The sequence below is a fragment of the Paludisphaera sp. genome, from assembly GCF_037189885.1.
Lineage (GTDB): Bacteria > Planctomycetota > Planctomycetia > Isosphaerales > Isosphaeraceae > Paludisphaera.
The window spans coordinates 115,343-215,002 of record NZ_JBBCIR010000030.1 but is presented as its reverse complement, the minus strand read 5'-3'; the positions used below and the strand labels follow the sequence as shown (position 1 = coordinate 215,002).

Genomic DNA, 99,660 nt, shown 5'->3' with positions numbered 1-99,660 from the left:
GAGCCTGGGCCGTGCAGGCGGGACGCCCACACCACAATGGATGGAAGGCCTTCATCGGGTTGCGACGGCGTTCGCCCCTTCATCCGGCCTTCGGCCGCCTCCTCCCGCGAGGAGAGAAGGGTTGCCTGTCGTCGGCCGACGCCGATTCTCGTCGAGCCGCGTCCGCGATGCGACGGCCGGGACGAGGCTCGCGATTGGTCGCGGCCTCGTCCCGCCGGTGATTCGTCCGACGAAGGCTTACTTGCCCTCCTCGAACTCCACGTCGATGACGTCGTCGGGCTTGGCTCCGCCGGCGTCCGAGGACTCCGACGCGCCCCCGGCGGCGCCGCCGGCGGCGGCGCCCGCGCCGGGGCCGGAGCTGGCGGCGGCGTAGAGGTGCTCGGACATGGCCTGGGCGGCCTTGGAGAGGTCGTCGACGGCGCGGTTGATCTCCGCGGCGTCCTCCCCCTTCTTGGCCTCGTTCACGCGGTCGACGGCCGCCTGGAGGGCGGTGCGGTCGCCCTCGCCCAGCTTGTCCTTGTTCTCCTCCAGCAGCTTCTCGATCTGGTAGACCCGCTGCTCGGCGGCGTTGCGGGCCTCGGCCAGCTCGCGACGGCGCTTGTCCTCGGCGGCGTGCGACTCCGCGTCGCGGTTCATCCGCTCGATCTCCTCCTTGGAGAGGCCGCCGGACGACTCGATGCGGATCGTGTGCTCCTTGCCGGTCGCCTTGTCGCGGGCCGTGACGTTGAGCAGGCCGTTGGCGTCGATGTTGAACGTCACCTCGATCTGCGGCGTCCCCATCCGCGCCGGCGGGATGCCCTCGAGGTTGAACTCGCCGAGGGCCCGGTTGTCCTGGGCCATCGGGCGCTCGCCCTGGAAGACCTTGATCGTCACGGCCGACTGGTTGTCCTCGGCGGTGGTGAAGGTCTCCTTCTTCTCGGTCGGGATCGTGGTGTTGCGGGGGACCAGGACGGTCATGACGCCCCCCTTGGTCTCCAGGCCCAGCGACAGCGGCGTGACGTCGAGGAGCAGGACCTCCTTGACCTCGCCGGTGAGGACGGCCCCCTGGATGGCCGCGCCGACGGCGACGACCTCGTCCGGGTTGACCCCCTTGTGCGGATCCTTGCCGAAGATCCCCTTGACGATCTCCTGGACGCGCGGCATCCGCGTGGAGCCGCCGACCATGACGACCTCGTCGATGTCCGAGGGCTTCAGCTTGGCGTCTTCCATCGCCTTGAGGACCGGGCCGCGGCAGCGCTCGAAGAGCTTGTCGGTCAGCTTCTCGAACTGGGCGCGGGTGATGGTCATCGTCAGGTGCTTGGGGCCCGACGCGTCGGCCGTGATGAAGGGCAGGTTGATGTCGGCCTGGGCCTGGAACGAGAGGTCCTTCTTGGCCTTCTCGGCCGCCTCCTTGAGGCGCTGGAGCGCCATCTGGTCCTTCCGCAGGTCGATCGACTGCTCCTTCTTGAACTCGTCGGCGATGTGGTTGATCAGGGCCTCGTCCCAGTCGTCGCCGCCGAGGTGCGTGTCGCCGTTGGTGGCGAGGACCTCGAAGACGCCGTCGGCCACGTCGAGGATCGAGATGTCGAACGTGCCGCCGCCGAGGTCGAAGACGGCGATCTTCTCGTTCTTCTTCTTGTCGAGCCCGTACGCCAGCGCGGCGGCCGTCGGCTCGTTGATGATCCGCGCGACCTCAAGCCCGGCGACCTGGCCGGCGTCCTTGGTGGCCTGCCGCTGGCTGTCGTTGAAGTACGCCGGGACCGTGATGACGGCCTTGCGCACCTTGTGGCCGAGGTAGCTCTCGGCGGCCTCGCGCAGCTTGCGCAGGATCAGGGCCGAGATCTCGGGCGGGGTGTAGTCCTTGTTGTTGGCGTGGACCTTCACGAAGTCGGACGCGCCCCCGACGACCTTGTAGGGGACCATCTTCTCCTCGGAGCCGACCTCCTCGTGACGGCGGCCCATGAACCGCTTGATCGAGTAGACCGTGCCCCCCGGGTTCGTGATCGCCTGGCGCTTGGCCGGGTCGCCGACCAGCACCTCCCCCTTCGACGTGAACGCGACCACCGAGGGGGTCAGGCGGCTCCCCTCCTGGTTGGGGATGACCGTGACGTCGCCCCCTTCCATGACCGACACCACGCTGTTCGTCGTCCCGAGGTCGATCCCGATGATCTTTTCGCCTTCCGCCACGTCCGATCTCCTTCCTTCCACGTTGAGGGGGACGAGGAACCCGCGCGTCACATCTCCGCGCGAGGCGACCGGACAAGGGACGACTCTCGCGCCCGCATCCGACTCGCCGGCCCAGGGCCGTGTCTGTCATCAATCTTCGCCCGGACTCAACCGATGACTTCCCCTAATTCGCAAGCATCGTGCCACACTCCTCCAAAGTCAACGAGCGGCACCCAAACCCTTTCGATAAAACATTTTGCGGATTTTGTACGCCATCAATCCGCCATCCTGGCCTTCCAACAAGGCTGCCGATATGACAGGGCGGCGAAACATCGATCCCGAAGGCTGCCATTTTGACAAAGCCAAGGGGGATGTCCCGAGTTGGAGGCTGGACAATCCATGCCTTTTGGCCTCGGAGCATTCCGCGCCGTCAAAAAAGATGATCGGCTTGCCCGCCGGTACTTCCCCGGCCATGGTGATCAGGGCGATCGCGGCCATGAACTTCCTGGCCCATCAAGGTTTAGTGGCGCATACCTTCTCCATCGCCATGCAGGCGGAAGCGATAGCCATAACTAATGGATCATGGCCCGGTGAAAAAGCATAGAGGCCACCGCGACGCCGACACGGCCGAGGGGGCCGGGCCGCTCGTCCCGGACGACCCAGCCGGCACGAAGCGATCCGACCCGGCGAATCCCGACCCGCGTGCCGGGGAATGTCCTTGACACGCCGTCCGCGCTCCTTTAATACCTTACCCTTGTGAAAGTTGCGTCCACGGGGTCCGCTTTACTCCGAGAGTGCCGATGGCCCGCAAGTCCTCATCGCCGGCCCAATCCTCGTCGAAATCCAACGGGGGCGCGGCCCAGCCATCGGAGTCCAAAAAAGGGCCGACCCTGGCGAGCCTGCGGACCGAGATCGACCGCATCGACAAAGAGCTGGTCTCCCTCCTGAATCGTCGCGCCGAGATCGCCGTCCAGATCGGCCAGGTCAAGAGCAAGAACGGGCTGGAGGTCTTCTCGGCGGCCCGTGAGGAAGAGGTCCTGGCGAAGGTCCTGGGCGCCAGCCGTGGGCCACTGCCCGAGGACACGCTCCGTCATATCTTCCGCGAACTGATGAGCGGTACCCGGGCGCTCCAGCGCACCCTACGCGTGGCTTACCTCGGGCCGAAGTACAGCTATAGCCACCTGGCGTCGGTGGCCAAGTTCGGCGAGGCGGTCGAGCACGTCCCGCTAGGGTCGATCGCGGCGGTCTTCGAGGAGCTGAACCGTCGGCACGTCCAGTTCGGCATCGTCCCGCTGGAGAACTCCACCGACGGGCGGATCGCCGACACCCTGGACATGTTCACCAAGCTGCCGAACATCAAGATCCGGGCCGAGGTCCGCCTGCGCATCCACCACTGCCTGCTCGGTCGTTGCGAATGGAGCCAGGTGCGCCGGGTCTATTCCAAGAGTCAGGCGCTATCGCAGTGCCGGAACTGGCTGGGGAAGAACCTGCCGCAGGCGGCGAAGATCGAGGTCGTCTCCACGACGGCCGCCGCCGAGCTGGCCCAGCGCGAGGAGTTCGCCGCGGCCGTGGCGAGCAAGCCGGCCGGGCAGGAGTACAAGCTGGACCTCCTGGCGGAGAACATCGAGGACCGCGTCGACAACGTGACGCGCTTCGCCGTCATCGCCGAGACGGCCGAGGCCCGCACCGGCCGCGACAAGACGACGCTGATGGCCCGCATCCCCAACGACCCCGGCTCGCTCGCCAAGATGATCGCCCCGCTGGACAAGACGGGGGTCAACATGACGTGGATCGAGTCGTTCCCGATGCCCGGCCCGCCGTCGGACAGGAATCCCTCCTACCTGTTCTTCCTCGACGTCGAGGGCCATGCCGAGGATCCGGAGGTCCAGAAGGCGATCGAGGCCGTCCGCAAGCGCTGCGAGCGGCTCGACGTCCTGGGCTCCTACCCGCGCAGCGAGATCGTCGAAAGCTGACCGGCCCGGCCGGCGTTGTCGAGACCTCCCCGGCCCGAGTATCCTGTCGCGGGTGGACCGACCCGGCGGCATTGCGAAAGGATCGAGCGGGATGGGCGACCTGGCTTGCGTGAACGGCGAAATGATGGCCCCCGAACGGGCCACCGTCCCGATCTACGATCGCGGCTTCCTCTTCGGAGACTCCGTCTACGAGGTCTGCAGGATCTACGCCGGCCGCTGCTGGCTGGAGGCCCAGCACCTGGAACGGCTGAGGCGCAGCCTCAAGGAGCTGGAGTTCCCGCCGTACGACGTCGACCGCCTCGTCGCGCGGATCTACCGGACGATCCGCGAGGCCGGCGTCGACGAGGGCCTGGTCTACGTCCAGGTGACGCGCGGCGTCGCCCCCCGGACCCACGCCTTCCCGAACCCGCCGGTCGAGCCGACCGAGGTTATCATCGTCCGGCCGTTCGACGACGGCCCCTCGGCGGCCCTCCGCGAGACCGGCGTCCCCGTCGTCTCCCGCCCCGACATCCGCTGGAAGCGCTGCGACATCAAGACCACGAACCTCCTCGGCAACGTGCTGGCCAACGAGTCGGCGCATCGCGAGGGGGCGTACGAGGCCGTGTTGATCGACTCCCTGGGCTACGTCACCGAGGCGACCCACACGTCGGTCCTCTGGGCGCGCGAAGGCCGGGTCGAGGCCACGCCCGAGGGGCCCGAAATCCTCATCGGCATGACTCGCCACCTGGCCGAGCGGCTGGCCCGTCGGGTCGGCCTCCCGTTCGTCGAGACCCGCGTCACGCTCCCCGCCTTGCTGGGGGCCGACGAGGCGTTCCTGGTCGGCACCTCCACCGAGGTCATGCCCATCGCGACGATCGACGGCCAGCCCATCGGCGACGGCAAGCCGGGGCCGATCACCCGGCGGCTCCAGGAGGCGTACCGCGACGAGCTGCGCGACTGGCTCGCCGCCCCCTCCCCCGCCCCGGCGCGCGCCTGATGGCGACGACCGAGCCGCCGCCGTTCGACCCCGACGACCCCTTCTCGGTCCACTTCCACCGCGAGCCGCTCGGGCCCGTCGGCGTCTCGCTCCTCGTGCTGGGCGTCGACCCGACGGACGCCGAGGCCGCGTCGGTCTGGGAGGCGAGCGTCGCGTGGCTCCGCGACGAGGGGCGAACGGTCGATCTGACCCTCGCGGCCGTCGACCGAACCGCCCCTCGCCTCGGCGAGGCGATCCAACGGGCGGCCGACGCGACGCCCCACCCCGTCGTCGCCATCGCCGCGACGGCCGAGCCGCCGAGCCGGAGCGCCTGGGAGGCGCTGCTGAAGTCGCTCGACGGCGCGGATCACGCCTGGACGCGACGGCCGGCCGGGCCGCTCCTCGCGGCGTGGCGATGGGCCGCGCGGGCGGCGCGTCGGGTCGTCTTCGGCGTCCCGCTCATGGACGTCCACGCGCCGCTCAGCCTGCACCGCTCCGAGAAACTGCGGGCGATCCCCCTGCAATCGGGGTCGTCGTTCGTGGACGTGGAGTTGCCGGCGAAGGCGACGTTCCTCGGCCACGTCCTCGACGAGACGGCCCTCCCGCAGGTCGTTCGGCCGACCTGGAATCGGGGCCGGCTCCGCGACATGCGGCTGGTCTTCAAGGCCCCGACTTTCCGACGCGGCCCCGCGGCCGGCTCAGGTCCACTTGAACCACCGCAGGGCGAGCCAGAAGGTGACGGCGGCCCAGGCGAGGAGGATCGCCAGCGCCCGCAAGATCCCCTCGTGCCCGAGCCCGGCCCCCTCCAGCAGGATCAGCCGCAGGCCGGCGACGAGCTGCGTCAGCGGCAGGGCCTGGATGACCGGCTGGACGACGGCCGGGAAGCGGTCGGACGAGAAGAAGACGCCGGAGAGCAGCCACATCGGCATCATCACCAGGTTCATGAGCCCGCTGACGGTCTCCGCGGTGGCGGCGCGGCAGGCGATCAGCAGTCCGATCCCGGCGAACGCCAGGGCGCCCACGACGTCCAGTAGCACCACCAGCCAGAGCGAGCCCCGGATCGGCATGCTGAACAGGAAGACGCCGACCGCCAGTTGCACCACCAGGTCCGGGATCAGGAACGTCAGCCGCGCGGCCAGGATCGACCCCAGGAAGTCGCGCCGGGGCATCGGCGTGGCGGCGTAGCACTTCAGCAGCTTGCCGATCCGCAGGTTCACCAGCAGGAACCCCACCCCCCACAGGCCCCCCCCCATCGCGTTCAGGCCGATCAGGCCGGGGATCAGGAAGTCGATATAGCGCGATCCGGGCTCCGTGACCAGCACGTCCCGCGTGGCCACCGGGTCGGCCCTCCCCGCGGCGCGCTGGACCACGTCGTCGACCGCCGCGCGGGCGGCGGCGGATTCGGGCCGGGTCGGGTCGTAGCGATAGGCGACCGCCCCCCCCCGCCCCGGCTCGACCACCAGCGGCGTCTTGCCGGTCCGCAGGCGGTTCATGGCCTCGGCCTCCGAACGGACGTCAAGCGCGATCGGCGGGGCCGAGCCGGCGGGCGTCGACGGGTCGGCGAGCCTGGCGTTGTGGGCGTCGACCGCCTTCCGCAGGGCTTCCACCGCGGGGCCGTCGATCACCTCGACGACGACCGTCGCGGGGGGGCGGCTCTGGAAGGCGTAGCCGAGGACGACGGCCAGCAGCGTCGGGAAGCCGTAGACCCAGAAGATGCGCGCGGGCTGGCGGAGGAACTCGCGCAGGCGGCCGAGATAGAGCTGGACGAACGGCGAATGCTGGAACATGTGGGATCCTGGGCTCGGTCGACCAACCCGTCGCGAGCGGGGCGATCGCGAAGCTTCGTCGATGAAGGCCGGACCGATCATGCCCCCGAAAGCCCCGCTCGTCTACTCGAACTGCGGGGACGCGCCCCGTCGGCACTCTTGGGCCGGGCGTTTACCCCGCGGTGCCCTGCGTCGGCTGAGGATCCGAGGCGAGCCCGCGCTACGACTTCGCCGTGATCCTGACGTTCCGGAATTCGACCCTCCCCTGCCAGGATTGGAGGCCGATGAACCCCTCGGCCCGCTGGATGCCGGGGTTCCTGCGCGCCTGCTCGCGGAATTCCCGCAGGTCCGCGTCGACCACCAGGCCCCCGTTCAGATGCACGGCGACCTTTGAGCCGACCGCGACGATCCGGATCTGGTTCCATTCGCCCGCCGGCTTCGTGAATCCGGGGGCGGCGGGGGCGGCGGCGTAGATCGCGCCGCAGCGGGATTGCGCCGGGGCGTCTCGGTAGGCGGGCGCAGCGTCGTCGAGGAGCTGGATCTCGATGGCATCGTTCGAGGGCACGTCGCGCCTCGGGCAGCGGATGTAGATCCCCGAGTTCGCTCCGGGGGACATGCGGAATTCGAGCTGAAGTTCGAAGTCGCCGTAGGTCTCCCGGCTGCAAAGCCAGTCCCTGGAACGGCCCTCCGTGACCAGGACGCCTCGCTCGACCCGCCAGTTGCCCCGATCGGGCCCCAGTTGGTCCCAGCCGGCCAGATCGCGCCCGTTGAAGAGGTCCGTGGGCCGCCCCGCGGCCGCGATCTCGAGCGTCTGGTAGGCGTCCATGATGCCGAGCCTCTCTTTCTGCTCCCGCATCAGGCCGTAGAGCTGACCGTAAAGATCGCCGGCGCCGCCGGCCTGCTCGGCCCCGGCGAACATGAGGCGGTACTTCCTCATGAACGCCAGTAGCTGGCCCACGGTCTGGGCCCTGTGTTCGTGGGTGTCCTTGATCATCTCCACGGCGAAATCGGCGGTGGAGGCGTCAAAGATCGCGGACGCCTCCACCAGGCTCTTGACGAAGGCGACCCCCTCCGCGCGGAGCCCGCGACCGGTGGGCAGGTCCTTCACCTTGGCCCCCAGGGCGGCGAGCGCGTCGTCGAGCGGGCCGATCGCCTCGTGATCCAGACTACCCGCGAGGCACCGCTCGACGACCTTCGCGTAGGCCTGCTCGTAGGCCCGCCGCTCGTCGGCGAGGGCGGCCCCGGAGAGCGCGAACGGCCATTTCTTCACGTCGAGGCGGCCGAGGGAGACCAGGCACGACTTCACCTGGGACATGCCCGGCTTGGTCGGCCTCCTCGGGATGAACTGGAAGGCGAGCGCCGTGAGCGTGATCCCCTCGGGGAGGGGGACCTCGGAGCTGTTCCACGAGGACAGCGACGAGGGCCCCGAGAGGTCGAGCAGCAGGGCGTTCAGCGCCTTGCCGCTCTCGATGTCGTCAGGCGTCGGACTCGTCCGGTAGCGGCGTTCGTCCTCCGCCAGCGCCCGCTCGCGCTGCTCCTTGCGTAGGCTCTGCAACTCCCGATCCTTCGCGATCGCCTCGGCCCGCGCCGTCCTGTAGGCACCGAGCATCGACTCGTTGAAGGCGATCCACTTCCTCTCGTTCTCCTCGTCGATGGCTCTCGCCCGCGCCGCCGAGATGTTGTACCAGGCCATGCCCTTCAGGAATTGCCCCTCGCCCCGTAGTCGATCCCCCTCGACGGTCGATCCAGGGAAAACGACGTCCTGCTGGGCGGAGGCTCGGCCGTCCCCCAGGAATACGCCGGCCGTGAGGACGAATGCGGCGAGCCTACGCATTGGTTCCGCTCCTCCGAAGGAGGGCCAGGGATGTCTCGATGAGGACGAGATTGTACGAAATTCGACAGGCTTCGCGGCGTGGGTTCCGGTCCACCCTCGCATTTTGTCGGACGGACTCGCCGCGAGCCCGGGCTGCCTCGGAGGCGGGTCGTCAACGGCGGGCGGCCTTGCGCCGCCGTCGCCCCCGGCCGCCGTTCTCGCGGTCGGGCTCCTGATCGTCGCGGAGGTGCCGGCCGGTCAGCGCGACGAAGACGTCCTCCAGGCCGACGTGCCGCGTGGTCAGCCTGGCCAGGGGCCGGCCGAGGCCCTCCAGCGCGTCGAGCAGCGCCGGCAGGGCGCGGTGGGGCTCGCCGACGGTCAGCGAGTAGCCGTCGGCCTCGACGCGGGCGGCGAGGACCGAGTCGACGGCGGCGAGGGCGGCCGGGTCGAGCGGGCCCTCCTCCACCAGCGCGAACTCGACGACGTGCTCCCCCCCCAGCCGCGCGATCAGGTCGGCCGGCGATCCCAGCGCGATGATCTTGCCCCGGTCGATCACGGCGACGCGGTCGCACAGCCGCTCGGCCTCGTCCATGTAGTGCGTCGTCAGCAGCACCGTGCGCCCGCGCGATTTCAGGTCGAGCACGACGTCCCAGAGCTGCCGGCGCGACTGGGGGTCGAGGCCCGTCGTCGGCTCGTCGAGGAACAGGATCTCGGGGTCGCCGATCAGCCCGACGGCCACGGCCACGCGCTGCTGCTGGCCGCCGGAGAGCTGTTCGAACAGGGCGTCGGCCTTGGACTCCAGCGCGACGCGGGCGATGGCCTCCTCGACGGCCAGGCCGCGGGGATAGAAGCTGCGGAAGACGGTCAGGATCTCGCGGACCGTCTCCTTCTCGGGGAAGCGGGTCTCCTGGAGGGTCACGCCGATCCGCTCGCGGATGGCGAGCGGGTCGCTGTCCCAGGAGCGGCCGAGGACCTCGACCTCCCCCGAGGTGGGGCGGTTGAGGCCCTCCAGGATCTCCACCGTGGTCGTCTTGCCGGCGCCGTTGGGGCCGAGGAGGCCGAAGCACTCCCCGCGGCGGATGTCCAGGTCGACGCCGTCGACGGCGACCACGCGCGCGTCCCGCCCCGGATATTCCTTCCGGAGCGAGCGCACGCGGATGGCCGGCCCGTTCGCGTCGGGCGTCAAATGACCGTCCCTTCGCGCAGGATCGTCTGCTTGGGGATCACCACGACCCCGTCGCGGATGACGTGGGTGGGGGCGTCATTCTCGGGCTCGACCACGCCCGCCTCGTTGAGGATCCGGACCCCCTTGCCGATCCGGGCGCTCTTGTCGACGATCGCCCGCTGGATCACCGAGCCGGCGCCGACGCCGAGGTTGGGGAGCCCCTCGATCTGGTTGCGGGCGTGGTCGTCCGCCTGCTCGTACCAGTCGGCGCCCATCAGGTACGAGTCGCGGATGGTGACGTTCTCGCCGATGATCGAGCGGACGCCGATCACCGAGTTCTCGATCACCGAGCCGCGGCCGATGACGCAGCCGTCGCAGATGAGGCTGTTGCGGATCGTGGCGCCCTTGATGTGCGAGCAGGGCAGGTATCGGGGCCGCGTGAAGATCGGCCGCTCGCCCTCGGTGAAGTCGAACTGGGGGTTGTCCCGCGTCAGGTCGATGTTCGCCTGGTGGAACGCCCCGACGGTCCCGATGTCCTCCCAATAGCCGTCGAAGAGGTGGGCCTGCACCCGGTCGCTGGCGATGGTCTGGGGGAGCAGCTCGTGGCCGAAGTCGGTCGCCGTGCTGTTGCCGAGCAGGTCGACGAGGACCTTGGTGTTGAAGACGTAGATGCCCATGCTGGCCAGGTAGGGCCGGCCCTCGGCCTTCAGCCCCAGCTTCTCCATCCAGGCCGGCTCGGTCCGGACCCGGTTGAGCTTCTCCTGGGTCTTGGGCTTCTCCTCGAAGTCAATCACGCGGCCGTCGGCCTGGATCCGCATGATCCCGCAGGACCGGGCCTCGGCCTCGGCGACCGGCAGGGCGGCGATGGTCACGGCCGCCTTGTTGTCCTGGTGGGTCTTGATCATGTCCTGGAGGTTCATCCGGTACAGCTGGTCGCCGGAGAGGATCACGACGAGGTCGTAGTCCTTCTCGGTGAAGTACGGGATGTTCCTGCGGACGGCGTCGGCGGTCCCCTGGTACCAGGTCTCGCTCTGCATCGTCTGCTGCGCGGCCAGGATCTCGACGAAGCCCCCCTCGAACGGGTCGAACTTGTAGGTGTTGTAGATGTGGCGGTGGAGGCTGACGGAGTTGAACTGGGTGACGACGAAGATGCGGTGCAGACCGGAATGGATGCAGTTCGACACCGGGATGTCGATGAGCCGATACTTGCCGGCGATGGGCACCGCGGGCTTGCTCCGCGACTTGGTCAGGGGATAGAGGCGCGTCCCCCTACCGCCCCCCAAGATCAACGAGATGACCCGAGGCATGAGACCCCTCCTTCAGGGCGTGGCAAGCCGTCGACGGCGGCGATCGCCGCGGACGCGGCTCGTGGCTTGTTGATGGTTCCGAGACCCGTCGCCGCCGGCGTACCGCACTTCGCGCGCCGAGGGCCGTCGACGGCGACGACCTCGCGCGTCCGGCCGGGGGCCGACCCCCCGATGGTCCATCCGCGCTCACCAGCCGAGCGACATGTTCGACTCGACCACCTTCCGCGACTGCTCCAGGTCGGCGCCGGTCTTCTGCATGTACAGCCGGACCGCGTGCAGCTTGTCCCCGGCCGCGTTCGCCAGGCACTCGCGCGCCGTCGAGCAGGGATCCACGTCCGACTTGATCCCCAGCATGGTCTTCGAGATGACCCAGGCGTCCCGCGGGCGCTGGCTCACCCGGATGATCTCCTCGGACGGGTAGTTCGTCTGGGCGAACGCCCGGGCGGCGGCCTCGTCGCCGGCGCACGCAATCATGATATGAGACGTCGTCTCGACCTCGAAGAGAGGCATGATCGACCCCCTTGTCGCACGGAGGAATTGTGAAGGGCGCGGCGACCGGGAGCGGGGCCGGGCCCACCGTCGACGGCCTGTCGGCATTCAGGTCGACGGCCTGTCGGCATCTATAGGGATCCTACCCCCCCCGGCGCGCCCGGTCAAAGGGGGTGGCCCTCCATCCGATGCCGTCCGGACGCGTCGGCGACGCCTGGGACGACCCTTCCGGCGGCCGTCAGCCGCCACACCCGCCACACCCGCCGCACCCGCCGCACCCGCCTCCTCCACAGCCGCCCCCGCCGTCTCCGCCCCCACCTCCCCCGCCGCAGTGGGCCCCGCAGCCGCCGCCCGGGGCGTGCGGGCTGGGGAAGCAGGAGCGGACTTCGTCGAAGGGCGCCGTCGACGGCAGGGCCGTCACCCCCTGCATCGCGAACGCCAGGGCGATTGCCGAGGGGTAGGCGACCCTGTCGTCGCGGGGGGCCTCGGATGGCAGCCCGGCCGCGACCTTGTCGCCGAGGCTGGTCCGCCAGGGACGGGCCAGCAGGTGCGCCACGGCGGCGAGGGCCAGGAAGGCGGTCGCGACCTGCAGGTGCAATACCGGCTTGTCCCGATCCCAGCCCAACTGGATGCGCCACACCCCAAGCGCGATCACGACTCCGAGCATCAAGGCCGGCAGGAGCCGTACCTGGAGCGCCCCGAAGCGAGGGATGACCCAGCCGGCCTTCACGAGCGCGGCCTCCGCCCGATCGGCCCGCGGCGACCGAGCGACCGCCTCGCGGATCTTGGAGAGCTTTACCGGGCCGCCCCGCGCGGCGTCCAGGATGATCGCCTCGATCGAGTCGATCCGGCCGCCGGGCCGATCGGGGTTCAGCTCGATCCGGCGCGGCGCGCCGGGCAGGACCCGGATCGCGCCCCTGGCCGCCAGTTTCACCAGGGCGACATTCGTCAGCGAGTTCCGCGAGGCCCCGTTGATGAGCAGGGAGACCTCGTAGGGGTCGAGCTTGCCGGCCTTGGCGAGGGGCTTCTCCGGGTCGTCCAGATCCGGGTCGTAACCGCTCCGGACGACGACCCGATCCTGGAGCATGATCCGCAGGACGGCGGAACCGATTAGCGTCGGGATCAGCAGCAACAGGTAGAAGAAGAGGAACTGCCCCCCCGTCATCATCGACAGGTCGCCCACGCCGCCGGGACCGACGCAGCCGCCGATCCCGGCCGCCAACGCGACGGCGGCGACGATCGCGATCGCGACCCGTCGCGGGACGGCGAGCCTCCCGCCGATCGACCGGGCGCGCGACCCCGCGGCGCGGAATAGTCGCCGCAAGTGATAATCCGGGCGCGGGACGAACCAGTGGGTCGCCGCGTTGGCCCGGACGAATTTCAGGTCGCGGCCGAAGCGGTCCTCGGGGGCGGGCCAGACGTCGGCCGGCGGGGGCTCGCCGAGGAGGCGCGTATAGGACTGGAGCGTCTTGGCGTACCAGTCGTGATACTTGGCCGACTCCGACGCCCCGCCGCGCGTCGGGCCGTGGTGGAGCGGGGCCCGGAGCACCTGGCCGCAAAACTCGTCCCAGTAGCTCCGGGTGTAGATCAGGTGCAGGTGCCAGGCCTGATCGACGGCGTCCGACGGCGTGACCGGGTGGCCGGCCGCCATGGCCAGGAACGCGAACCGCTTGTACTCCTCGACCACGCGACGGGCGTGGTCGAGGGTCCAGCGGTTCTCCCGCGCCAGCCTGCGCGTGAACGTCAGGGGCGATTCGGCGTCGTCCGGCTCGAAGTCTTTCAGCCGGCGCCAGAGGGCTTCAGGTTCGGGATTCATGATCGATTCCTGATGAGATGCCCCCCGGCGTCGGCCGGGGGGTTACCGTCCGGGCTCGGCGGCCGTCACCGTCGCGGGGTCGGGCTTCCGCGACGCGGGCGGGTCGAGCGACTTGATCATGCGTAGCAACTCGCCGTCGGTGGTCAGGATGAGGCGGGTGTCCGTCTTGAAGGCCTCCTTGTAGGCGTCCAGCGTGCGGCTGAACTGGTAGAAATCGCCGGCCTCGTTGATCGCCTTGGCGTAATCCTCGATGACGTCGGCGTCGACCCGGCCGCGGAGGATGCTGGCCTCCTGCTTCCCCTCGCCCTCGATCTTCTCGACCTCGGCGTTGGTCCTGTTGATGATCTCCTGCCTGCGCTGCTCGCCCTCGGCGATGGTCTTGGCGGCGATGGCCTCCATCAGCGAGATGGCTCGGTCGAAGGCCGCCTCGCGGACCTGGGGGACGAACTCGATGCGGGAGATGCCGACGTCGACCAGCTCGATGCCGCGGCCCTGGGAGGCGCGCGAGCGCCCCTCGGCCTCGGCCTCGCCCTCCCCCTCGGCCTGGCCCTCGCCGCCGCCGTCGGCCGCCAGGGCGCGCTGCGCGGACTGCTTGATCTGCTCCATGATCTTCAGGCGGCCCAGGGCGACGGGCTCGCGGGCCTCGGGGGGGACGAGGAAGTCGGGGACGTCGGGGGCGCCGGCGTCGGGGTCGCCGGCCTTCGCCGGGTCGGCGGGCGCGGCCTGGGCGTCGAGCGCCGCGGCGGCGACGACCTCGGGCGGCAGGCCCAGGGTGTACGTCATCTTGCGGTCGGTGCTGCGGATGATCTCCGCGAGGTTGTGGGTCGTGATGGTGTCTCGGGCCGTGCTGCGGACGAACTCCTTCACGCGGCTCTCGCCGTTGTCCAGCGTCCTCAGGGTGCGGACGAACGTCGCGGGGTCGGTGATCCGCCAGACGGCCCAGAGCGTGACCTCGATCTTCTTGCCGTCGGCCGTCGGCACGTCGACGAGCTTGGCCGAGTCCGCCCCGTGCCAGATCTGAAGCGTCTTCGGCAGCCGGACCACTTCCTGGACGAACGGCGCCTTGAAGTAGAGCCCCGGCTTCGTCTGGCTGGCGACCGGCTCGCCGAACTGAAGCAGGACGGCCAGCTCGCGCTCGCTGACGATGTAGCAGACGCTCCGGACCAGCGGCACGGAGAGGACCAGGGCCAGCCCGAGCAGGGCGGCGAGGCGTTGGCGGGGCGTCACTTGGCGTCCTCCCCGACGGCGGTCGGATTCGAGGTGGTGTTCGTCGTCGGGGCGAGGTTCAGCAGCGGCAGGACGCCGCTCAGGTCGGCGTCGATGATGGTCTTGTCCTTGACCGTCTCGAACAGCGACTGCATCGCCTCCAGGTAGAGCCGCTGGCGGGTCACTTCCGGGGCGCTCTGGTAGGCGTGATAGCGGGCGAGGAGGGCCTCGATCTCGCCGCTGGCCTCGGCCCGGGTCCGCGAGGCGTAGCCCTCGGCGTCGCGGATCAGCTTGTCGCGGTTGGCGCGGGCGGCGGGGATGAGCTTGTTCCGCGTGGCCTCGGCCTCGTTCTCCAGCTTCTGCTTCTGCTGGACCGAGGCGTTCACCTTGTCGAACGACGGCTTGACCCGGTCCGGCGGGATGACCTGCTGCATCTGGAGGGCCGTCACCGTGACCCCGCAGTCGTACGCGTCCAGCATGCGCTGGGTGTCCTCGCGGGCCTGCTGGGCGATGTCGCCGCGCTTCGGCCCGATCATCTCGTCGAACGAGTAGTCGCCGACCAGGCGGTTCATCACGGTCCGCGCGACGTAGGTCAACAGCTCGCGCGCCGCGCGGTCGTCACCCTCGCCGGGGAAGCGGAAGAGGTAGCTGGAAGGCTCGCTCACGCGCCACTGGACGGTCCACTCCACCGACGCCGTGTTGAGGTCGCCGGTCAGCATCAGCGTCTCGTCGTCGTCCGGGTTGGCCGCGGTCCTGGCGATCGTGGTCGACGACCCGATCCCCGGCCATCCCTGCGCGGCCTGCAACGGCGGCCCATACGGCAGCGAGAGCCCGTGCTCCTCGATGCTTACCTTCATGACGCGGTCGACGATGGGCAGCTTGAAATGGAGCCCCGGCGCGGTGGTCGCCTGGTACGCGCCGAACCTCAACACCACGGCCTGCTCGTGCGGCTCGACGGTGTAGCTGAAATCCGAGATCAGGAACAGCGCGAACAGGCCGGCCAGGACCCAGGGGATGATCGGGACATAACGCCGCCAGGCGTCCGACGGCGGCCCTCCTCGCCGTCTCCTCGCGAATTCGTCGAACGAAAACGATTCCATGCTCGCCCTCTCCTTGAAGCCTCGACCCCTCGGCCGGCCGAAATATGTTCGCCCGACCGGCGCGAATCTTGTCGCGATCGAAGACTCCAAGGATAGAGGTTCGGCGCGCGCCGACCAACCCCTACCATCCGGACGGAGGCGGGGCGGGCGCGGCGCGCGGGCCGCCCTGGGCGAATATACGCCTCCCCCTCCCGCCGGAGGGGGGGCGAAGCGGGCCAACGCCATCTTCATCGTGGCCCGGCCGCGGCCGAGCCTCGGCCGCGCCGGCGAGGGCCATGGAGCGGCGGGCTCGGGGATTGAGTCAGACCCCGACGGCGTCTCGGTCGAGCTGGCGGAGCTGGACCTCGCGCATGAGGGGCTCCGAGATCAGGCCCTCCCAGCGGCAGTCCACGCACTCGGGCGCGCCTTCGCGCGCGGCGATCCAGGCGTCGTCGCGACGGGTCATCGCCTCCAGCGCCCGGGCGTCCAACGCCCCCAGCTCGTCGAGCAGCTCCTTCAGGAACCGTTCCATCTCGGGGGGCAGGTCCGGCCGATGGACCGGCTCGTCGATGTTCCGCCAGCCATACTTCTCGAAGCGGTTATAGACCGACCTCAGCGCCGGCCCGTGCGACCACGCCTCGAACCGCCCCAGGAACAACGGCCGGCCGTGGAGCGCCAGGTGTCGCGCCTGGGCGAAGTACAGCAGCTTCTGGAGCTTCGGCAGGCTCAGGTACGAGCCCGACTCGTGGCTGTCCCACACGATGAAATTGGTGACTTCCTGCACGCAGGAGCGGCCCATGGCGACGCCTCCTTGTAGAAGTGAGGGGGGAGGAGCCTCGGTCCCTCCAGCTTACCATGAATCGCTCCCGCGCGATATTCCTTTCGGATATTTCAGGAACCGTCGACGAATTATTTAGGCGCGGCGATGGTGATCCGGCGCGGGGCCGGGCCGTCCAGGGGGAGCACCCAGCTCCCGGGACGGCGGGCGATCGGGGCCGGGTCGGCGGTCGCGGCGGGGTCCTCGGGGACGTTGTGGACCACCATCAGCGACGGACCCGACCGCCACGGCGTGACCGTGAGGACGGCCTCGCCCGGCGCGTCGGACTCGACCCGCACGCTACCCGGCGCCGTGACCCACAGGCCCGACGACCGCAGCGCGCGGAACTGATACGGGCGGGAGTCGGTACCGGCGAGCAGCCGGAGGGCCCCCGGCTGCAACGTGCCGGGGTTGATGTCGGCCGGATTCCGCACCTGCTCCCGCAGGGTGAACGAGTCGGGCAGGAGGCCCTGGTGGGGATGGCCCATCGGGTAGACCTGGAGGATCCCCGACGCCGCGATCCCGTCGGCGAGCCGGCTCCACGGGCCTTCGGGGTCGTGCCGGTCCAGCTCGATCAGGGCATCGGCGTAGACCAGCCCGCACCACTGCACGGGCAGCCCGATCCAGTTGGGCGCGACCCAGTTCGTCGAACCCAGGACCGGGATCGTCGCGTATGGTCCCACCGCGCCGGGGCCCGTCTCGTCGGTCGGGTTCACGAGGTAGACGAACGGGACGCCGGTCCACGCCCAGTATCGCGCGACCTCCAGGAACGAGGCGTCCCCCGTCAGCTCGTACCCGAGCGTGAAGGCGCGGACCAGGTAGGCCGAGCCCAGGACGTCGGGCGTGTGCAGCGCGATCTCCCAGGTCTGAGCCCCGCGCGGGACGCCGTCGCGGAAGCGGTCGCGGAGGATGGCGAGCAGCCGCAGCCCTTCGTCCACCGCGGCGCGGTCGCCCGAGTACGCGGCCTTCCGCAGCATGGCGTCGACCGGCTGGGCGGCGTAGCCGCTGGCCTCGTCGCTGAAATGTGTCCGGCCGTAGTCGAGCGTGGCCCCCCTGCGATTGCGATAGCGGCGCGTGCCGTCGGGCTCGAACATCCTCCGCGAGTCGGCCGCGTCCTCGACCGCCCGTTCGAGGCTCCTCAGCACGACGTCCCCCGCCCCGCCGTCGCCCCAGACCAGCGGCGCGACCGGGTAGGTATTGTGGCCGACCGCCGCGCGGAGCAGCAGCCGCTCGGGGACCGCGGCCCCCGCCTCGGCCGACGCCCCCCTCAGCCTCGCCGCCAACTCCGCGTCGTCGGTCAGCCCCGCGAGCTGGTCCATCATCCAGGCGGCGTCGGCCGCGAGGTTGGGCGAGAAGCTGCCGCCCCCGACCGCGTGGCGATACCGCGCCCCCTCGCGGATGGGCGAGTCCAGCCAGCCGGCCGCGGCCAGCTTGACGTATTCCTTGAGGCCGGGCGTCTCCGGGATCGGCGGCAACCCCTTCAGCTCGACGTACTTCTGGACCGCCGGGATGACGCTGGTCCCCTCGCCGGCGATCAGCATGCCCGTCGCCTTCAACGGCGCGCCGGGCCGGATCTCGGTCGGCGTCTCGGGGACCAGCGAGCCCTCGTTGCGGTCGTCGCCGTTCGCGCCCGGGGCGATCAGGCCCATCAGGTGGCCGGAGCTTCCCAGCGTGCGGTCGGGCGAATCGAACATCGCCGCGACCTGCGGGGAACGGTCCCAGATCACGCCCAGGTACTTGCCGCGGGCCTGGACGGCCATCAGCGGGAACGTGAGCTTGTACGCCGACGGTACCTTGCGGAGCGCGTCGCGCTCGCCGAGGTCGGCCGTGGAGCTGCTGGGCTCGTCGTCCAGGTATTCGACGCCCGCCAGGATCGCCTGGCCCTTCACGGCCCCGAACGGCGGCTGGCCGTGCCCCGGCAGGACCGCCAGGAGTGGGACGTGATAAATCGCGCGCGGGGCGTCGACCGAGCATTCGGCCTCGAACGCGATCACGCCGGGCGAATGCGGCGCGAACTTCTGGGTGAGCCGCCACGTCGCCCCATCCTCGTCGCGGAACTCCAGCGCTGTCCAGAGCCGCCCCCCCTCGCCGCCGCTCTCCACGCGACCGGCCGGCGCCGGGTCGATCCACTTCACGACCGGCTTGCCGTCGACGACCGCGCGGTAGGCGATCGCCGGGCGGTCGAGCCCGACGGCGAAGGTCCGGCCGTCGATCTCCAGCGCGAACCCGCCGAAGCTGGCGGGGTCTTGCCGGAGCGCGAGCGAGCCGGAACGTATTTCGGGCGAGCCGGCCGGAGGATTCGGGACGCCCGGCGGGGCGAAGTTGGCCGCGATGTTGGGCCGCGAGTCGAACCGGATGGACTGGATGACGCACGTCCCGGAGGTCCCCGGGGGGTCGACGCGGAACGTCGTGCCGGGCCCCAGCGCCGGCAATCGCACGCTCACGTCGCGCCATTCGCCCGCCCGGACCGGAGCCCGCGCCGATCGCCCCTCGTCGGGAGCCTCCCCCGCCTTCATGTGGAAGAGTTGCAGCATCCCCGGCTGGTCCGACTTCACGCGGACGGTCGCCGTCAGCTCGACCCCTTCGGGCAGGTCGACCGTGGGCCCCCGGAAATAGGGGTCGGGCCCCGTGATGGTCACGCGGACCCCCTCGGGCGTCGCCTCCAGAGGCCCCACGTCATGGAGCGGAGCAAGGAACCGCGGCCCCCCCGCCCCCCGCAGGTCGATCGCCCCGACCGGCTCCTGCCCGGGCGCCGACGCGCCCCATCCGATGGCCATCGTGACGATCAGCGCGAGCTTCAATCTCATGGCGGGACTCCTGGGGGAGCAGGACCGGCGGTGCCATCCCATGGCGCGAGCGCCAGTCTAGACCGCCCCACGGACCGAATCCAGCCGCCGGCGTCGCCGAGGCGGGCGAACCACTGGCCGCGGAGGAGTGTCGGGTACAAGAATGGCATCGGGTGTCGGATCCGCTCGGATCGATAGCCTGGCGTGAGAACCGCCATCGCGAGGAAGGCCCCATGGCGTGGTGGCGAAGCGACCGGCCCAGCCCGCGCAAACGAGAGAAGGCCCGCGCCCTCCTCGCCGAAGCCCGCCCGGAAGAGGCGCTTGCTCTCCTCGCGGGAAGCGCGTACGGGGCGGGATATGACTCCGACTACTTCGAGCTGCTCGGCCTGGCCTTGCTGGGGTGCGGACAGCACGAGAACGCCGGTCGTTTCCTCTTCCTCAGCGGACGACGCCTCCCCGAATACAGGGCCCCGATCGAGCGGTTCCTTTCACGCCACCATGACCCGAACAACTTCAGGCAGTTGCATTCGCAACTCCCGATGCGCGTGCGGACCATGTGGAAGCTCGACCGCTTCCCCGAGGCGGTGCGCGACGAATTGAAGGCCCTCGGCTTCCCGGACGACATTCAACGCTACTTCCAAAGGCGGAAAAGCGGCGATTGAGCACGCCCGGCCGATAGGGCGTCCGATTCGAGATCGACCGGCACGCCAACCGGAAGGAAATGACGCCTCGCCGCGACCGCCCTGGTGATTCGAGACCGGCATCGAACTAAAATGTTCGCCATGACGCGAAGACTCGACTTCATCCTGGGGACCTCCGCCGTGCTCGTCGCCGGGCTGCTCTGCGGCCTGTATTCCGGCGACCTCCCGATGGGAGTGGAAGGCGAATGGACGTGGCCTCGCGTGCGGGGCCGCCAGTCGATCACCAGCCTGCTGATCGCGGCCGTGGGCGTCGCGGCTTACGTCGCCTACGCGACGCTCGGGTATTGGAGGTTCGGGCGGTCGACCCCCGGTCGGCGGGGCGAGGTCGGGTGGGTCGCGGGCCTGGCGTGCGCCGGCGTCGCGGTCCAGGTCTTCATCCAGGCCGGCGCCCCGGACGGCTACGGCCTGACGAAGTGGGGGACGGTCCACTGCTACCCCGATTGCACCGGCTATTACGAGGTCGCGGCGATCGAGGCGCGGGCGAATCCTCGGGCGTTCCTGGCCGACTATTCTCGTTGGATCAAGACCCAGGGGGTGACGCATCCCGGCACCCACCCGCCGGGCCTGGTCGCGGGCTTCTCCGGGCTGCTCGCCCTGGTGGACGCCTTTCCGACCGTCGCCAAAGCCCTCAACGCCGCGATGCCCCCGTCGACAATCAAGGGCTTCGACGACCTGGCGGCCCGCGGCGGGATGGCGGTCCCCCCGGCCGACCGGGCGGCGATCTACCTGACGAGCCTGATCACGCTGCTCGCCTGCGCCGGGACCATCGTCCCGCTTTATCTGCTGGCGCGGGAGTCGGCGACGCCGCGCGCCGCCTGGGCCTCGGCGATGTTCTGGCCGCTGGCGCCGGCGCTGATCCTCTTTCAGCCGCTCCCGGACACCATGTTCCCGTTCCTCTCGGCGACGGCCCTCGCGTTGACCGCGTGGTCGTCGCGTCGGCTCGCGGACCCCATCGCCCGTGGCCGGAGAGGGTGGGTCCTGGCGACCGCCTCCGGGGCGGCGCTGGGGATCGGCATGATGTTCACGCTCGCGTTCCTGCCCGTCGGCCTGATCGCGGCGCTGGTCGCCCTGTCGACCCGTCCCGCGACCTGGTCGCTCCGGCTTCGGATGATTGTCGCCATCGGGGTCGGCTTCCTCGGCCTGGCGGGCATGTTCTGGCTGGCGACGGGAGCCGAGCCGATGACGATCTGGTGGTGGAACCTCCAACACAACAGCCAGTTCTACCACGGTGCCGGGCGCTCATACTCGACCTGGGTGATGGTCAACCTGATCGAGACGGCCGTGGCGGCGGGGCTGCCGGCGGTCGTCTGGGGTGCCCTCGCCCTGCTCGCCGCCCCTCGCGGCGTCCCCCGAGCGTTCTGGTGCGCTCTGATAGTCATGGCGCTCGTCAACTTGAGCGGCCGGACGATGGGCGAAGTCGCCCGGCTCTGGATGCTGTTCCTGCCCCCCCTCTTCACCGCCGTGGGCGTCGGCGTCACGAGAATGAAAGCCGGCACCCAGGCGATCCTCGTCACCCTGGCCCTGGTCGGCCTCCAGACCGTGGGCCTCCAGGCCATGATCCAGCTCGTCTACCCGCTCTTCTGAGGGGCGACTTTCCGCTCGGATTCCTCGCGCCCTCGAAACTCGGGTCGGATTGTCGAAATTCCTGAAATCCGGGAGGCTGTCCCGCGGATCATCCCGTTGGACCCTGCGGAATTCCGCGACCAGACGACCCGGGAGCCGAGATGAGCGAAGCCGAATCCGAGAAGCGAGAGCCGACGACCCCGCGGATCGGATCGAGCCGAGTTCGCCCGGGGGCCGCTCGCGCGCCCCGCCCCCGCCCCGCCTTTCGGTCGGAGCGGCCCGTCCGCGCGCGATGGACCGGCGTCACGCCGCTCGAAGACTCGTTCGAAATCGACGAACGAAGCCAACTTGCCGGCCTCGAAACTCCGCGTAATGCATTACCCATGAATCGCTTACGCGAAACCACGCGCGAACCGGCCGCGCGCGAACGAAGCCAAAGGAAGCCAACCGCGATCGGGCCGTTCACGCGGTCGGTCGTCGCCCTGTTCGCGGCCGTCCTGGCGGTCGTCGCGACGGCCCGCGCCGACCTCATCTACTTCCGCGAGGGGGGCCGGATCCAGATCCCGGCGACGACGGAAGGGTCGTCGATCGTGGTCCGCCTGGGGGGCGAGCGGTACGAGTTTGCCCCGGAGGACGTGGAGAAACGCGTCCCCGGCTACGTCCCGACCGAGGAATGGCCCGCCCGGAAGGCCGCCGCGGCGGGCTCGGTGGGTCGACGGTTCGCCGCCGCCTGGTGGGCGCTGGAGAATGGGCTGGTCGACGAGGCCGCCGAGGAGTTGCGCGCCATCGACGCCGTCGACCCGAACCACCAGCCCACTCGGAGGATGGTCGCGGTCCTGGACGACCTGGATGTTCCGCGCGAGGATCCCGACGTCGAGCCGTTCCGCCGGGCGCTCGGGGTCTCGATGGCGATCGCGCGCGGCCCCCAAGTCGTGCTGCTCCACCAGCATTCGGACGAGGAGGCCGCCGAACGTCTGGAGTTCGCCGGCCGGATCGTCACCGCCTATCATCTCCTCTTCGCGGGCTCCGGCGTGCCGCTGGCCACTCCCCGGCGACGGCTCATCCTGACGTGGTTCGCCGATCGCGCGGACTATCGCGCCTTCCTCATGGCCAACGACGCCCAGGCGTTCGCCCCCACTCGCGGCTACTTCCACCCCACCTGGAACGCCGTCGTCATGTACGACGCCCGCTCCGACGACAGTCACCGCGCCCAACTCGAGGCGCTCGCGAAGCGTCGCGAGGAGATCAGGATGCTTCGCGAGGGGCTCGACGGCCTGCCGGCGTCGGGCCGGATGCGCGTGGCGGTCACGGGGCGGCGGGCCCAGGCCGTCGGGAAGTCGGACGGCCTGACGTTGGCGGATCGGCTGGGGCGCGACATCCGCCGGGGCGAACTCCTCGCGGAAGCCGGTCGCCTCGCCTATGACGAGGGGATCACCGCCCACGAGATGGTCCACCTGCTCGCCGCCGACAGCGGCCTGATCCCGCGCCACGACGCCTTCCCGCTCTGGCTCCAGGAGGGGCTTGCGATGCAGTTCGAGGTCGTCCGAGGCGGCCGATGGGCCGGGATCGGTCGCCCCCACGACATCCGCCTGCCGGACTGGCGGCGCATCCAGCCCTCCCCCCGCCTGGAACCGCTGCTGCGCGACCGGGGCTTCGGCCGGGGCTACAGCCGCGACCCCTACGTCGAGGCCTGGGCCCTGGTCCATTTCCTCCGCGCCCGCCACGGCGACGGCTTCATCAAGTACCTCGACCTCCTCCGCGCCCCCCGCGTCGACGGCGAAATCCCGGACAGCCTGGACACCTTTCGCCGCGCCTTCGGCGACGACCTGGACCGTCTCGAAGTCGAATGGCTCGAATACCTTGCGACGACCCAGACGCCCCTGGAGCGTCACGACCCCCGACCCCGAACGCCTTCGGAAACGCGATCCCGGGACTGAGCCGTTGACAGATCCTCGGCATCGGCTATGATGCTTTCCACGAGACGCAAGTACGGGGCGTAGCTCAGCTTGGCTAGAGCGCACGGTTCGGGTCCGTGAGGCCGGAGGTTCAAATCCTCTCGCCCCGATTAGAAGCAACATCCGCCGAATCCTTGACTTAGGATACCCGCCCTCGTCGGGCGGAGCGGCTTCCGAGGCCTATCCAGGGCGTTACCGGTAACGTCCAGGGCCGCGAGGAGCTCGCTCGTGCCCCGACCCGATCCCAAGTATCGCCACTACAAGCCGAAGAATCTCGGCATGGTGGTCATCCGCGGCAAGGCCTTCTACCTGGGCCGTTACGATTCCCCGGAGAGCTGGGAGAAGTATCACCGGCTTCTCGCCGATCTCCATTCCGGGTCCTCGTCCGTCCCCATCGGGCCCGATCTCCGGGAGCCCGTCGGGGACTTCCTCGTCGAGGACCTCGTCCTCGCCTACTGGGAACGCCGCGTCCTGTCCTATTATTTGAAGGACGGCGCGCCCACCAGCGAGCGCGACAACATCCGCCAGGCGCTGCGGTTCCTGAGGCGGCTCCACGGCCACACCCCCGCCGTCGCCTTCGGCCCCCTGGCCCTCAAGGCGGTCCGCCAGTCCATGATCGACGCGGGCCGCTGCCGCAAGCTCATCAACAAGGACGTCCACCGGATCCGTGCGATGTTCCGCTGGGCGGTCGGCGAGGAACTCTTCCCGGGCCCGGCACTCCAGGCCCTGCTCGCGGTCGAGGCCCTGGCGAAGGGGCGGACCCCCGCCCGGGACCATCCGCCCATCGCACCGGTGGACGAGCAGGTCGTCCTGGCCACCCTCCCGCACCTGTCGCCCCAGGTCGCGGCCATGGTCCGCCTCCAGCTGCTGACGGCCGCGAGGCCGGGCGAGGTCGCCTCGCTCCGCCCCCGGGACGTGGACCGCTCCGACCCGAGGTGCTGGATCTATCGCCCCGAGTCGCACAAGACCGAGCATCATGGGAGGGAGAGGATCGTCGTGATCGGCCCGCGGGCCCGCGAGGTCCTGACTCCCTGGCTCGACCGCCGCCCGGACGAGTATTGCTTCAGCCCGGCCGAGGCCGTCGCCGGCCGGCTTGCCCGCGAGCGTCCCGCCGGTCGCGCGGCGAGGCCCGAGCCCGGGGGACGCTACTCCAAGGACAGCTATCGCACCGCGATCCGGCGGGCCTGCCTGCGGGCCGGCGTCGCCGTCTGGACGCCCCACCAGCTACGCCACAGCCGCGCGACGGCGATCCGTCGGGAATACGACCTCGAGGCCGCCCAGATCGTCCTCGGGCACTCGAAGCCCGAGACGACCCTGATCTACGCCGAGCGGGATCTCGGGAGGGCCATGGACGTCATGGCGCGGATCGGCTGAGGACGCGGTGATGGCACGCCCGACGCCCGCCGGTCTCGGGCTCCCTCGGGCGGGCCCGGACGGGCTCCGCATGTCGGAGCCCGGGGCCCGGCCCGAGATCGTCGACCCATCCGCCCACTCCGCCACGGGCGACTCGGGCCGAGTCCGCGGGTCGCGCGGCGTCCCGTCCCGGCGGGCCATGGAACAAGAGCCATCGCGAGGTCGCCGGGTTCCCCGAGGTCGTCCGCCAGCATAACGTACGGTTTGAAGTATTCATCGGACCCGCCTCCCTTGCGGACCGCGAGGGCGCCCGGTCCGATCGCACCGAGCGACGCGGCGTCATCAACCGGGGAGGCAGTACCATGAAGATCACCTACGTCGGGAGCGTCGGCGTCCGGAGCCGCAGATTCATCCTCGCCTCGAGCGATCTCCGGGACGTGCATCTACGCAACGAGCGGGCCCTCCTGGAAGCCTACATCCGGCACCGATATCCCGGCGCGGTCGGCGACGTCCAGCTCCCGCCCCCCATCCTCACCCCCTATCCCGGCGAACATCCGCCGCACATCACGCCGTCTGTCCTGCTCGACTTCGATGATTACGAGCTTTCGACGCTCGTCGAGGAGGCCGTCGCGGCGGATGTCCGGGACCTGAAGCCGATCGGGAGCCATTCTCCCCCCGGCCGGCGGGCGGAGCCCGGCGAAATCGTCGACGCATATGCCGCCGTGGGCCTAGATCTGGCGGGGCTGGCCGAGGGCCGCGCGGCCGTCCCCTTCGAAGCGCAGGACGTCGTGCGTTTCCTCGTCGGGCGATTCCAGTTCCAGATCCTTCACGAGGTCAGCGAATTCCACCGGCGGCACTGGTGCGACGACGCGCTCTGGGCCGACGACTTCGACGTCGAAGCTTACCTCATGGACGCTTCGGCGTCCGGTCGGGGAGGCCCCTCGGCCGAGGCGTCGCCTCGGGCCGGGGGCGATCCGGTCACGGGGAGGGCCGTCCCCGGGCCGTCGGGCGCGGACATCGCGCGTCCCCCGTCTCCCCCCCCGGACCCGGGAGGCTCCAAGACGGCGGAATCCCCTCGCGCCGACTACCCTTCCGTCCCGCCGTCGGAGTGGTACGCGGGGCCGGATCTGATCCGCCTCACCCGCCAGATCAGCCGTTCGTTCACGCTCCGGGGGCGCGCTCGCCACGATCGGGGCGAGATCGCCGAGGCCATCGAGGACTACGCCCAGGCGCTCCTCCACGGGCCCCCGGGGCTGCGCGACTACGAGTACGACCCGGAGGCCTACAGCTGGCGTCTCGAGGCTCTGGACGCCCTGCGTCGCTTCCTTCGGGCCGGCGCCGCCGACGCTCCATCACAAGAGCCCGACGGGCCGGCGGCGCCTCCCCTTCGCATCCGCTGGGGCCATCTGCTCACCGGGGACGACAACATCCTCGCGGTCTACCCGCTCGGGCCCGAGGGCCGTCGAGCGGCCGTCGACCAGGCGGACCGCCTCGCCCGGGACGCGGGCCTCCGCCGGGAATTCGACGAAGGATACATGACCCAGTCCGACAGGTTCGACGTCGTGGTGTACGAGTACGACGGCACCCGTCCCGTCGAGGTCCACCGGGCCCGTCCTCGGCGTGAGGAGTGACCGCGCCCCGGAACCGGCGGTCGTCGGAGCCCGGGGGGGGTTCCGGGGCGAGCAAGCCCTGGAGGATGCAGCCCAAGAGACGCCGCGGCCCCGCGGAAAGCCGCTCATTGCAGCGTCCGGGGGGCGCGTCGAGGTCCCGGCGTCCTCAGGCGGTGACTGCTGATCGCGAGGCATGGACCGAGGGCGCGACGTGGGCGACGTTCGTCGAACGGCCGCGTCCCGCCCGCGGGAAGGGCCCGTCGGGACCGCCATCTTGGCGGACGTCCCTCCAAAGGACGAGGCGAAGGGCGACGCGTAGCCGTCTTCGGGAATCAACCAAATCCATGAATCGTGCCGATGCGCCACACGGGTATTCGCCGTCGACGAGGTGGAGCACATCGACGTGGTTTGGGCCATGGCGTCCAGTCGCCTCGTTCGGCCGCGGGGTTCGGTCGGCGACCGCGGCCTCGCCGGTGCAGTGCCGGGCGGATTCCGGCTCCACGAAGTCTCCGCGGAGCTCCTGGACCGGCTGCTCGACCGTCCGCCGTTTGGGGGGGCGGTAGCTGGCGAAGTAAATGTCGGCCTCGAAGTAGTCCCGGCGGCGGGCTGTCGGCGACCGAAGGTGGGCGGGGGCGACGGGCTCGTGTGGTGCGAGGACGGCCCGGATGACGGGCCCCGGCGGCGTCGCCGCCGCAGCCGACCCAGGGATCGCAGTCGCCCCGGCCGGCCGGGGCGTAGAAGAGCTTCGATTCATGGCCTAATTCGATGAGCACGAAACGCCGCCTCCGGGACGGCCCCATGAGTCGCTCGATCACGCCCTGCTGGCGGGCCCGGTCTCCACGACGTCGCCAAGGGCGACGAACGTGTCTTCGGGCCGGGAATCGATCGCCTCCACCAGGGCCTTCCAGGTTGCGGAACGGCCGTCGACGCCTCCGATCGCATACGTCCTACCGGTCACCGGGCCTCGTCGGGTCGGCCATCCCTATCACCCGCGCGGGCGAGCCAACGGCGGACGGCCTGCGTCTCCACTAGATCATTCCAAACGGCCGTCATTCGTCCGCTCGCTTCGGAGACCGAGGCGGGGGCGTGGCCGGTGGACTCGGCGATCGCGCGGCAGAGGCCTCCGATCAGCCGGGGCGATCCCGTACAGCGGATCTCCCTCATCCGGAGTTCGCCGGCCGCGTCCCACAGGCCCCGGGCGAAGTGGGGGAGCAGTCCGCGGTCGATCGGCGGGAACGGCGGGTCGGGATCGTCGCGGCTCGGGGCGCGGCCGCAGTTGGCGAGGAGCGAGTCCACCAGGCGGGCGTTGCCGATCTCGACCAGGATGCGGCGTCGCCCCCGCTGGAGGGCGTGCCCGGAGCCCATCAGGTCCAGGACCCTCCGGAGGGCGGGCTCCCTCGCGACGGGGCAGCGGAGCCGGATGACCTTCCTGGCGCGGGTCTTGACCGTCCCGCGGCCGAAGAGGAAGCCCAGGACGTGGGCGACGGCCGGGGAGGGCGTGTCGAAGAAGTCCCGATCGACGGTCACGTTTCGCGAGGCCCTCGTGCCGGCCTGTCGGGCGTGGCGGTGCAGCGACTTGAGCCCGTATCGCCTGGCCAGGCTCGACACCGAATCCTCGCTGCGGTCGAGGAGCGCGGCCAACCGCGACGGGCCCTCCTCCGGGTATCGCTCCGCGACGACCCTGATCTCGCTCAGGTTCCAGATGCGGCGTGGCATGAACGGCCTCCGGGCGGGGGAACGTCCCCGTCGTCCGCCGGGGCGCCGACGGGAAAGAGATTCCTCGGCACGATCGAGGGCCCCCGGCCCCGGGGGGACGCGTCCCCGGGGAACCGACTCGGTCGTGCATCCCTCCGGGAGCCCGGCCGCGTAGTTCGACGGGCGTGCGTCTCCGGAGCGGCCGAGCCTGGCCTTCAGCGGGGCTCCCGGTTGCTCTTCCCGCCCTCTCCGGCGGGGGTCTGGTGATCGTCGTAGGCGAGGACCTCGACCCGGAATACGAGGTCGTTGGCCGCCATGCCGGGGTGGCGGGTGCTGGCCCGGCCCCCACGCCGCTCGACCGAGAGGAAGCGGAACCAGAGGGTGAGCCTCAGCGTCCCGTCGTCGAAGGCGGCCTTCCACCGGCGGGCGGCGACCTCGTCCAGGGGGATCGTCGCGACCAGCAGGCACGAGTCCGTCTCCTCGGGGAAGAACCTGTCGCCGAACTCGCGGCCGGTCTGGTGGTCGTACCAGAGGCTCGGGAAGAGTGCGTACGTCCGCCGGTCGAAGTCGTACTCGCCCGGGAAGGCCAGGACGTTTCGACCCTGGATCGTGCCGATGGTCGGGGAGTTGGACAGGTTGCGACGGTCGAACGTGGCGACGAAGACTTGCTTCCGGGCGTCCTCGAAGGCGAACTCGTCGGTGGCCAGGGTCCGCATCCGCCCGGCGAATTCCGCGAGGTTGCTGGCCCGGCCCTGGCCCAACGGCGGCGCTTCCAGGGCGACGGCGTCTCGGATGACTCCGAGCTGGGCCTCCCGTTCCTCGTCCCGGACCACGGCGGCACCGGGAGGGATGTCGAATGGTGGGCTGGCGGGACTTCCCGCCTCCTGATGGTCCTCCGCGGGTTCCTCGGTCCCCGCATCGGTGGCGGGAACTTGCACGGTCACCCGCGGAGAGTCCGTCGAGCCGGAGACGCCGGAGCGATCCGCTCGATCTCCCGATCCGGCTACCACGCGGCCTTCCGGGACCGCCTGTCGCCCCTTCAGGATGAACGCGGCGGCGACCAGGCCGAAGGCGATGATCGCGGCCGAGCCCAGGACGAGTCCGACGACCGCCCTGGAGATGCCCGCGGGATCGGTGGGTCTCGAGGGAACGGACGGGTTGCTCGGGGCGGACGTTCGAGGCTGTTCGATGCCGGGCTGGGGGACTGCGGGGATGGTCACCGGCGCGCCGCACCTGGGGCACTTGCCGCGGCGACCGGCGGCTTCGTCCGGGGTCTTGATGCGGCACCGGCATGACGGGCAGGAGGTATGAATCGACATCGGTGGCCTCGTTCCTCGATCGCCCGCTGAAACCCGTGGTCCCGACGACCGGAGCGAGCCGGCAAGCCCCGCGGCCCGCCCTTAATCGCATACCCGATCGAGCCAACGATCAGAGGGAGGTCGGTCGCCAGACCGGGATGAATGATCTGCGGACCAGGTGGCGGAGCGGGTTGGCGGCCGCCGCCGTCCATCCCACGTGGGCGTACATCGTCCCCAGGTGCGGCTCCCACTCCGCCCTCGTCGCGGGGCAAATCGCCGGGTCCCCCTCGGGGAACCGGTCCCCCAGGAAGTAGGCGAACAGCACGACGGCGGGTATCTCGTGGGCCAGGAGGAAGTTCAGGACCGCCAGGCGATTGCAGAACTGGTAGAAGGGCGTGAGCCAGGAAGCGACGTCGACCTCGACGTCCATCGTGCGGGCGGTCCGCTCGAAGGCGGCGAGGATGGCGCCGAGCCCGCCGCGTTCCGAGGCCTTGCATTCGCTCCGGAGCTCGCCGACGTGGGCCTTGGCCTCGACCAGCAGCCAGTGGGTCGTCCCTCCGACGTCGATCTGGCCCGCGGCGTCCCAGTTGGGCATGTTGCCGGACCGGGGCCAGTAGTCGAGCCAGGCCCGGCCGACCTTCGCGAGGAGGTAGGGGGTCAGGAAGTCGATCCCCTTGAGCTCCTCGTCGAGCTTGCGTGGAGCCGGCGGCCTCCCGGGCGGCCTGGGCGCCGTGGGATAGCATCCGGGATCGGGCGACCCCGGGTCCGTGGCGGTGTAGGCCTGCGGCAGCCACCGGAGCACCCTGCTCCCCGGGACGGCCGCCTCGACGTGGCGATTCAGGTCGTCGCGGTGGTAGGCCAACATCCGCTGGAGATGCCACTCGCTGCCGTAGGTGTAGCCGATTCGCCCCATGTCCGCCCTCACTTCGCCCGTTCGGCGCCCTTTCCCGGGGGAGATTGGCCCGATCGGCGGAGCGTCTGGCAGAGCCTGGCGAGGGTCTTGACGAGGCGTTCGGCCTCGTCGAGGAGCCGTTCCGCCGAGTCGCGGGACAGGTCGGCCAGCTCCTCGGCGGTGGGCGGCGCGTCCGGACTCTCGTGGTCCTCGCGGACACGCTCCCTCGATTGCTCCTCCGTGGGAGGGTTCAGGAGGGGCATGCGGAAGCCGGGGCGGACCCGATAGCAGCAGCGGCGTTCGTCGTAGTACCAGGGGACGCCGCAGGCCTCGAGCACGTCCAGGTCCCGCTGGATCGTCCTCTTGGAACAATCCAGCTCCCTCGCGAGCGACTCCAGGTCCCAGCCGCGACGTTCCTGGATGAGGCCGAGGACGCGGAGGACCCTGGCCAGCCGCTGGCTCTGCCGGGCCCTTCGATCAGCCTCCGAACGCCGTTTCTCCATCGAATCGACCCGCCCTCGTCGCTCGCCAGGCTCGGGACGACGACCGCCCGGGTCACGTACCCCGCCGGGGATCGGGCCGTCGCTCCCGCCGTCGAGCCGGGATGAGTATCGCGGAGGGCTTGGACGCACGTGGGTCCACGGTGCATGGACAACGATGGGGCTAACCCGGAGTTTTCATGCGTACGACGACCGATGGCCGCCCGGGCGGCGGGCCGGTCGCGGGAGGGGCCGGCTGTTGACTCGGGTCGGCGACGCCGGAATCGACCAGGGAACTGCGGGGGGGCCTGGCGGCGAGCTTGTAGTCCAGGTAGGCCGCCGTCGATTCGGCCGGCGACGACGTCGGCGTATCCGAGCTCGCCGACGAACGGCGACCGGGGCAAGCCGGAGAGCCGTTCGGCGTGGGGGATAGCATCGACGAGGTGCTTGGGGTCGCGGTGGCGGACGACCGGGGGATGCCCCTTGTATCGGGGAGAGGAGGATCATGAAGAATTCCCGGGGTGGCGTCTCGAAGAGGGAACCGGGCCCGTCGAGGTGGAGGGCCTGGAGGGACTAGACTTGCTTGTCGGTAACCGGTGCGTCGTTGCGAGGCTTGCCGTTCCCGCCGTTCCGCCCGAGGCTCGGCGGGACCGGGGGGAATCGCGCCGACCGTTGGCGTGGCTCTTGGCGCTCGGATGGTCGGAGTCGTCCGCGTGCCGGGCGGCGAAGGCGTCGTTGGCCTGGCCCCGCTGATCCGACGGTTCAGGGCTTCCTCGGCCATGGCGATAGAGTCCCCTGGTCCGCTCGACCACGGCCTCTCCGTCGTCGAGCGGGGCGTTGATCCCGGCGTCCGGGATGGGGCTGAAGCCGGTCGAATCGTAGTCCTCGGCCATCTTCCCGCCGAGGCCGACATTCGCCCCGAGCATGCGTGGTCCTCCGGCCGCCGCGGGTCGGACCCATCGACCCTCGGACGGAGTACGCGGCCGACCGGCCCGAGCCCGATGATCGCGAGGACCGACGAGGATTCGCCGCCAGGAATGCCTGCCCCCGCCGGCATGGGGGCCGCCGAGTTGCATTCCGGTCGCGGTTGTTCCAAGCTGATAGGGACGGCCGATGAGGGCCGATCAGCGAATTCCCAAAGGGGGGGGACCGTGCTGAAATACCGGATCGAGCAACTGCGGAAGGCGAAGGAGAAGAAAACGAAGCAGGCCATCACGTACGAGGCGATCGCCAAGGCGACCGGGGTCTCGGTCGGCGTGCTGAAGGCCCTCCTCAAGTCCGAGGAGCGGGAGGTCGCGACGAACACCAGGCACATCGAGGCCCTGTGTCGCTACTTCGGGTGCGAGGTCGGCGAGTTGGTGCGGCTCGGGAAGCTCGGCGTCGCCCCGCGGGGGGCGACGCACGTCGAAGCCCTCTATCCGAAGCGGAAAACGGCGGCGGGCGGCAAGGTCGCGGCCGGCGGCCGAGCGGCGCCGCCCAAGCGTGCCGGGACGGCCGGGGCTCCCGAGGCGACCCGGCGAGGCGACGCCGACCCCGCTTGAGGAGAGGACGCGCATGCCCTGGCTCTCTTACGATGAAGCCCGCGAGATCGTCGCGGCCCGCGGCTTCGCCAGTCAGACCGAGTTCTATGCGGCCCAAGCCGGGCTCCCGGACGACATCCCGTCGAATCCCAGGGCGGCGTACGGGACGGAGTGGAAGGGCTGGGCGCACTGGCTCGGCAAGGGCCCGGCGAACGAGCGGCCGCCGGGGCGGCGGATCCCGCCGCGCCCGTTCGAGCAGGCTCGGGAGCTGGCCCGGCCGATCGCCCGGGCGAACGGGCTCCGGAACGGGACCGAATGGGCTGCCTGGGCTCGCGACAATGGGCTCCCGGAGGGCGTGCCGGCCGATCCCTACAAGGCCTATCGCGACAGAGGTTGGGGGGGCTGGCCGGACTGGCTGGGCCGGCGGCCGGCCCGCGCGACGGGCAACGAGCCGGTCCGCCCCTACCACGCGGCCCGCGAGTTCGCCCGGGGCCTCGGATTGGCCAGCTCACGGGCGTGGTACGAGTGGGCCGCCGGTCATCGACCCGATGACATCCCCTACAGCCCCGACTGCCGATACGCGGACGAGGGCTGGATCGGCTGGGGGGATTTCCTCGGCTACCAATCGCGATGGACGCATCGGGGCATCGTGGCGTTCCTCGACTCGCTGGCCCCGTCGATCGACCGGCTCGACGAGGTCGAGCTGTACCTCATCCTGTCCAGGAACGGGATGCTCCGGCGGGACGCCCGCCTCCGGGCCTCCGGGTTGTTGAGGGGGTTGACCCGGGCCCGCACGCGGGAGGACCTCGATCGGGTCAAGGACGAGCTCGCCCGGGAGATCGACGCCGAGTCGGGCGACGGGGGAGCCGCCGACCGGGACGCCGCCGGCGATAACGGCCCGGACGATTCGGGACCCGCCGTGGACGACCCCGTCGAGGCGACGCCCACGCGGCTCCGCGCCCTGAAGTCGCTTCGCGACCTCGCGGTGGTGGACGAGGTGTCGGAGGCGAGGATCGTCGAGGACCCGGACGTGCTCGACTTCCTGGTGCGAAACCGGGTCGCCGCCCTCTGGCAGGCGGCGACGGACGGCGACCCCGAGGGCGTCGTCGCCGAGACGCGCGCCGTCGCCGGCGGGCCGTTCACGACCATGATCCGGGACCGATTCCTGGAGGAACATGCGGCGGCGATGGCCTTGCCGGACCCGGCCGGCTACGGCTTCCGGGACGACGCCGGGAATCGGCTCGAGCCCAACCCGATGCAGCGGCTGACGGCCCTCCGGCTGCTCCGGGACCGCCGCCTCGGAAACTGGTCGGGCGTGGGGGCCGGGAAGACCCAGGCCGCCATCCTCTCCGCCGCCCTGCTCGACGCCCGGCTGACGGTCGTGGTGGCCGCGAATCGGACGTTGGAGGGCTGGGGAGGCGCGATCCTGCGGGCGCTCCCGGAGGCCGCGGTCCATGTCCGGGACCCGCGGCGCTTCGCCTTCCGACCGGGGCGGCGGAACTTCCTGGTGATGAACTACGACTCCTTCCAGCAGGCCTGGTCGCGGGGGCTGGTCGAGAGCATGACCTCGGGTCCCCCGATCGACTTCCTCGTGCTCGACGAGGTCCAGTTCGCCCGCCAGCGTCGCGAGGGGGCGCGGGCCCGCTCGCTCCGGCGGGAGACGCTGGAGTCGCTGGTGGCCGCCGCGGCGTCCCGCAATCCCGAGCTCCGCATCCTGGGGATGTCCGCGACGCCGGTGGTGAACAACCTCCGCGAGGCCGTGAAGCTGCTGGAGCTCGTCGTGCCCGGTCGCGATTTCTCGAGCATGCCGGTCGGGGCGAGCGTCGCCAACGCGATCGGCGTGCACCTCCGACTGCGTGAGCACGGGATCCGTCACCGGCCGCGATATCCCCAGCGGGCGGAGCTGACCACCCCTGAACTCGACGGGTCGGCGCTGCTTCCCCGCCTCATGGACCTCCGCCCCAAGGATCTGCTCCGCATGGAACAGACCCTCATGGAGGTCAAGGTCCGCGAGCTTCCCCGTCTCGTCCGCCGCGGGACGATGATCTACACCCAGTACGTCGAGGGCATCGTCGAGATGCTCCAGGGGGCCGTCGAGCGGGCCGGCCTCCGCCACCGGACGTTCACGGGCCGATCCCGCGCGGAGATCTCGGAATTCTTGGAGGATTTCCGGGCCGGCGAGGCCGACGTGCTCATCGGCTCGGCGCCGGTCGGGACGGGCGTCGACGGGCTGCAGGAGCACCTGGACCGCTTGATCTTCGTCTCGCTTCCCTGGTCGAACGCGGAGTACGAGCAGATCGTCGGGCGGCTCCTGCGGCAGGGCTCGCGGTTCGACCAGGTCGAGGTGATCGTCCCGTTGGTCGTCCTCCGAGAGGAGCGGGCGGGGCTGTGGTCCTGGGACGACCTGCGTCTCCGCTGCATCGAATACAAGCGGACGCTCGCCGACGCCGCCCTGGACGGCGTCATCCCGGAAGGCGGGCTGCCGTCCAGGGAGGAGTTGCAGCGGCGAACCCTGGTCGCGTTGAAGGAGTGGGCGGGCGGGGTCGGCGGGGGCATCCCTCCCGCCGCCCCGGCCTGATCCGTCCTCGATCGCCGGGCTTGGGATTCGCGTCATTCGCCGGCCGCCGTCTCCATGGCGGGGTCGAACGCCCGTCTCTTGAGGCGGGCGCCGCTCCCGATCCAGGCGGACTCCGGTCGGCCGACGGCACGGTCGGAGGCGTCGGCGCCCCGGGTCGGTCGCTGGCGGTCGACGTACTCGGCGACGGCGTGGGACGCGGCCCAGGTCGCGCCCTTGATCAGGGGGATGCCCCGCCCCTTGCCCGACTCGTAGAGCCGGGAGGACTCGTCTCGCGTGTCCCGAGCCCGGGCGGGGTGGACTTCCTCGGGGTCGGGCGCGAGGGCCTTGTAGTAAGCCGAGCCCTGGGAGTAGGTGGGGTGGTGGCGCGTCAAGAGGTCAGACCGGCCCGTCAGGTCGTCGAAGGACTTGTGGGCGATGCCCCGCGCCTCGCGGGCCCGCCGGACCTTGGCGACGGGGTCGCCCCGGTGACGGATGGAGAGGCCGCCGCCCTCGCGCTCGCGGTCGGCCGTGGTCAGGGTTCTGCGAGTCGCCGGACGACCACCGGGGGACCGGCGGCCGGACGAGGCTCGCCCGCTTGCTGAATGGGCTCGCGGGCGAGCCGATTTCGCATTCCGACGAGCCGGCGACCCGGCATGCGGTCGAGTCCAAACGAGGGATAGATTAGGCCGCGCCCCTCGCCGGCGTCCCGATCGGGCTCTCGACGAGCGTCGCCCTCTCCCTGGACGTCGCATCGCGGTCGGCGAGATGGATCACGCCGGAGCCGCGCGTGGTGAGCAGTTCGACGAACCGGGCTGCGCCGCAGCCCGGTTCGTCCGCGACGTCGTCCTGAGCCGACGGCCGCCGTCGGAAATCTCGCAGGGCCGCCCGGACGCGTGGGCGTGGGGCGTGAGACGTGCCGTTCAGATTCGCAGCCCAGATCGATTCCATGAGCCGCCTGGGGCGCGGAATCCACCGTACCATTAAATTCATGTTACCATCGAAACCAATTCCTAATAGTAGTTACGCGGTCGGTGTCCTTCCGATCAGTTGCGCCGGGCGATCACGCCGCTATGATGCCCCCATGAGCGCCCCGCGATGCCGCGACCTCGACTACATCCAGTTCCTCATCGGCTCGCCGCGCGCCGCCACCTGCACGGAGGCCGCCCGCGTGCAGCCCGATCGGCCCGACGCCCCCGCCCACGACTCCTTCGCGCGGCTCCTCTACCGCCTCGAGCCCGACCCGGAGGCGCTGTGGGCCGAGGCCGGGCCGCTGGTCCGCCGCGGCGGCGGGGTGCTGATCCTCGACGACACGACCCTCGACAAGCCCTACGCCGAGAAGATCGAGCTGGTCGGCTGGCATTGGTCCGGCAAGCACCGCGCCGTCGTCCGCGGCATCAACCTGGTCAGCCTCGTCTGGTCCGACGGCGACCGGCACATCCCCTGCGACTACCGGCTCTATGACAAGGCCCGCGACGGGCTGACCAAGAACGACCACTTCCGCGCCATGATCGCGACGGCCGCCGGGCGGGGCTTCCGCCCGGCGTGCCTGCTGTTCGACATGTGGTACGCCAGCCTGGAGAACCTCAAGGCGGCGCGGGGCCTGGGCTGGACCTGGCTGACGCAGCTCAAGGCCAACCGCCGGGTCAAGCCCGACGGCTCGGGCCTGCGGCCGGTCCGCGAGGCGGGGGCGACGGCGGCCGGGTCGGTGGTCCACCTGGAGGGATACGGTCGCGTCCGCGTCTTCGCGATCGCCGCCCGAGACGGCGGCATCGAATACTGGGCGACGAACGACCTGGGGCTGGACGAGCTGGGCCGCCTGGCCCTGGCCGAGCGGGTCTGGGCGATCGAGGAGTATCATCGGGGCCTGAAGCAATACTGCGGCGTCGAGCGGTCGCAGGCGCGGGGCCACACGGCGCAGCGCAACCACATCGGGCTGGCGATCCGGGCGTTGTTGCGGCTGGAGTGGCATCGTTACACCACGGGGGTCGGCTGGGCCGAGGCCAAGGCCCGGATCGTCCGCGAGGCGATCCGGAGCTACGTCGCCCGGCCCCTGCACGTGCTGCCAGGCACCGCGTAACTACCATCCTAATATAGCAGGACGCGCAGAGGAGAGGCGTTGCACGCCTTCTTTCTGCTTGCGTGACGACATGCAGTTGGTATACTCTTGGCGTTCCTCCCGCAAGGTCGTCCGAGGCCGCCGCGATGTCGCGCCAACCGCTCCCCAGGCTCACGATGGTCGACGTCAAGGTCGCCGCCGACGGCGGGCCGCTGTCCATGATCACCCGGATCTGGTCGCGGGGGGCCGCGTCGAGATGCTCGCTCTGCCCCAACTGCGGCGCCAGCCCGATGGCCTTCGCGTCGGTCTGCGTGGTCTCCACGCCCGGCTTCGTCGGGGGCGACGAGGCGGCGACGCACCGCCTCGACGCCGACGTCGGCGACGAGGTCGTGTGGTCGAACGGCGGCGAGACGCCGTGGGCCGAGCTCGTCGACGACGCGGCCTGAGCGGCGCGGTTCCCCGGCCCGCTTCAACGCCCCGGGCAGGCCGGCGTGCAGCCGGGCCCAGACGCCCAGAGACCCTCACGACCTCAGGTGCCGTGCGGCCCGAAAGCCCGAACCCCTTGGGCACATCCCCACAGCGGCCGACGGCCAAGACGAACCATAGGGCCCGCAGGACGTTGCTCTGCGATGTCGGCGGCCGTCCCCCCTTGCGGACGACCGGCTGCTCCGGCGGATGGTGATAGGCGACCTAATCGTAGAGCTCCTCGGGCACGCGGGCGGCGGCCAAGGTGGGGGTTCTCCGGTGAAGGATCGACGCCCTTCCAAGTATTCAGCTCACATGCCGATCAGGAGGTTTTGTCAGAGCCTCTAAGTGGTTCATCCGGCAAGTTGCCTGATACCCGGTACGGCTGCGATCCCCGGCCTTCGGCGCGGCCGGTGCCTCCGCCGCCTTCCCCAGACGAACGGGTGGCGATGCTGGTTCCAGTAGGCCGTCGCCTCCTCGACCGCCCGGCACACCTCCTGCCACGTCTCGAACCGCCGCCCCTTCAGCGCCAGCGACTTCAGCACCTTCCACCACGGCTCGATGAGGTTGAGATAGGCGGCGTACTTCGGCTGGAAGACGAACTCCCACCGCGGGTGCGCCAGGCAGAACAGCAGCACGTCGGTCGCCCGGTGGGCGTTCAGGTTGTCGACGATGGCGTAGACCCGGGCGACGTCGGCCGGCACCCACGCCTCGGCCCTCTCCAGGAAGTCGACCCAATCGGCGATGCCGCGACTCGCATAGGGGGCGGTCAGGGCCTCGCCGGTCGCGGGCCGGAACGCCCCGAAGATGTAGCCCTTGCCGCGGCGGCCGTAGTCGATCTCCTGCCTGGCCCGCCCGGCGTGCCGGGGCGTGCCGTCGTCCCCTCGCCCCGGCTCGACGCGGACGACCCGTTGGCCGGGGTAGCTCTTGGCCGCTTGCGGCCCCATCTCGTCGAGGCAGACGACGGCCGAGCCCTCGGGCGGGGCGGTGTAGAGCTTCTCGATCGCCCCCTTTTTGCGGCGAACTCGGGGTCGACCCGCTCGCCGAACCAGGTCTCCTGGTCCGCCACCGCAGGCCCTCGCCGGTCAGCAGCTCGTCGATCCGGCTCCGCCGCATCGCGATGCCCTTCTGCTCGCTGAGGTAGGCCCGTAGCCGGTCGAGCGTCCAGGAGCCGAAGGGGAGGCCCAGCTCCTCCGGGGCGGTCAGGGCCGCGGCGACGACGGCGGCCCGCTGCTCGGCCCCGTAGATGGGCGGGCGGCCCGATCGGGGCCGATCCCCGAGCGCCGCCAGTCCCCCGTCATTGAAGCGGCGGACCCAGGCCGAGACGGTAGGCCTGGAGACGCCCGCCTCGTGGGCGATCCGGCCGACGGTCCGGCCGTCGGCGGACCCGAGGAGGATCGTGGCCCGCTCGACGAGGTGGGCCGGCGCGGTCCTGGCCCGGGCGATCCGCTCCAACTCGGCCCGCTCCTCGGGGGTCGACTCACGTAGGGCGATTCGATCCGGCATGGGGGGCTCCTCCGACAAATCGAGAGCTACCCAACCCTACTCGCAAACGACTTGCCGGATGAACCACTAAGGGCCGGACGGGAACCTACGACATGCGGTCCCGTCGCTGCCGCAGCCAAATTATGAATGCCGCCACCGCTTCAATCGGCAAGGTAATAACTAAAAAAGCATTGACAAGGCGAGCGGCTTTGCGTGCTGCATCATCAAAGAAAACATTGTACAGCCACAGCCACCATGCAAAAAAAATGAAAATCACTGAAACCACCGCAAACTCGATCAGGTTATCCCGATCGAGGCTCGGCTTGTCGAAGATTCGAATAAGCATTGCGTAAGCGATTGGAAATGCGATGAAAAGCCATGACAACGCAAATTGATACATTGAACCACCAGCTCTTGCGATCATCGCCGCGGCAAAAGAGAAGATCGCCATGTTCATGACGAGAATAAGATATTGACGGATTGTGAGCTTAAGAATCATGTCTGCGCCTCACCGAACATAGCGACCGAAATGGGGTCAGTTTCGTTCCCACTGCTAACTCGGCGTGAAGGACGGGCCGGACTGCCGGCGGATCCCCCGGAAAAAATCCAGGATTTGCCGGATTCTTGCGTCCGGGCGACCTCGTTCGGGACTTAGGTGTTGCTCCGGAATCGGCAAAGCATGGCAGGCGACCTGGTGCTGCTTCCAGAACAAATCCCTCTTCGACTCCGAGAATGTGACTAGATAGTCAGCGCCATTCAGGATATCGAGGGGTCTTGCACCGGGTTCATCTAACAGAATGACGACAGGGATGTCATAATACTTCGCAATATTCACGTAAGATTTGCTCAGCTCTCCGTCCCCATGGGTGACGACGCAGTCTGGGCGGTAGTTTCCCACGAACTGCTTGAAGAAGGCCGCGATGATGAAGTCCAAATATTCTTCAGTTGCCGTTCCTGTTTGCGCGAGATGCCTCTTCAACGTGGTGACGGGGATCGTTTGGTAGACGCTGTAGTTGACGTCCGCGAAGAAGGGCGGGAGGACTGCTCTCTCCGTCCGATGCGGAAGACCCAACCCGGCTTGAACGTCCTCGATCTCCACCCATGCCGTGCCGTCCAGATATGTCGTGCCGAACGCCTGCCCGTCGATCCCCTCGGATCTCAAAAGCCACAGGAGATACATGCCGGCGGCTGGAAGATTCGCGCCTCGGCTGATGCACGAATAAGGGGAAGCAAACGCGACTCTTTGAATCGCCGAGTGAGGGATGCATACCTCGCTGGACGGGTAAAGCGTCTCGCCAGCTTGCCAACGGGATTGATACGTCGCCTCCTGGCGCCGGGTAATCCTCGGAGCGCGAGTCAGGCTGTCGGCCCGGATGTGATATAGCCCGCTCCGAAACGGGAGGTAGAGAAATTCGGAACCCGCCCTGGCCATGCGCTTCCACAGGTCCCAATCTTCGGAGATCCACAGGTTCTCATCGAAGGCCTCTTTGTCCGCGAGCAGGGTCCTCCGATGTGCGACGCCCAAGGGGGTCATCAGATTCCGGGAGAATAGGAGGCCCCGGTAAGGCGTCGGGTCCCAGGTCGAGACAGGGGAGCCTTCGGCGTCGTCGTTGACGTAGTCATATCCGAAGACGAGCACGTCGGCCCGATCTGAGAAGCGGTCGACCAAGCCGAAGAATCCCTCATAATACTCGTCGTCGCAGTCAAGATAAGTGATCACGTCCCCGCTTGCGCTGCGGAGCCCACGGTTCCTAGCGGCGCTCGCTCCCGAATTGATCTCGTTGCTGATTATCTGAATCCGGTCCTCTTCGCACGCCAGTCGAGCCAGTATCCGGCCACTCCCGTCAGAAGAACCGTCGTCGATGGCGATTAGTTCCCAATTTGCGAACGCCTGCCTACGCACTGACGCCACGGCGCGTTCGATAGTACGAACTCCGTTAAAGACGGGCATGATCACAGAGATTCTTGGCGACAAACTCATGATTATTGAAGCGATTCCAAGTGAATGGTCTCACTGCTAATAACCGCACAGCATATAAACGCCGTGCGTTGTCACATTAAATCCAGTTCGCGATGATCATAAACGAGCGCAATCGGCCACGAACTGCTTTAAGGTCCTGCTCTGTCTAAAAGACCCGAGAGGCTGATTTGGAACGGCCTTCCCCCTTGCCGAAGGGCTAGATGAGGGGGAAGACGCGCGAGACGGCCGTCGGAATCCCGAGCCGGACGGACGGACATTCGAATCCCGACAGCCCGTATGCTCGTCCTCCCCCTGGACGTCTTCGCGGTCTGCCTGCCCCCGCAAGGGGGCGAGACGTCAGATGGGCCGCCTCTCAGGTTCTCGACGGAGCACCGCATCCCAGAAGATAGCCCGGTGTCGAGCGACATCCGTTGACTAGCTGACACCCATGGATTCCCCGATGCTAATATCAATTATTCCTGCGATACGAAATCTTTTCATCGGGCCAACTAGGCCGTGTGGACAAGGCCCAGGCAATCGATGCAAGGTGGGCTAACGAAGGAGAATCATCATGCACGTCATGCGTACGAACGCCAAGAAGTTGCGCGCAATCTTCTCATAGCGGGTCACCACGCGACGGTTCTACTTCAACAGATTGATCACCCATTCCACCCTCGCCGGCTCCTTGTAGATCTGCTTGTCACAATCCCGCAGGTACTTGCGATCCTTCTTCGGCGGGATGATCGCCTCGGCCCTGCGGCGCTTCGCCGCTCGGACGACCTTGTCGCTGCCATATGCCTTGTCGGCGATTTAAGCCTCCGCCTTGACCGCCCGGACCATCGGCTCCGCCTGGGTGACGTCCGCCACCTGGCCCCCCGTCAGGACAACTCGAACCGGGTTGCCCAGGGCGTCGACTCCGAGGTGGATCTTGGTGCTGAAGCCCCCCCGCGGAACGGCCGGACGCCTCCGAAGCTTGCCCCTTTTATTCTGGCCGCATGCTGATGCGCCCAGATCAACGGTGCTGTTGATGATCAGCCGTTCCATGTCGGGATCGCGAGTCGCCATCGCCTCGAAGATATGTCGCCAAGTCCCCTTGATCGACAAACGATCGAAGCGTTTCTAGACGCTGTTCCAGTTGCCGGAGCGTTCGGGGAGGTCTCACTAGGGGACGCCAATCTCGAGGGTGTACAGCACCGCGTTGATGAGGAGGCGGTCGTCCTGGGCGACCCATCCGAGCTGTCCGGGGCGTCCCGGCAACATATCTTTCCCAGCATTCATCGCTAATTTCGTGACGCCGCATCGGGGCGACTCCGTCCGCTGAATCAGGTGGAAACCCCGCCCCAATCTACCCAGGACCGCCCCGCCCTGTCCACACGGCCTAGGTATTCCGGGTATGCGTCCCTGATTAAATGGGGTTCTGTCCGTCTACCTTATCCGAAGAGGCCTGAACTCGATTGGCCTCCGGACGTGCCACCGAAGAGGTGATAGCCAACCGAACCCCAGAACTCGGGGAATGGCGACGGGTCACCCGGTTGCGTGTCCCAGTTGGTTGGACGCCTGCCTGAGTTGTTGGAGGCTATCTGAGGAGTGGGTGAGATGACTATCTGGGGAGAGGGAGAGGTAATGCCTGTCATGGGATTGCTGACCCCATGGCCACCGCCGTCGGGAGGATTCGCCTTGCCAGCTAGATTGCCTATAACCGACGAGATCTGTGCCCCCGCCCACGTCCCGAATCCGGTTGCCACCCCGGTGAGGATATCGATTTTGGTCGCCAGTATCGCGGACCATAACGTCTCGGGTTCATCCAAATCATAGCGGCCTTTGAATCCCCCAGTGAGCGCGCCGCCCGCACCGCCTATTAAGGCTCCTAGACCAACGCCACCCCAAAATCCATAAGGGTTTGACCACATCATTTGCGGATCGTTCGCGTAGTTGCCTGCGGCCGTCCCGACGGCACCGCCTATAGAACCCATGATTCCGCCCCCGACCAAGCCTACTCCGGTGCCGGCGATCGCCCCTCCAACATATCCTGAACCGACACCCACCCAGATGGACCACGCATCTCCCCCCGAGTGCCACGCGAGCAAGCCGCCGACGACAGCCCCGACAGATCCCCCGACGAGAGCCCCCGCGACGCCGAAGTTCCCACTCGGGTCGGTCGCATTCGTGGGGGAGTTTCCGACATAGCGGTAAAGGTTCGCGTCCCCGGCCGAGAAGCCCACCGGATCTTGCTCGAGGAATCGCCCCGTCGTCGAGTCGTAGTAGCGAGCCCTGTAGTAATACAGGCCCGTCTCGGCGTCATATTCCCGTCCTGTGAATTTGTGCCTATCCCCGTTGGCCGGGCTCGTCTCGCTCACGACCTTGCCGAAAGAGTCGTAGACGATGTGGTTGATCACCGCCCCCGACGTGTCGACGACATCCCGAACCGAGCCCAGCTTGTCGGCCAGGTACCATGCCGTCGTCCCTGCCGAGTCCGTCCGGGCCAGTAATTCATCGACCGCCAGTCCGTGGAGGTAACGTTTCTGGAGTGTGTCCGCGCCGGTGAAGTCGGCGTAGGGATTCTGCCCGTCGTACACCGTCCAGGCCTGGACCGCCGCCCCCGGTCCAGCGCCGTCGGCGTCCACCTTCGTGCCAATGCGCCGATCTTGAGCATCGTAGGTGTACGTTGCCTGCATGAGCACCGTCCCGCCCGAACTCCTCTGGGTGGTGCCCGTCATGCGGTTACGGTGGTCATAGCTGTAGGTCGTCACCTGACCCGTGGTGGTCTCGGTCTTGGTCGTCAGATTCCCCTCGGCGTCATAGCCGTAGGTGGTGCCGGGCGAGACTGCCAGCTTATTGCCCGCCCCGGTCGTGTAGCCAGTCGTGTTCCGATTGCCGTTGAGGTCGTAGCCGTAGCTCTCACTTCGCGATCCTGTCGCCCCGGTCAACTGACTCGTGTCGTCGTAGGTGTAGGTAACGGTCCCCTCGGCGTTGGTCTCGCTCGCGAGACGATTGGCGTTGTCGTAGACGTAGGCGTAGGCTGCGAGGGGCGTGGTTGTCGCGCTGCCCCCCGAAGGTGCAGGGACGAACTTCTCGTAGGCCAGCGTCGTCAGCCGGTCGGCAGCGTCATAGCCTAGGCTGCTGTTGACCGCCGTTCCTGACCCGCCGAGGGTCCGAGACACCGAAGTCAGACGATCGGCGTTGTCGTAGCCGTAGACGATCCGGGGACCGGCAGTGCCGCCGAGCGTCCGGTCGACGCCGACCAGCCGCTGGGCCGCGTCGTACGTGTATGTTGTACGACCGATGCTGGATAGATTGTCCGTCAGGTTCGTCCGCTTGCCGCCCGCATCGTAGCCCGACGTCAGAATCACGTTTGGCTGACCCGAGCCACCACCCGACGTCTGGGCTGCGACCAGACGCCCGCCCGAGTCGTAGGTGAAGGCCAGCGTCGCGTCCAGGTCGGCCACGACGGTCATCTGGTCGGCCGCATCGTATGTGTAACTGACGGTGCGAATCGCCCCCCCCACGCCGTTGAGCCACCGCTCGTTGGTCCGCCGCCCGCCCGAATCGTAGGCGAACGTGACGCGACGGCCGGCGCGATCGGTCCGATCGATCAACTGATCAGCCGCATCATACGCATAGGTCGCCGTACCCAGCGCGTCGGTCAGCGTCGTAAGCCGATCGGCCGCGTCGTAGGCCCAGGTCGTGCGGTTGCCTACGGGGTCGGTCAGGCCCACCTGGCGTCCAGCCGCGTCGTAAGCCAGCGTCGTGACGCCGCCGAGGGCGTCCGTGATAGTCGTACCCCGGTTCAGTGCGTCATAGGCCGTGGTCGTCGTGTGCCCGAGCGAGTCGGTTACCGTCGTGCGGTTGCCGCCCGAGTCATACCCGTAGAGTGTCGTATGGTTCAGCGGATCCGTAACCGTCGTCAGCCGGTTGTGGGCGTCGTAGGCGAGGGTCGTGCGGTTGCCGTTCGCATCGACCGTGGCGATTACGTTGCCGACCGCGTCATAGACCGTAGTGGTCGTGTGGTTCAGCGCATCGGTGACCGCTACCTTACGGTCCAGGTCGTCGTAACCGACGTTGAACTGGGTCGCGCCGCCGCTGCTGGCATCGGACCGGTTGGCCAGCTTTCCCGTGGCTGAATAGGTGTAGGTCGCCGTGTTGCCCAGCGGGTCGGTGACCGTCGAGCGCCAGCCTCGCGAGTTGTAGGTAACCGTCGTGATCCGATTGAGCGGGTCGATGATCTGGGTCGCCTGCCCCTCGGCGTCGTAGATGGTAGTTGTAACGGCGTTGATCGCCCCGTTCAGCGGCGTGATCACGACCGTGGGCCGGCCCTGGCCGTCGAACGTCGTGGTCGTGATCCGGTTGAGCGGGTCCTTGACCGTCGCTCGGTTGCCCGCCGCGTCGTAGCCGTACACCGTCACGCGGGACAAGGGAGCCGTGATCGTCGTCAGCCGGTCCATTGCGTCGTAGGCGTAGGTCGTCGTCCGCGACAGCGGCTCCTGCACCTGCGTTAGGTTTCCCCCGGAGTCGTAGCTCAGCGTCGTGCGATTCATCAGGGCGTCGGCCTTGACGGTCGGGCGGTTCAGAGCGTCGTAGGTCGTCGCCGTGATACCGCCCCGCTCGTCGGTGATCGTCGCCACGTTCCCCTTGGCGTCGTAGGCGAGAAGCTTCGTCGCCCCTCCGGGGAACGTCGTGGTCGTCAGCCTATCCTGGCTGTCGTACGCGTAGCTCGTGACGTTGTTCCGCGCGTCCCGCGTAGTCCCCACCCGGCCGTTGGCTGTGTAGGTCATCGTCGTCCGGTTCAGCAACGCGTCTTGAATGACCGTCAGGTTTCCCTTGACGTCGTAGGTGTAGCTGGTCGTCTTGCCCCGGGCGTCGGTGTGCGCCGTGACCTGGGAGAAGCCGTTGTAACTGAACGTCTCGGAGTTGCGGTCCGCGTAGGTCAGCGTGACGACGTTTCCCTTGCTGTCGTAGGCGAAGCGGGTTGCCCGGTTCAGCCGGTCGATGGCTACCGTCGCCAGACCATTGGCGTCGCGGTAACTGGTGCTGACGTAGCCGTCAGGGTCGGTCTTCTGGTTGACCAGGCCCATACCTGTCCAGTCGGGCCGGAGGTCGCGGGCGTAGCCCCTGGGGTCGACGTACTTCGCGACAGCCTCGGCCATCAGGGTGGCCGGCCCCGGGCTCGCGGAGTTGGTCGAGGTCCCGAGGCCCTGCGCCTGATAGGGCGTGAACGCCTCGGTCGTCAGGTCCGGCCGCGTCGTACCCGAGGCCCGGCCGGCCCCGTCGTATGTCACCGTTAAGGCCTTCGACCGCGGGTCGGTCACCTTGGTCAGCCGCCCGGCCGTGTCGTAGGAGTAGCTCCAGGTCGCAAGGTCTGGCAATTGCACGCTGGCCAGCTTACCGCCGGCGATGGTGAAGGTCGTCACCCGGTTGGCCGGGTCGGTGACCTTCTGGAGCTTACCGTTGGCGTCATAGGCGAGGGTCGTAACCTTGGCGTAGGGGTCGGTGATCGTCGTCACCTTGCCCGAGCCGTCGTAGGCGTAGGTGACGCGCAGATCATTGCGGTCAGCCGTCGCCGTCTGTCGGCCGCTGGTGTCGAAATGCTGCTTGGTCCCGTTGGTCAGCGTCCGGGTATAGGTGCTGTCCGGATTCTTCACCAGGGTCGAGAACTCGCCAGCCGGGCTGGTGTAAGTTCCACCGGTGCCGCTGAACCACAGGGCGTCGCCGCCGCCGAGGTTCAGGATCACCCCGCCGGTGGCCGCGACGATCCGGTTCAAGCCCGCCAGCGTCCAGCCGGCGCCGAACGCGCTAGACGCCTCGTTGACCACCGTCAGCGTGCCGGAATCGGTCGTCGTCGTGGTCGTCCCCCGGATGTCGCCGGTCGCGACGCTGTAGCTGTAGCTACCGGTCGCCAACGCGGTGGCGTCCGCCTGGAACGACATCTGCATCACGTCGCCCGGGATGAACTGGCTGGTGTCGTAGTAGTAGGTCGAGAGGTTCGACCCGTTGAAGGTCAGCCGGCCGCTGACCTTCAACGGGACTGACTGCGCCGCGTCGAGGGCGTGATGGACGACGACGATCGGCCGGGGGTCGGCCGCCAAGGAATCGTACTCCAGGGCCAACGGCGCGATGTTGGGGCTGTACGCCGGCAGGACGATGCCAGCCTCCAACGCGCCGCTGACGGACGCTACCGAGGCGTGGTGGGTGACGAAGTCAGGCGATTCCGGCCGGACCGTGCTCGGCACCAGCATCCTGGGCCAAGTGGTACCGCCACCGCCGCTGCTGCTGCCGACCGACCCGTAGGGGATGTAGAACGAATAGGTCTGCTGCTCGGTCTGGCCGAGGGTGTTGGTCACCGTGAGCGTGGCCGATGCGGTGGCACCCGCCTGCTGCATAACGGAGTTGGTCCAGGTGAACTGGAGTCGAGAGGTGCTCTGCCCTGTGATGCCCGTGGCCAAGCCGGAGAGGCCGCTGGTGTTCCAACTGTACGAGGAGACCGTCGTGTCGCGGACTTGGGCACGGAGATCGACCGGCGTGGCAAGCGTGGCGTAGTGGATATGGCCCGGGAATAAGACCGAACCCTTGGTGTAATCCAACGTATACAGGGGGAAATTCTGGAATGCCCCTTGGGCGACGGAGGTGTCCTCACCCGAGATGGAGAGCAGTCCGGCATCGATCGCATCCAGGCCACCCGAAGCCCCGCTCCCGCCGCCGAAGTTCGCAACGCCGACGTTGTTGCTCCCCGAGCCTTCCATGACGTACGGTGTCGTGTCGGCCAACGCTGACATGGGAGCAGCGGAGGCGCTGGGAGCGTCGACGCTCTGAGGCGGTGGGATTCGCAACGGCGAGACGGCCCCCCGGCCCGGTGCCACGGCCCCGGAACCGCCGGCCGAAGAGTCGGCGGTGCCTTCCTGCATGCGGACCGACGCCGACGGCGAGGCCAGAATCGGCGGCGCAGTCGGCACATTGGCCTCATCCGCGAGATTTAGCCAGTCACGGGCCGTCGACGACCGCGCCCCCAGGCTCCCCGGTACCGCAGCTTTGCCCGAACCGGCCTCGACGTCCGCATGGCCAACCATCGGTTGATCAACCCCAGAGGCGTGCGCATCCCCCCAACTCCGTTGCCTCTTCGAGAGCTCACCCTCCACGACTCCAGCGTCGTTTGCAGCAGCCCCAGTCGCCCCCGCGCCGATCATCTCCACACTCGTCGGCACCGCGATGCCGGCCAGCATAATCCCTAGGCTCTCGGTGACTAGACTCCTGGATTCGAGCATTTCCATCGCGGCGAAGCGGCGGGCCAGGCGCGAACGGCGGCGACCCGTGAAGCTGGGGCGAGTCATGGCGCGGTCCTCCCACGGGAACGCTCGCCACCCGACACCACCCGGCATAAGGGCATACGGGGTCGGGACGCGGAGGTTCGCTGGACGCTGTCGAGATGATTCTTAACGAGTTGACGGCCACCAAGCCGATGAGTGGGTAATGCGACGTCGGGCTCCCCGGAACACCTCTTACCCCACGGATCGGAGTTGTGCAATCTGGCCTATGACCGTGACGCGTGCAACCCCCCACTGGAACCAACAAACGAAATTTTTCTTTGAATTAATAAATTAATTCTTACTCCAAATTCGGTTTGATGGAATTCAACCGCGTGAAGCCAAACACTTTATATTGATTTATCCGACGCCGACCAAGTTCCCGAAAAAAGCCCGGAATTCGCGCGCTATCCGGTCGTCATCCCAGCGGTCGGCGGCGATTCATATCGACTTATCCGACGCCGACCAAGTTCCCGAAAAACGCCTCGAATTCGCGCGCTATCCGGTCGTCATCCCAGCGGTCGGCGGCTATGCGGGCCCGTGTACGTTGCTCCGCCTCCCAGTCTGAGTCGTCCCAGAGCCGCTCGATCGTAGCGACCCAGGGGGCCACCTCGCGGGCCGTCGGCACTGCGGGGCTGGCGGGCGTGAATCTCTCGGGGATGCTAAATAGGAATCCGGCGTCACCCAACGTTTCCGGTAGGGCACCCCGATCGCTGGCCAGCACCGGCAACCCGTTAGCCAGCGATTCGGCAGCCACGCGCCCGAACGACTCTCGCCACAGACTTGGCACCAGCACCGCCCGGCCGAGCCTGTAGAAATCCCGGGGGTCGGGCGTGTTAGCCATCCGGTGCAGGTTCCCCAACCCCGAGAGGTCGAGTGACACCCGAGCCAGCCAGTCGGCCGTGCCTCGGCCCTCAACGACCAACAATGGGATGTCGGGCCGACGCCGGTCCAGCTCGGCGGCGATCCGGGCGAAGATCGTCACTCCCTTGGTGGGCTGAGGATTGACGAAAACGAGGTACTGTGGCTCGGGCTCGGGTGCCACCACGCGTCTGACGCAGAGCGGGTTCGGGATAGCCGTGCTCGCCAATCCAAGCCGTCGCTCGTAAAATCGGCTACTGAACTTCGACGGTACGAGCACGGCGGATGTGTCGACGAAAGCCGACCGGTCCTCATATGCAAAATTGTGCAGGTGAAATACGACCGCGATGCCCAGGCGTTTTGCCCGACGCATCAGCTCCAGGCTCGCCGGATGGCCGCCGTAGGTCAGCAGCACCTGCGGCCGGAACCGCTTGAGTACGTCATCTACTAGGCCGAGCAATCGGTTGGATTCGGCGAGGTCCGGGGCTCGCCCTGGGCGGCTGGAAGCTGTGGGCAGGACCGTCGCCCGCACGCCGCCCAGATCCAAGTCTATGATCCCAACTTCGGCACCGTCATCCAACATCGCGCGGGCCCGCCGGTATGGCATACCCATGGTGCCCAGGACCGCCTCCAAAGACGTCTCCTGCTCATAGTCGAGCACTCCAGCGGTCAGCGCCCGACAGTCGTGCCCGCGCGCGGCCAACAACTCCAGCAGGTCGCGGGTCGCCAACGCCGCACCGCTGGACGGGTCGACGTAGCAGTGGACCGAGGCGAAGAGCACACGCAAGTTCATGAGAGCCCCTCCCCTGGCGAATCGAGCTCGCTCGGGCAGGCCATGCGATTCAGCATCGCGACAGCCTCGGGGTCGCCGGGGCATTCGTCCAGCACCTCGGACCACAGTCGGCCCGCTGCGGCGAGATCGCCGCGCTCCCCGGCCAACGCCGCCAGGTTCCGCCGCGTCAGGTGCCCGTAGATCCCCTGGTCGACGCTGGCGAACTTCTCCGGTCGATGCAATGTCAGCACCCGCCGCCAGCACGCCTCGGCCTCCCCAGCCTCGCCTCGATTGCGATGGACCACCGCCTTGCGGAACAGAAGCTCGGCGTCGGCCGGGTCAATCTCCAGCCCTTCGGCGCAGGCCGCCAACGCGGCGTCGGGATCACCCAGGACTTGGTGGCACCGAGCGATGAGAGCGTAAAGCTTGCGGGTGATCGAGTCGTCGGGCACCGAACCCGCCAGACTGGCGCGAAGGTGTCCCAGCGCGGCGGGCCACTCCTCGCGCTCGACGGCGATTGATCCCAGGTTGAATAGCACGAACGGATCACCGGGTCGGTCCTCCAGTTCTGCCGAGAGGATCGCCTCGTCCCGGTCGAGCTTGCGGCGGCGGAGACCCGGATCGGTGTAGCCGGTGTGGCGGACGATCACGTCGGTCCAACGCACCGGTACACCGGCCCGGCGCAGCGCCGGCAGGATCTGTTCGTGCACCGCGTAGGTCCAACGAATGCTCTCGCGCAGCGGGAACAAGCGGACATGGTCCACGATCGTCCGGCCCCCGCCGCCCTGCGTGTCGGGGTCGCACGAGCAGCGGACCACGAAGGCCGCCTCGTCCCCCGCGCACAGGCCGTCCAACAGCGTCCGGAGCTTGTCACGTTCGGGCGGGTCCAGCACGTCGTCGGCGTCGAGCCAGAAAGCGTAATCGCCGGTGGCCCGCGCCAACGCGGCGTTCCGCGCCGCCGCGAAGTCGCCGACCCAGACGAAGTCGAAGACGCGGGCCCCATGCTCGCGGGCAATCCGCTTGGTGCTGTCCGTCGATCCGGTGTCGATGACGACGATCTCGTCGAACAGCCCGGTGGCCGACCCGAGGCAGGCCGGCAGGTTGTGCTCTTCGTCGCGGACGATCATCGTCAGGCTGACCCGAGCCCGTGGCCCCGATGGAGTCTTCGACGCGACGGGCGGCCTGGACCAGGGGCGCACGACGACCCGCTCGCCCGGAGGTGGGCTGCCCCACTTGGCCACGAATCGCGCCACGTTCTCGTCGAGCAGCGCCTCTTCGTCGATCCCAGTCCCGGCAAAAGTACGGCCGCCGAAATGGTGGACGAACAGATCATGCGCCACGGCCAGAGTGAAGCCGGCCCGCCGCGCCCGCAACGCCAGGTCGTCGTCGTCGAGCAGGCCCGGCCCGAACCGTTCGTCCAGGCCCCCGACGGTCTCGAAAACTCGCCGCTTCATGAGCAAGCAGAAGCCCGAGAGCTTCTCGGAGGTCAGCCACCGCCCGCGACGCTCGTCGCGCCACCGATCGGCGAACGCGTGCATCTCCTCCAGGCTGCGGTAGGGGACGCCCTCGACGTATTGGGGCGGGGAAGCGTGGTTGGACATCGGCCCGGCCAGGCCTATGACCGGGTCGGAGTCGGCCAGGGCAATGAGTTGATCGAGCCAGGCGTCGGTGACGACGGCGTCGTTATTCAGCAGGACTAGATAGTCGCCGCGGGCGGCGGTCAAGCCCTGGTTGCACGCGGCGGGCCAGCCGCGGTTCTGCGGGTTAGTGAGCACCGTGACGGGTACGGAGGCAGCGTCCTGTACGCCCCGAAGGTAGGCGGCGGTCCCGTCGACCGAGCCGTTATCGACGACGATCAATTCCCAGGGGGGGCGGGGATGTCGCATCAGGGCGGCGACGCACTGCTGGGTGAAAGGGAGCTGGTTGTAGCAGGGGACGATGATCGAGGCCAAGCCATCCCCGACCAGAGCCGACGGACTCGAAGCCATAATGCACCCTCTGACGACGGACGCGCAGCGATGATGACGTGCCGAGCCTCCAATGTAGGACCAGAACATCGACGAAATCAATCACCAGAATCGCAATCGGTGACCACGATTCCAGATCCGCAATCGTCGCGGTTACAGCACTAACGTCAGGATATCGTGCGATTAAGCTAAATTATTCGAAGGAGTCCCCCATTCCACGAACCCACTGAATGATCCGCACCTTTCCACGTCGCGAAACACAAAGGGCGTTCCCGGACGCTCCGCACCTCACCGTTGAGGCCGACGCGTCCGGGGCCTTGAACCCGAATCGAATCCCCTCAAGACAGTAGCTCGCCTATCGAGCTCCCCAGGCGGACGCGGAGACCGGCGGCCGCCCACTGGAAGAAGCCGCCCGCGTCGCGGAGGGACCTCCGAGGACGGGACTGGCGGTGGCGGCTGGAACGAGGCCGCGGGGGCCGGGGCGGGGACGAGTTCAGCGACGCGGGCCGGGGCTGGCGGCGGCGCGACCGCAGCCCGGCCAAGGTCGTTCCACGGGTCCATTCAGATCAACCCGTCGAGCGCCAAGATGCGGCTCGTCGACGTCGCCGAGGAGATCACCAGCCTCCTCGCGGGGGACCCGAACGCGACGGTGATCGTCACCCTCGAGATCAACGCCGAGTTCCCGAACGAGGCGTCGGACCAGATCAAGCGGGCGGTGGGCGAAAACGCCTCGAGCCTGCGATTCAAGACGAAATCCTGGTAGTAGGCGGCTGGGCGGCTTCTCCCGACCTTCCCATCCAGCCTTCATCGACGGTTCAGAACAGCCGCTTCTGATACGTACTGCGGCCGAAGTCCCGGTTCGACCGCGAGACCGCCGTTTCGCGCGGCGGCCCCCTCCCCTCTCCGACCCCACCGGTCGGGGCGGGCGCGAAGGGGGGTGCCGGGACGGCCGAGGCTTCCTCGACCGGCGGCGCGGACGGAGTCCGCTCCCGCCGAGGCGGCGTCCGAACCGGCGGGGCGAGTCTTCGCCTCCTCCGTCCCGGAAGCCGACAGCACGGCCTGGAGTTCGTCGCGAAGCCCGGAGAGCTCATCGACGTACCGCTCGTGCGGAAACGCCGCCCCGAGCCGCGCTCGGTAGCCGTCGAGCCTCGCCTCGGCGAGCGAGAGCTCGCGCAGGATCTCTGCGAGTTTCCCCGGGGAACCCTCGAACAGCCGGTTCAGGGCGTTCAGCACCGCCCGAGGGCCACGCGCGTCGCGCGAGAGTTGGACGAGCCTGGCCCCCCGCCCTTCGAGGTATACCTCGGGCAAGAACGCCCGGCGCATGACCAGGCCGAAGCGGAACCCCCGCATCCGGCCGAGCGCCACGCGGCGCGTCTCGAAGGCCTCTTCCGGCAGATCCCTCATCGCCTCGCTCAGGGCGGCGAAGACCGCCTCGGGGCGGCGCTCGGAGCCGCCGACGACGGCCGGCTCGCCCGCGTGGGCCTTCGCCGTCTCGTGGTCGGCGGTCGTCTCCTCCAGGCGGACCTTGAGCCTCGCTATCGTCTCGGGCAATTCGCGCGAGCTCTTGCGGGCGAGGTACTGCTCGTCGGCGTGATGCTTCCGAAGGACCAGGAGCCGCCGGATCTCGGAATCCGACTCGGCCAGCGTGAGCACGGCGGGGTTCCCCGAGGCGATGGCCTTCACCTCGGCGTAGGAGAGCTCCCGCCCCCCACCTCCTCGGTCCGCCTGGCGGCGGCCTCGCCGCCCATCACCTGGGCGATGAACCGGGCCTTGGCCTCCAAGGTCTCCAACGCCTGCCACATGTAGGCGTCGAACGACCCCTCGGCCCCTGTTCCGCGCCCGGCGGTGTTCGAGGAAGGCGGAGCTGGGCGGGAGGCCGATCGGGCTGGTGACGATGTACAACCACGTCCAGGGCTGCCTGGCGCGGCGGCCGGGCTCCCAGGTCGAGGAAGAGGTCCCGGACGGCGACGGCGGCGCGCGGAAGGCGAGGCGGTGCGTCTACGCGCCCCTCTCGCTGCGGGCGACGACTCACGCGTCGAGCGATGAAGTCATCGCGGCAGGAGCGGCGTCCTCTCCCGAGGGCTTATTGGATCAACGCATCGACTCGCCCGACGTGGACTGGGCTGCAGTGCACGCATTCTATCGAAGCTGCCTCAACAGCCTCTGCCAGCTGTACGGACTCCCCGGAGACGTCTTTTTGAGCAACCTGGAGTCCGAGCTCACTGCACCAGGTCGGCCCGTCGGGGTTCCCCCGAGGAGTCAGCCATAATGATTGACGACGCGTCGGTCTAGATGACGTCTTCGCCGCCATGAGGCGTGATGGTACCATCATTGCCCGGTGGATCGATGCCGGCACGATTGACGACTCCGCGGGGGTGGACCGCCACGACCCCATAAGCCGGACGAAGTCTGCGAATCCTGGTCGAGGGAGGCTCCCATGCTCCTCAAGACTCTCCGCCCGTATCAGGCCGAATTAATCGACGAGGTCCTGCGCGAACCGGGGCACGTCCTGGTCCAGGCGCCGACGGGCTCGGGGAAGACGCTCCAGATCGTCGCGTTGAGCCATCTCCTCTCCCAGCTGTACGACCGGATCCTGATCGCCGCCCCTCAGCAGCAGATCGAGGAAGGCTTCACCAACGAGTCCGGGAGTCTCAGGTACCCCCACGACGCCCGCGTCTTCCCGCTCCCGGAGATTCGCGCCAGCCGCGAGAGCAGCCTGAAGTCCCGCCAATACTTGAGATCTTTCCTGGCGGCCCCGCTCGGTCGCGCGGCCGCCTGCACCCACCAAGCCCTGGCCTTCCCGGGGGCCGTCGAACTGCTGCCGAGCAACTGCCGCCGGATCCTGCTCGTGGTCGACGAGGCCCATCACGCGCCTGCGGAGGGGCTCGGTTCGTTCATTGACGAATTCGAACGCCGCGGAGGCCATCTGCACTTCTACAGCGCGACTCCTTGGAGGAAGGACGGCCAGAGGGTCCTGCGTCCCGAGATGCGACTGGTCCGCAGGACGCTCCCGGAGCATATGGCCGAGGGGTTCGCTCCGGGCCGTCTTCTCCATCAGATGCGCGTCCTGGGCAAGCGAGGCCACGCGACATCCGCCGCCGAGTTTCGGGGGGAGAAGGTGGCAGCCGGCTACGAGGCCGAGCTGGTCCGGCGGTTGGTGGAGCAGTACTTCGAGGACGGACGGCCCAAGAGCATCGTCCGCGTCCCTCCCGTCTCGGGGGGCAGCAGCGGGCTCGTCGGCAAGATCCTCGAGGCCTTCGAGTCGCGAGGGGCCCGCACACTCGACGCGACGGGGGTCGGAGGGCAGAGGCAGGCCGCCTTCCTCGGCTCGCTGCGCGATGAGAGGGGGAGGTCATACGCCGACAGTCGATTCGACGTGATCGTCGGCGTCCAACGAGTGCTGGAGGGTACGGACTGGAGGCATTGCTCGGCGGTCTATTGCCTCGGCATGCCCGGGAGCCTGGCGACCGTCGGCCAGCTCCTCGGGCGCGCGTTACGTCAGAAGTACGAGGATTGCCCGCCGAAACATCGCGAGACAGCCAGGATCGTCTTCTTCGTTCCGGGCAGCGGGAGCCTGCAGAAGCTCGGTCTGCAGCACACGCGGAACGCGTTGTTGACGTCGGTCTTCCTCGCCGACTTCGAGGTCGGCGAGGAATGGTCGACGGCCCAGGGGATCGAGGCGGGCGTCGCCTCATCCTTCGGGCCCGGTCGGCGGTTCGCCACCGCGGACCGCATGCGGCTCGCGTTGGACGAGGAGGCCAAGGCCGAGGCGAACGCCCTGCTGCTCCAGGCGCGCCACCACTTGAAGAGCGAGGGCGTCGATGCCCCGTCGATCGAGGCGATCGTGGGGGCGGCGACCGCCTTGGCCCAGGTATCGGGCTCGACCCTGGACGGGCGCGTCATCGGCCGGGCGGCCGTGCTCCTCGCCGCAGGGCGCGGAGGCGACGCGGGCCGGAAGGTGCGGGAGGCCGCCAGGCGGACGGCCGAGTCCAAATCCGCCGATTGGGCGAAGGCCACCGCGATCCGAGAAGATGCAGGATTTGACTCCTTGCTCGATTCGATATTCGCCAGGCTCCGGGAGGAATTCCGCGACGAGACCCTCGAGGGCTCGCCCTTGCTGCACGCGGTGGACACACAGATCCACGGCCTGACGGGCGGCCGCATGACGAGTTTCATGGAGAGGATGCGGGCCGCGTTCCCGAGGCTGATTACGCACGCGATGATCCATTCCTGGCTGACGAAGCATTTCGCCGCGTGCGGAGGGGCGAAGGAGCTTCCGAAGTCGTCGGCCTGGGTCCCGGGCAAGGAGCCGCGCGAGAAGGGTACTGCCCTGACTTGGGGCGAGGTGGAGAAGGCCTTGCTGCGTGGGAGGCACGGGCTGCCGGGCAAGGAATGCCTGGCCGAGATCGCCCAGCGCGACCTCGGCGTCACGTGCGACTGCCGGAAGGCCTTGAACCCGTCGAGGATCCACGTGAGCGACGGGCCCGTGCCGACCGCGATCGAGCATCATATTCTGAAGACGGGTCGATTCCCTCGCCTATCCGATGACGCAATTCCTCACACGAATCTGACCTGGAGGATGGCGCACGACGCCGTCCTCAGCTTTCGGGACTCGATGGACTTGGACCTGCCTCCGGGGGGGGGGGAGGACCAAGCTATGGCCTCTTTTTACCTTGAGTCCAACATGGTGGAGCTGCTCGAAGGCTGGATCCAACTCACCGGTCGAGTGCCGGACGCCGAATCGGGCGTCATCCCGAATGCAGGGGACCTGACGTGGTCAGAAGCCGAAGCCATCGTCAAACGGCAGTGCCGGCGCCGGTTCAAACGCGCCGTCTCCGGCCTCGGGCGGGGCACCGGCGCGGCGGATGCATCGACGCGCCTGGCCGACCTCGAGTCGCTCCTGACCTTCTGGATTCAGGTGAACGTCTACAAGTGGTGCAGCCGCTGGGTCCGTTCGACCGGGCTCCCCCCCGCATCTTCCTCCGGGGTCATCCCCGACTCAGGGGGGCTCACCTGGTCGGCGGTCGATAAGCATCTGAGGGATTCTCACCAGGCCGCATTCCCCAACGGCCCGCCGCGGGTGGAATCCATGCAGATGTTCAAAGGACGTCTGTCCATAAGCCTACAGTTCGCTCGAGGACCGCATCGCCCACTTCCAAGTCGTCATGAGATCGAGGGAGGCGTCTGCGCATGGATACGTCGGACCGACGTCTTAACGCCTTCGACAACCCCGCCAAGACGGCGAGCCGCGAGGCGACCCTCGCATTCCTGAGGAACGCGGCGAACCGGCTCTGGATCGACGCGTCCAAGGAAAAGATCCGCTGCAGCTGGTGCGAATTGATGGGGAGCACCGGCCACCTGACGCGTGAGATCCTCCTACGAGAAGGGATCATCGACCCGCGGCAGTTCGTCGGGGTCGACCTCAGCGGCAAGCTGGCCGCCGGCCATGCGCTGGCCGGCCCGACGGTCCTGCAAGGCGACCTCTTGAGCTTGCTGAACAGCCCGGAGCTCTCGGAGGTCGGCGTGCTCAACTTCGACGCTTACTACGCGGTGGCGTCGCCGAAACTTCAGGCGGACCTCCAGTTGACGCGCGGGAAGGCGGCTAGGTCGCTGAGACTGTTCGGCGAGTTCTGCCTCATCTTGAACGCAGACCTGGATGCGGCGGTTCGCAGGAAATTGCGTCCCTCGACCGCCCTGAGGAAGCACGCCGAAGTCGTTTCGGAGATTTATCACGAATGTGGCCTCTGTCGAATCTCCCCGGAGCTCCTACTTCCCTCCGAGTGCGAGACGCCCCTGGATGCGGGGGACACGGGTCGTTTTGGGATGTTCGAGGTGTATAGGGGCAGAAGAGGAGGGCATCGCATGGCGCTCCTTCGACTGATGATCTCTTGAAGCCAGAACGCCTATGTAGCACGCGCGTCACGTCGCCGACCCCGTCCAGGTCCCGAGAGAATCCGAGGTCGACATGGAATCGCTGAAACACTTCATGTGGGGATACCAGCCCCACTTCCAAACGATGGCGGAAGCCAGGGCCAAGGACTTCCTGGCGCATTTTGAATTCGAATCCAATCTTCACGTCCAGGTCTGTCTCGTCGGCGTGCTGGAGGATGAGCGGGATGATCGGCTTCCCATCTGCGTCGAGCCGCAGGACAGCAAGTATCAGGATCGGCTGGGCGACATACCGGCCATCGCCAGGAGGCTGCGCCGCTGCGACGAGGATCGCCTGAGGCATTCCCACCCGTCGGCCGCCGAGAGATATGAACGACGAAAGCACCTGGAGTATCTTCAGCAGGCCATCCGCGAGGCCGTCGCCACGCTCTCGGGGGACGATTGCTCAGTCTTTTCTTCCCTCCCGACAAAGGTGGGGGGATACCTCGTGAGCTGCGTCTTGAGGCTGGACAGGTCGGCATACGAGAAATTCCCGCGGCTCGAAAAGCACGTCGTCGCTCGGACCCCTGTGGCCGCTTCTTTTCTCGACGCCGTGATCGACGAATATCTCCGCGACTGTTCGGCCGAGCTCAGCAAACCCGACCCGGGGATGAATTTCGGCGGTTTTCGCGACATCGAAGAGTTGTATCGCGGCGGGGGAGCGCGGATCTGCGACACGGCCGCAGTGGCCGTAGGACACATCCAGGGCGTCTGCTTCCGGGCCTTCGACCGGATCTCCTCCTTGAAGCACGAGCGGGGCTCGGCCAGCGGCCGCATCATACTCTCGGAGCGGGGGCATCCGAACGTTGATCCGATAGTCGTCTTGCGGGATCCAATCCCGGTCGGCAATACCCGCCAGGCCAGGAAGCTCCTCGAGACGAGCGGCGGAGGACGTTCGCTGTTGTGCGACGGGGTGCGGATTTACGGGGTCGGGAAGACGACCGGGAGCTACGACCCGAGCCGCGAAGACCTCTTCGAGGTCGAGTTCCTCGATCATCACGCCTGGGAGCTCAGACACGGCGGCGCTACGCTCATGAGGAGCATCGACGGCATCCCCTGCCAGCCGAAGCCGCCGTACCGCGAGCGGAAGTTCCGTAGCGACGCACGCCGGATCTTCCCCGAGATCGAGGATGAGTCTTTGGACCGCCTGTGCCGCCTCGTCGGCGCGGCGGCGCGTCAAAGGCACGGAGCCCTACTGGTGGTGGCCCCCGAAGCCGAGCGGGAAGCGGAGAGGCTGGCGGGCCAAGCGACCCGGGTCGAGCCTTTCCAGGTCGAGGAGGACGTGATCGACGCGCTGACCGCCATCGACGGGGCGGTATTGATCTCGACGTCGGGAGTCTGCCACGCCATCGGGGTCGTCCTCGACGGCCTCGCGTCGCAGCTCGGTGATCCGGCCAGAGGCTCCCGATACAACTCGGCGATACGCTACACGGGGAGTGTCGACGGCCCCCGCATGGCCGTGGTGACGTCCGAGGACGGCACCGTCGACGTCGTCCCCGATCTGAAACCGCAGATCCCGAGGGCCGCCTTGGACGAGGCCTTGGTCGAGCTCCGCGCCGTCGCAGACGAGCCGCAACCGGACATCCGCCGATTCAACAACGTCGTGTCGTGGCTGCACCGACATCGATTTTATATAAACGCCGATCATTGCGACGAGATAAAATTGCTTCGATCGATCGTCGAGTCGCGCCTCACCGACGTTCGCTGCCGGATCGTATACGGAGAAATCGCACCTGATCCGGGTATGGACGATTCCTACCTCACCTGAGCCGGACCAAGGATGCCGTCGCTCGAAGACGCGCACAGCTCGCCGAATTAATGGACTTTTTGGCCCTAACGCCTTGGGCGTCGTCAGCCGGATTCCGAGATCCTCCTCTGCACGTTCCTCGTCTTCTGGGAACGCGCCCGTCCTCCGACCTAACCTCATCCGAGGCCTTGAGCCGCGACGGCGCCCTGGAGTATCGTCGGGCGACGATCGAACTAGGTTCCATGGACACGAGATAGGCGATGTGCGGCGTCCTGGCTATTGCAGCATGACCATCATGGCGGCCACCTTCACGAACGCCAGGTAGTTCGCCGCTTTCTTCTCATAGCGCGTCGCCACCCGCCGATACTGCTTCGCCTTCGACCAGAACCTCTCGCACAGGTTCCGCTCCCGGTACAGGTGCGGGTCGACGATCCGTTGCTCTTTCCGGGTCTTCTGCGTCGGGATCACCGCCTCCGCCCCGCGCCGCCGGATCTCCTCGACCAGGGACTTCTTGTCGTACCCCCGGTCCGCGATCACCGCCTCCGGCTCGTGGTCGGCCAGCAGCACCTCGGCCTGTGCGACGTCCGACTCCTGCGCGGCGGTTAGGATCAACTCGACGGGGTGCCCAAGGCCGTCGAATCCCCCGTGGATCTTCGTCCCGAAGCCGCCCCGGCTGCGGCCGAGAGCCTGATCGGGCTGGCCGCCGGAGCCGTCCCACTTTTTTTCGCCCCGGCGGCGCACGGGTGGGCGCGCACGGCGGTGGAGTCCAGGATCAGGACGTCCAGGTCCGGGTCGCGCAGCTCGGCCAGGATCGGGTCCCACCGCCCCTTGGCGGCCCAGCGATCGAACCGCCGCCACTGGCTGTTGCCGTTGCCCAGCCTCTCGGGCAGGTCGGCCCAGGCGGCGCCGGTCCGAGCGATCCAGAGCACCGCGTCGAGGAACCGGCGGTTGTCGCGGGCGACCCCGCCGTGCTGGCCGGGGCGGCCCGGCAGCAGGTGCTCGATGCGGAGGAAGTCGGCGTCCGAGATCGCGTGGCGATGACCCATCGGTGCCCCTCCTGAGGTCAGTTCGACACGGCCATCCCACCCAAGACGCCTACCTCGTGTCCATACGACCTAGGGCCCGTTGACGAATTCAGAGTAGGATGCTGGCCGCGCAAGCGATGTGGACCATCGCGAGGAACGCGCCGGAGAGCTTCTCATACCGCGTCGCCACCCGCCGCATCCGCTTCAGGCGGCTGACCAGCCGCTCCACCTTCTGCCGTTCCTTGTATTTCTCCGCGTCGTGCGGCGGCGGGTCGACCCGATTGCTCCTCGCCGGGATCACGACCTCGAACCCCGCCGCCGCCAGGTCGGCCCGGATCTCATCGCTGTCGTAGGCCCGGTCGGCGACGACCGCCGTCGCGGTCGTCTCGTCGGGCACGTCGCGGAGCGTCGGCTCGAACGCCGGCGCGTCGCCCGCCTGGCCCGCCGTCAGGACGACGCCCAGGGCCGTCCGCTCGTCGCAGGCCGCCAGGTGGATCTTCGTCCCGAAGCCGCCGCGCGAGCGGCCCAGATCCCGGTCGGGCTCGAGGCCGGGTCCGCCCGCGGCGTGCTGGTGGGCCCGCACCACCGTGCTGTCGACGAAGAGCCGGCGGGCGGACGCGGCGGCCGGCGCCTGGAGCCCGCGCCACAACGCCTCCCAGGCGCCGTTCCTCTCCCAGCGCCGGAACCGCTGATAGACCGCGTCCCAGGCGCCGAAGCAGGGCGGCAGGTCGCGCCAGGGGACGCCGGTGCGATCGATGTAGAGCACGGCCTCGAGGAACTCGCGGAGGCCGAGCTTGGGCGGCGTCCCGCGCGGCGAGAGGATGCGCCGGAGGATCGGCTCCAGCTGCCGCCACGCCTTGTCCGTGATCACCCGCCGCACTCCGTCCTCTCCTCGCCGCGGAATCATCCCTTTGCCCATGATCCGGGTGCCGAACTCGTCCCCTGCACATGCAAGCGATGGTCGCGGAAGGCCCCGAATTCGTCAACGGGCCCTAACACAATGAGGTTGCAAGGAGGTTGAAGCAGATCATTGCGCAGCCGATGGAGAGCCACGCCTCATGGATGTCCGCGCGGCGATCGGTGCGGAGGCGCAGGCGGCGGTGGTGGGCGAGCCAGGCGAGCGACCGCTCGACGACCCAGCGGAACTTGCCCAGGCCGCTGCCGTGGGGCGTCCCCCGCCGGGCGATCCTGGGACGGATCCCCTTCGCACGCAGGCGGCCGCGCAGGGCCTTGGAGTCGTAGCCGCGGTCCGCGAGCAACTCCCTCGGACGGCGTCGCGGCCGTCCCGGGCGGCCGCCGACCGGCGGCACGGCCTCGACGACGCGCTCCGCCTCCTTGACGTCGGGGACGTTCGCCGCCGTGAGGGTCGCGGCCAGCGGCGTCCCGCGGGCGTCGACCAGGACGTGGTGCTTGCTCCCCTTTTTCCGCCTGTCGACGGGGCTCGGGCCGGTCGCCTCGCCGCCGCCCAGCGCCCGCGGCGAGCCGCTGTCGACCGCCGCCCGGGACCAGTCGATCCGGTCGGCCCCGTTCAGCTCGGCGAGTAGCCTCTCGTGCAGCCGACGCCAGACGCGGCCCGCTGCCAGTCGCGGAGCCGCCGCCAGCAGGTCATGCCCGAGCCGCAGCCCATCTCACGCGGCAGGTCCTCCCACGGGATGCCCGTCTTCAGCACGAACAGGATGCCGATCAACGCCCGGCGGTCGTCGATCGGCTTACGGCCCGGATATCGGCCCCGCCGCGCCTTCGGGGGCGGCAGGAGGGGCCCGATGCGGTCCCACGAGGCTTCTGGCAGCAAGGGCTTGGCCATGGCTCGTCCTCCGTATTGCGACGGACGGACTGACCAGTGAAGCACATGCCTTCTGCCTCATTGTGTTAGGGTTTCTTACAAGGCCCCGCAGGCCGTTACCGCCAAGACGAAAGAATATCGCTATTTCATCCGCCGTTACTCGAGCAGCGTCGAGGTGAAGTCGAACGGCGAGGACGAGCGGGAGCTCCTCCGCCTGACCTCGACCGTCCGTTCGACGACCGTCGATGCGTCTCGGCCGACGTCGACGACCTGTGACCAGGGCTCATCCGGGCTTATCTGAGAGAGGTCGGCAGCGGGCTCCACGAGGACGCGGCCGGGATGCCGCTCGTCGAGTTGGGGCTGCGGATGAACATCGTCGACGGGGCGGACGAGTTTGCGAGGTCCCGCAACGTCGGCGTGCTGTTCTTCCACGACTAGTGGGTCACTTGGCTCGACCATGGCCATAGTCCCGGATTTCGTCCCTGCGGAGGGGCCGGCGGGTGCAGGCCCCGGAGCCGCCGAGGCGGTGCCGCTCGCGTCGACGACGGCGGCGTTCCGACCGCTTGCCGCCCCATGTGAAGGGGGTCGGGGACTCGTTCCAATGCCTCGCGACCGCCTCGAACCAGGCGATGATCTGGCCGACGTCCTCGGGATGCTGGCCGTCCAGGGCCCGACGCTTCAGGACCCGCTGGATGCTCTCGGCCATGTTCAGCCACGAGCCGCCCACCGGCGTGTACAGCGGCATGACGCCGTGGGCGAACAGCCAGCACACGAACTCGGGCGTCTTGTGGCCGGCCAGGTTGTCCAGCACCAGCAGCATCCGCAGGGGCGGCAGTTCCGCCAGGAGGGTCGGCTTGACCGAGAGGCCCTCCTGCCATCGCTCCCAGGCCGGACGGCTCGCCCCCGGCCCGGCGGCCCCCGTCGTCGGGATCGGCGTCGCCTCCAGGACGGCGGCCAGTTCCCGTTCGAGCCAGCCGTGGAGGACGGCGTTGGGACAGGACGTCGCGCCCTCGACCCGGACCGACCCGTCGGCGGGGTGGAACAGGGTCAGGATCTTAGCCGTGCCGTTGCGGATGTATTCGTGCGGCTGGCGGGCCGGCTCCCCCTCGGGCCGCCACGACCGGCCGGGGTGCGGGATCGTCTGGTAGGGCCCGGCCTGGTCGGCGCACCAGACCGGCAGGCCCATCGCCTCGCCCAGGCGGTAGGCGTCCTCGATCAACTTTTTTTGGGATCCGCGTCCGGATCGGAGACCACGACGGGCCCCGCCTTGCGCAGCCGCAGGGCCGATCCGGTCGGGCACCAGGTCCGGGTGCGTTGGCGGCTGTAGCCGGCCTCGTGGAGCACCCTCCCGATGGTGAAGGTCGAGACGGCGGGGAGCCCGTCGGGGGCCGATCGCAACGCCTTCCGCAGCGTGTTCAGCGACCAGGAAGCGGTCCCGTCGGCCTCCGGGGTCGGCGTCCTGCGAACCTCGCGGAGGATGCGTTCTTGGGCCGCGGCGTCGTAGGTCGGCCGCCGGCCGCCGCCGTGTCGAGGAGTCAAGGCCGCCAGCCCCTCGACGTTGAACCGGGCGACCAGGTGCGAGACGGCGTCGCCGGAACGACGGCCGGCGATCCGGGCGGCCTGCTGGTAGTCGTCGCCATCGGAGACCGACAGCAAGGCCTTGGCCCTGGCGACTTCGGCCGCCGGCGCGGCCTGGGAGCGACTGAGCTGAACCAACTCCTGCCGCTCCGCATCGGTCAACTCGCGGAGCGGGTTCTTCTTGAGGCGGGACATGGCGGCCTCCTTGGTGCGAGAGGCCGTCGATCGTACCCAGGTCCGGCATTTATGGCCATGGTCGAGCCAAGTGACCCACTAGTACTCCGCCACTACGATAGTGATGGGTAGAGCCGGTGGAGTTTGATGCGGGCGTCGGCGGTGGTGAATCGCCATCGGGTCTCGACCCGGCGCTCGTTCCGCTCCTCCTCCCAGGCGGCTACTTCCCGCATCAACTCGTCCATCGACCCGATGCGGCGGTCGAGGCACTGGCGGGAGAGGACCGACAGCTCGATCTCGGCGACGTTCAGCCATGAGCCGTGCTTCGGCGCGTGGTGGATCTCCAGCCGCTCGGCGATCCGCCGGGCCTGTTCGGGCGGGAACGCCTCGTACAGGCTGGCGACCTTGTGGGTGTTCAGGTTGTCCATCACGAGCACGACCTTGTCGGCCTCCTCGTGGACGTCCTCCACCAGCCAGCGGACCACCTCGGCGCAGTCCTTCGCCGTCCGCTTCTCAGTGACTTTCACCGCCCGCCAGCCCAGCAACGGCTCCGTGACCATGAAGAGGTTGGCCGTGCCGTTGCGGACGTATTCGTAGTCGACCCGCTCGGGCCGGCCGGGGACCGCCGGGACCGGCAGGACCGTCTCTCCGATGAGTTGGCGGCTCGCCTCGTCGAGGCAGACCAACGGCCATTTCTCGTCGTAGGGCCGGTGGTAGACGTCCAGGACGTCCTCCATCGCCGCCACGAACTCGGCGTTCTTCTCGGGCGGGATGCACCACTGCTCCCTCAGGTGCGGCTTCAGTTCGCTTTTTTCAAGCGGCGGCGCACCGTCTCGTCGCAGACCGCCGGGACGACCTCCAACTCGACGAGCCTGTCGGCCAGGAGTTGCATCGTCCACGCCTTGCGGCCGCCCGGCGGCGGCGAGCACGCCAGGGCGATCAGCTTCGCCTCGGCCCGGCCGTCGAGCGTCCTAGGCCGGCTGGGCCGCTCCTGCGGCTTGCGGACCTCGAACTCGCCATGCGGCAAGGTTTGCCCCTGGCCACCCTCGATACCAAGTTGAAGGCGACGGCGGCCCTGGTGGGCGTCGCGGTGTACTCTCCCTGATGAATGTCGGAGGTGGCCGCGGCTGGATCGTCGACTAGCGAGGTTCAAGGCACGATCACGCTTGAGCCACGCCCTCCCTCGGGCGGCGACAAAGTCTCGCACGCCGCGAGGAGTCGCTCCGCGTAAGCGTCCGCGGCCAACCTCACCCAGAAAGGCTTGATCCGGAGGATCCACCACGTGAGCAGGAGGCCGCAAATCGCGACGGCGGAGACTGACGTGACGGTGGGTTTCGAGCCCCCGGTGTAGGCATGGAGGGCATTGCTCGCCGACGAGATGAGGCCGACGAGCGAATTGGCGATGCCGGTCGCCCTCATGCCCCACAAATTCCGGCGAAAGCCGTACGAGACGTTGGCATCGAAGACGAGCGGGAAGCGTTTCTTGTCACGGGTGGCCTCAAGGAGGTACCTCCCGCACGACTCGTAGGCCGCGTCTGCTTTCTCCGGTGCGTCGTCCTCGAGCGATGGCGAAGGCATGGGAACGTCCGGTAGCAGAGAACGAAGCTTCCGGTGATAACGAGCCTTCGTGTGGTTATCGATGGCCTGGTCGCGGTGCCGGAGCAGCCGGGTGGTCGGCTTCCCTCCCCACGAATCGAAGAGCTGGGGCTGCTTCTGCTTGCCCTGATCCCTCCCTAGCTGCACGAGGAGTAGCGAGAGGGCCGCGCTCATCCCGAGGCTGCCGAGGAGTTTCCAGGCCTCGGACTCCAGGGGAAGCCAAACCGCCACGGCCAGGACGGCCGGGAGAATAACGATGAGCAGCGGGGCGAGCCTGGCTCGGAAGTTGTACGTGTCGAGTTTGAGTTCCATGTTACTCCTCTCCGAGGCGAAGCCGTGGTCGAGAGTCGTCATCGGAAAGCACCGTCTGCCGCTTCACTCGATCAGGCGGGGGAGTTCCAGATAGCTTGCTCCACGCTGGAAGACGAACACCCTGATTTCCAGCTCAGCATTCGGATCGCCCCCGAGGATAAGGAGAATTGGCTCGGGACACGAATAAGAGTCGCTTGTTGATATTAATGACATTTGCTTAGTGTCGGTGGTGCTCGGCCCAGGCGATCCGTACGGATGGTAGTGCCATTCCCCCAGGTAGAACGAGCGGTCGAGCCTCCAAAGTCGTTCGATGAGCTGTTGGAGGCCTCGGACACCTCGCTTGAACCAAGTCGGGCCGCCCCTCGAATCCGGAGGCGGCCCGGTGACCTCGGTCACGATTGCACAGTCGTGACGTTCGCTATATCGCCCGGCGAGAATCCCACCCGTCTCCGACCGTTTGGCCTTTCGGCAGAGCGATGCCATGTGATCGACGGCGTCCGACGATATCCGAAAGCCGAAGCGTTGGTCCGTCGATCGGAAGAGCAACTCATTCATGAGCACCCTCCTCGATCACGCGGCGTATGCCCGAGAATCCGTCGTCGTACTGCTGCTCGAACACGGTGAGTCTCGAGCCCAACCCCAATGCCGGAAAGACGTGGTCGAGGTATTTCACGGCGGCGGCGCCGAGCAGCCAGACGTCGTCGGCGCGGGCCGGGAAAATCGGATGCCAGCACCCGGCACCCGGCCGGATCGGCTCCGAGTCGCGGGACTCGTCCTGTTCGCGTTCGAGCCAAGGTTGGATAGCCTTCCGATACTGCCCCGAGGGGAACGCTCCCGCCGTCGTCGTGTAGCAGAAGAGCCGCTTGGCGCCAAATCCGAGGGAGAGCGAAGCGAACCGCCTGGTACTGCCCCAGGGATAGCGAGCGAGTTCGTGCAGCACTCCGTCATCCGCGCTGCAGTCGATCACGAGGTCGCATGCCCGGAGCGATTCCCTGACGCTCGTCAATGCGGGCGGGAAGCGGCCGTCCAGGCTGTCCACCTCGACGTGGGGGTTCACCCCGCTCAGCCGGACCGCGAGGGCGTTCGCCTTGCTCTCGCGGAGCTCGGACATGAGCAGGGTGTGCCGGCAGAGGTTTCCCGCCTCTAGGTGGTCGTGATCCAAGACGGTCAATCGAGTCACCCCGGCACGGACGAGGAGCTCGGCGACCGTGGAGCCGAGGGCCCCTGCCCCGATAAGGAGGGCGTGGCTCGTCGCCAGCGTGCCGCTGAGCCGTCCTCGCGAGATGAGGCGGTCGCGGCTCCAATTCTCCGTCTCGACCCACTGGATCTCCTGCTCGTCCCGCAGGAGCTGCCGACGGTCCCTGAGCCACTGGCCTTGTCGCTGCGGCCGGAAACCTCTCCGCGTTTGGGATCCGTGCGACACCGTCGGGAGCTCGATGGCCTGCCAGTGCAGCTGGCTCACCGTCCCCCCGATCGCATTCGGGATGGGGAAGCCGATGAGCAAGCGGTGGGGCCGACCATCCCGCAACGTAGCCAGGAGCGGCTTCAGCAGCTGGTCGAGGTCGATTCCCTGCTGTTCGCAAGCGGCCCTCAGTTCACCCCAGGTCGCGGGAGCGCGCCACGGCTCAAGCACGGGAACGTCGGCGAGTCTCAGCCAGATGGCTGTATCTTCCGGTCGGCACTTAAATGGCGAGTTCAGCGGCCAACTCGGCCTCCAGAGTCGAACACCGCTCAAAGAGCAAAATTCGGTGACCGCGTAGACATCGCCCTTGCGACGCACGGGCGTAAGCTCCGCGGTGCCGATCTGCTGCTCGGTTGCTTGCCAAGCTCGGAACGATTCTCCGCCCTCATCGAAGGTCAGAAGCGTGCGCGAGTCGGCCGCACCGGGGAATTGGGGTAGCTCGAACGGGTCACCGGGTTGAACAAGAGTCCCGGCATCGGCGGCGCGGAGCCAATCGAGGGCGCGAGAAACCCGCCACCGGAGGCGGTTGTTGCTCTCGAAGGGTTCCGTGTTGAACCCGTGTCGGCCGAGCACGCGAAGGCCCGGATGCAGACAGATGTCGCCGTCACGCCAGGGGCGTTCCTTCGAGCCCGGCCCGTTGAAGTTCTGGTGAGGGAAGGTCGCGGCGAGACCTCCTTCCTTACTGGGGAAGAAGGTCAATGCCCCCCATGGGTACGAGGGACTGGCCGCAACGAACCAGTCGGTGGCGGCCGGAACGAGGTGGTTCGAAGCGGAGATCGTGAGGCGGCATCGGAGCACCCAGCGATGGAGCTGCTTGCTGTAGCTCCAATCGTCCAGGACCTCACACCCGGCGATCCCCTGGAGGGACCGGCGGGCCGCCCTGAGATTGAGAGGCGCGCGAGGGACCTCGGCCATTCACCCGAACCTCGACTCGCCGATCATGGTGGGCATGGTCCGGGGCGTGAAGCCTCCGCGGCTGCCTCCACCGCCACCGCCTCCGCCGCCCTTGTCGTCGTCCCCGTCCTCACTGAGCCCGTAGTGCGCAGCGAGCTTCCCCTCGTCGTTCTGGAGCTCGCCGTGCGTGTCGTCGCGGTAGATGTCGAAGATGAAGCTGTGACGGTCTTTCCCGGTGTGGAGCACGCTCTCCTCGCCGACCTTGTCGGCGTAGAGCTCGACCGCGTCCTCGTGCGGATGATCGTGCGGGCTCTCCTTCCGCGTGGGGGCCGAGATCACCACGTACTTCGGGTCGATGGCGTCGAGGTGCCCCGTGTACGGGTCGTCGTCCTCGCACTCGCGAAAGAACGTCCGCGAGCCGTGGTGTGAGGCGGCAAGGAGCGCCGAGCCGAGGCGGGTTTCGTGGTACATGATGTGTTCTTTGAAGGCGACATGGTCGGCGTCGCCCGGGATCATCGCCCACGTCCATTCCTTGCCGAACTTGATGCAGGCGCACTGCTCGTGAATGCGAGCCCGCCGCTGGTCGGCCTCCTCCTCGTTCACCTCGTCGGTGACGTATTCGGCCGGGGCGAGGATGTGGCACTGCGCCTCCCCGAGCACTTCCGACCCTCGGCTGCCCTGGAGAACCCGTTCGGCGTCGTTGCCGTTGGCCTTCTTGACCTTCTCGATGACGGCTACGAGATCCTCGTAGTAGGTGCCGTACTTCTTGCTCGGGATGTGCCCGGAGTGCCAGACCCGCTCGATAGTGACGACGTCGGAGAGCTCCTTAACGCCCTGCATGTGGTCGTCGTGCGGGTGGGTGTTCACGAAGGCATACAGGGCCTGGCCGTCGAGCAGGTCCTTCATCATGCGTGGTACATCGATACCCCGGCAGGTCCTGTCGAGGTTGATGTCCACGAGGAGAACGTCGTACGAATCGCCGTTCGCCGTGAAGACGACGGCGCTCGCCCCCTGACCGACATGGAGGATCCCGACCCGGACCAAGATATTCGTATCATTCGGCCAGAGCGTTTGCCTCGCCACGTTTTCTGCCATAGATCTTGTCCTCAAGCCCAGGCGGACGACATTGCACAGAGCCTTCCAACCCCATGCATTCTAGCACGGCGGGTGGACGGCCATCTTGGCTCATTCATGCACAGTATCTCTCTATTTACTGTGGGGGTCCACCCAAACCTTGCACCGAGCTACAGCCTTGGCAGCTCCTGGCCAGTACATCGTGCTCGCCAAGCCCCACGCCGTGCCTCGCCTCGCTCATTAGCTTGGAAGACCTCGCCGCCGCCGAAATCCAGGCCCGTCAGCCACCCTCCCCGACTGCAGTCGGTATCGAGGCAGACCAGGAACCCGAGGTCGAGGATCTCGCCATTCACCTGAGGGGTGTGCCCGCACACGACGGTCTTCCCGGAGCGATGCGGCCTCGCTTCCCGCGGATCGATGAACTTCCATTGGAGCGTCGTGTTCGACTGCCGGTCCATCGGCATGTCCGGGTCGCACGACGCGTGGACGAAAATGGCTTCGTCCGTCTCATGGAAGTCGCGGGCCTCGGCCTTGAGGAAGCGGACGTGCTCGCGGTCGATGAACTCGTCCCCGCCCCGGTAGGGATAGGACTTGAGCGTCTCCTCCCCGCCGAAGTTCAGCCAGCTTCGCAATTCCGATTCGGACTCGAGGGCGGCGAAAAGATACTCCTCATGGTTGCCGCGGACGAGGACGAGACGGCAGCGTCGCGACAGGTCGATGAGTTGCTGGACGACGCCCCGGCTGTCCGGACTGTAATCGATCACGTCGCCCAGGACGACGACGACGTCGTCGGCCCGGGGGTCGATGGCGTCGATGAGCGTCTTCAGGGCGACGGAACAACCGTGGACGTCGCCTACCGCGTAAAGTCGGCCTGGCATCGAGTCCTCCCGCCGGGGGGACGAACACCCCTCCGGCATGATCGTGTTACCCGATTCATGAGGGCTGTACGGCAAAGGTCGGGGCGTTCGTGGCCCACCGTCGTCGGAAGACGCGTTTCTGGGGATCCCTCCACGCCCGGCCTTCTCGGACGTCTTCCACCAGAACGCCATTCCGCCGCGTCGCTCATCCGCCGTTCCCGTTCGCCGAGAGCCACCGCCCGATGGACATGATCTGCAAGGGGCCTCGGTAGGCGACGAGCCGCTTCACGCCGACGGACTTCTCCACCGCGGGGGTGACGCCCGTTGCGTCCTCGACGGCGTCCCGAATGGCCTGGACGGACTTGGGGGAGCCCGACCAGACGACCTCTCGTTGATCGACCTCGCCCCCCGCTTGCAGGTGGCCCCGGGCGAAATCCGTGATGTACCTCGACACGATGGTTGGGACCGGCGGGTCGGGTTCGGCGCGGTCGGGCGGCTTGCCGTGCCCGCCGACCAGGGAGGCCACCAGGCGACTGTTCCCCACTTCCACGAGGATGCGGCGCCTGCCCCGCTGGCGGGCGTGATCGGAGCCCATCATCGCCAGCACGGAGACGAGGACGGACTCCCTGTCGATCGGACACCGGAGCCTGAGGACGTGCCGAGTGTTCGTCTTGATCGCCCCCCAGCAGAAGAGGACGCCCAGCACGTAGGCCACGTTCGGCGAGGGAGTCTCGAAGAACCGGGCGTCGACGGTCGTGTTTCGCAGGGTCCGCGCTTGGGCCTGCCTGTCGCGGCGGTGCGACGACCTGAGCCCGAACCTCCTCGCCAGCCCCGTCACCGAGTCCTCGCTCCGCCCAAGGACGGCGGCGAGTTGCTTGGGGCCTTCGCGTCCATACCGCTCCGCGACCATCGTGACTTCCGTCAAGTTCCAAATACGCCTTGGCATTATCGATCTCCGGGCCGAGGAACATCCCCCGTCGTCCACCGCCCATCGACCTGGAATCGAAATTCATTGTGGAATCATCGGGCCGGCCAGCCCCGCCTTCGATGAGTTGGGGACCATGTGCTCCCTGGGTCTTGAGAAGCTCGGCCCGAAAGGGGTCGGTCGGCCGCCCTCACCGAGCCCGGTTCCGGGCTTCCTCCATCCGTCCCAGGAAGAAAAGCCCCCGAGAACGATCAGGATCAGGACGATGGCCAGGACCACCACTCTCGAATAGGCGGCTACGACCCCGTCCGAGGTGATCAACCATGGTAAGCCACCGAAGACGAGCCATATCACGCTAAAAAGAATGGCCGCCGCGGCGAGCCTCTGTCTCAGCCCCGGGGGGGGCCGTAGTAGACGCCATCGCCGCGGAGTCGGGCCGGCTTCGCCTCGCGATCGTACTCCGGTGTTCCAGGCGTCCGCCGCCTCCTCGCCTTCTCTCGCATCTCACCGAGGTAGGCCTCCTGATGCTCGAGGGCTCGCCTCTTCGCCTCGTGCTCCGGGGTGCCTGGGATGCTCTCGAGTCGGATTCGTTCGTTCTCCTCGGCGATCATCCTCGCCAGTTGACGGTCGCGGTCGCAGTCCGTCATGCCCGGTGAACTCTCGCGTCTGGCTTCCTCGACCCTCTTGGCGATCAGGTCGGCCAGCTGCGAATCGCGATAGAACTCGGGCGTGCCCGGCGTCGCCGCACGACTGAGGTAGTCGTTTCCTCCCCGATCTTCCTGAGACATGGCCATCTCCAATCCCGCGTGGCGGGAACTCGACCGGACGCCCCTGTGGGAGCACTCGGTTTAACTCTCACGAACACCTCATCGACGCCCCCCACGGGCCCTCAGAGGTAGCGACCCGCCAGGTAATCGACGTAAGCCTCGTTGCCCCGCCGATTCTCGCTGAACATTCGTGCGATCAATTCCTGATACGTCAATGAAGAGAATTGCACGTCGTCGGCGTCCGTGTACCTCTTGAATCCGGCGATCTCGGCGTCGTGCTCGACGGCCTCGGTCCCGGGGACGCTGTTCCAGAGGTAGACCAGCCGGTAGCCCTCCTTCCCATAGCTCCGCTTGAGGCCGAGGATGTGCTTGATGAGTTGCGCGGCATTCAAGTAAGTGAACGGCCCGCCGATCGGTCGAATCCGCCTCGCGAGCTCGAGCAGGTGGGGGAGCCCGTCCCAGATATGGGCCATCTCCTCCTGGAGGTAGGGCGTTTTGATATAGCTCTCGCCGGAGCTGTACGGCTCCGTCAGCTTGCACTCGAACGCGGTCGCCCTGAGTCGCCCCCGCCCTTGGTAACCGATCTCGACGTCGAGGTTGGGGGGAATGGCGCCCGCCGCCTCCAGGATGTCGTCGATCGGGTGACGCACCTCGAAACGCAGGCTGCTCGCACGGGGAGATTGGATTCGACAGGCCCTGGCGATGGTCGAGATCCGGCCGGTCCGCTTCCAGTAGTGGAAGACGTTGACGGCGGCGGCGGACGACGACCGGAGGGAATACATGTGCCCCGGCCCTCCGCCGGGGCCGTGCAGCTCGTGGCCGTCGCCGGCCATGAACTCGGCGGCGGCTTCCTCCCCGAGGGGCTCGAAGAGGTTCTGGTCGAGGTGCTCGACGCGGCCCTGGTCGTTGAACGGGATTCCGCGGCTCGCCGCCCAGGCCCTCTGGCGAGCTACGCTGTAGCGGCTGGCGCTCATCGTCATGGGGGTCGCTCCTTCGCGAGCCCCTAATTCTCAACCTTGCCTCTGACAGCTTGAGGGTCAGTCGGCAATCGGATTTTCCCGGCCCGGGACGCCATCGTCGTCGAGCTACTTCGGACCCTGACCGGACATGTCGCTCGCGTGGAGGGCTTGCTTCAGCCGTCCCAAGGCGTCGATCATCTGCTCCGCCTCCGCCATCAACCTGCCGGCGGCTTGTAGAGAGAAATCCACAAGGGCTTCCGGGCTCGGATTCTTCCCCGGCCTGGAGGGTATTTGAGGCGCCTTGTAGCCAGGCCGGACGCGGTAGGAGCCGGCTTGATCGTCCCAGTAGTAGGGCACGCCGGCGAGTTCAAGGGTCTGGAGATCCCGGTAGACGGTCCGTTCGCTGCAGCCGAGCTCCTTGGCGAGGGATTGGGCGTTCCAACCGCCGCCCGGGGACTGGATCAGGCCCAGGAGGCGGAGGGCCCGCCCGATCCGCTCGCACTGACGGAGCCGCCGGTCGGCATCCGAACCCTTCTTCGCCATCCGCGGTATGACCTCCCGATCGAGACCTTCACGAAGGCCCCCGGGCTCCATACCCGGACCTTCGGCCGACCGTGCCCGCCGGTCTCCGGATTCGCGAGAGCGATCGTATCCAAGGGTTCTGCCAGCTTGAGGGACAGTGGCTGACCGGATTCCCCGAGGAAGCCGGTTCGATGGCCCCGAACGAACGGCCGCCCCCTCAGGAACATTGAGCGTCCTCGATGGGATGACGATCGACGCCCGATCCCCTCGGGGCCCGACTCAGCTTGAATTCGAGGTAACGACGGAGGTCTTCCGCCGCCTGGCGTTCCGCGCGGGTGAGGAAGGCGGCCCTTCCCTGGACGCACTTCATGATGTCGCCGAATGAAAGCTCCCCGACGAACGGGGACCTCGGCAGGTCGGCGAGCCGGTCCGCGTGCGGGATGGAACGCCTGAGGTGGTCCGGGTCGCGGTAGCGGCCGATCAGGGGGTGCCCCCCTTTCGGGGCGAGCAGGATCTGCACGAATTGCCTGGGCGGCGACTCGAACAGGGAACCACCTCGGTCGAAGTAGCCGCAGGCCAGCAGCCCCACGCGGATGTTCCTGAGGATCTGGTCCGCGGGGTAGCCATGCGCGCCGTCGCCATTCGTCGTGGTCCTGGCGACGTCGCTGCCGTACTTGGCTTCGATGAAGACGGTCGTCGGAGGGTTCTCGTAGGTTATGACGATATCCACCTGCGTCGAGCCCTCGGTCCAGGGGAGGAGCTCCCGGGGGTACGGGGGCATGTTCACCCAGGGCTCGATGGAGAGGTCCCGATGGAACTGTCGGCGGAACCGGCGGGTGCCCAGGGCGGTGTTGAGCAGGTCCGGCAGCCACCACCGGCTGTTCAGGACCCGGAGCGTCTGCACGATCTGCCCGGTGACGGCGTCCTCGGACGTCGGCCTGATGATGAGCGGGCAGCGGATCCGCCCCGACCTGGCCTCCTTGCAGAGGGCACCGCCCTTGCCGAGGATCTCCGTCAGCATCGGGCGATCTCCTCGTGGCGGGGGTGGATCGTCTCATCACGGGTCGATCGGCCGGTCCATTCCCGGCAGGGGCGATGGAACGGGCAGCCCGAGCAATTCAGGGGCGATTCCACGGGGTAGAAGATCTCGGCGTCGACGGCCCGTTCCACGACCTTGATTAGGTCGCCGAGCCTCCGGTAGTCGCTCGTCGTCCGGACGGCCTCGATCCTCTGGAGCCTGGGGACCTTCGTCTTCACCAGGACCGCGAATTCGACGGCCGGCTCCTCCCCGGCCGACTCGTGGAGGGCGTTCCCGTAGAACGTCGGCTGGAGCGACGTGGCCGCCTCGGATTCCGAGTAGGCCCGGCCCGAGGTCTTGATCTCGGTGATCAGGAGCGAACCGTCCTCACGGCGGGTGACCAGGTCGGCGACGACCAACACCGGCTTTTCCAGGTAGTCCCCGCGGGAGTCGGCGATGGGGGCCATCATCGGGCTCTCCACCGCGACGATGGTTCGAGGGGGCGGTTGTTCCAGATAGACATCCACGAGGGCCATGCCGCGGTCGCGACTGGCTCCGAGGGGCTTGCCCCCCGAGGCGACGACCCGGCCGTCACCGACCTGGCCGTCCCATGAATCGAGGTAGGCGTGGCGGACGGCCTCCGCCGGGGTGGGCCCTCCGGACTGGAGCTCGCGGTGATAGGCCGCCAGGGCCGAATGTACGGCCGATCCGAGGGCCTGGGCGTCGGTCACCCCCTTCCGGGGCAACTTCGCCACCCTTTCGAAGTAGTACTGGAGCGGGCACTTCAAATATTGGCTCACCGACGAGTACGACCAGTGCGGCCTGGCGACGACGGTCATCATAGGTCCTCCAAAGCAAAACGGGGACGGGGCCGTCGCCCATCCCCGGTGCGGGAAGTCGGATTCGATGCTCCGTTTCATCGTCGTGCCCGATCGTCCCCGGACTCCCCGGGGTTGAGGGCGTTGATGACCGCCCCGGCCTCCTTCTTGGTCAAGTCGTAGGGCGTGGAGCGTCTCCCGACGGCTTCCTCGATGAAGGCCTCGAGCTTCGGCCCGGAGATCTTCCGACGCCTGGCCAGCGTCGCGAGGAACTGCACCTGCTTGTTGGTGGCGGGTTCACCGTTCTGGGGCTGCTCGTCCCGACAGCCGTTGCGGGAGGGGCGGCCGACCGCCTCGGGGGCGGGAAGGCCGTTGGAATGGCCGTTCTTGCCGGATGGGTGGTCGGAATCCCGGGAGGCGATGGCGGAGTCGGACCGGTGGCGGTCGACCTGCTGGCTCAGGGCCTCGTCGGCGAGGTCGAACAATTCCTTGATCCTTTCGATCACGGCCTCGGGATCATCCGGGGTGGCGAAGATCTCCCCCTCCAGGTTCACGGAGAAGCCGTCGGAGCCGAAGTTCTCCGAGACCTTCCGGGAGAGCCCGACGTTGGCCTTCAGCATGCTTGGGTCCTCTGTCGTTTAAGTGATTCGAGCGTGATCTCACCAAACGAAGTACCCCGCCCGACGCCGCCGCACGCCGATGGCTCGGCACGCCGACGGGGACGGGCGGGGTTGCGGGAGCGGCTCAGTTATTGGCGGCCATGTCGAGGGCCAGGCGGAAGGCGTGCTGCTTCAGTCTGTTGCCCGAGCCGAACCAGGCGGACTCCAGGCGGTTGCCGCCCCGTTCCTGTTCGGAACGGCCCCGGGTCGATCGAAGATGGTCCACGAACTCGGTGACAGCGTTGAACGCGGCCCAACTGCTGTGTCGGATGGCCGGGATCTCCTGGCCCTTGCCCCCCTCGAACAGGCCGTGGAGGGTGTCGCGGACGTTGCGGGCGCGGCTGGCATTGCCGTCCTCGGGGTCGGGATAGAGGGCCTGGAAGTAGCGGCCCAGTTGGGCGGCCGAGGGGTGATGGCCGGCCAGGAAGTCGATCCGGATCTCCAGGTCGTCGTAGTAGCGGCGGGCCAGTCCGAGGACTTCCCGGGCTTCGCGGACCTTGGCGGGGAGGTCGCCCTGATGCCGAATCGAGATGCCTTCGCCCTTGCCGCTCCGGTCGGCCATGGCCAGCGTGTTGGCGCAGACGACCCGGATCGGGGTGAAGAAGACCCGGAGGGCCGATGAACCGTCGTGGGAATTCGAGAGGAGGATGAACTTGTCGGTCACGTCATCCGAGCCCTTGACCCGGATCTGCCCCGGCAGCTTGCCGAGGAGCCAGATCCGCTCTCCCCCGCGGAGGGCCCCCGCCGTGTGATAGCGGATGCCGCCGTCGGCGGCGACGGCGTCCAGGAATCCGAAGGCCTGGGCGTTCTGGACGGGGACGTAGGAGTTGCCCACCACCCCCAGGACGTCGTTGGTGTCGGCTCGGACGACCGCCTTCCTGGTCGTGACGGGGATGCCGTCCATGGTCGTCAGGCCGACCAGTCTGACGTCGTAGTCCAACCCGGCGGCGGCGATGGTCTCCCGGGCGGTGGCGGGAGCGTCGAGGTGACGTCCCAGGCCGTGCCAGGGGACCTCGCCGACGTACATCATCGCGGTGCGGCCGTTTACGGTGCAGAGTTCGTGGGCCATCGGGGTCCTCCTCGTGCGGAACATGCCGTCCCGCCGTGCGGGCAGGCTGACCGTTCCTCTAAAGGCAGTACCCTTGCGATGAGGGTCAAATCGGTCGGGCAGCGTGAGGAAGCCGAGAACGTCCAAGAGGTTAAGGTCTGCCTCCATGGCGTCGATGTACCGGAGGCCGAACAGGACTTCGGCAGCCGGGCGAAGCAGGCGGCGTCCGAGATGGCCTTCGGCCAGCAGGTGACCGTGCGGGAGGTTGACCGGGATCGCTACGGCCGCACCGTGGCCGAGGTCATCCTGCCGAATGGTCGGTCGCTGAACCGTGAACTGGTCGGGAATGGCTACGCTTGGTGGTACCGGAACTACGCCCCGGCTGACCGGGAGTTCGCGTCACTGGAGGGCGAGGCCAAGGCAGCGAAGCGCGGCCTGTGGGCTCAGCCCGGCGCCGTCCCCCCATCGGACTGGCGGAAGGGCGAGGGGGTACCCGTCTCGGCGGGGGTGGTGGGGAACCGCCGCAGCCACCTGTACCACGCCCCGAACTGCCGGGGTGCGGCCTCGATGAGCGAGAAGAACCGGGTTACCTTCGCCACGGCGGCCGAGGCCGAGGCAGCGGGGTACCGACTGGCGGGGGATTGCCGGTAGACAAAGTCGGACGACGAGAAGGTGAGCCAGATATCAAATCGCCTCAATCGAGATCGACATCGACGCCGCTCCATCCCTCGGGCGGATTGCTGAGGAGAATGGTGGTCCAAATCCTGCCATTAAAGGACGCGTCCAGCACGTAGATGTCTTCCAGATGATCCAGTAATTCAAGCGGGATGTGCTTGGCTTCCGTATGGCTTTGAGAAACCTCTCGCAGAGCGTCGACAGAGGGGACGACAAGCCAAGCTTCCCTAGGCGTGATCACCAACTCATCGGCATGCAAACGCCACTCCCGCTCCCATGTGAAATCGACTGGGGGTGTCCCACAAGGATTGTAAGTGACATGCCTCCATCCAATGGTCTCAGGCAAATTAGCATATTCGCTGTCTGGCTGATAGATTACAGGACGACCGCCCTGTTCAAACAACCAACTTTTTCTGACGATAATTCCAAATGGCGAATACTTTTATTTGTGCTGTGTCGGATTCAGGGTGATAGCCTGGAGGGCGTGCAAGGGGGCTTCGGTGAAACAAACGCAGCGATGCCTGCCCTTGATGTAACCGGTTCCACCAAGAAGCTTTGCTCCATTTAATATCGCTTGAAAATTATTGGCAGCATCGTCTCCCTTTGTAAAGTGCACAAGAAACTCACTGATGTCTATCCGATTCACTGCGGTCTCTCCTGTCAGGGTAAATTTCGCGATCAGTTTACTCTCGGTGCCTTGCCCCGCCCTTGAAAACTTCACGGCCGTGCCACTCCAGATGCTTGGGATCCGGCCGCCAGTGGGGATGCTGGGCATCCCGGATCGGCTTGCCGTGGTAGGCCAGTAGCGCCTCCTGGAACCCAGCCGTGCCGTTGGCCTGGTCGGAAACGAGCAACACCCCCTCCCGAATGGTGAATGCCCCCAGATCGAACGTCTTGTGATGCAGAACGCAGAGGGCGAGGCCGTTATCCTCGGACTCCGGCCCGCCCGCCTGATGCCAGCGGATGTGGGCAGCATCCAGCGCGATGGACACAGTGCCAAGCCGGACGTCGAACCCGCAGACGGCGCAGCGGTACTCGTAGGCCTTGAGCACCCGCTGGCGGAAGGCCGGGTCTCGTTTCCGCTTCGAAGAAACGGTTTCCAGCGTCAGCCCGACCGCGTTCAGGATGTCCGGATGAAGCGACTCAGGAAAGTGCCGCTCGAGGATTCGGCTGGCGATGGACGCGGCGAGGCTCGGGTCCGAAGAGAGGGCAGCCTGAACGTCTGGCGCAAACTCGGCCCGGACGTCGTGAGACCGCAGCTCGCCGATGCGGGGGATGTCGTCGCCGGTCTTGAGGGCGAGGCCAGGTGGGGCATGAACCGTCCAGACGCCGTCTCGCTGTAGCCGCCAGAACGGCTGCTCCGGATGGTCGGACTTCCGGGGCGGGCCGAACTCGCGCAGCAGGGCGGTGAGGTCTGGCTCAACCTGCCGGAACGTGACCTCCTTCTGGCCCGCCTGCCATCGGCCGAGGGCGTATAGGATGAGCAGCGGCTTGTGCGGGGCGCGCTGGTCGCCCTGCTTCCAGATGCTGAGGTCGTCGAAGCGTTCCAACATGGCGTCGCCTAGCATCGATCGACCTATCTCGAACGGCTAACGTCCACCAGTAAAGCGAAGCGAGGATTAAAGATTTTCGATAACAACAACAATCACATGCATAGCGCCTGATGGCATAATTACGGTACTCATGCGTCACCCGGAGAGGCGGGTGATTGTGTATATGACGTGTCAAAACCGATGCTTCCGTAATCGTGCTCGAAAGCGGCGCGGCTGAGATACTGGGTGTATAGGGTGAGGAGTGCTCCTGACCAGGGCTGATTCAATCGACGGATGCGGCGACAGTTGAAGCTGATGTGGGTGTCCTTACCCTTACGAGTCGGCGTGAACGGAATCCAGAGGTTGGGGCCGAACACCGCCCCGAACTCGGATGCCTTGATCGCATTGTTCAACTTCGGCTTATGCTGTTTGTCCACACCGGAACAAGCTTGTGTGATTTCGTGCCATCGATCCCCTGCACCCCGAAGTTTGACCCTAAGATTGTAATGATGGAGCCTCCAGCTAGGGATCAACCCGTCTGGGATCGTTCTGTCGAACGCGGCCAGCTCGGCCTTGCCGTCCTCGCGCATGACGCAAAGGTCAAGTATGGCCAGGTTGACTGGGCGGGCGGTTGCGAAATCTACATAGGCGTGCGCGCCGCTGGGATGATAGTAGTCAAGACGAGCCATGAGTCCGGGATCGTATTTGAATTGGCAAGCAGCGGAAGGCCCACCTGAATTGGCGGTCTCGCTGATGACCTCGAGCATCATGCCGTCTGAAATCCCGCGTTTGCGCTCCCCAGCTGGATCTTCGAAACGAACCATCATGTCGCACGGCTGGGCGATCAGGATGTAATGCTTCGCAGGTGCGCCGGGGCCCGGAACTATTTCAAAAATGTCGCCCAGATCGATCGGCGTGCAGTGCTTATTTAAGTACCCCGGATCTTCATAGAGCTCGATCTGCCGAATCTCCAGCGCTTTAGTCCCTTCCTGTTTTGGCGAAGGATCGAGGAGATTAGCCCCGGCGAGTTGCCTGATAGAATCCGACAGGTTTCGCAGATTCGTGTTAGTCTGAGCCAACTTGCGAGCTTCACGCCGCAGATACATGCCGAGGATGCGGAAGAGCGTGTCCGGCTCCCAGACGCCTTCGCGACGTGAGGACGCAAATACGATCTGCTCCATGTCGTAGATTGTGATCCCGGCAATCTGCTGCCTGGCGTGATCCAGGGCAGCCTGATAGACAGTCTCTGCTTCGGTACGTAGAGACTCGCACTGAGGATTCAGGAGAGTCAGCCGAAGCATCAGGATCAACCCACCGAAACAATCCTCGCTGAGCCGCTCCTTCGAGATGAGCATAAACCGAGACCGATTCAGGCCGTGCTGTGAGGCGAATCTGTTCCAGGTGTGGTGCTCCTCACTTATCGAGGGCTTCTGGGTAAGCAATGCACAACGTAGCGCCCTCGCTTCCTCATCCGGTATCCCCGACTGGAGAGCCTTCAGGATCTCGGTTCCGCCCTCTTCCGGGCCACTTTCCTTGGTATAGTCCTGGTCGATCAGAAGCAGAGTAAACTTTCCGTCGAACCGCGTGCCAACTAAGTCCTTGTGGGTCTCGCGCCATTGCTTCAGCGAGATCGTCTCAACCTCACACTCCGGGATCGATGAAAGGTGTTGGGCCAGACGAACCGCAAACGGAAGCTCAATGTCTCGATCGGCGGTAAGCTTCCTAAGTTCAGCATGAAGCGAAAGCCGCTCGTCGGCAGTCAGACTCCTCCAGGTCGCGCGGAGCCGATCGAGGCGGACGTCCTCTGGGAGCCCTTCCGGCACGGAGGTCAGGCCCGGAAGCGCCCTACAGTCGGCATCTTCCAGGACGGAGAAGTACTCCTCCGGAACGACTTGGCCGCTGTGATAGGCGAAGTCATCGTCTACCCAGATGATTCGCTTCACTCCAGCGTCTGATAGCAGCTTCGTGAGGGCGGCAACATATTCGCCGAGGGTCCGCTCGCCATCACCAAGAGGCGGCCCCTCTCCGGCCGCATCTCCTGCCGTGGCAGAATCAGGAGCTTGGGTGTGATTGACGTGCTGCTGATCGGGTTGGGCGTCGTTGTTAGGCATCGATGACACCGCTTAGGTCGATTTCGAAAACGTAGAGCCTACCGTGGCTGTTGCGGTCAGGCGCCAGCCCGATCCTACAACCCTCGCCTTCCAGCAACTGTGTCGAAATGAACATGCCGAGCCCCCGCCCTTGCCCCAGCGGCTTAGCTGTGACGAACGGCTCGAACAATGAAGCCTCGACGGAGGGGTCAATCCCCCGTCCGTTGTCCGCGATCTTAAGGAATGGCTTGTCGGTTGTGACCGTGATGACGCCAGAGGTAAGTCGTTTTGCCGCGATCTCTTGTTTGAGCCAGTATTCACTATTCAAAACGATGTTGTCGAAGACTTGCGTAAGTCGCCCACGGTTGATTTTGACCATGAACCCTTCGCCTTTGATCTCCATACGGATGCCTGCCGCATCAAGCCGTGGACGGTGATAGTCCTCCATGTCCCGGAGAAAGCTAGACAACTCAATCTCTTCTCTTTGATGCCGGACGTACTTGAGTGACGGTGCTAGGTGCTGAAGCTGTTTCCGCAAGGCGCCGACAGCTGTAGTGACGTGGGTGAGGTAGGAGGTCAGCATTCGACTAGTTGGGTGAACCTGCCCCTTGTCGATTTTTTGTCTGATCGTTTGAGTCCGTTGGGCGAGGCCATTCGCGATCTCAGCAATCTCGTGAGAGAGCGCCTCCGCTGTAAGGCCAAGCCCAACTGTCTCGTACATGTCGGCTAGTTGCGTCCGTAAGCTTTCCATCCGGCCGGTGACTTGCTCGCCGAGCTGGCGGATGCGCTCTACTTCCGCCGCGCCGCGCTCGACTTCCTCGCGAACGCTCTGAAATACCCCTACTACCGACTCGACCTCTCTCAGGGCATCCTGAACCTCTTGCGGCGCGTCCGCCTTGTCCTCATTGGCGTCTTTGATGGTCTCGACGCAATGAGTGAGCGCTGATTGCAGCGTACTGCCGACCGCCCTTAAACGATCTGTTCCAGCCGTAGCAGCCGCCAGCCTGGCGTGCATCTGCGTGGCAAGTTCCTCGGCAGATATTGGTGCCCCCGCTTGCTCACCCCCCTTTCTTTCATGCCGGAATTCGTTCCAGCTGCGACGAATCAGGTTTTGTGCATCACCAGAGAATTTCACAAACTCCTGCATTAATGAGTAGAACACCCTGTAATGCGGAGTGTCCGTGAATCCCTCTCGGTTTGTCGTCTCGAGCAGCTTCGGGTTGTCATGACCGGTAATGGCGACGAAGCCAATTGTGTTGGCTGGCTTCAAGCCGTACCATGACCGGCCACCAGTCCACTGCCTCCCCAGGCCGAGCCAGTCTTCCCCGACTCGAACGCCGAATCCATCACGATAAACACGGATCCCGTGAATACTATTGATGTATTCTCGAAATTCTCTTGCGCGACTAAAGATGTCAGTCGGTCTCGGTGCATCCTCTCCGAGATCAAAGCTATCGACTTCACCTCGGAACGGCCCGGGGTCCGCGAGAACTCCTTGGATCCTTGGAAGGCCGGGCATTTCCTCCAGTTTCTTATTGATTTGATATTCGACGAGCCATGGGGACTTACCCTTCTTGAACCCCATATCTTTTGCCCGCTTGTCGTTGAGCAAGTAACCTACGAAAGACGCTCCTTTGTCCCTCTCAATCAGTCGATTGAAAGCTTCTTGCTCCAGTGTGTTTGAAGGTGCGGGCCGTATGAAATCAAGCCTGGCTTTTCCGGAGATTCGGAAGGTTGTGCCGTCCGACTCAAAGGAGTATCTTAGTGTCGCCGCGCTGCGTACATCTTCGGAGATGTCAGCAAGTTGAAGCGGCACACCATCCACCGACACCGTCACGAAGAAGTCTCGGACCAATTGGAAAGGGGAAATCAGTCGCGAAAGCCCTGATTGGAGATTCTCTAGAGATTCTTTAGTCGTCCACTGATCCGAGTCCTTCAGGCCTGATACAAGAAGCAGCGTCCCTTTTTCGGGCCGTTCGATCGGGTTGAAATGAATGCCAATCTCATTCAAACTACGCCCAGTAGCAAAATCTGCCCAACTGAATGAAACCCGATAGCCGGTCTCTTCTGAGCCGGCTCCGTCTGGACGGGTGAGAATCTCAACATTCGTGCCGAGCCGTTGAGTGCAAAGCCTCCCGAGCCCCTTGTCGCCCAGCGGGGTGCGTCCCTTTGCAGTGAGCCGCCTCTCGGTCTTAAAGCCCCGCTTGTGAGAGCTCGAGATGTATAGCCACCCGTCCCGAATTCGGTCGCGGGTCATCCCCGTACCGTTATCTTCGATCATCAGGTAGCCTTTGGCGTCCGTGTAATAGAACCCTTCGCCTGGCTCTCCCTTTGTGTCGATTGTAACCTTGGCATACGTCGCATCTGCGTCGTAGCAGTTCTTCACCAGTTCGACGAGTGCCTGGACCACGTCGGTTACAAGCTGCTCGCCCAGTTGGAAGACCACCCAGGAGTCGATCTCGAAATGTAGTCCTGGTGAGTTGTCGGGCATCCCGGTTCCCTCCTTACTTCCGGAACACCAGCACGGATTCTGCCCGCATGGTATCGGTGACGCTGTTTTTGACTGCCATCCGCTTAGACACAATGCGTCGCCCAAGCTCGGCCACCTGCTGACAGCCCCTAGCTGTCAGCAGATCAGTCAGGATTCGATCGAGCGGAATACTCACCCCCCCGACGCGGCGATTTCCCACAGTCCAGACCAAATAGGCTCCGGGCCTCATTTCATCCAGGATCGGATTCAGGCAGCGATTGAGATCTCGACAGAAGATGCCAACCCGTTTTATCCGATCGCGAGGATATGTCTTGAGCGCCGACTCTACGCCGCGAAAGGCCGGTGATAGCGCGCTTAGCTCTCCAATAGGGTCCACGTTCCTTGCGAGCACACCGCCGAGACTCCTCGTATCGATCTCGTGCGTGCTCTTGAGCCAACCGCTATCCCAGTTCTCTACGATGTCTTCTCCATCGATCCAGTTCAGGGGGAGGTAGGAATACTGTCCGTACGGCACGGTTGACTTATTATCTCCATATGGGGGAGATGATATGAGCAGGTCGTGCCCTGAAGTGGGATTCGGGTTGTGCTGCTGCTTCGTGGCATCCCTTAAGCGGATCTGAATCGGATGTATGTAACGTCCTCTGGTGATCAGCGTGCTTTCTTTCAGGAGTGAGCATTGGGTTTCGAAGTGCCGGATGTTTCGCTCGACCGCTTCCTCGAAGATCTGCAACGGTGAAGGCCGGTGCGAGAGCAGATCCTGCTTCGATCGGAGATGGAGCTTGAAAGTCGACGTACGGGAGTTGCACGACAGACGGGCGGCTTCGGCTAGGGCTACCCAGAAGAAGCGTCGCGCCCAGATTGCCCCTTCGCTCCGTACCGCTCGCCGAATTCGTGACAGATCCACGGCCACATCCCGCCGAAACCATTTCTCGAGTCTTGGTAACTCGGTTTCCAACTCGGTTGACCGATCAGCGTCAACCTGCCTCATGATTTCGCGGAACTTCTTGGCCAATGCCGCCGGATAGAACGGACCAGCCTTCGTCAAGCACAAGAGAATCGCGAGAGGGTTGATGTCCCAACCGGTGAAACGAAAGCCGTGGATCATCGACTCGGTCAGGGTAGTACCCGAGCCGACGAACGGATCGAAGGCGCTCGTCACTCCAGGTCTAGCCGCGATGACCGCCCGAATCAGCTCCCCCTGCATCTGGGGAACCATCATTGCGGGATACTGAAAGAGGGCGTGGGCATGGCCGCGTCGGGAGTTGCCGCGAAAAGCCCAATACTCCCGGTCGGAGGCCGATAGGCCTTCCAGTCGGCTACGAAGCACCTGATCTGGGTTGACTCGGGTCTGGGTGAGAGCAGGCACGCAATCATGCTCCTTGAACAGGTCGAGGAGTCGACTCATCGACTCTGCTGGGCCGTGTCTGCCCCCTGAGTGAGTCCTCCTTGGTGCCGTGGCAGCTGCCAAAGGAGCCGCCGGATGAGCGGGAGCCCCCCGCCGACACGATACCGCCAAATCTAATATCTTACAGCCCAATCCGCCGGAGGCAACGGGTCGCCAATCCACGACCTCATGCAGATCTCGGGCAGTTGCCAGCTTCCACTCGACGACTCACCCATAGCTTACCCCACAGGAGGAAACCGGGTCGCCTTGGACGGCCGCGGGCGAATGATCTCACGACACAGGTTCAATTCACCTCGCCTCCAACCCCCGTCCTGATACTTCCCCGGTCCGGGCTAGTTCCATGATCGCGGCCCTGACGAAAGGCGACAGGTGGGGCCACTTTACGACAAGCTCACGAAGTGCCACGTCCGTGCAGGCAATGTGCAGGCAGGCCTCCCGGCTCTCGTCGCAAGTCGTTTTGGGAGAATCATTTGGAAAACCAAGGACATGGATGCAATTCCCGCGTCCCAAACTACAAACGCGAGTCCGGAGCAGGCTCCACACCGATGAAGACTGCTACCCGCCTCCAATGATCCACAACTTCAGTCGAGCGTGACGTAACCGCCCCGACCTGGCAGCATGGTCCTGGCCGATGATCCGCGCCCGGCGTCCAAGGTACGAAGGGGCGAGCCGGGGTTCGCCGGACGGTCCGATCAGGGTCATCGAGCGACGTTCGTCGTCCGACCAGGCGGAGACCCATGCGATCGGCCTCAGGACCCCGTCGGGCCCTCGACGGCCGAACTCGACGGCCCCGATTAGGCCCTCGTGACCCTTGCCGGGGGTTCCGGCTTTGGACCCGATGACGACGGCCTCGACGGTCAGCTCGGCCTTCCGCTTGAGCCAGAGGCGGGATCGCCCGCCGGGCTCGTAAGGTGAATCCATCCGCTTCCAGACGGTCCCCTCCCCCCCGGACTCGACGATGCGGTCGTGGACGGCGGCCTTGTCCGCGACGTACGTCGGGACGACCTCCAGGTGGGGATTGTCGGCGGCCTCCGCGGCTCGACGGAGCAACTCAAGCCGGTCGTAAAGCGGGAGGTGCGTGACGTCCCGGCCCAGGTGGGAGAGCAGGTCGAAGGCGTGGAACCGCAGGCGGGCCTGCTGGCGAGCTTGGATGAGCCGGGCCTTTTCGGGGCTGGCGGAGAGGACCGCGACGGCGGCCTGGAGGGGATGGGCCGTTATGGTTCTGCCGGTGTCGATCCCGGCGACGGGGCAGACGAGTTCGCCGTCCAGGACGGTCCCGGCCAGGCGATCGTAGCCGGCGGCGAGGTGGGGGAGGTTGGCCTGGAACTCCGACAGGCGGTAGCTGACCTGCGAGATCGTTCGGCCGGTGATCCGGACGCCGTCTCGCCCGACGTGCAGGAGGGCCCGGACGCCGTCCTTCTTCTCCTGGACGCACCAGGCTTTCTGATCCCGCTCGATGGCCGCCGCCTCGGCGGGTGCTAGGTCGTCCCACGACCCCAGGAGCATGGGCATGATCTGCGCGGGGAGAGGCTCATTGGGATGCCGAGACTTCCAGAAGTGATCGCGGAGGGCGGCCATGTACGGCCGCTTGCCGGCCCGCCCTCCAGGCGTCGAGACGGCGAGTTCGAGGGCGATGCATTCAGTTTTGAGTTCGGTCAGCGTTCGCATTCACGGCTCCTTTGATCCGGCAGCCCGTCGGCCTCCCGACGTACCCCGCTAGGGGGTGAGGACGCCGTGGCTTCGGCGAAGGCCACGACCCGAGGCGGGCGGCGACCTGCTTAAGGGGAGGCAGGGACGTACACTCGCCAAGTTGCGTCCGATTGCCTACCGCCCGCGGGCTCGGGCGGGCCACCGTCGCCCCGGAGGACGAGGGCCTCCAAGACATGCGGGAGGCTGGACCGGAGGATCCGCATGACCATCAGGTTCTGGCCGGCTGTCGACCCTGAGGGCGTGAAGCTCGAGTGCCGAGCGACATGTAGGCAGGCACGCGACTTCGCCGTCGCGGGTCGGCCAGATCCCGACGGTCGGGGATTCGGTCAGGGCGGCGGTGGCGCATCATGGCGGGCGCGTCTTGGGGTCTGGGGCAGGCGTAGAGGCGCGGTCGCGCGGGGGCCGCCGGGGAGAGCACGTCCAGACGCTCGCCTATGTAGTGGAGTCGGCGAAGTCGCCGGCCACGTGCGTGAGAAGCGGACGGACTCCCCCTCGGATTGGCCCGACGGCGAAGTCGTCCCAAAGGTCTAAATAATCAAATTTTGAGATATGTTCGCATGGAATGGGCACCATATTCCACATGCGTCTTGGTGGCGGCAAGGGACCCATCGAGCGTGTCCGAGACGCGCCAGGGAGGCGTGCGTGCCGGTCAGCCTGAGCGCGACTCTTTGCGGCCCAAGCCGGTGGAATCATCTCATCGGGGCCCTGCTCCAGAACCTTCGACCGCCGCAGCATCACCGCGCCGCCGTGTTTAGCCGCCTCTCCCGCGGCGGTACGGAAGGCTGCGAAGATGACCGGCGGCCCGGACCCGCATGGCGGGCGTGCCGGGCGGACGCTTCCCGATTCGACCTCGCCAGGCAGTCTCAAAACCTGGATTACGCGTCGTTTCATCCCCGTTCGACGGCGCCAGGCTAGCGATAACGGCTCGACATACAGGCTAAAGGAAGGATGGTCACGTCGAACGCAGTGCACGGGGGCCCTTGCGACCACCGTGTCAATATCAATACATATGGCGAAGGGGAAATCCACTGCATGGCCCGCGGCCGGGGGAGACGGACCTGGACCGTTTCAGGAGTGAGCCTGCCTGAACCGGGCCGTCGAGTTGCGGCGATGCGGGAGATGCGAGGATTTGGAGTGACTGACGAATTCGGTTGAAACGGCGGCCTGTTTCAATCACGATTTCTTCATCGAGTCTCGGCCCGCTCATGCCGATCCCATGACGTGGCAGCGCCGACGAGGCCGATTTTTTTAAATTAATCTGCATCACTTTCAAATTGTTTTTCACGGGAGACTGCATGCCGCCCCCTGATGATTCGGACAAGTTCAAGAATCGGACGCCGCAAGAAATCTTGGCCGACTTGCTCCTCGCCATCATGGCGGAGCGGCGAGGACAGTTTCTTGAAGGGACGCTCAAGAGATTGCATGAGATCGCCCGCGCCAAATGCCAAGCGGAACAGGAATGTCGGAAGCGCGCTGCTCTCGACCGGAGGAAAAGAGCCGCCGCCGATCCCCCATTGCCCTGGATGGGCGAGGGGGGCTTCCCACGCTTCCCAGCCGCCTTGGAGGAAGTCAGAGATATGCTGGACCGTCAGGGCATCCGTCTGACGATCACGGATGCGCCTCTACCGGCCCGGGTGACGATCCAACGAGTCCCCTCCTGAGTCGAGCGGCGATCCCGTTAAGGGGCCGTCGACGCCGCCGACTCCCTGGTATTCGACTTGACGCCTCGCGCCGTGTCGAGGCGGGAGGCTCCTCCCGGCTCTCGGGCCTGGAGATCCACCGGCCCGAGAGCCGATGGATCTTGAGCCCGGACGGACGGGCGGGCCGTCTCAGGGAGCGGTCCCCGCCGGCTCGACGGAAATCTCCACCCGGCCCGGGCTGATTTCCAGCTCCGAGAGGAGCCAGGTCCGTCCCGTCGGGAAGGTGGTGTCGGTGGCAGCGAGATCGTGCGTCCCAGGGAAGAAGGTCTCCCGCCAGGGCTTGGGGGCCTGCCACGAGAAGCATGGCCCGTGGATCTCGCACAGGTCGACGGACCGGTCGTCGCGGCGGGCCAGACGATCGAACTCGCCGATCAAATCACCCGACTCGCCGTCGCGGGCCGGACGGATGACGATCCGGCCGACGCCGGTCTCGGGGTGGGGGTCGGAGGCCTCCAGGGCGACGGCGTCGCCGGGACGCCACCCGGCGAGTTGGACGACCGAACGATCGAGGCGGACCTCGATCGGACCGTCGAGCTCGCCGATCATCTCGACGGCCAGGATCTCGTCGGCATTCCGGGCGGGATCCTGCTGGAGGTCGAGGTACCGACCGCTGGCCTGGACATCGATGCTGTTGGAATCGGGTTTCATGTTCATTCCTGATTTAAATGTCGAGGTCGAGTTCGGCGGAGCGTTGTGCTCGACCACCTCTCCCTGCGACTCCTACCTCGGTTCAAGGTGGTATTCTGGCGGGGATATCGCGGCTGCAACTCGCCGAAAGGTCTGATTGTGGTCGTGGCGCCTCTCGCCCGAGGCGGCACTTCGAGACCGTCTGGCGACTTCTTCAGCGGGGTGTATGGCTACGGGCTCGAAGGAGGCCGTCCCGAGGGGCGAGGACCGTCCCTGGGCGTTACGGACGAGGTGACACGTCGGCACCGAGCAGGCCGTCTTCTCGACTGTTCGCGGGGGGCGAGAGGTCTGGTGGCGTAAGCGGCCACAGAGAGCTGCATGCGGTCCGCTGTGCCGAGGGGGCGTGCTCGGATCGCCGCGACTGCTGAGACGCTCGGACAAATCCTCCGGAAACACGGCAGAAGGCTCATCGCACGGGGATCTTGTCCGAGCTTCTTGATGGGTTCGGTCGGGGTTAAGCTCCGAGGGCCGAGGGGGGGAAGGCTCTACCGTTTAGTCCAAAGGTCTTCGGCCGAAGCTCTGGCTCCCGTTCCGGCGGACGTCCCTCCCCCTTACGAAGGAGTTCAGGCCGAGCTGAGGTCGTCGCGCGGGGTGCTCCGCCGAGCTTCATGGTTGAAAAAGGCCCGAGTTTGCCGGCAAATTTGCTACCTCTGGTCTTACCTCGACGGCACGCCCCTGGATTTCAGCCGGCCTGCCAGTCGACGGACGACGACTTCGTCGAACCCTCCAACGGCCGGGGCCGGGGGGAGTGCCTCATCAGACTTTACCGACCTGGAAGACACCCGCGATGAAGATGGAAGCCTGGCGGATCGACTGCAACTGAAGTTCGCCCGCCTGGCGTCTTGGGATGCCTGGCTTCCAAGGAGTTCGCGACATCCCCAACCGGAAAGAATACGGCCTCGTCCACCGAACTTCTCTGGTTCGGCCAGCCCAACTTCCCGGGGCAGGGAAATCCAGGCCGACCATCGGCGGGACCGCTCCCGTGCAGGGGATGTGGTGTCGGGCCCCCGCTACGCAGGGTCGCGATGCCGGCGTTCCGGAGTGGAAGTCTGGTCTTCGGATGTAGTCGTGCCTGGGGACGCGCGACGAGTCGAAGGCAAGGAGAGGTGGCGGCCATGAGGATGGGATGGGGGATCGGGGTGGTCGAGTCCGGGTGGACCGGAGACGACGGGGGATACTAGGCGTTGAAGCCGATGAGCCGATGAGTCGGTGATTCGGTCCAACGACCCACCCTTCCCTCGGGGATGGCGGCCGGCGTCTCCCCGGATCGCTAGGTTCCTGGTTCGGGCGCGACTCCTTCGAGTCGAAGGGACGAAGAAAAAGATACCTTAAGTGTCCCCGGATAAGTCCTCGGGGGGCCGCGCCCTCGTCCGATCGTCGTCCAGGATTGCGTCGGCGATGCGGAAGGCCAACTCCTCGGCGCCGGCCGGGATCAGGCCGGTGATCTCCCCCCCGACCGGGGTGATGAGCGGAGGACGATGGAGACGGGGGGCACGGAGGGACATCGACCATCGGCGGATCGCCTCGGCGGCGTCGTCGGTGAGGGAGATGTCCGGCGACGGAAAGCGGTACTCGATGGCCGCGAGATGGGGAAGACGGGGGTCGGGGGATAGGACGACGGCGGGTCGCGAATGTCGGAGACACCAGGCCAAGTAGGCGTCGACGGCCGGATCGAAGGCGTGGGCCACCTTGAGGTAGCCCAATCGCCTCGCACGGTCCAGGTGCCCGGTGTGGGAGATGTTGCATCCGCCGGCCTCGCATGAGGGCGGGGTCAGTCTCCCGGGGGATCGCCCGACGCTAATAGATGGAGGGACCTCTCGACGTCCAGCATCAGCCCCAGGTCTGGCATGAACCCGAGGCCTCCATTCGGTGCGGCCCGGAGACGGTCCGTCCGACGTCGCTCGTTTTCTCGGCATAGGATCCGGACCCTCCGGGACAAGTCGGACTCGGACAGTTCCTCGGATGGCGTCTCGAGGAGGCGACGGATCTCGGGGCGGAGCGACGGCTGGGCGAGGACTTCTTCGACGAACCGACGGAGATTTCCCAGCCGGGCCGCCCAGGGGCCGCTAGATTGGGCCCTCTCGCGAGCTGGCATGATCACCTCGAGACCTTCCCCCGGGCCTGGGACGAGAGCCGGGGCATGGACTGCGGGGGGAAGGGCTCGGACTGGGCCATCAGCCGGACCAGGTAATGCGAGAGCCGCATCCGGCTCCTGATCGCGTTCTCGTGGACCCGGTTCCAGATCGGCTCCGGGACTCTGCGGACGTACAGGGGCCGGGTCAGCTCCGTATCCGGCCCGGTCGACTGCATGGGCGAGGTCGGCGTTTCGGTCGCGCTCATGTTCGTGGGATCTCGTAGCGGGGAGGGGATTCTCGGGTTTCGGTCGGGTCGTCGAGGGGCCGTCGTAAATTCCGGGGGGATCGAGTCGGGCCTCGCCGACGAGGGCGGCCAGGGCGGAGTCATAATCGAGGGACCAGGATCCCTCGGGGACGACGGGGACGGCCAGGCGGTAGGTGCGGGCGCGGCCGGGGCCGTTCGGGTTGTGCCATCGATCCTTGACCACCTGGAGTACCCCGTCGGACTTGGCGTCATCGATCCGCGCCTTGTAGTTCATGTGGTGGCAGCCGGGCCAGCGGCGGACGACCTGGCGGATCGCCGGGGCGGCGTCCCAGCCGGAGCCGTCCTCGGCGGGACGCCCGCGCCGCTTCGCGAAGGCCAGGAAGTGGAGGAGGAAGTGGGCCTTGGCCGGCCGGTCCGCCGGCGGCAGGGCGAGGACCCCGGGGCGGAGGGCCAGGAGCTCTTCGGGGGCGAATCGAGGGCGCGCGCCGGCGGCGTCGCTCGGGACGGCGACCCCGGGAGGCTTGGGGCCTCCCGGCGGGGTGGCGGCCGGGTGGTCGCGATGGTCGGCGTACCAGCGGCACATCCGGTCGACGTGCCTCGCGACCCGGTCGGTGCCGCGGGCCAGGTCGCGGGCGACGTCCTCGCTCTCGTGGCGGGGGTCCAGGGCCCACGCGGCGAGGATCCCGGCCGCCTCCTCGGCGTCATGGCCGCGGAACCAGACCAGGTGGGCGGCCAGGTGCTTGAGCGCGGCGGTGCGGGTGCCGGGCAGGCGGATGCCCAGGGCCATCAGCTCCTCGGCCTCCCGCGCGGACCCGGGGCCTCGGTCGACGAGCCGGCGGTAGCGTTCGACGGCGTCTTCGGAGGGGGGATGGGGGGCCGGTGCGTGCCGCTGTCGGCGGGTTGGCCGGGAGGGGACGTCGCCGCGGGCGGCGGGGGTGGGGGTTGGAGTCGGGACGGGGACGGGGGCGTCACGGGCCCGCGCCTCGCGGACATTCAGGATGCGGCGGGATTGCCGCTCGCGGTGGCGGTCCAGGTTGTCGTACAAGTCTTGGAGCGAGTGCCGGCGGATGCGGCCGTTGGCGTAGTCGTCGATGAACTGGACCCACGCCCCCGGGTCGTGGGGGCGGCCGGGGATGTGGCCGAAGGGGAGCCGGCGGGCGTGGGTGGCGGAGGGGAAGAACTCCACCTGGCCGGGGACGTGGCGGAGGCCGGCGGCCTCGAAGAGCATGCGGTACTGGTGCAGGAAATAAGGCCGGTCGAAGAAGAGGTCGTACCATCGGCCGCCCGAGGGGGTCGGGTGCCGGACGACCTGGCGGGGGTCGTCGGGGTCGAGCCCCAGGCGGCGGATGGCGGTCTCGACCTGGCGGCGCCGTTCGCCGAAGGGCGGCTTGGGCCGGGGCGGCCTGATCCGGTCGAGGAGCCGGGCCCGGTCGCGCTCGTCGACGCGGGTCAGGTCGTACTTGTCGGCCAGGACCTGTTCCCTGGTCCGGTCGGCGTCGACGTCTAAGCCGGCGTAACAACTCGTATCGAAGCTCCGGGTTCCGACCCACTGGGGCGGAACGGTCGGGACGCGGGCGCCCAGGAGGTGGCGGACGACGTGCTCGGCGTAGAGCTTGCCCCGGAGGGCGGTCCAGGCGCGGGGGCCCTGGCCGACCCGCGTGACGACGCCGCCGGTGCGGCGGAAGGCGTATAGGTTCATCAGGTCGACCAGGCGGGTTTTGGTCGCCTCGGGCGGGGAATCGGGATCCAGGAGGCGGAGCTTCTCGTCGAGGGTGAAGCGACGCTTGGGCCGGCCGGACCGCGTGCGGGGAATGTCGTCGGGCGGGGCTGGGTCCGAGGCCGGGGGGGAGAGCGCCAGGGGTGCGAGCGTCGCGGGGAGGTCGGGCATGGTCGGGCTCCGAGGTGGGGGACGTTTCCGATGTCGTCCCTACCCCGGCGCGGACGGGATATCTGGCTGGATCCTTGACCAGGCGCGGGATCGATGGGCGATGGCCGTTCCGGCTCGACACATCGCCGGTATGTTGCCTTGGGCGACCGGTCTCCGACCGATTCCGGGAAGAGAGAAAAGATACTTAATGTGTCCTGGCTTTTGGGGCGGGGCGATTCATCGGCGGAATCCGCCCAGGGAGGCGGAGATCAGGAGGTTCTGAAGCCATTCGTCGCGATAGCGATGCTCGTTGAGCCGCTCGGCCGGGCATCTCCGGCCGTCGTTCTTCCGCGTCACGGCGGGGTGATATGGCCTGAAGTTGTAGAGCAACGCCCAGGCCCGGCAGTGGAGGTCGCGGGCTTCGGCTCCACCCTGCAGGTGTCGGCCGTCGTCGAAGTAGCGGTTCATCGAACGCATCACCCGGTCGAGCATGTTGCTGGCGCGGTGGCCGCCGGGGTGCGAATAGGCCGCGGCGTACTCCCGCGACCGGCCGCGTAGCTCCTCGACCTGCTCCAAGAGCCACGTCGACATCCCCTGTCGTCGGGCCCACCCACGGAGCCGCCGAAGTCGTTGGGAGAAGGCCCCGCGAGACAGCGCGTGATACGACTCCCAGGCCCGCCTCGACATTTCGTGGAGCGACTGCTTGAGCTTGCCCCGACTGCGGATGTTCAGCCAGCCGTGGAGGAAGCAGCTGAGCGGGCCGATCAGCGGAAACAAAGCGAGCCATGCCTTATGCGTCAAGGCCCAGCCGTCGACGCTCGCCGTCCGTGGGCGGTAGTCGGGCCGCACGTCCCGGGCCCCGCTCGCGAATACGCCGCAGGCCGCTCGCAAGTCCTCGGCGCCGGCGGTTCGGGCCAGGGCGGCTCCCAGGCAGCAACCCTCGGCCACGGTCGTGGCGACGTAGTTCTTGGATCCGTCGCGGGGCTGATGGTGCTCGTCGGCCAGCAGGTGTTCCGGCAACTCGGCCCGCCGGGCGGTGGTCCCCACGACGCTGTTGCGCTCAGGGGCGACCTCAAGGCGATACCAAAACTTGACGCCCCGGCCAAAGACCCGGGCCGACGCCCAGGACGGCACGCCGAAGTCCAGCTGGAACAGCGGGCCGCAGGCCTCGTCGGCATAGCCGACCATGTACGGCAGGACGAAGCAGGGCCGGACGGAGAAGGAGCCGCCCGACTTGCACCGGACGCGGCGCAGGCGGACGCCCAACTTGACGGACGTGTGGTCGTCCTTCAGGCGATAGCCTTCGGCAAACGCCCGCGGGAAGAGTTCCGGGCTGTCGGGGTAAACCTCGTCGAGCCAGCCGCGGAACCGCCCGGGGTCGTCGACGAGGTCCCGATAGACGCTTTGGTCGACGGGCAGGCAGATGGTAGAACAAGATCGGGCCAAGAGTCACCTCCGCGCCGTGCGGGTTTCACCAATGGTGACTCTTGACCCTCCTCCTGCCTCGTCGCCATCCCATTCCATCCCCAGGGACTCCCCGCCCCAAACTCCGAGACGGTCAAGATTCTTCTACCTCGAGATCGGGGGCTCACTCCCCCCTGGGGCCCGGACGCTCTCCGGGCTGAGCCCCAGTTTCCGGGACGGTGGTCCCTTGCGTATGGGTTCGTGGCCGTCCGAGGGCGGCATGGCTTTGACGCGGGCTCGCGCGGGTCGTCGGGTGGAGCGACCGGCCCCTCGATTCAGCCGCCTCGTGGCGGCCGGCGGGAAGGTGGGCTCAGGCGACTGGGATGGGCCGGGCGCCGTCGAGCACAAGCGTGCCCGAGAAGACGAGCATCGGGTCCGCGGGGGGGTTGGCCTCCCGCTACGGCCCGCCTGCGCGTCCCCCCACCCAGGACCTGGTCTAGTTGATCGTCGACAGGTTCTCAGGCAAACCGCCCGCCGAGTCCACCCACACTCCTCGGACGGCCCAGACTGTCGCTCTCCCGAGCCGCGAGTGCGCGGGCGGAGGTCACAGGTCGACCGGCCCCTGACTTGCTCGACGTCGGGCTGCCGCACCGCTCGCCCTTCGTGGCGCGGGAGGACGGGACTTCAGGTGGTCGGCGAGCCGCTTCAGCGACTTGGCGGCGCGGGGGGCGATCCACTTCCAATTCGAGTCCGGGTAGCGTCGGCCGCGGCCGACGACGCGGTCGACGGCATCGGCCAGCTCGCGGACGAGGCGGGCCTGGTTGGATTTCAGGTTCATCGCGATGACGGTTCGATCTCCGCCCTCCTTGACGAGCCCGCCATGTTTCTCGACGAAATCGCGGAGATCCTGGCCCAGCGGCGGGTTGTCCAGCCGGAGCAGCAGCGTGTCGCCGGCGCAGGCGACCGTCACGCTGATCTCGCAGAACCGTTTATAGACGTCGGATCCATTCCGGTCGTCGATGCGGATGCTGATCTTGCGGTCAGGGTCGCGGTGGTCGTCGGGCGGACGCCCGTAGGCGTCCAGGAGGAAGTCGGCCAGGGATTGAATTGAAGCGTTCGGCATGTTGATCGTCCTGTGCGTTTGCGGCCGGGCCGGTGAGGCCGGGGCCGCGGGGCCTGTCTTGCTGGAAAAGCCTGGAAGGAGACCGGGCGGGGTCAGCCTACCTCGCACCTGACCACAAGTCTGTCGACGTCCTCGAGCCTCGACAAGCCGGCCTGAATGCGAGAGAGGTATCCGTTCGCCGCGCCCAGAATCGCCGCGGCCAGCGTGATCCGGTAGTCTGCGAGGAGGACCGACCAGTACCACATGAGCTCGACGACGTCGGGCAACATCTGGGGCGGCGTGGGCGGGGGAGAGACCTCGCCGGGGTCGATCTCGAAGATCGACGCCTCGAGGCCCAGGCCGTCCCTGAAGGCCCGCTCCACGTCGGCCCCGGCCCGGGCCAGTCGATCCCGGTGATCGCTGAACCGAGCTGCCTGGTAGTGGTCGAAGTGCAGTGCGTTCTCTCCCTCGATCGCCGTGAGTTCGGATGCCAGCCGGTTCAAGAGCCTGGCCGCCCGTATGGGCGAGTGCTGAGGGGGCGTGAGCACCGCGAAGAGCGCGTCGTCTGCCGAGGCCATTTCTACTTCTCCCGATCGATGGCGGGTCATCGGCCGGCAGCCAGGACCCGCGCATAATCCAAGGTGTCCGGCCCGCGGCGCCGCTCGCACCGACTCGGACCTCGCAAGGAGGGGCCAAGATGCAAAATGGCACGGGCGCAGGGCAGAACGGCGAGACGCTAATGCCATCGTTAAAATACTTTACGTCATTCGCGGCGGCATAATCACGAATGCAAAGCAAGCACATCAGTTGCATATGGCCGGCGGCAGGGATCGTGCGCTACTCGTCGATCGCCGTGACCTCCGTCAGACCGTTGTCGCATCGCGTCAAGTAGCCGCGCAGGCGGCCGGATTGGAGCAGTGCGTGATACTCGCTCATCCCATGCTCGGGGAAGAGCACCTTGAAGGCGCGGCTGACGCGCGATTGGTCGACCCCCATCTCCTTGGCAATCTGCTTCTGCAGCAGGGGTTCCGCGGCGGAGTCTCGATTGCGCGTGGAATGGTGATTTCTCAGGATCAGGAGCAGCATCGCGGCGTCGATACTCTTATGGGACGGGCGTGGGCCCTTCTTCGCCGATAGGCGACGCCCCCGCCTCGCGGCCTTCGGTCGCGGCGAATCGAGCCGGGCGAGTTCGTCCTGCGCGTCGCGCTTGAGCGACCGATATTCCGGCGATCCGAGGACGCCGGGGGATCCGAGGAGGTTCTGGGGCGGGTTGAGGAAGTACATCAGGGCCTGATGGGCCGTCTCCGCCCGGTATGGATTCAGGCCCTGGACGGCGACCGGGGTCCTGACGAATCGGAGTCGGACCAGCGCATCCAGGTGGGTACGGATCCCCTCGTAGGCCCGTTCGAGCGGCCCGCTCCGGAGGTCGCGATAGGCGGGGCACCAACCGGTGTGGCCATACTCCTCGATGAACCGCTCGGCCTGCTCGACCTCCGACCAGAAGGCGCCGAAGGCGTCGCTCATTTCGGGATTCATTGGCGTCGGTCTCGCGGGGAAGGAAGGCTGGCGGGGATGAGTGTTCCCGGGACGGTCATGTGACATGGACGCGGCTGGTACGACGTCGCATCAGGAGGCGGCGGCGGCCGGCCTCGGCTCGAAGCCCAGCCCGCATCCCCGGGCCGGCCGCCATCGAGGATCAGGCCAGGAGGAGGTCGTCCCAGGGCAGGTCGTCGCGCCGACGTTCCTGCATGAGGTCCTCCAGCGGCGGGCCGTCGTAGTCGTCCTCGGTCCAGGCCGGGGCGTTGGAGGTCCGCTCGGCGAGGACCGCCTTGGCGTCCAGGTGGTAGAACCCCTGGCGGCTTCGGCGGTCGAGGAAGTCGCGCCTCGTCGTGTACTTCTTGCGGTGCTCGTCCCGGCCCAGGAGCTTGCCCGCCTCGAAGAGCGCGCGGCCGATGGTCTTCTCGCCGAAGGCCAGGTGCTGGCCCATGTCCCGCGCGAACTTCTGGAGCTCGGCGAAGGTCGCCTGGGGGATGAGGTACAAGCTGTCGCCGAGGATCCAGCCGACGCGCCGCCCCTGCGGCCAGTGGGCGAGGCGCGACTCCTCGGCGTCTTCCCCTAACTCCGGCCCCTCTCCGTCGCCCACGCCCCGCTCCTCCGCTCCCCCGGCCCCGGGCCCGTCCGATGCGGCGGCCGGCAGGCGCTTCTCCTGCCATCCCCACGCCTCGGGCGACTTGGCGGGGGACTTCCCGTCGGGGCCGGTCACGTGGACCCGGCCGCTGAGCAGTGCCGCGGAGAGCAGCGCGATGTATTGCTCCACCGGGTCGTTCTCGGCCTGCTGCAGGTTCTGCTCCTGGATCAGATAGCCGACGGCCTGGCCGAGTCGCCTCCAGAGGATGTGATACTCGCGTTCGTCGATCGCGCCCGCCGCCTCGGCGAACTCCAGGAAGACCTCGAACCTCGCCAGGAGATCGGCGACGGTTGTGGCCGTCCGCGGGTGCTTGCAACGTCCGCCGGCCCAGTAGTAACTCCGGATCTTATGCATCCTCGACCGGAATCCCGACCGGACCGCGTCCAGCTGGGGCGCGAGCCAGCGGATGTAGGCCGCCATGGCGGCGGCGTAGACCCCGTCGTCGGCGTCCCTCTGGCAGGCCCTGAGTCGCTTCCCATGGCTCGGGTCGAGCAGGTCGACGCCCCGGAAGTCGAGCCGGAGCATGCGCGCCACCAGGGACTGGCCGTCCGGCGTGGCTTCCGCCGTGGAGTAGATCACCCCGCGCGGCGGCCGGGGCGGCCTCGACGACCCGTCGCGACCGCTGCGGCCCCGGCCGCTGCCGTTGCCCTGGGCCCTCATGACACGGTCGGCCTCGCGCTGCGACCGCTCGACGTCCGCCTTCGACCCCTTCGGCACCCAGTCGTCGAGGACCAGCAGCGCGTCCTTGGCGAGAAAGGCGAGCGTCTCGTTGTAGTTGGCGGTCGACGTCCAGGAGCCCGGCAGGTTCTCGTGATTCATCCGCCGCCCCCAGTGCTGCTGGAGCAGGCCGGCGAGCACGGACTTTCCCCGGCCGGTCGAGCCGTCGGCCCAGCCGCCGAAGCGGGCGTCGCCGAGCACGGCGCCCCAGGCGAGGGCGTAGGCGGGCATCGCGACGTGGTCGGGCGCGAGGCGCGTGAGCCGGAGGCTGGCCCTGACCGCTTTCCTCAAGGCCTGCCCCGTAGGCGGTTCGGGCAGTTCGTAATCGGTCAGCGGTGGCTGCAGCCGCACGCCCACGCCCACGGCCGTGGTAACACCGCCAGGGGATGGGCCCTTGGGCCCCGGCCCTTGCAAATCCTTGGATGACAGTGGATTGGCCGTGGGCCCATCACGGAAAACCTGGATCGCGCCGGTCCCGGCGTCCGGGCCGATGGCTCCACCGGCATGGAGGTAGAAGTGCTCGCCGCCGATCTCCACCCAGCCGATATGCGTGAAGAGCCGGGCCTCCCGGATGTCCCGGAGCGAAAGGCGCTGGATCGCCTCCCGGGCCAGGTCCCGGGCCTCGCGGCCGGCGGCGAGGACGGCGCGGGCGCCAAGCATGGGGGCGACCCATTCCATGCCCACGAAGTCCTCGGCCCGCACGAGGACGCTCCTGGCCTCGCCTTCGACGACCGCCTCGACCTCGAACTCTCGGTGCTCCTCGACTCCGTCCGAGACGATGAACTCGGTCGCGATGCGCGCGGTG

The 99,660-nt window shown here is 67.4% G+C and carries 76 protein-coding genes, 1 tRNA gene and 1 pseudogene (1 of these 78 running past the window's edge); 18 read left to right on the top strand and 60 right to left on the bottom strand.

The window, feature by feature from the left end:
• Positions 1–237: 237 nt before the first annotated feature.
• Together dnaK and WG209_RS11405 are read right to left on the bottom strand one after the other, a co-directional pair.
• A complete protein-coding gene (gene dnaK / locus WG209_RS11410; protein ID WP_337175167.1) occupies positions 238–2,166 on the bottom strand; it encodes a molecular chaperone DnaK in 1,929 nt (642 codons plus the stop codon).
• A gap of 198 nt (positions 2,167–2,364) precedes the next feature.
• A complete protein-coding gene (locus WG209_RS11405) occupies positions 2,365–2,643 on the bottom strand; it encodes a hypothetical protein (RefSeq protein WP_337175166.1) in 279 nt (92 codons plus the stop codon).
• Positions 2,644–2,945: 302 nt separating this feature from the next.
• On the opposite strand from WG209_RS11405, the gene pheA reads away from it, so the two are divergent.
• On the top strand, positions 2,946–4,118 hold the full coding sequence (gene pheA, locus WG209_RS11400) for a prephenate dehydratase (RefSeq protein WP_337175165.1): 1,173 nt from the start codon (positions 2,946–2,948) through the stop codon (positions 4,116–4,118).
• Positions 4,119–4,209: 91 nt separating this feature from the next.
• The gene (locus WG209_RS11395; protein WP_337175164.1) at positions 4,210–5,094 is read left to right on the top strand and encodes an aminotransferase class IV; all 885 of its coding nucleotides are present in this window, start codon (positions 4,210–4,212) and stop codon (positions 5,092–5,094) included.
• Positions 5,095–5,440: 346 nt separating this feature from the next.
• Here the strand turns inward: WG209_RS11395 and WG209_RS11390 are convergent, their stop codons facing one another.
• The 11 genes from WG209_RS11390 to WG209_RS11340 all read right to left on the bottom strand — a co-directional run bounded on the left by WG209_RS11390 (position 5,441) and on the right by WG209_RS11340 (position 19,338).
• The gene (locus WG209_RS11390) at positions 5,441–5,737 is read right to left on the bottom strand and encodes a hypothetical protein (protein WP_337175163.1); all 297 of its coding nucleotides are present in this window, start codon (positions 5,735–5,737) and stop codon (positions 5,441–5,443) included.
• A 34-nt stretch (positions 5,738–5,771) separates the two neighbouring features.
• Positions 5,772–6,860, bottom strand: a complete 1,089-nt coding sequence (locus tag WG209_RS11385) for an ABC transporter permease (RefSeq protein ID WP_337175162.1) — start codon at positions 6,858–6,860, stop codon at positions 5,772–5,774.
• 199 nt (positions 6,861–7,059) lie between these two features.
• Positions 7,060–8,673, bottom strand: a complete 1,614-nt coding sequence (locus tag WG209_RS11380) for a DUF1080 domain-containing protein (protein WP_337175161.1) — start codon at positions 8,671–8,673, stop codon at positions 7,060–7,062.
• Between the two features lie 151 nt (positions 8,674–8,824).
• Positions 8,825–9,838, bottom strand: coding sequence for an ABC transporter ATP-binding protein (locus tag WG209_RS11375; RefSeq protein ID WP_337175160.1), 1,014 nt, complete (start codon positions 9,836–9,838; stop codon positions 8,825–8,827).
• A complete protein-coding gene (locus tag WG209_RS11370) occupies positions 9,835–11,124 on the bottom strand; it encodes a glucose-1-phosphate adenylyltransferase (RefSeq protein WP_337175159.1) in 1,290 nt (429 codons plus the stop codon). The genes WG209_RS11375 and WG209_RS11370 overlap by 4 nt, the downstream gene beginning before the upstream one ends.
• Positions 11,125–11,310: 186 nt before the next feature.
• A complete protein-coding gene (locus tag WG209_RS11365) occupies positions 11,311–11,634 on the bottom strand; it encodes a DUF6793 family protein (protein WP_337175158.1) in 324 nt (107 codons plus the stop codon).
• Positions 11,635–11,851: 217 nt separating this feature from the next.
• The gene (locus WG209_RS11360) at positions 11,852–13,429 is read right to left on the bottom strand and encodes a TIGR04222 domain-containing membrane protein (RefSeq protein WP_337175157.1); all 1,578 of its coding nucleotides are present in this window, start codon (positions 13,427–13,429) and stop codon (positions 11,852–11,854) included.
• A gap of 42 nt (positions 13,430–13,471) precedes the next feature.
• Entirely contained in the window at positions 13,472–14,656 is a 1,185-nt protein-coding gene (hflC, locus tag WG209_RS11355) for a protease modulator HflC (RefSeq protein WP_337175156.1), read from the bottom strand.
• Complete coding sequence (gene hflK, locus WG209_RS11350) at positions 14,653–15,735, bottom strand: FtsH protease activity modulator HflK (protein WP_337175155.1); 1,083 nt, start codon at positions 15,733–15,735, stop codon at positions 14,653–14,655. Before hflK ends, hflC begins: the two co-directional genes overlap by 4 nt.
• Positions 15,736–16,036: 301 nt before the next feature.
• Positions 16,037–16,513, bottom strand: a complete 477-nt coding sequence (locus WG209_RS11345) for a type II toxin-antitoxin system antitoxin SocA domain-containing protein (protein ID WP_337175154.1) — start codon at positions 16,511–16,513, stop codon at positions 16,037–16,039.
• A gap of 110 nt (positions 16,514–16,623) precedes the next feature.
• Positions 16,624–19,338 (bottom strand): hypothetical protein, encoded by a 2,715-nt coding sequence (locus WG209_RS11340; RefSeq protein ID WP_337175153.1) that lies wholly within the window; start codon positions 19,336–19,338, stop codon positions 16,624–16,626.
• Positions 19,339–19,550: 212 nt separating this feature from the next.
• Between WG209_RS11340 and WG209_RS11335 the strand changes: the two genes are divergently transcribed.
• From WG209_RS11335 to WG209_RS11310, 6 genes are all read left to right on the top strand, one after another.
• A complete protein-coding gene (locus WG209_RS11335; RefSeq protein ID WP_337175152.1) occupies positions 19,551–19,979 on the top strand; it encodes a hypothetical protein in 429 nt (142 codons plus the stop codon).
• Positions 19,980–20,099: 120 nt separating this feature from the next.
• Complete coding sequence (locus tag WG209_RS11330) at positions 20,100–21,602, top strand: hypothetical protein (protein ID WP_337175151.1); 1,503 nt, start codon at positions 20,100–20,102, stop codon at positions 21,600–21,602.
• Between the two features lie 362 nt (positions 21,603–21,964).
• A complete protein-coding gene (locus tag WG209_RS11325) occupies positions 21,965–23,518 on the top strand; it encodes a DUF1570 domain-containing protein (RefSeq protein WP_337175150.1) in 1,554 nt (517 codons plus the stop codon).
• 53 nt (positions 23,519–23,571) lie between these two features.
• A tRNA-Pro gene (locus tag WG209_RS11320) sits at positions 23,572–23,646 on the top strand.
• A 118-nt stretch (positions 23,647–23,764) separates the two neighbouring features.
• Positions 23,765–24,910 carry a site-specific integrase gene (locus WG209_RS11315; RefSeq protein WP_337175149.1) on the top strand — a complete coding sequence of 382 codons (1,146 nt, stop codon included), beginning with the start codon at positions 23,765–23,767 and terminating at the stop codon, positions 24,908–24,910.
• A gap of 341 nt (positions 24,911–25,251) precedes the next feature.
• Positions 25,252–26,520 (top strand): hypothetical protein, encoded by a 1,269-nt coding sequence (locus WG209_RS11310; RefSeq protein WP_337175148.1) that lies wholly within the window; start codon positions 25,252–25,254, stop codon positions 26,518–26,520.
• A gap of 933 nt (positions 26,521–27,453) precedes the next feature.
• Here the strand turns inward: WG209_RS11310 and WG209_RS11305 are convergent.
• The 4 genes from WG209_RS11305 to WG209_RS11290 all read right to left on the bottom strand — a co-directional run bounded on the left by WG209_RS11305 (position 27,454) and on the right by WG209_RS11290 (position 30,887).
• The gene (locus tag WG209_RS11305) at positions 27,454–28,215 is read right to left on the bottom strand and encodes a hypothetical protein (protein ID WP_337175147.1); all 762 of its coding nucleotides are present in this window, start codon (positions 28,213–28,215) and stop codon (positions 27,454–27,456) included.
• A 194-nt stretch (positions 28,216–28,409) separates the two neighbouring features.
• Complete coding sequence (locus WG209_RS11300) at positions 28,410–29,027, bottom strand: hypothetical protein (protein WP_337175146.1); 618 nt, start codon at positions 29,025–29,027, stop codon at positions 28,410–28,412.
• 595 nt (positions 29,028–29,622) lie between these two features.
• A complete protein-coding gene (locus tag WG209_RS11295) occupies positions 29,623–30,405 on the bottom strand; it encodes a hypothetical protein (protein WP_337175145.1) in 783 nt (260 codons plus the stop codon).
• Positions 30,406–30,413: 8 nt separating this feature from the next.
• The gene (locus WG209_RS11290) at positions 30,414–30,887 is read right to left on the bottom strand and encodes an HTH domain-containing protein (RefSeq protein WP_337175144.1); all 474 of its coding nucleotides are present in this window, start codon (positions 30,885–30,887) and stop codon (positions 30,414–30,416) included.
• A 1,127-nt stretch (positions 30,888–32,014) separates the two neighbouring features.
• Here WG209_RS11290 and WG209_RS11285 point away from each other — a divergent pair.
• On the top strand, positions 32,015–32,404 hold the full coding sequence (locus tag WG209_RS11285) for a helix-turn-helix transcriptional regulator (RefSeq protein ID WP_337175143.1): 390 nt from the start codon (positions 32,015–32,017) through the stop codon (positions 32,402–32,404).
• Between the two features lie 13 nt (positions 32,405–32,417).
• Entirely contained in the window at positions 32,418–34,961 is a 2,544-nt protein-coding gene (locus WG209_RS11280) for a helicase-related protein (protein WP_337175142.1), read from the top strand.
• Positions 34,962–34,993: 32 nt separating this feature from the next.
• Here the strand turns inward: WG209_RS11280 and WG209_RS11275 are convergent, their stop codons facing one another.
• Positions 34,994–35,692, bottom strand: coding sequence for a DUF932 domain-containing protein (locus WG209_RS11275; protein WP_337175141.1), 699 nt, complete (start codon positions 35,690–35,692; stop codon positions 34,994–34,996).
• A gap of 329 nt (positions 35,693–36,021) precedes the next feature.
• Between WG209_RS11275 and WG209_RS11270 the strand changes: the two genes are divergently transcribed.
• Both WG209_RS11270 and WG209_RS11265 read left to right on the top strand, forming a co-directional pair.
• The gene (locus WG209_RS11270; RefSeq protein ID WP_337175140.1) at positions 36,022–37,017 is read left to right on the top strand and encodes a transposase; all 996 of its coding nucleotides are present in this window, start codon (positions 36,022–36,024) and stop codon (positions 37,015–37,017) included.
• A 125-nt stretch (positions 37,018–37,142) separates the two neighbouring features.
• Positions 37,143–37,442 carry a hypothetical protein gene (locus WG209_RS11265; protein WP_337175139.1) on the top strand — a complete coding sequence of 100 codons (300 nt, stop codon included), beginning with the start codon at positions 37,143–37,145 and terminating at the stop codon, positions 37,440–37,442.
• Between the two features lie 372 nt (positions 37,443–37,814).
• Here WG209_RS11265 and WG209_RS11260 read toward each other — a convergent pair whose 3' ends face one another.
• From WG209_RS11260 to WG209_RS11230, 7 genes are all read right to left on the bottom strand, one after another.
• Positions 37,815–38,408: a transposase gene (locus WG209_RS11260; protein WP_337175138.1), complete on the bottom strand. Its 594-nt coding sequence runs from the start codon at positions 38,406–38,408 to the stop codon at positions 37,815–37,817.
• A gap of 644 nt (positions 38,409–39,052) precedes the next feature.
• Positions 39,053–39,445: a hypothetical protein gene (locus tag WG209_RS11255; RefSeq protein ID WP_337175137.1), complete on the bottom strand. Its 393-nt coding sequence runs from the start codon at positions 39,443–39,445 to the stop codon at positions 39,053–39,055.
• Between the two features lie 54 nt (positions 39,446–39,499).
• Positions 39,500–40,927: a glycosyltransferase family 2 protein gene (locus WG209_RS11250; RefSeq protein ID WP_337175136.1), complete on the bottom strand. Its 1,428-nt coding sequence runs from the start codon at positions 40,925–40,927 to the stop codon at positions 39,500–39,502.
• 789 nt (positions 40,928–41,716) lie between these two features.
• Complete coding sequence (locus tag WG209_RS11245; RefSeq protein WP_337175135.1) at positions 41,717–41,971, bottom strand: hypothetical protein; 255 nt, start codon at positions 41,969–41,971, stop codon at positions 41,717–41,719.
• A gap of 365 nt (positions 41,972–42,336) precedes the next feature.
• Entirely contained in the window at positions 42,337–48,228 is a 5,892-nt protein-coding gene (locus WG209_RS11240; protein WP_337175134.1) for an RHS repeat-associated core domain-containing protein, read from the bottom strand.
• A 424-nt stretch (positions 48,229–48,652) separates the two neighbouring features.
• Entirely contained in the window at positions 48,653–49,855 is a 1,203-nt protein-coding gene (locus WG209_RS11235) for a glycosyltransferase (RefSeq protein WP_337175133.1), read from the bottom strand.
• The gene (locus tag WG209_RS11230) at positions 49,852–51,786 is read right to left on the bottom strand and encodes a glycosyltransferase (RefSeq protein WP_337175132.1); all 1,935 of its coding nucleotides are present in this window, start codon (positions 51,784–51,786) and stop codon (positions 49,852–49,854) included. The genes WG209_RS11235 and WG209_RS11230 overlap by 4 nt, the downstream gene beginning before the upstream one ends.
• A 601-nt stretch (positions 51,787–52,387) precedes the next feature.
• On the opposite strand from WG209_RS11230, the gene WG209_RS11225 reads away from it, so the two are divergent.
• Positions 52,388–52,564, top strand: a complete 177-nt coding sequence (locus WG209_RS11225) for a hypothetical protein (RefSeq protein WP_337175131.1) — start codon at positions 52,388–52,390, stop codon at positions 52,562–52,564.
• Between the two features lie 41 nt (positions 52,565–52,605).
• Here WG209_RS11225 and WG209_RS11220 read toward each other — a convergent pair whose 3' ends face one another.
• Both WG209_RS11220 and WG209_RS11215 read right to left on the bottom strand, forming a co-directional pair.
• On the bottom strand, positions 52,606–53,484 hold the full coding sequence (locus WG209_RS11220) for a hypothetical protein (protein WP_337175130.1): 879 nt from the start codon (positions 53,482–53,484) through the stop codon (positions 52,606–52,608).
• Positions 53,481–53,603 (bottom strand): hypothetical protein, encoded by a 123-nt coding sequence (locus tag WG209_RS11215; protein ID WP_337175129.1) that lies wholly within the window; start codon positions 53,601–53,603, stop codon positions 53,481–53,483. The genes WG209_RS11220 and WG209_RS11215 overlap by 4 nt, the downstream gene beginning before the upstream one ends.
• Positions 53,604–54,238: 635 nt before the next feature.
• On the opposite strand from WG209_RS11215, the gene WG209_RS11210 reads away from it, so the two are divergent.
• From WG209_RS11210 to WG209_RS11200, 3 genes are all read left to right on the top strand, one after another.
• On the top strand, positions 54,239–57,073 hold the full coding sequence (locus tag WG209_RS11210) for a DEAD/DEAH box helicase family protein (RefSeq protein WP_337175128.1): 2,835 nt from the start codon (positions 54,239–54,241) through the stop codon (positions 57,071–57,073).
• Complete coding sequence (locus WG209_RS11205; protein WP_337175127.1) at positions 56,992–57,693, top strand: hypothetical protein; 702 nt, start codon at positions 56,992–56,994, stop codon at positions 57,691–57,693. The genes WG209_RS11210 and WG209_RS11205 overlap by 82 nt, the downstream gene beginning before the upstream one ends.
• 73 nt (positions 57,694–57,766) lie before the next feature.
• Entirely contained in the window at positions 57,767–59,497 is a 1,731-nt protein-coding gene (locus tag WG209_RS11200) for a diadenylate cyclase (protein ID WP_337175126.1), read from the top strand.
• Between the two features lie 255 nt (positions 59,498–59,752).
• On the opposite strand, the pseudogene WG209_RS11195 reads toward WG209_RS11200, so the two are convergent.
• The 20 genes and pseudogenes from WG209_RS11195 to WG209_RS11100 all read right to left on the bottom strand — a co-directional run bounded on the left by WG209_RS11195 (position 59,753) and on the right by WG209_RS11100 (position 76,968).
• Positions 59,753–60,522: pseudogene (locus tag WG209_RS11195) on the bottom strand (IS5 family transposase).
• 88 nt (positions 60,523–60,610) lie between these two features.
• The gene (locus WG209_RS11190; protein WP_337175125.1) at positions 60,611–61,372 is read right to left on the bottom strand and encodes an IS5 family transposase; all 762 of its coding nucleotides are present in this window, start codon (positions 61,370–61,372) and stop codon (positions 60,611–60,613) included.
• A 121-nt stretch (positions 61,373–61,493) separates the two neighbouring features.
• A protein-coding gene (locus WG209_RS11185) for an IS5 family transposase (protein ID WP_337175124.1) occupies positions 61,494–62,305 on the bottom strand; the annotation gives its coding sequence in 2 pieces (ribosomal slippage) (positions 61,494–62,071 and positions 62,071–62,305; 813 coding nt in all).
• A 421-nt stretch (positions 62,306–62,726) separates the two neighbouring features.
• Positions 62,727–63,503, bottom strand: coding sequence for a transposase (locus WG209_RS11180; RefSeq protein WP_337175123.1), 777 nt, complete (start codon positions 63,501–63,503; stop codon positions 62,727–62,729).
• Positions 63,500–64,057, bottom strand: a complete 558-nt coding sequence (locus WG209_RS11175; RefSeq protein ID WP_337175122.1) for a helix-turn-helix domain-containing protein — start codon at positions 64,055–64,057, stop codon at positions 63,500–63,502. Before WG209_RS11175 ends, WG209_RS11180 begins: the two co-directional genes overlap by 4 nt.
• A gap of 92 nt (positions 64,058–64,149) precedes the next feature.
• Entirely contained in the window at positions 64,150–64,935 is a 786-nt protein-coding gene (locus WG209_RS11170) for an IS630 family transposase (protein WP_337175121.1), read from the bottom strand.
• A complete protein-coding gene (locus WG209_RS11165) occupies positions 64,836–65,063 on the bottom strand; it encodes a helix-turn-helix domain-containing protein (protein WP_337175120.1) in 228 nt (75 codons plus the stop codon). The genes WG209_RS11170 and WG209_RS11165 overlap by 100 nt, the downstream gene beginning before the upstream one ends.
• A gap of 122 nt (positions 65,064–65,185) precedes the next feature.
• Positions 65,186–65,944, bottom strand: coding sequence for a hypothetical protein (locus WG209_RS11160; RefSeq protein ID WP_337175119.1), 759 nt, complete (start codon positions 65,942–65,944; stop codon positions 65,186–65,188).
• Between the two features lie 63 nt (positions 65,945–66,007).
• Entirely contained in the window at positions 66,008–66,499 is a 492-nt protein-coding gene (locus WG209_RS11155; protein WP_337175118.1) for a Mov34/MPN/PAD-1 family protein, read from the bottom strand.
• Positions 66,492–68,321, bottom strand: coding sequence for a ThiF family adenylyltransferase (locus tag WG209_RS11150; protein WP_337175117.1), 1,830 nt, complete (start codon positions 68,319–68,321; stop codon positions 66,492–66,494). Before WG209_RS11150 ends, WG209_RS11155 begins: the two co-directional genes overlap by 8 nt.
• Positions 68,322–69,395 (bottom strand): hypothetical protein, encoded by a 1,074-nt coding sequence (locus WG209_RS11145; RefSeq protein ID WP_337175116.1) that lies wholly within the window; start codon positions 69,393–69,395, stop codon positions 68,322–68,324.
• Positions 69,396–69,544: 149 nt separating this feature from the next.
• Positions 69,545–70,252 (bottom strand): metallophosphoesterase, encoded by a 708-nt coding sequence (locus WG209_RS11140; RefSeq protein WP_337175115.1) that lies wholly within the window; start codon positions 70,250–70,252, stop codon positions 69,545–69,547.
• Positions 70,253–70,436: 184 nt separating this feature from the next.
• Positions 70,437–71,177, bottom strand: a complete 741-nt coding sequence (locus WG209_RS11135) for a hypothetical protein (RefSeq protein WP_337175114.1) — start codon at positions 71,175–71,177, stop codon at positions 70,437–70,439.
• 368 nt (positions 71,178–71,545) lie between these two features.
• Positions 71,546–71,944: a hypothetical protein gene (locus tag WG209_RS11130; protein ID WP_337175113.1), complete on the bottom strand. Its 399-nt coding sequence runs from the start codon at positions 71,942–71,944 to the stop codon at positions 71,546–71,548.
• Positions 71,945–72,045: 101 nt separating this feature from the next.
• Positions 72,046–72,903, bottom strand: coding sequence for a hypothetical protein (locus tag WG209_RS11125; protein WP_337175112.1), 858 nt, complete (start codon positions 72,901–72,903; stop codon positions 72,046–72,048).
• Between the two features lie 105 nt (positions 72,904–73,008).
• The gene (locus WG209_RS11120) at positions 73,009–73,425 is read right to left on the bottom strand and encodes an HTH domain-containing protein (RefSeq protein ID WP_337175111.1); all 417 of its coding nucleotides are present in this window, start codon (positions 73,423–73,425) and stop codon (positions 73,009–73,011) included.
• A 196-nt stretch (positions 73,426–73,621) separates the two neighbouring features.
• On the bottom strand, positions 73,622–74,425 hold the full coding sequence (locus tag WG209_RS11115; RefSeq protein ID WP_337175110.1) for a hypothetical protein: 804 nt from the start codon (positions 74,423–74,425) through the stop codon (positions 73,622–73,624).
• The gene (locus WG209_RS11110) at positions 74,419–75,264 is read right to left on the bottom strand and encodes a PD-(D/E)XK nuclease family protein (RefSeq protein ID WP_337175109.1); all 846 of its coding nucleotides are present in this window, start codon (positions 75,262–75,264) and stop codon (positions 74,419–74,421) included. Before WG209_RS11110 ends, WG209_RS11115 begins: the two co-directional genes overlap by 7 nt.
• 74 nt (positions 75,265–75,338) lie before the next feature.
• Positions 75,339–75,860 (bottom strand): hypothetical protein, encoded by a 522-nt coding sequence (locus WG209_RS11105; protein WP_337175108.1) that lies wholly within the window; start codon positions 75,858–75,860, stop codon positions 75,339–75,341.
• 124 nt (positions 75,861–75,984) lie between these two features.
• A complete protein-coding gene (locus tag WG209_RS11100; RefSeq protein ID WP_337175107.1) occupies positions 75,985–76,968 on the bottom strand; it encodes a DUF932 domain-containing protein in 984 nt (327 codons plus the stop codon).
• 78 nt (positions 76,969–77,046) lie between these two features.
• Here WG209_RS11100 and WG209_RS11095 point away from each other — a divergent pair, with 78 nt between their 5' ends.
• The gene (locus WG209_RS11095; RefSeq protein WP_337175106.1) at positions 77,047–77,598 is read left to right on the top strand and encodes a thermonuclease family protein; all 552 of its coding nucleotides are present in this window, start codon (positions 77,047–77,049) and stop codon (positions 77,596–77,598) included.
• A gap of 43 nt (positions 77,599–77,641) precedes the next feature.
• On the opposite strand, the gene WG209_RS11090 is transcribed toward WG209_RS11095, so the two are convergent.
• From WG209_RS11090 to WG209_RS11065, 6 genes are all read right to left on the bottom strand, one after another.
• On the bottom strand, positions 77,642–77,881 hold the full coding sequence (locus WG209_RS11090) for a hypothetical protein (protein WP_337175105.1): 240 nt from the start codon (positions 77,879–77,881) through the stop codon (positions 77,642–77,644).
• 424 nt (positions 77,882–78,305) lie between these two features.
• The gene (locus tag WG209_RS11085) at positions 78,306–79,175 is read right to left on the bottom strand and encodes an HNH endonuclease (protein WP_337175104.1); all 870 of its coding nucleotides are present in this window, start codon (positions 79,173–79,175) and stop codon (positions 78,306–78,308) included.
• Positions 79,176–79,303: 128 nt separating this feature from the next.
• Positions 79,304–81,265 (bottom strand): hypothetical protein, encoded by a 1,962-nt coding sequence (locus WG209_RS11080; protein ID WP_337175103.1) that lies wholly within the window; start codon positions 81,263–81,265, stop codon positions 79,304–79,306.
• The gene (locus WG209_RS11075) at positions 81,258–83,735 is read right to left on the bottom strand and encodes an ATP-binding protein (protein ID WP_337175102.1); all 2,478 of its coding nucleotides are present in this window, start codon (positions 83,733–83,735) and stop codon (positions 81,258–81,260) included. The genes WG209_RS11080 and WG209_RS11075 overlap by 8 nt, the downstream gene beginning before the upstream one ends.
• Positions 83,736–83,748: 13 nt before the next feature.
• Positions 83,749–85,140 carry a hypothetical protein gene (locus WG209_RS11070; RefSeq protein ID WP_337175101.1) on the bottom strand — a complete coding sequence of 464 codons (1,392 nt, stop codon included), beginning with the start codon at positions 85,138–85,140 and terminating at the stop codon, positions 83,749–83,751.
• 555 nt (positions 85,141–85,695) lie between these two features.
• Positions 85,696–86,808 carry a hypothetical protein gene (locus WG209_RS11065; protein WP_337175100.1) on the bottom strand — a complete coding sequence of 371 codons (1,113 nt, stop codon included), beginning with the start codon at positions 86,806–86,808 and terminating at the stop codon, positions 85,696–85,698.
• 1,337 nt (positions 86,809–88,145) lie between these two features.
• Between WG209_RS11065 and WG209_RS11060 the strand changes: the two genes are divergently transcribed.
• Complete coding sequence (locus WG209_RS11060) at positions 88,146–88,511, top strand: hypothetical protein (protein ID WP_337175099.1); 366 nt, start codon at positions 88,146–88,148, stop codon at positions 88,509–88,511.
• 168 nt (positions 88,512–88,679) lie between these two features.
• On the opposite strand, the gene WG209_RS11055 is transcribed toward WG209_RS11060, so the two are convergent.
• From WG209_RS11055 to WG209_RS11025, 7 genes are all read right to left on the bottom strand, one after another.
• Entirely contained in the window at positions 88,680–89,198 is a 519-nt protein-coding gene (locus WG209_RS11055; protein WP_337175098.1) for a hypothetical protein, read from the bottom strand.
• A 1,810-nt stretch (positions 89,199–91,008) separates the two neighbouring features.
• A complete protein-coding gene (locus tag WG209_RS11050; protein WP_337175097.1) occupies positions 91,009–93,465 on the bottom strand; it encodes a hypothetical protein in 2,457 nt (818 codons plus the stop codon).
• Positions 93,466–93,681: 216 nt separating this feature from the next.
• The gene (locus WG209_RS11045) at positions 93,682–94,890 is read right to left on the bottom strand and encodes a hypothetical protein (protein ID WP_337175096.1); all 1,209 of its coding nucleotides are present in this window, start codon (positions 94,888–94,890) and stop codon (positions 93,682–93,684) included.
• 562 nt (positions 94,891–95,452) lie between these two features.
• Entirely contained in the window at positions 95,453–95,971 is a 519-nt protein-coding gene (locus WG209_RS11040) for a hypothetical protein (protein ID WP_337175095.1), read from the bottom strand.
• 92 nt (positions 95,972–96,063) lie between these two features.
• The gene (locus tag WG209_RS11035; protein WP_337175094.1) at positions 96,064–96,528 is read right to left on the bottom strand and encodes a hypothetical protein; all 465 of its coding nucleotides are present in this window, start codon (positions 96,526–96,528) and stop codon (positions 96,064–96,066) included.
• A 259-nt stretch (positions 96,529–96,787) separates the two neighbouring features.
• Entirely contained in the window at positions 96,788–97,486 is a 699-nt protein-coding gene (locus tag WG209_RS11030; protein WP_337175093.1) for a hypothetical protein, read from the bottom strand.
• A gap of 160 nt (positions 97,487–97,646) precedes the next feature.
• Positions 97,647–99,660, bottom strand: the 3' portion of a protein-coding gene (locus WG209_RS11025; protein ID WP_337175092.1) for a DUF3854 domain-containing protein. The gene runs 770 nt beyond the window's last position; the window shows 2,014 of its 2,784 coding nt (coding positions 771–2,784); the start codon falls outside the window, past its right edge — the gene reads right to left on this strand; its stop codon occupies positions 97,647–97,649.

Coding starts and splice junctions, on each gene's coding strand:
- WG209_RS11275 (WP_337175141.1), bottom strand. CDS start 35,692: ATGCGACGTCCAGGGAGAGGGCGACGCTCGTCGAGAGCCCGATCGGGA.
- WG209_RS11360 (WP_337175157.1), bottom strand. CDS start 13,429: ATGAATCCCGAACCTGAAGCCCTCTGGCGCCGGCTGAAAGACTTCGAG.
- WG209_RS11345 (WP_337175154.1), bottom strand. CDS start 16,513: ATGGGCCGCTCCTGCGTGCAGGAAGTCACCAATTTCATCGTGTGGGAC.
- WG209_RS11335 (WP_337175152.1), top strand. CDS start 19,551: ATGGCGTGGTGGCGAAGCGACCGGCCCAGCCCGCGCAAACGAGAGAAG.
- WG209_RS11050 (WP_337175097.1), bottom strand. CDS start 93,465: ATGCCCGACCTCCCCGCGACGCTCGCACCCCTGGCGCTCTCCCCCCCG.
- WG209_RS11030 (WP_337175093.1), bottom strand. CDS start 97,486: ATGAATCCCGAAATGAGCGACGCCTTCGGCGCCTTCTGGTCGGAGGTC.
- WG209_RS11065 (WP_337175100.1), bottom strand. CDS start 86,808: ATGCGAACGCTGACCGAACTCAAAACTGAATGCATCGCCCTCGAACTC.
- WG209_RS11125 (WP_337175112.1), bottom strand. CDS start 72,903: ATGACGATGAGCGCCAGCCGCTACAGCGTAGCTCGCCAGAGGGCCTGG.
- WG209_RS11100 (WP_337175107.1), bottom strand. CDS start 76,968: ATGGCCCACGAACTCTGCACCGTAAACGGCCGCACCGCGATGATGTAC.
- WG209_RS11070 (WP_337175101.1), bottom strand. CDS start 85,140: ATGAGTCGACTCCTCGACCTGTTCAAGGAGCATGATTGCGTGCCTGCT.
- WG209_RS11095 (WP_337175106.1), top strand. CDS start 77,047: ATGAGGGTCAAATCGGTCGGGCAGCGTGAGGAAGCCGAGAACGTCCAA.
- WG209_RS11080 (WP_337175103.1), bottom strand. CDS start 81,265: ATGCCTAACAACGACGCCCAACCCGATCAGCAGCACGTCAATCACACC.
- WG209_RS11405 (WP_337175166.1), bottom strand. CDS start 2,643: ATGGCCGCGATCGCCCTGATCACCATGGCCGGGGAAGTACCGGCGGGC.
- WG209_RS11245 (WP_337175135.1), bottom strand. CDS start 41,971: ATGGCGACTCGCGATCCCGACATGGAACGGCTGATCATCAACAGCACC.
- hflK (WP_337175155.1), bottom strand. CDS start 15,735: ATGGAATCGTTTTCGTTCGACGAATTCGCGAGGAGACGGCGAGGAGGG.
- WG209_RS11325 (WP_337175150.1), top strand. CDS start 21,965: ATGAATCGCTTACGCGAAACCACGCGCGAACCGGCCGCGCGCGAACGA.
- WG209_RS11110 (WP_337175109.1), bottom strand. CDS start 75,264: ATGATGACCGTCGTCGCCAGGCCGCACTGGTCGTACTCGTCGGTGAGC.
- WG209_RS11145 (WP_337175116.1), bottom strand. CDS start 69,395: ATGGCAGAAAACGTGGCGAGGCAAACGCTCTGGCCGAATGATACGAAT.
- WG209_RS11260 (WP_337175138.1), bottom strand. CDS start 38,408: ATGGGGCCGCAAGCGGCCAAGAGCTACCCCGGCCAACGGGTCGTCCGC.
- WG209_RS11305 (WP_337175147.1), bottom strand. CDS start 28,215: ATGCCACGCCGCATCTGGAACCTGAGCGAGATCAGGGTCGTCGCGGAG.
- WG209_RS11075 (WP_337175102.1), bottom strand. CDS start 83,735: ATGCCCGACAACTCACCAGGACTACATTTCGAGATCGACTCCTGGGTG.
- WG209_RS11330 (WP_337175151.1), top strand. CDS start 20,100: ATGACGCGAAGACTCGACTTCATCCTGGGGACCTCCGCCGTGCTCGTC.
- WG209_RS11040 (WP_337175095.1), bottom strand. CDS start 95,971: ATGCCGAACGCTTCAATTCAATCCCTGGCCGACTTCCTCCTGGACGCC.
- WG209_RS11295 (WP_337175145.1), bottom strand. CDS start 30,405: ATGGGGCGAATCGGCTACACCTACGGCAGCGAGTGGCATCTCCAGCGG.
- WG209_RS11175 (WP_337175122.1), bottom strand. CDS start 64,057: ATGTCCCGCCTCAAGAAGAACCCGCTCCGCGAGTTGACCGATGCGGAG.
- WG209_RS11255 (WP_337175137.1), bottom strand. CDS start 39,445: ATGATTCTTAAGCTCACAATCCGTCAATATCTTATTCTCGTCATGAAC.
- WG209_RS11135 (WP_337175114.1), bottom strand. CDS start 71,177: ATGCCAAGGCGTATTTGGAACTTGACGGAAGTCACGATGGTCGCGGAG.
- WG209_RS11085 (WP_337175104.1), bottom strand. CDS start 79,175: ATGTTGGAACGCTTCGACGACCTCAGCATCTGGAAGCAGGGCGACCAG.
- WG209_RS11130 (WP_337175113.1), bottom strand. CDS start 71,944: ATGTCTCAGGAAGATCGGGGAGGAAACGACTACCTCAGTCGTGCGGCG.
- WG209_RS11235 (WP_337175133.1), bottom strand. CDS start 49,855: ATGAACTTGCGTGTGCTCTTCGCCTCGGTCCACTGCTACGTCGACCCG.
- WG209_RS11240 (WP_337175134.1), bottom strand. CDS start 48,228: ATGACTCGCCCCAGCTTCACGGGTCGCCGCCGTTCGCGCCTGGCCCGC.
- WG209_RS11310 (WP_337175148.1), top strand. CDS start 25,252: ATGAAGATCACCTACGTCGGGAGCGTCGGCGTCCGGAGCCGCAGATTC.
- WG209_RS11290 (WP_337175144.1), bottom strand. CDS start 30,887: ATGGAGAAACGGCGTTCGGAGGCTGATCGAAGGGCCCGGCAGAGCCAG.
- WG209_RS11225 (WP_337175131.1), top strand. CDS start 52,388: ATGCGGCTCGTCGACGTCGCCGAGGAGATCACCAGCCTCCTCGCGGGG.
- WG209_RS11280 (WP_337175142.1), top strand. CDS start 32,418: ATGCCCTGGCTCTCTTACGATGAAGCCCGCGAGATCGTCGCGGCCCGC.
- WG209_RS11200 (WP_337175126.1), top strand. CDS start 57,767: ATGGAATCGCTGAAACACTTCATGTGGGGATACCAGCCCCACTTCCAA.
- WG209_RS11160 (WP_337175119.1), bottom strand. CDS start 65,944: ATGGAACTCAAACTCGACACGTACAACTTCCGAGCCAGGCTCGCCCCG.
- WG209_RS11210 (WP_337175128.1), top strand. CDS start 54,239: ATGCTCCTCAAGACTCTCCGCCCGTATCAGGCCGAATTAATCGACGAG.
- WG209_RS11365 (WP_337175158.1), bottom strand. CDS start 11,634: ATGCCTCTCTTCGAGGTCGAGACGACGTCTCATATCATGATTGCGTGC.
- WG209_RS11205 (WP_337175127.1), top strand. CDS start 56,992: ATGGATACGTCGGACCGACGTCTTAACGCCTTCGACAACCCCGCCAAG.
- WG209_RS11115 (WP_337175110.1), bottom strand. CDS start 74,425: ATGCTGACGGAGATCCTCGGCAAGGGCGGTGCCCTCTGCAAGGAGGCC.
- WG209_RS11035 (WP_337175094.1), bottom strand. CDS start 96,528: ATGGCCTCGGCAGACGACGCGCTCTTCGCGGTGCTCACGCCCCCTCAG.
- WG209_RS11385 (WP_337175162.1), bottom strand. CDS start 6,860: ATGTTCCAGCATTCGCCGTTCGTCCAGCTCTATCTCGGCCGCCTGCGC.
- WG209_RS11380 (WP_337175161.1), bottom strand. CDS start 8,673: ATGCGTAGGCTCGCCGCATTCGTCCTCACGGCCGGCGTATTCCTGGGG.
- WG209_RS11120 (WP_337175111.1), bottom strand. CDS start 73,425: ATGGCGAAGAAGGGTTCGGATGCCGACCGGCGGCTCCGTCAGTGCGAG.
- WG209_RS11105 (WP_337175108.1), bottom strand. CDS start 75,860: ATGCTGAAGGCCAACGTCGGGCTCTCCCGGAAGGTCTCGGAGAACTTC.
- pheA (WP_337175165.1), top strand. CDS start 2,946: ATGGCCCGCAAGTCCTCATCGCCGGCCCAATCCTCGTCGAAATCCAAC.
- WG209_RS11270 (WP_337175140.1), top strand. CDS start 36,022: ATGAGCGCCCCGCGATGCCGCGACCTCGACTACATCCAGTTCCTCATC.
- WG209_RS11055 (WP_337175098.1), bottom strand. CDS start 89,198: ATGAAACCCGATTCCAACAGCATCGATGTCCAGGCCAGCGGTCGGTAC.
- WG209_RS11140 (WP_337175115.1), bottom strand. CDS start 70,252: ATGCCAGGCCGACTTTACGCGGTAGGCGACGTCCACGGTTGTTCCGTC.
- WG209_RS11370 (WP_337175159.1), bottom strand. CDS start 11,124: ATGCCTCGGGTCATCTCGTTGATCTTGGGGGGCGGTAGGGGGACGCGC.
- WG209_RS11395 (WP_337175164.1), top strand. CDS start 4,210: ATGGGCGACCTGGCTTGCGTGAACGGCGAAATGATGGCCCCCGAACGG.
- WG209_RS11265 (WP_337175139.1), top strand. CDS start 37,143: ATGTCGCGCCAACCGCTCCCCAGGCTCACGATGGTCGACGTCAAGGTC.
- WG209_RS11060 (WP_337175099.1), top strand. CDS start 88,146: ATGCCGCCCCCTGATGATTCGGACAAGTTCAAGAATCGGACGCCGCAA.
- WG209_RS11215 (WP_337175129.1), bottom strand. CDS start 53,603: ATGTGGCAGGCGTTGGAGACCTTGGAGGCCAAGGCCCGGTTCATCGCC.
- WG209_RS11150 (WP_337175117.1), bottom strand. CDS start 68,321: ATGGCCGAGGTCCCTCGCGCGCCTCTCAATCTCAGGGCGGCCCGCCGG.
- WG209_RS11155 (WP_337175118.1), bottom strand. CDS start 66,499: ATGAATGAGTTGCTCTTCCGATCGACGGACCAACGCTTCGGCTTTCGG.
- WG209_RS11250 (WP_337175136.1), bottom strand. CDS start 40,927: ATGAGTTTGTCGCCAAGAATCTCTGTGATCATGCCCGTCTTTAACGGA.
- WG209_RS11340 (WP_337175153.1), bottom strand. CDS start 19,338: ATGAGATTGAAGCTCGCGCTGATCGTCACGATGGCCATCGGATGGGGC.